This is a genomic window from Paenibacillus sp. FSL R10-2782 (assembly GCF_038592985.1).
Classification (GTDB): Bacteria; Bacillota; Bacilli; order Paenibacillales; family Paenibacillaceae; genus Paenibacillus; species Paenibacillus terrae_C.
On the sequence record NZ_CP151951.1, the window covers coordinates 403358 to 518700 of the forward strand.

88 protein-coding genes, 18 tRNA genes, 3 rRNA genes, 2 pseudogenes and 3 riboswitches (1 of these 114 cut by a window edge) are annotated in these 115343 nt (G+C 48.0%); of the genes and pseudogenes, 74 read left to right on the top strand and 37 right to left on the bottom strand.

What is annotated here, in order from left to right; all coding sequences use genetic code 11:
- Positions 1-164: 164 nt before the first annotated feature.
- Positions 165-710 carry a hypothetical protein gene (locus NST83_RS01785; RefSeq protein WP_342416358.1) on the bottom strand — a complete coding sequence of 182 codons (546 nt, stop codon included), beginning with the start codon at positions 708-710 and terminating at the stop codon, positions 165-167.
- A gap of 214 nt (positions 711-924) precedes the next feature.
- On the opposite strand from NST83_RS01785, the gene NST83_RS01790 reads away from it, so the two are divergent.
- The 6 genes from NST83_RS01790 (at position 925) to NST83_RS01815 (ending at position 5687) form a co-directional block, all read left to right on the top strand.
- Positions 925-1338, top strand: a complete 414-nt coding sequence (locus tag NST83_RS01790; protein WP_342416359.1) for a GntR family transcriptional regulator — start codon at positions 925-927, stop codon at positions 1336-1338.
- The gene (locus tag NST83_RS01795) at positions 1335-2048 is read left to right on the top strand and encodes an ABC transporter ATP-binding protein (RefSeq protein WP_137061138.1); all 714 of its coding nucleotides are present in this window, start codon (positions 1335-1337) and stop codon (positions 2046-2048) included. Before NST83_RS01790 ends, NST83_RS01795 begins: the two co-directional genes overlap by 4 nt.
- Positions 2045-2812 carry an ABC-2 transporter permease gene (locus NST83_RS01800; protein ID WP_137061139.1) on the top strand — a complete coding sequence of 256 codons (768 nt, stop codon included), beginning with the start codon at positions 2045-2047 and terminating at the stop codon, positions 2810-2812. The genes NST83_RS01795 and NST83_RS01800 overlap by 4 nt, the downstream gene beginning before the upstream one ends.
- A gap of 43 nt (positions 2813-2855) precedes the next feature.
- Positions 2856-3341, top strand: coding sequence for a cytochrome c biogenesis protein CcdC (locus tag NST83_RS01805; protein ID WP_342416360.1), 486 nt, complete (start codon positions 2856-2858; stop codon positions 3339-3341).
- Between the two features lie 349 nt (positions 3342-3690).
- A complete protein-coding gene (locus NST83_RS01810; protein WP_342416361.1) occupies positions 3691-4914 on the top strand; it encodes a stalk domain-containing protein in 1224 nt (407 codons plus the stop codon).
- 95 nt (positions 4915-5009) lie between these two features.
- Positions 5010-5687 carry a hypothetical protein gene (locus tag NST83_RS01815; RefSeq protein ID WP_342417850.1) on the top strand — a complete coding sequence of 226 codons (678 nt, stop codon included), beginning with the start codon at positions 5010-5012 and terminating at the stop codon, positions 5685-5687.
- A 101-nt stretch (positions 5688-5788) separates the two neighbouring features.
- Here NST83_RS01815 and NST83_RS01820 read toward each other — a convergent pair whose 3' ends face one another.
- The 3 genes from NST83_RS01820 to NST83_RS01830 form a co-directional block, all read right to left on the bottom strand.
- Positions 5789-6796 carry a LacI family DNA-binding transcriptional regulator gene (locus NST83_RS01820; protein ID WP_137061143.1) on the bottom strand — a complete coding sequence of 336 codons (1008 nt, stop codon included), beginning with the start codon at positions 6794-6796 and terminating at the stop codon, positions 5789-5791.
- Between the two features lie 180 nt (positions 6797-6976).
- On the bottom strand, positions 6977-10417 hold the full coding sequence (locus NST83_RS01825) for a cellobiose phosphorylase (RefSeq protein WP_342417851.1): 3441 nt from the start codon (positions 10415-10417) through the stop codon (positions 6977-6979).
- A gap of 13 nt (positions 10418-10430) precedes the next feature.
- Positions 10431-12605: a glycoside hydrolase family 3 N-terminal domain-containing protein gene (locus NST83_RS01830; RefSeq protein ID WP_342417852.1), complete on the bottom strand. Its 2175-nt coding sequence runs from the start codon at positions 12603-12605 to the stop codon at positions 10431-10433.
- Positions 12606-13098: 493 nt separating this feature from the next.
- Between NST83_RS01830 and NST83_RS01835 the strand changes: the two genes are divergently transcribed.
- The 3 genes from NST83_RS01835 to NST83_RS01845 are packed head-to-tail and all read left to right on the top strand — an operon-like array spanning position 13099 to position 16146.
- Positions 13099-14352: an extracellular solute-binding protein gene (locus tag NST83_RS01835; protein WP_342416362.1), complete on the top strand. Its 1254-nt coding sequence runs from the start codon at positions 13099-13101 to the stop codon at positions 14350-14352.
- 36 nt (positions 14353-14388) lie between these two features.
- Positions 14389-15273 (top strand): sugar ABC transporter permease, encoded by an 885-nt coding sequence (locus tag NST83_RS01840; RefSeq protein WP_137061145.1) that lies wholly within the window; start codon positions 14389-14391, stop codon positions 15271-15273.
- An 18-nt stretch (positions 15274-15291) separates the two neighbouring features.
- A complete protein-coding gene (locus NST83_RS01845; RefSeq protein ID WP_044646507.1) occupies positions 15292-16146 on the top strand; it encodes a carbohydrate ABC transporter permease in 855 nt (284 codons plus the stop codon).
- Between the two features lie 152 nt (positions 16147-16298).
- Here the strand turns inward: NST83_RS01845 and NST83_RS01850 are convergent, their stop codons facing one another.
- Positions 16299-16943: a sigma-70 family RNA polymerase sigma factor gene (locus NST83_RS01850; protein ID WP_342416363.1), complete on the bottom strand. Its 645-nt coding sequence runs from the start codon at positions 16941-16943 to the stop codon at positions 16299-16301.
- 153 nt (positions 16944-17096) lie between these two features.
- On the opposite strand from NST83_RS01850, the gene NST83_RS01855 reads away from it, so the two are divergent.
- The 7 genes from NST83_RS01855 to NST83_RS01885 all read left to right on the top strand — a co-directional run bounded on the left by NST83_RS01855 (position 17097) and on the right by NST83_RS01885 (position 24710).
- The gene (locus tag NST83_RS01855; RefSeq protein WP_342416364.1) at positions 17097-18848 is read left to right on the top strand and encodes an ABC transporter ATP-binding protein; all 1752 of its coding nucleotides are present in this window, start codon (positions 17097-17099) and stop codon (positions 18846-18848) included.
- Between the two features lie 103 nt (positions 18849-18951).
- Positions 18952-19143, top strand: a complete 192-nt coding sequence (locus tag NST83_RS01860) for a hypothetical protein (RefSeq protein WP_342416365.1) — start codon at positions 18952-18954, stop codon at positions 19141-19143.
- A 34-nt stretch (positions 19144-19177) separates the two neighbouring features.
- The gene (ccpM, locus tag NST83_RS01865; protein ID WP_342416366.1) at positions 19178-20635 is read left to right on the top strand and encodes a Cys-rich peptide radical SAM maturase CcpM; all 1458 of its coding nucleotides are present in this window, start codon (positions 19178-19180) and stop codon (positions 20633-20635) included.
- 14 nt (positions 20636-20649) lie between these two features.
- Positions 20650-21771, top strand: a complete 1122-nt coding sequence (locus tag NST83_RS01870) for a TIGR04066 family peptide maturation system protein (RefSeq protein WP_137061149.1) — start codon at positions 20650-20652, stop codon at positions 21769-21771.
- 13 nt (positions 21772-21784) lie between these two features.
- On the top strand, positions 21785-22054 hold the full coding sequence (locus NST83_RS01875) for a peptide maturation system acyl carrier-related protein (protein WP_014279347.1): 270 nt from the start codon (positions 21785-21787) through the stop codon (positions 22052-22054).
- A 234-nt stretch (positions 22055-22288) separates the two neighbouring features.
- Positions 22289-22939: a muscle M-line assembly protein unc-89 Uncoordinated protein 89 gene (locus NST83_RS01880; RefSeq protein ID WP_342416367.1), complete on the top strand. Its 651-nt coding sequence runs from the start codon at positions 22289-22291 to the stop codon at positions 22937-22939.
- 160 nt (positions 22940-23099) lie between these two features.
- The gene (locus NST83_RS01885; protein ID WP_342416368.1) at positions 23100-24710 is read left to right on the top strand and encodes a S8 family serine peptidase; all 1611 of its coding nucleotides are present in this window, start codon (positions 23100-23102) and stop codon (positions 24708-24710) included.
- Positions 24711-24736: 26 nt separating this feature from the next.
- On the opposite strand, the pseudogene NST83_RS01890 reads toward NST83_RS01885, so the two are convergent.
- Positions 24737-25485: pseudogene (locus NST83_RS01890) on the bottom strand (Rpn family recombination-promoting nuclease/putative transposase); the annotation flags it as partial.
- 128 nt (positions 25486-25613) lie between these two features.
- On the opposite strand from NST83_RS01890, the gene NST83_RS01895 reads away from it, so the two are divergent.
- Positions 25614-27377 (top strand): sulfatase-like hydrolase/transferase, encoded by a 1764-nt coding sequence (locus tag NST83_RS01895; protein WP_342416369.1) that lies wholly within the window; start codon positions 25614-25616, stop codon positions 27375-27377.
- Between the two features lie 256 nt (positions 27378-27633).
- On the opposite strand, the gene NST83_RS01900 is transcribed toward NST83_RS01895, so the two are convergent.
- The 4 genes from NST83_RS01900 to NST83_RS01915 form a co-directional block, all read right to left on the bottom strand.
- A complete protein-coding gene (locus NST83_RS01900) occupies positions 27634-28740 on the bottom strand; it encodes a Gfo/Idh/MocA family oxidoreductase (RefSeq protein ID WP_342416370.1) in 1107 nt (368 codons plus the stop codon).
- Positions 28741-28813: 73 nt separating this feature from the next.
- A complete protein-coding gene (locus tag NST83_RS01905; protein WP_342416371.1) occupies positions 28814-29542 on the bottom strand; it encodes a ThuA domain-containing protein in 729 nt (242 codons plus the stop codon).
- A 37-nt stretch (positions 29543-29579) separates the two neighbouring features.
- Complete coding sequence (locus NST83_RS01910) at positions 29580-30752, bottom strand: Gfo/Idh/MocA family oxidoreductase (protein WP_342416372.1); 1173 nt, start codon at positions 30750-30752, stop codon at positions 29580-29582.
- A gap of 55 nt (positions 30753-30807) precedes the next feature.
- Positions 30808-31854, bottom strand: coding sequence for a LacI family DNA-binding transcriptional regulator (locus NST83_RS01915; RefSeq protein ID WP_342416373.1), 1047 nt, complete (start codon positions 31852-31854; stop codon positions 30808-30810).
- 446 nt (positions 31855-32300) lie between these two features.
- Between NST83_RS01915 and NST83_RS01920 the strand changes: the two genes are divergently transcribed.
- The 4 genes from NST83_RS01920 to NST83_RS01935 all read left to right on the top strand — a co-directional run bounded on the left by NST83_RS01920 (position 32301) and on the right by NST83_RS01935 (position 38004).
- Complete coding sequence (locus tag NST83_RS01920) at positions 32301-33815, top strand: alpha-N-arabinofuranosidase (protein ID WP_342416374.1); 1515 nt, start codon at positions 32301-32303, stop codon at positions 33813-33815.
- Between the two features lie 419 nt (positions 33816-34234).
- Positions 34235-36082 carry an HSP90 family protein gene (locus NST83_RS01925; protein WP_342416375.1) on the top strand — a complete coding sequence of 616 codons (1848 nt, stop codon included), beginning with the start codon at positions 34235-34237 and terminating at the stop codon, positions 36080-36082.
- Positions 36083-36108: 26 nt separating this feature from the next.
- Complete coding sequence (locus tag NST83_RS01930) at positions 36109-37170, top strand: hypothetical protein (protein WP_342416376.1); 1062 nt, start codon at positions 36109-36111, stop codon at positions 37168-37170.
- A gap of 87 nt (positions 37171-37257) precedes the next feature.
- Positions 37258-38004, top strand: coding sequence for a glycerophosphodiester phosphodiesterase (locus NST83_RS01935; protein ID WP_137061160.1), 747 nt, complete (start codon positions 37258-37260; stop codon positions 38002-38004).
- 163 nt (positions 38005-38167) lie between these two features.
- Here NST83_RS01935 and NST83_RS01940 read toward each other — a convergent pair whose 3' ends face one another.
- The 5 genes from NST83_RS01940 to NST83_RS01960 form a co-directional block, all read right to left on the bottom strand.
- Positions 38168-38995 carry a class I SAM-dependent methyltransferase gene (locus NST83_RS01940; RefSeq protein ID WP_342416377.1) on the bottom strand — a complete coding sequence of 276 codons (828 nt, stop codon included), beginning with the start codon at positions 38993-38995 and terminating at the stop codon, positions 38168-38170.
- A gap of 174 nt (positions 38996-39169) precedes the next feature.
- Positions 39170-40045, bottom strand: coding sequence for a UTP--glucose-1-phosphate uridylyltransferase GalU (gene galU, locus NST83_RS01945; protein WP_342416378.1), 876 nt, complete (start codon positions 40043-40045; stop codon positions 39170-39172).
- Positions 40042-40464, bottom strand: a complete 423-nt coding sequence (locus NST83_RS01950; protein ID WP_342416379.1) for a GtrA family protein — start codon at positions 40462-40464, stop codon at positions 40042-40044. Before NST83_RS01950 ends, galU begins: the two co-directional genes overlap by 4 nt.
- A gap of 2 nt (positions 40465-40466) precedes the next feature.
- The gene (locus NST83_RS01955) at positions 40467-41558 is read right to left on the bottom strand and encodes a glycosyltransferase family 2 protein (RefSeq protein ID WP_342416380.1); all 1092 of its coding nucleotides are present in this window, start codon (positions 41556-41558) and stop codon (positions 40467-40469) included.
- A 17-nt stretch (positions 41559-41575) separates the two neighbouring features.
- Complete coding sequence (locus NST83_RS01960; RefSeq protein ID WP_342416381.1) at positions 41576-43936, bottom strand: glycosyltransferase family 39 protein; 2361 nt, start codon at positions 43934-43936, stop codon at positions 41576-41578.
- A gap of 287 nt (positions 43937-44223) precedes the next feature.
- Between NST83_RS01960 and NST83_RS01965 the strand changes: the two genes are divergently transcribed.
- Entirely contained in the window at positions 44224-44910 is a 687-nt protein-coding gene (locus NST83_RS01965) for a response regulator transcription factor (RefSeq protein WP_014279365.1), read from the top strand.
- Positions 44907-46397, top strand: a complete 1491-nt coding sequence (locus tag NST83_RS01970) for a HAMP domain-containing sensor histidine kinase (RefSeq protein WP_137061166.1) — start codon at positions 44907-44909, stop codon at positions 46395-46397. The genes NST83_RS01965 and NST83_RS01970 overlap by 4 nt, the downstream gene beginning before the upstream one ends.
- A 60-nt stretch (positions 46398-46457) precedes the next feature.
- Here the strand turns inward: NST83_RS01970 and NST83_RS01975 are convergent, their stop codons facing one another.
- Positions 46458-50750, bottom strand: a complete 4293-nt coding sequence (locus NST83_RS01975) for a S8 family serine peptidase (RefSeq protein WP_342416382.1) — start codon at positions 50748-50750, stop codon at positions 46458-46460.
- Between the two features lie 362 nt (positions 50751-51112).
- Between NST83_RS01975 and NST83_RS01980 the strand changes: the two genes are divergently transcribed.
- Together NST83_RS01980 and NST83_RS01985 are read left to right on the top strand one after the other, a co-directional pair.
- Positions 51113-52048, top strand: a complete 936-nt coding sequence (locus tag NST83_RS01980) for a manganese-dependent inorganic pyrophosphatase (RefSeq protein ID WP_342416383.1) — start codon at positions 51113-51115, stop codon at positions 52046-52048.
- A 117-nt stretch (positions 52049-52165) separates the two neighbouring features.
- A complete protein-coding gene (locus NST83_RS01985; protein ID WP_137061169.1) occupies positions 52166-52522 on the top strand; it encodes a helix-turn-helix domain-containing protein in 357 nt (118 codons plus the stop codon).
- A gap of 7 nt (positions 52523-52529) precedes the next feature.
- Here NST83_RS01985 and NST83_RS01990 read toward each other — a convergent pair whose 3' ends face one another.
- The 3 genes from NST83_RS01990 to NST83_RS02000 all read right to left on the bottom strand — a co-directional run bounded on the left by NST83_RS01990 (position 52530) and on the right by NST83_RS02000 (position 55017).
- Positions 52530-53093: an NAD(P)H-dependent oxidoreductase gene (locus NST83_RS01990; protein ID WP_342416384.1), complete on the bottom strand. Its 564-nt coding sequence runs from the start codon at positions 53091-53093 to the stop codon at positions 52530-52532.
- 311 nt (positions 53094-53404) lie between these two features.
- A complete protein-coding gene (locus tag NST83_RS01995; protein ID WP_342416385.1) occupies positions 53405-53947 on the bottom strand; it encodes a MarR family transcriptional regulator in 543 nt (180 codons plus the stop codon).
- Positions 53948-54057: 110 nt separating this feature from the next.
- On the bottom strand, positions 54058-55017 hold the full coding sequence (locus tag NST83_RS02000) for a DNA ligase (protein ID WP_342416386.1): 960 nt from the start codon (positions 55015-55017) through the stop codon (positions 54058-54060).
- A gap of 167 nt (positions 55018-55184) precedes the next feature.
- Here NST83_RS02000 and NST83_RS02005 point away from each other — a divergent pair, with 167 nt between their 5' ends.
- The 32 genes from NST83_RS02005 (at position 55185) to NST83_RS02160 (ending at position 74835) form a co-directional block, all read left to right on the top strand.
- Positions 55185-55460, top strand: coding sequence for a GNAT family N-acetyltransferase (locus tag NST83_RS02005; RefSeq protein WP_137061172.1), 276 nt, complete (start codon positions 55185-55187; stop codon positions 55458-55460).
- 296 nt (positions 55461-55756) lie between these two features.
- The gene (locus NST83_RS02010; RefSeq protein ID WP_137061173.1) at positions 55757-56320 is read left to right on the top strand and encodes a DUF420 domain-containing protein; all 564 of its coding nucleotides are present in this window, start codon (positions 55757-55759) and stop codon (positions 56318-56320) included.
- Positions 56321-56508: 188 nt separating this feature from the next.
- Complete coding sequence (locus NST83_RS02015; RefSeq protein WP_342416387.1) at positions 56509-57783, top strand: extracellular solute-binding protein; 1275 nt, start codon at positions 56509-56511, stop codon at positions 57781-57783.
- Between the two features lie 64 nt (positions 57784-57847).
- Positions 57848-58729: a sugar ABC transporter permease gene (locus NST83_RS02020; RefSeq protein ID WP_342416388.1), complete on the top strand. Its 882-nt coding sequence runs from the start codon at positions 57848-57850 to the stop codon at positions 58727-58729.
- Positions 58729-59619, top strand: a complete 891-nt coding sequence (locus NST83_RS02025) for a carbohydrate ABC transporter permease (protein WP_342417853.1) — start codon at positions 58729-58731, stop codon at positions 59617-59619. Before NST83_RS02020 ends, NST83_RS02025 begins: the two co-directional genes overlap by 1 nt.
- 52 nt (positions 59620-59671) lie before the next feature.
- Positions 59672-61501: a beta-N-acetylglucosaminidase domain-containing protein gene (locus tag NST83_RS02030; protein WP_342416389.1), complete on the top strand. Its 1830-nt coding sequence runs from the start codon at positions 59672-59674 to the stop codon at positions 61499-61501.
- A 99-nt stretch (positions 61502-61600) separates the two neighbouring features.
- Complete coding sequence (locus NST83_RS02035) at positions 61601-63142, top strand: DUF4127 family protein (RefSeq protein WP_342416390.1); 1542 nt, start codon at positions 61601-61603, stop codon at positions 63140-63142.
- 5 nt (positions 63143-63147) lie between these two features.
- Positions 63148-63867 carry an N-acetylmannosamine-6-phosphate 2-epimerase gene (locus NST83_RS02040; RefSeq protein ID WP_342416391.1) on the top strand — a complete coding sequence of 240 codons (720 nt, stop codon included), beginning with the start codon at positions 63148-63150 and terminating at the stop codon, positions 63865-63867.
- The gene (locus NST83_RS02045; RefSeq protein WP_137061179.1) at positions 63845-64684 is read left to right on the top strand and encodes a MurR/RpiR family transcriptional regulator; all 840 of its coding nucleotides are present in this window, start codon (positions 63845-63847) and stop codon (positions 64682-64684) included. The genes NST83_RS02040 and NST83_RS02045 overlap by 23 nt, the downstream gene beginning before the upstream one ends.
- A 103-nt stretch (positions 64685-64787) precedes the next feature.
- Entirely contained in the window at positions 64788-65765 is a 978-nt protein-coding gene (locus NST83_RS02050; protein WP_342416392.1) for an ROK family protein, read from the top strand.
- 25 nt (positions 65766-65790) lie between these two features.
- Positions 65791-67401: an FAD-dependent oxidoreductase gene (locus tag NST83_RS02055; RefSeq protein ID WP_342416393.1), complete on the top strand. Its 1611-nt coding sequence runs from the start codon at positions 65791-65793 to the stop codon at positions 67399-67401.
- A 428-nt stretch (positions 67402-67829) separates the two neighbouring features.
- Positions 67830-69387, top strand: a 16S ribosomal RNA gene (locus NST83_RS02060).
- 339 nt (positions 69388-69726) lie between these two features.
- Positions 69727-72656, top strand: a 23S ribosomal RNA gene (locus tag NST83_RS02065).
- Positions 72657-72803: 147 nt separating this feature from the next.
- Positions 72804-72920 (top strand): 5S ribosomal RNA (gene rrf / locus NST83_RS02070).
- Together the 16S, 23S and 5S rRNA genes with 18 tRNA genes alongside form the textbook arrangement of a ribosomal RNA operon.
- A 37-nt stretch (positions 72921-72957) precedes the next feature.
- A tRNA-Ile gene (locus NST83_RS02075) sits at positions 72958-73034 on the top strand.
- 24 nt (positions 73035-73058) lie between these two features.
- Positions 73059-73134, top strand: a tRNA-Ala gene (locus NST83_RS02080).
- Between the two features lie 4 nt (positions 73135-73138).
- Positions 73139-73214 (top strand) — tRNA-Asn (locus NST83_RS02085).
- Positions 73215-73323: 109 nt separating this feature from the next.
- Positions 73324-73395 (top strand) — tRNA-Glu (locus NST83_RS02090).
- 6 nt (positions 73396-73401) lie between these two features.
- Positions 73402-73477, top strand: a tRNA-Val gene (locus NST83_RS02095).
- Between the two features lie 33 nt (positions 73478-73510).
- Positions 73511-73584 (top strand) — tRNA-Met (locus NST83_RS02100).
- A 24-nt stretch (positions 73585-73608) separates the two neighbouring features.
- Positions 73609-73685 (top strand) — tRNA-Asp (locus NST83_RS02105).
- Positions 73686-73765: 80 nt separating this feature from the next.
- Positions 73766-73838 (top strand) — tRNA-Phe (locus NST83_RS02110).
- Positions 73839-73863: 25 nt separating this feature from the next.
- A tRNA-Thr gene (locus NST83_RS02115) sits at positions 73864-73939 on the top strand.
- Positions 73940-73943: 4 nt separating this feature from the next.
- Positions 73944-74029: transfer RNA gene (locus NST83_RS02120), tRNA-Tyr, on the top strand.
- A 19-nt stretch (positions 74030-74048) separates the two neighbouring features.
- A tRNA-His gene (locus tag NST83_RS02125) sits at positions 74049-74121 on the top strand.
- 16 nt (positions 74122-74137) lie between these two features.
- Positions 74138-74212, top strand: a tRNA-Gln gene (locus NST83_RS02130).
- 5 nt (positions 74213-74217) lie between these two features.
- Positions 74218-74293 (top strand) — tRNA-Lys (locus tag NST83_RS02135).
- A 14-nt stretch (positions 74294-74307) separates the two neighbouring features.
- Positions 74308-74394: transfer RNA gene (locus NST83_RS02140), tRNA-Leu, on the top strand.
- 6 nt (positions 74395-74400) lie between these two features.
- A tRNA-Gly gene (locus NST83_RS02145) sits at positions 74401-74475 on the top strand.
- Positions 74476-74581: 106 nt separating this feature from the next.
- Positions 74582-74658, top strand: a tRNA-Arg gene (locus NST83_RS02150).
- A gap of 23 nt (positions 74659-74681) precedes the next feature.
- Positions 74682-74755 (top strand) — tRNA-Pro (locus NST83_RS02155).
- A gap of 9 nt (positions 74756-74764) precedes the next feature.
- Positions 74765-74835: transfer RNA gene (locus tag NST83_RS02160), tRNA-Gly, on the top strand.
- 101 nt (positions 74836-74936) lie between these two features.
- Here NST83_RS02160 and NST83_RS02165 read toward each other — a convergent pair.
- The 3 genes from NST83_RS02165 to NST83_RS02175 form a co-directional block, all read right to left on the bottom strand.
- Entirely contained in the window at positions 74937-76040 is a 1104-nt protein-coding gene (locus NST83_RS02165) for a PAS domain-containing protein (RefSeq protein ID WP_342416394.1), read from the bottom strand.
- Positions 76033-76686 carry a response regulator transcription factor gene (locus NST83_RS02170; protein ID WP_014279401.1) on the bottom strand — a complete coding sequence of 218 codons (654 nt, stop codon included), beginning with the start codon at positions 76684-76686 and terminating at the stop codon, positions 76033-76035. Before NST83_RS02170 ends, NST83_RS02165 begins: the two co-directional genes overlap by 8 nt.
- Positions 76687-76827: 141 nt before the next feature.
- On the bottom strand, positions 76828-77277 hold the full coding sequence (locus NST83_RS02175; protein WP_342416395.1) for a GAF domain-containing protein: 450 nt from the start codon (positions 77275-77277) through the stop codon (positions 76828-76830).
- Between the two features lie 299 nt (positions 77278-77576).
- Between NST83_RS02175 and NST83_RS02180 the strand changes: the two genes are divergently transcribed.
- Positions 77577-78317, top strand: a complete 741-nt coding sequence (locus NST83_RS02180) for a Crp/Fnr family transcriptional regulator (RefSeq protein WP_342416396.1) — start codon at positions 77577-77579, stop codon at positions 78315-78317.
- Between the two features lie 258 nt (positions 78318-78575).
- Here the strand turns inward: NST83_RS02180 and NST83_RS02185 are convergent, their stop codons facing one another.
- Positions 78576-78737: a hypothetical protein gene (locus NST83_RS02185; RefSeq protein WP_170970762.1), complete on the bottom strand. Its 162-nt coding sequence runs from the start codon at positions 78735-78737 to the stop codon at positions 78576-78578.
- A 290-nt stretch (positions 78738-79027) separates the two neighbouring features.
- Here NST83_RS02185 and NST83_RS02190 point away from each other — a divergent pair, with 290 nt between their 5' ends.
- The 5 genes from NST83_RS02190 to NST83_RS02210 all read left to right on the top strand — a co-directional run bounded on the left by NST83_RS02190 (position 79028) and on the right by NST83_RS02210 (position 85325).
- Positions 79028-80359 (top strand): extracellular solute-binding protein, encoded by a 1332-nt coding sequence (locus tag NST83_RS02190; RefSeq protein WP_342416397.1) that lies wholly within the window; start codon positions 79028-79030, stop codon positions 80357-80359.
- A gap of 230 nt (positions 80360-80589) precedes the next feature.
- A complete protein-coding gene (locus tag NST83_RS02195; RefSeq protein WP_137061314.1) occupies positions 80590-81480 on the top strand; it encodes a sugar ABC transporter permease in 891 nt (296 codons plus the stop codon).
- Between the two features lie 13 nt (positions 81481-81493).
- Positions 81494-82318: a carbohydrate ABC transporter permease gene (locus NST83_RS02200; RefSeq protein ID WP_342416398.1), complete on the top strand. Its 825-nt coding sequence runs from the start codon at positions 81494-81496 to the stop codon at positions 82316-82318.
- Positions 82319-82348: 30 nt separating this feature from the next.
- The gene (locus NST83_RS02205; protein ID WP_342416399.1) at positions 82349-84145 is read left to right on the top strand and encodes a sensor histidine kinase; all 1797 of its coding nucleotides are present in this window, start codon (positions 82349-82351) and stop codon (positions 84143-84145) included.
- Positions 84126-85325, top strand: a complete 1200-nt coding sequence (locus tag NST83_RS02210; protein WP_342416400.1) for a response regulator — start codon at positions 84126-84128, stop codon at positions 85323-85325. Before NST83_RS02205 ends, NST83_RS02210 begins: the two co-directional genes overlap by 20 nt.
- A gap of 50 nt (positions 85326-85375) precedes the next feature.
- Here the strand turns inward: NST83_RS02210 and NST83_RS02215 are convergent, their stop codons facing one another.
- On the bottom strand, positions 85376-86281 hold the full coding sequence (locus NST83_RS02215; protein ID WP_342416401.1) for a LysR family transcriptional regulator: 906 nt from the start codon (positions 86279-86281) through the stop codon (positions 85376-85378).
- A gap of 162 nt (positions 86282-86443) precedes the next feature.
- On the opposite strand from NST83_RS02215, the gene NST83_RS02220 reads away from it, so the two are divergent.
- The 6 genes from NST83_RS02220 to NST83_RS02245 all read left to right on the top strand — a co-directional run bounded on the left by NST83_RS02220 (position 86444) and on the right by NST83_RS02245 (position 93116).
- On the top strand, positions 86444-87034 hold the full coding sequence (locus NST83_RS02220; protein ID WP_137061319.1) for a UbiX family flavin prenyltransferase: 591 nt from the start codon (positions 86444-86446) through the stop codon (positions 87032-87034).
- A 28-nt stretch (positions 87035-87062) separates the two neighbouring features.
- Positions 87063-88481: a non-oxidative hydroxyarylic acid decarboxylases subunit C gene (locus NST83_RS02225; RefSeq protein ID WP_137061320.1), complete on the top strand. Its 1419-nt coding sequence runs from the start codon at positions 87063-87065 to the stop codon at positions 88479-88481.
- A gap of 41 nt (positions 88482-88522) precedes the next feature.
- Positions 88523-88759 (top strand): non-oxidative hydroxyarylic acid decarboxylases subunit D, encoded by a 237-nt coding sequence (locus NST83_RS02230; RefSeq protein WP_342416402.1) that lies wholly within the window; start codon positions 88523-88525, stop codon positions 88757-88759.
- Between the two features lie 59 nt (positions 88760-88818).
- Entirely contained in the window at positions 88819-89280 is a 462-nt protein-coding gene (locus tag NST83_RS02235; protein ID WP_342416403.1) for a pyridoxamine 5'-phosphate oxidase family protein, read from the top strand.
- A gap of 166 nt (positions 89281-89446) precedes the next feature.
- Positions 89447-90607 (top strand): serine hydrolase domain-containing protein, encoded by a 1161-nt coding sequence (locus NST83_RS02240; RefSeq protein ID WP_342416404.1) that lies wholly within the window; start codon positions 89447-89449, stop codon positions 90605-90607.
- Positions 90608-90779: 172 nt separating this feature from the next.
- Positions 90780-93116, top strand: coding sequence for an Ig-like domain-containing protein (locus NST83_RS02245; RefSeq protein ID WP_342416405.1), 2337 nt, complete (start codon positions 90780-90782; stop codon positions 93114-93116).
- 309 nt (positions 93117-93425) lie between these two features.
- Here NST83_RS02245 and sdaAA read toward each other — a convergent pair whose 3' ends face one another.
- Both sdaAA and sdaAB read right to left on the bottom strand, forming a co-directional pair.
- Positions 93426-94325 carry an L-serine ammonia-lyase, iron-sulfur-dependent, subunit alpha gene (gene sdaAA / locus NST83_RS02250; protein WP_044647735.1) on the bottom strand — a complete coding sequence of 300 codons (900 nt, stop codon included), beginning with the start codon at positions 94323-94325 and terminating at the stop codon, positions 93426-93428.
- Positions 94315-95004, bottom strand: a complete 690-nt coding sequence (sdaAB, locus tag NST83_RS02255; RefSeq protein ID WP_342416406.1) for an L-serine ammonia-lyase, iron-sulfur-dependent subunit beta — start codon at positions 95002-95004, stop codon at positions 94315-94317. The genes sdaAA and sdaAB overlap by 11 nt, the downstream gene beginning before the upstream one ends.
- Before the next feature lie 210 nt (positions 95005-95214).
- Positions 95215-95328: riboswitch (glycine riboswitch) on the bottom strand.
- A gap of 213 nt (positions 95329-95541) precedes the next feature.
- Here sdaAB and NST83_RS02260 point away from each other — a divergent pair.
- Positions 95542-97137, top strand: coding sequence for a DUF6359 domain-containing protein (locus tag NST83_RS02260; RefSeq protein ID WP_342416407.1), 1596 nt, complete (start codon positions 95542-95544; stop codon positions 97135-97137).
- A gap of 120 nt (positions 97138-97257) precedes the next feature.
- Positions 97258-97386, top strand: a pseudogene (locus tag NST83_RS02265) (ABC transporter ATP-binding protein); the annotation flags it as partial.
- Positions 97387-97449: 63 nt separating this feature from the next.
- Here the strand turns inward: NST83_RS02265 and NST83_RS02270 are convergent.
- The 4 genes from NST83_RS02270 to NST83_RS02285 are packed head-to-tail and all read right to left on the bottom strand — an operon-like array spanning position 97450 to position 100413.
- Positions 97450-98100, bottom strand: a complete 651-nt coding sequence (locus NST83_RS02270; RefSeq protein WP_342416408.1) for an amino acid ABC transporter permease — start codon at positions 98098-98100, stop codon at positions 97450-97452.
- 14 nt (positions 98101-98114) lie between these two features.
- A complete protein-coding gene (locus NST83_RS02275) occupies positions 98115-98774 on the bottom strand; it encodes an amino acid ABC transporter permease (protein ID WP_342416409.1) in 660 nt (219 codons plus the stop codon).
- 18 nt (positions 98775-98792) lie between these two features.
- Entirely contained in the window at positions 98793-99623 is an 831-nt protein-coding gene (locus NST83_RS02280; RefSeq protein WP_342416410.1) for a transporter substrate-binding domain-containing protein, read from the bottom strand.
- A 31-nt stretch (positions 99624-99654) separates the two neighbouring features.
- Entirely contained in the window at positions 99655-100413 is a 759-nt protein-coding gene (locus NST83_RS02285) for an amino acid ABC transporter ATP-binding protein (RefSeq protein WP_137061330.1), read from the bottom strand.
- Between the two features lie 308 nt (positions 100414-100721).
- Here NST83_RS02285 and NST83_RS02290 point away from each other — a divergent pair, with 308 nt between their 5' ends.
- The gene (locus tag NST83_RS02290) at positions 100722-101186 is read left to right on the top strand and encodes a cupin domain-containing protein (RefSeq protein WP_014279425.1); all 465 of its coding nucleotides are present in this window, start codon (positions 100722-100724) and stop codon (positions 101184-101186) included.
- A gap of 90 nt (positions 101187-101276) precedes the next feature.
- Here NST83_RS02290 and NST83_RS02295 read toward each other — a convergent pair whose 3' ends face one another.
- The 6 genes from NST83_RS02295 to NST83_RS02320 form a co-directional block, all read right to left on the bottom strand.
- Positions 101277-102002 carry a GGDEF domain-containing protein gene (locus NST83_RS02295; RefSeq protein ID WP_342416411.1) on the bottom strand — a complete coding sequence of 242 codons (726 nt, stop codon included), beginning with the start codon at positions 102000-102002 and terminating at the stop codon, positions 101277-101279.
- A gap of 55 nt (positions 102003-102057) precedes the next feature.
- Positions 102058-105648 carry a collagen binding domain-containing protein gene (locus NST83_RS02300; RefSeq protein WP_342416412.1) on the bottom strand — a complete coding sequence of 1197 codons (3591 nt, stop codon included), beginning with the start codon at positions 105646-105648 and terminating at the stop codon, positions 102058-102060.
- Between the two features lie 206 nt (positions 105649-105854).
- Positions 105855-106481: a class D sortase gene (locus tag NST83_RS02305; RefSeq protein ID WP_137061332.1), complete on the bottom strand. Its 627-nt coding sequence runs from the start codon at positions 106479-106481 to the stop codon at positions 105855-105857.
- A 103-nt stretch (positions 106482-106584) separates the two neighbouring features.
- On the bottom strand, positions 106585-110304 hold the full coding sequence (locus NST83_RS02310) for a collagen binding domain-containing protein (protein ID WP_342416413.1): 3720 nt from the start codon (positions 110302-110304) through the stop codon (positions 106585-106587).
- A gap of 213 nt (positions 110305-110517) precedes the next feature.
- Positions 110518-111324 carry a transglutaminase-like domain-containing protein gene (locus NST83_RS02315; RefSeq protein WP_342416414.1) on the bottom strand — a complete coding sequence of 269 codons (807 nt, stop codon included), beginning with the start codon at positions 111322-111324 and terminating at the stop codon, positions 110518-110520.
- A gap of 13 nt (positions 111325-111337) precedes the next feature.
- Positions 111338-111420, bottom strand: a riboswitch (cyclic di-GMP riboswitch).
- Positions 111421-111462: 42 nt separating this feature from the next.
- Positions 111463-111543, bottom strand: a riboswitch (cyclic di-GMP riboswitch).
- A 99-nt stretch (positions 111544-111642) separates the two neighbouring features.
- Positions 111643-112530 (bottom strand): AraC family transcriptional regulator, encoded by an 888-nt coding sequence (locus NST83_RS02320; RefSeq protein ID WP_342416415.1) that lies wholly within the window; start codon positions 112528-112530, stop codon positions 111643-111645.
- Between the two features lie 707 nt (positions 112531-113237).
- On the opposite strand from NST83_RS02320, the gene NST83_RS02325 reads away from it, so the two are divergent.
- Both NST83_RS02325 and NST83_RS02330 read left to right on the top strand, forming a co-directional pair.
- Positions 113238-114494: a DUF445 domain-containing protein gene (locus NST83_RS02325; RefSeq protein ID WP_342416416.1), complete on the top strand. Its 1257-nt coding sequence runs from the start codon at positions 113238-113240 to the stop codon at positions 114492-114494.
- 40 nt (positions 114495-114534) lie between these two features.
- Positions 114535-114942, top strand: coding sequence for a TIGR02328 family protein (locus NST83_RS02330; protein ID WP_342416417.1), 408 nt, complete (start codon positions 114535-114537; stop codon positions 114940-114942).
- Between the two features lie 317 nt (positions 114943-115259).
- Here the strand turns inward: NST83_RS02330 and NST83_RS02335 are convergent, their stop codons facing one another.
- Positions 115260-115343 carry the end of an NAD(P)H-dependent oxidoreductase gene (locus NST83_RS02335; protein WP_342416418.1) on the bottom strand. 591 nt of this gene lie beyond the right edge of the window, so only the last 84 of its 675 coding nucleotides appear in the window; its start codon lies off the right edge, out of view — the gene reads right to left on this strand; the stop codon is at positions 115260-115262.

Sequence of the window (115343 nt, forward strand, 5' to 3'; positions counted from 1 at the left end):
TTGCTATCTCTCGATCATCTTAGTTTATCACATCTGGTCTGAGGTACACGAACCCAAAGCCTGTCCCTTGCTGCTGTATGGCAGCAGAGGACAGGCTTTGGGTTTTCCGATCCGTACAGGGAAGCCGGATGGAGATTTATTTACATGCAGTGGCTATTGTCTGGTTACTTCTTCTTAGCGGGGGTTTTAGCTGCATCTGTTTTAGCAGGAGCCTTGCCTGAATCTGCTTGATCTCCGTTTACTGGCGGCTTGGACGGCTTAACACCATTCACCATATCTGTGATCATTTCCTTCAGATTAGAGATACGCTGGTTATGCTCGGCGGCTGTAATCTTGCCGTTTTGTTTTTCCGTAGACAGTTTTGCCTTCATATCAGAAACAAGCGCATCAATAACAGAATCTACGCTTACGCCTTGTGCTTTAGCAATTGCTGCGAGTGTCTTGCCTGATTTCAATTGTGTATTCAACTCGCTGGAGGACAAATTCAATACTTTCAAAAGAGCTTTGTTCTCAGCAAAATTTCCTCCTACGCTGGCAGGGCCTTTAGCGTCGCCGGGGTTACCTTTAGGTGCCTGTGTTTTGTCTGCAATTGGAGCCTTCTCAGGTGTAGTTGAAGCAGCATAGGCCGCGCCAGTGGAGTAAAGCGCTCCACCTCCTAAAAATGCCAATGCCATCGTTCCTGCCAAAATCGTTTTTTTGGTGTTCTTCATCTTCATTTTCCACCTTTCGGTTAGGGTATGTTAGGTACGAGATTTATCATAAGATATGAACTTGAATGCTGTCTGAGCGCAAGCTGAGCATTTGCTGAATAGGTTTTGGACGGCATGACTAAAATGTTAACTAAAAATATACTTGTGTTACGTGTATTAAGTGATATAATACACTATATGCACGATAGCTGCAGCGGATTAGGGGGAAACACCCATGGAAGAGCAAAGGGTTGGCTCGCTTCGCTTTTTAATTGATTTTAGCCAGCCATTATATGAACAAATTTTAAATCAAGTACGAAGCTCCATTGCCAAAGGGGAGATTGAAATGGGAAGCAAGATGCCATCCGTTCGTGATCTGGCACAGGAATTGCGTATGAATCCGAATACTGTGATGCGGGCGTATCAGGAGCTGGAGCGGGACGGACTGACCGAGAAGCGGCGCGGCTTGGGAACCTATGTTACGTCGTCCAGTGAGCGGGTAGACAGCTTTCGGGAACAACTGGCCCTGACGTATATAGATCAGTTCCTGGGACAGATGAGCAGTCTGGGGCTGTCATGGGAGGAGGTACAGCGGTATATAGGAAGCAAACAGAACGGGAATGAAGGGGAAGGAGGCAAAAAGGCATGACGGAATCTATTGTGGTTGCGAATCATATCACGAAGCAATATGGCAGTAAAAAAGCGCTGGATCAATTGGAGGTCGTTATTCCTGCGGGCCGCATTGTAGGGGTGCTTGGCCCCAATGGCTGCGGTAAATCCAGCTTTTTTCGGGCGATCACCGGGTTAATTCGACCAGATGGAGGCAGTCTTGAGGTGCTGGGGCAAAAACCCGGCTGGGAAACCAACCGCGGCATATCCTACCTGCCTGACCGGGCGCGCTGGTACCCCAATCATACGGTGCAGCAGACACTGGAGTGGGGCCAGTCCTTTTTGCCTGGCTTCAATATGAAGGATGCGCACAAGCTTGCTGATCATATGGACGTGGAGCTGGAGTTGAAAATGTCCGGGTTGAGCCGCGGGCAGGAGGCACGGGTGCTGCTGATTCTGTGTCTGGCGCGTGAGGTTCCGCTTATGATTCTGGATGAACCGTTTGCCGGCATCGATGTCCTTTCCAGAGAAGCAATCGTGGCTGGTATTATTGATTATTTGGAGGATCGGCAGCAATCCATACTCATGAGTACGCATGATATTCAGGAAGTGGAAGGCTTGTTTGATTACACGGTGATGATGGACCACGGACGGGTGATATGGTCCGGCGACTCGGATGATCTACGTGGAGAGCATGGGTCTTTGAATCAGGTGTTCCGCAATTTGTACAAAAAGGAGTGGAAGGCGTGAATTCATCAGGGCTGTTCAAAGATTTAATACGCCATGAATTTCGGAATAAAGGAAGCTGGAGAAAGCAGGGTGGGCATCGTCTGCCCAGATCGTGGAGGCTCGTTTATTTCTCACTATTTCTAATTGCGGCGTTCGCTATTTCCTCGTACTTCGCGCTTCACAACCAGCTCGAACTGACGAGGCTGTGGTACGTCACTCTGGGCTTGCCGTACATGATCATTTTCATGGGTGTGGGAAGTCTGAGAAGAGAATGGGAAAATGACACCTACGGATGGTGGCTGACTCTTCCCTATCCGCGTATGTGGCTGATTAGTGCCAAATGGATTGCTGCTATTTTACAAGCCATGGTCGTGACATTGTTCCTGTTTGTTGTAGGTTCTCTGTATGCGCTGTTCATCTCATCAACCATCCAGCCTTATACGTTTGCAGATGCAGCGTCCTTTATTATTGCCGGATTGAACTGGTTTGTGATGATTATCGCGTTCACTCCGTTCGTTATTGCGCTTGGTCTGCTGGCAGTTAGTACAAAATTCAGCACATGGAGACCGATTAGTCCAATTCTCTGGATTGTGCTGATGGGTGGCGGGAGTGTCTTTTATTGGTCAGGCGATCAGGGGCTTTATGAGCAATTTGACCATGTTCAGACAGGACAATGGTTTCCTTTTACTTGGCATTTCCCGGTTGCGGTGTTGATCAGTTGGTTGGCTGCATATGCATTAATCCGGCTGAACGCTTATTTGCTGGAGAAGAAACTGTCGGTTTAGCATCGTCTCAAATAACATGATATATTAGGAAAGGAATTTCACCATGACGACGATATTCATCTATGCATTGCTGGCTGTTTTGGTGGGGCTGATGATCTGGTTGAGAACCAAAAGACGAGGGGGGCCGGTAAAAGGAAACGGAGTCCGCCTTTTGCTTCCCTTGTTTATCGCATTCCCACTCATGATGATGTCTGTGTACCAATTGATGTATATTCCCGGCCAAACGCATGCGCTTCCCGCCTTTTGGGAGCTGCTGGCTGCCGGGCTGTTAGGTGCGGTGTTTGGTTACGTCATTCTGTTGCATACGGCATATGAAAGACGGGACGACGGACACATTTATCCCAAGCCGAACAAATACTTTAAATACATTATTATTGCCATTATTTTGATACGCGTCGTGTTGACCCAGTATCTTAGCAGCTTGGGTACGACCGAGATTAGTCTATTGGCGATTACGATGGCGCTTGTCTATATTTCCATCTGGCGAATTGGGAGCTTTATCAAGTTTAGGAGGATTTTATTAGTATAAAAGGTATAAATAGTGTAAAGAAGCGGGCATTCTGTTCAAAAGCGTTCATTCGCTTGGTGATAAAACCCGTTTCTTTGTGGCTTCATCATAAATTCATCTGTTAGCCCATATACATACATTGTTATTAACCTCTGTATCCTTTATTCTAAGGTTGTAGCTTGCTGTTTAACGGGCCATAAGTATAAAAATTTGAAAGGAGGAAGTATTGAGGTTTCAAAAGAATCCATTAGGTTTAAAGGATAGAGTAGGTTATTGTAGATTTTTTTTCGTGATAAGTTGTAACTATATTAGTTACATAATAAGGGATCGTTGTCCATATTATTTTATAAGATGAGAGGGGCTTACATTCATGAAAAAACATACGATTACCGCTGCACTTGCCAGCTTGCTTGTGCTATCCTCTGCTGTACCAGTCTTAGCTGCCGAGGTAAAACCCGCTACAACAATCCAGGTTTGGGTAGATGGCAAGAAAGAGGCTTACAAGATTGCTCCTATCGTGGAAAATCAGCAGGTTTTGATTCCTTTGAGACAATTGGCTTCCAGTTTGGGGATTCCGATGGATTCCAAGCATATTACGTTCAATACGGCTCGTCAAAGCACGACAATTCGTTATGATCAGGCGACGGTTGTACTGGTGTCGGGCAGTCCGGAAGCGCAGATCAACGGGATTAAGGTACCGCTGTCCACCTCGCCCATTTTGACCAAACAAGGAATAACCTATGTTCCGGTCGATGTCGTCAAAGAAGCGTGGGGCAAGCAAGTGATTTGGGACCCGACCAGCAAAATGTTGCAAATCGGGGTGAGTAATAAGGATAAGGTCGTTGAAATCCTGAAAAGCTTTGAAACGGGAGATACCAAAGCGGCCGAAACTTGGGTTAGCAAGGATCAATATATCCAGCATAATTTGAGCTTTGCCAACGGTAGAGAGGGCCTGATCGAAGGTATTAAACAAATGAAAGGCGCCAATACACAGGTTGATATCCAAAGAATCATTCAGGATGGAGACTATGTAGCCGTTCATTATAAGGAAACGGATGATGGCAAACCAAGCGTATTGTTTGATATTTTTCGGTTCGACAAGAACGGTAAGATTGTTGAGCATTGGGACAACAGTCAGGAACTGGCTCCAGCCAATCCGAGCGGCCGTACGATGATTGACGGAACGACAGAAATCAAAGACCTTAACAAAACCGAAGCAAACAAAGCGTTGATTCGTAAGTTTGTGGATGATATCCTGGTGGGCAAGAACCGCGCTGCACTGGAAAGCTACTTTAACGGTGATCATTACATTCAGCATAATTCCTTTTTCGGCGACGGTGTTTCCGTTATTAAGCAATTATTCCCCGCAGCAGATGGAAACCAGGGAAATTCCTCGGGATACGATAAGGTGCATATGGTCATTGGAGAAGGGAACTTCGTACTGGTTGTGAGCGAAACCAAATCGCCTAAGGGGAACACGACTGCTGTCTATGATATGTGGCGTGTAGAGAACGGCAAAGTCGCAGAGCACTGGGATGTAGTTCAGGACGTTCCGGCTCAAGCAGAGTGGAAAAATACGAACGGCAAGTTTTAAAAACGGCATTCACGCCATGACTGATCCTTAAGGTGATTCCCCAACTACCCTATCCCTGCTAAAATGATGGAAACATGATGAGTGGGGATGGGATGATGGGGAGTTTTAAACAGCGGGTAGGCTGTCTGCATGCGCATCATTCGAACATTGCCTATGTGGAACGGGCTTTTGCTCCTTATGAGGTGGAACTGAAGCATTTTGTGGACCCTGCGCTCTTGTACAGAGTTTCATCTGATCCAGACTTCTCGGTGGTGGATGCCAGTCGAAAGGTAGAAGAGCAACTGGAATGGATGGCTCAAAGCGGCATAGATGTTATTTTGATTACATGCACGAATTATATAGTCTTCGCGGAAAAGATTGAATTGACGATGCCTACACCCGTGATAACGCTGGATGAGCCCTTTTTCCATGAGATATGCGATGATCCGTTGCCACAAACCTTGGTATTTACGAATCCGGCTACGGTAGAGGGGACAATGAAACGTCTTTCTCATATAGCAGCCCTGTTAGATAAGCCAGATATCTCTTCGTTGATAGAGGTCAAGGTGGTGGAGCACGCTTTTGAGCTGATTATGCAAGGTCGCAAAGACGAATATATGGAAGTGCTGGTCCGTTCATTGCATGAACTGAGAGAGGCTGAACCAGACAGAACGCTGGCTGTGGCGCAATTATCTATGGTTGATGCTGCATTGCAGGTGGAACTGGAGACGGGTCAGGCGATTGGCAATCCCTTACGGTCGTTGATGAATTTGCTTGAGAATTTGTTAGGTTGAAACATAAGTATGACCCAAAGAACTTCCAACCCGTATTCCGGGGCAATGGAAGTTCTTTTTTGTAGGATAGCATGTGATTGGGGATGCTTCTACGGTGTTTGTCATAAGGTATTCTGTTGATCTGGAGTGCTTAATACTGCGCCTGCTGACTCTCTTTGGACGAGCGTAACGTACAGCCGTTCATGCTCCACGTCTTCCCCGGCAATGATTTTCAGAACTTGTTCAGCAGCTACTGCGCCCCATTTACGTTTGGAGTAATCAATGGTCGTCAGACGGGGCTGAATATATTGTGCCAGCTCAATATTATCAAAGCCGACGATATGAATGTCTTGCCCGATGGTAAGCTCCGACTGAGCCATTCGATTGTAAAAGCCTACCGCCATCTCATCATTGAGGCAGAATACCGCGGCGGGCTCAGAATCCGGGCTGACATGCTGCTGTAAAATGATCTCGGCTGCCTGTTCGCCGCCCGATTTTTCAAAATCGCCGCCAATCTCGATCATTTCGGCGGTGCCGCTGCGCTCGATCGTCTGTTTGACTGCCTGCATCCGCTGCCATGAATCATAAGAGCCGTCCGGCCCAGTGACAACGTACAGCTTGCGGTGTCCCATTTCCAGCAAATGCTCCACCGCGAGAGCGGCACCTGCTTTGTTATCCAGCAGTACCTGATTAATGTTAGGATGATTCAGCTCACGGTCCAGTACGACAATTTTATGTCCACGCTCGGCGTAATTCAGCAGTTCCTGACTATCGAACGTCTGATCCAGTATGATGGCTCCATCAATCATGCGCTCGGGCAGCATGCGGTGAGACTGCTTGCCGCTGCATACGATGAGGTCATAGTCTTTTCGGTTCAAAATTTCCTTGATGCCGTACAACAAATCTCCATAAACGTCTCCACGGAAATCAGTCAGGAAGACGCCGATAATTTTGGTTTCCCTTTTTTTGAGATTACGTGCGGCGGCATTCGGCACATAGTTAAGCTCTTTGGCAATAGCCAAAATACGTGCGCAGGTCTCTTCCGTCACCTTATCACTGCCGTTCAATGCGTATGAAACGGTAGATATGGAAACGCCCGCCTGTTTGGCGATATCTTTAATGCTGACCACATCATTTCCTCCTTTTCGCCAGTCTGTTACTTGTTATTGTATATTGATTATTAAACTTGTGTTTATTTCGAATATCGTAACTGGACGTGCAAGCAGCAAAGGGCGATCCCGCAAGATCGCCATCGCTTTGTTGCCTATACCCGATTTAAAATTGCTCTTGGGATTTGAGCAAAATGCTCTTTAAAAAATAATCTCCAGGCGATGTATACCGTCATGTTCTGTTAGTGCCTGTTCGAAATTCTTGCGCTTGATGCGCAGGGCACCCGAACGGTAGCGATTGTCGTCGGCTGGCTCGCTTTCCAGTGGGGCTCCGTTCAATACCGCGCGGCCTTGCTCACCGCTATTATGCTCTTGCAGCATGCGGTAGACGAAGGTAACGGGTTTCCCGGCAAAAGCAAATTCAAATTCCAAGCCGTCCAGATTATCCGGCAGTACAGGGTCCAGAATCAGGTCTTCGCCCGACTGACGGATGCCAAGGACATTCGATATGAGCTGATTCATATAGATCCCCGGACCACTGGAGTAGATTCTCCAGCCGCCTTTGACCGGAACGGCTCCTTCACGCAGTTCACCAAACCGCTCTTGTGCTTCGTAGCGGGTATTGAATTTGCCATCCGAGCTGCTGAAATACGCGTTGCTCTGACGCCATTCGGCGTTCGGTACGGACGCGCGAATGCCGACCGGGTTGATGAGCTTCAGGCTGTGCCAGGCGTCATCCTTGCGACCGAGCTTGGCCATGGCTTCCGCGAAGCGGATATGGGCATGCACATATTGCAGCCCGACCTCGCGTCCGAAGTTGGCCGCTTGCTCTGCACGCTTGAAGTGCGAACTCACACCGCCATCGTACTGTGCAGGGCGGTTCATCAGACGCACGCCATCCGGGCACAGGAACTGCTCGCGGATGAGCTGCTCATGAGCCAATGCTTGCTCCGGCGTGAGCAGCTGGCTGATCATGCTGCGTGTCATCGGCAGCAAACGGTAGTGAATCCCCGTCTCCGTATCGGACGGATGGAGCATCAGCTTGGGCTGACCGGGCTCTTCCATATACACGAAGCCCGGGATGATACCGCTCTCCAGCATGTAGCGGTTAAAGTCCTGGCGGATGCCTTCGGCCATCTGGTGCAGCTCCCGTGCGATCTCGGCGGCTCCGCTTACGACGTCTGCGGGGGCTTGCTCCAGTGCAGCAGCAAAGTTGCCAACCACCTGATAGGTGAGTGCAACGGTCCAACTGCTCGCCATGTATTGCTTCAGTTGAGCGTTGGCTGGCTGGAGCGTGTCATCCCAATCGCCGTCGCCGTAGGCCGACAAATGTGTATCATGAAGGAAATTCGCCCGAATATATTCGATTTCCTTCATCGCATGTTCCATGAGGCTCGCGGTCTGTTTTGTATAATCAAAAGTATGCCGGCTGGTGTAGGGTACAGTTTCTTCCAGAATACTGTAGTCCCGAGTAGCGGTCAAATAATCTCCCAGTACCTTTAGCGGCCAGACGATAATATCGCCATGGCTTTCTTCTTGTTGAACGCGAGTATAGTTGTCGAACATAAACCATTGCGGCCAGTTTCCGCTATCCTCGTACTGATGACTGAACACGGTCAGTAGAATGGAACGGACTTCGTCAAACTTTTGCACGGCTGAAAAATATTCCACCGGACCCTGACATACATCGCGTGTTCCCCAAGCTGCACCACCGTATTGTTCCAGACCATGAGGCACGGAATAGTGGACAAGCATATTGTGGGTGTACCACCAGGCCACCGCATTTACACGGAACAGCTCGTTGGTTTCATGTCCGCTACGCGTCAGATGAAAACCATTCATCAGCCCGGAAAAATACTGCCGATAGCGCTCGCGCTCAGCTTCGAAAGAGGCAACTCCTTCCGCATGTGCTCGACCTTTGCTGGACGGATCGCCATGCAGCCAACCTTGTACGGTGCAGGTCCATTCGCTGCTGTCGCCTAGCTCCAGCACGACCAGAGATGCATCGGGGGAGGCTGTACCCTGTAGCAGCGTGTGAGCGTCGCTCACTTGCTGTAGTGGAGCGCCTTGTACCTGCATTCGGTACAACAGGTCCGGGTAGGCTTCGGCGCTCAGGGAAGCCTGGTCTGCGCGGAAGAGCAGGTCCTCACCGTCCCGTTCCATATGAAACGGGAGCTCATATTCGTTCACATGCATGGACATTTGCTGAGTCACGAGGAACGGATAGGCTTTGCCGCTTGCCGAGCGCACGTGAAGCCGCACTTCTGGCGTATCGGCGTTGGTATGGTTTGTAATGATGAGCATATCGTCAGCAGTTTTGTAATACCAGCGCACATAGTTAAAGCCAATCTCGAACAGGGAAGGCAGCGTGAGCAGATGGTATTTCCCATGGATTCCGACATAGATACGCTGACCGGATGTTTTCGGAATATTGAGTGCATTACGCGCGTTTGTGATCATTTTATTGAAATTCGTGTTGCCAACCACAAGCTGGGAATTGAACACCCCGTACATATAGGAGGTGGTTGTAATGGTTTCTTCCTTACCTCCCGCGTAATGCCCGCCCATTAAAATATGCCCATGGGGACGCTCTACACGAAGCTCTTTGGATTTGAGTACGACATGTTCATAGCTGTCCGTGAAAAAGGAGAGCAACGTGTCGCCGTCCCGTTCTTCTTCCTGCCGTTTCGGGAAGAGCTGATCCAACTCGGCTGCGGTCATATCCAGCGTGCGCAGCGGCTCCCCGATGTTCTGGGCTGGAGCCACCCGCCCAGTTTGGAGATGACTTGTGACGTTCTCTGGGATGGCGGTTCCGGAAGCAGTTTCCATAATCGTCGCTACTTCTTCGCGTGCTTTCGTCACCAGTTCCTGGTACTCCAGCTTTGTAACGGCTGTCGGATGATTCGGCTGGAACAGACCGTAAAAGGTAAAGCGTGCATCCCCGGCGAGCTTTACCCGCTCGGATTGCAGCGCCGTATAAGCAAATTCGTACTGGTATACTTCATTAGCGAGCGAATCGCGGCGCAGTGCTTCCGGCTCGTTCGTTTCTTTGTACGAAAGCCCAAAGAATTGAAATCCGTCCGTCGAATAACCGACGGTGCGGGTCAACGAGCCTTGCTGGATGTAAGGGAACGCTTGACTTTGCGGCTGGTTTTGACGGGAGCAAACCGTATAGCCTCTTTGTTCATCATGGTAGACGGTATGGTCGATATATTGAGACAGATAAGCTTCATTACTGCGTACAGCCGCTGTATCCGCAATGCCGATATCCTGACCGTACACGATATCAGCTTCCACGTCATCACCCTGTAGAGTTACATCCCAGAACCATACCCCGAGACCGCTTAGTGTGAATGTCACCTGATAGCCGACACCTGATGTAAATCCTTCCCAAATAATTTGTTGATCCGTTTGTCGTACTACTCCAGGTGATCGAACTCCCAGCAGGGGAGTAATGCTGACGCCGGACGGACGGTACAGTCGCATGTACAGGTTGTTCAGGGAACCGTCGACAGAATTGGTCAGCAGTTGATTGATCATGGTTGAGCCATGGGCGATTTTATATAAATCACCGCTGCTCAAGAAGGTGAAGGACAGGTCTCCAACCCGTAGCAAAATATTTTGATCCAGACTTGTATTCATCAAAGGTTACGCCTCACTTTCCTGTTTCTTTCACTAAACGAAAACGTCCTTCAGTAGTATCTCGGCTGTTAGGTCCTGTAAAGACGGCGAATTCACCGCTGTCACTATCAAAGCTCAGGTCTGCATGGTGATAGCGCAACTGAGGCTCAGTCAATGCAAATTCCACTTCATGGCTTTCGCCTGAGGCAAGCAGAACCTTGCGGAAATCTTTTAGCTCTTTCATCGGGCGAACCGTATCTCCGCTGATATCACGGACATAGAATTGAACCGTTTCCTCGACAGGACGTGTTCCTGTGTTCGTTACCCGTACCTTCACGGTCAGTGCTTGACTGGGGTTGAGGGTGTCGCTGGAAAGCTGTACGCTATCATAGGCAACTTTCGTATAGCTCAAGCCATAGCCAAACGGGAATAAAGGCTCGTTCGGTACGTCCAGGTATTGGGAGACGTAGCGTTCCTTTGTATTGGGATCTAGCTGAGGACGTCCTGTATTAAAATGATTATAGTACACAGGCACCTGCCCCACCGATTGCGGGAAGGACATTGTCAGACGGCCCGTTGGTTCAGCATCGCCGTACAGTAGGTCGGCAATCGCCGCGCCGCCTTCACCGCCGGGGAACCAGGCTTCCAGTACGGCGTCTGCTTCTTCAATAACACCGTGCAGATCCAGTGGACGACCGTTGAACAGCACGGCTACCATAGGCTTGTTCAGCGTTTTCAGGCGTTTCACCAGCTCCAGTTGGGCTTGTGGCAGGCGAATATCCGAGCGGCTGCCCGCTTCGCCACTCATATCCGAGCGCTCACCGAGCGCCAGTACGATGACCTCTGCCTGGCTGGCAGCTTGCAATGCTTTTGCATATTGTTCTTCAGATATTTCGTCTATAGAGCACCCAGTCGCTACCGAGAGCAGCGAGGAGGATATTTTCGATTTGAAGCCGTCAATGACTTGAACAGCCTCTTCTTGCGAACCGCTCCACGACCAAGAGCCAAGAATATCACCGCTCTCTGCAAAAGGCCCGATCAGTGCGATATGCTGACTGCGATTCAGTGGAAGAACGGAATCGTTTTTGAGCAGTACGCATGATTGGATCGCCAATTCCTTGGCAACCGCACGGTGAGCTTCGCAGAACACGACTTCACGTTCCCGCTCAGGGTCTGCACCGCGCAGCGGATTGTCGAACAAGCCCAGCTTTTGCTTGAGCTTCAATACGCGCATGACCGCTTCATCGACGAGCGCTTCATCCAGCTGCCCGCTGCGAACCAGCTCAGGCAGATGCCCGTTATAGCAGGAGGTCATCATTTCAATATCTACGCCTGCCAGCAATGCTTTCTGTGCTGCCTCACGCTCATCCTCGGCAATGCCGTGGGGAATAAGCTCCTTGATGGCGGCCCAATCCGAGATGAGTACACCGTCAAAACCCCACTCCTCACGAAGCAAATCGCGCATCAGGCGCTTGTTGCCCGTTGCAGCTACACCCTCTACGGTATTGAAGGAGGTCATCACCATTTCACAGCCTTCATCTAGCGCAGCTTTGTAGGAAGGGAGATAATACTCTCGCAACTGCCATGCGGACAGATCGACGGTATTGTAATCCCGTCCGCCTTCGCCTGCTCCGTATGCGGCAAAATGCTTCACGCACGCCGCCACCCGGTCTGTATCGTTCGTCAGGTCCTTGCCTTGAAAGCCGCGTACGAAAGCACGGGCAAATACACTGTTGAGGTAAGGGTCTTCCCCTGTAGATTCCATTACACGGCCCCAGCGCGGGTCACGTACCAAGTCCACCATCGGAGCAAAGGTGACATGAACACCGGATACAGAAGCTTCTCTGGCAGCAATGGTAGCGCTCTCTTCTGCGAGCTGCACATTCCATGAACAGCCAATAGCCAGCGGTATGGGAAAAATCGTTTTGAAGCCATGTACAATGTCTGCCATAATTAGAAGCGGAATACCCAGACGGTTTTTACTTAGGTGTGCTTGTTGAACTCGAATAGCTTCTTCGGCTCCTGCGATGCCAAGCACCGATCCGACGTTACGGACCGTTTCTTCTGTGATCCCCAGAGATGCCATAGGTCCGGTAATTTGGCCGTCCGTTTCCGCATCCTCAAAAAAGGCTCCCACGAGCTGGAGCAGTTGATCGACTTTTTCTTCAAGCGTCATATTTTGCAGATAGGAATTCAGTTGTTGTTCCATCATACAATCCTCCGTAAGCTGCTATGGTTGCAGCTTTCTTTTTCAGATCCATGAGATTTTTTAGTTAAGACTGATTCAAAGAAGCGACGAATAGGCTAATACTTTACATAAATGCTTAGTATCCTGTCGTATTATTAATCGAAACGTTTCTATTGTTGAACTCAGTTGGATTATATACGCTTTCAAATAGAGAGTCAAATCGAAAAAGAAGGTTATTTTACAAAGAAAATAACGATTTATAGATGAAACGAAAGAAAATTGGGCATAATTCTAGACGAATAAAAAATAATATCCCTATTGAATACGGTTTCAATTTGTTTTATAATGACTATCGAAACGTTTCTATTGATGGGTATGGTCCTTACGCTTTCCACATATTTTCTATATCGTCAGGCTTTATTTGGCTTTAAACACTGTATACTTTAACGTGTGTAATCGAATCGGGTATCATATTTGAATGATCGGTGAGCCGGTCATCTCGGGAGGAATTTGTATGATGAAAAGAACGTTAGGGATCGTTTTGGCAAGCACCTTATTACTGGGGGGCGCGTTGGCAGGCTGTTCGTCCAAGGATGAATCATCCGGCAAGGATGCGAATGGAAAAACGACGATTACCCTATGGGGCATGGGGGCGGAAGGTAAGTTGCTGCCTGAGATTGCAAAGGATTTTGAAAAGGAAAATCCTGATATTCATGTAGATGTGCAGGCACTGCCTTGGGATAATGCTCACGATAAGCTGCTGACAGCAGTTGCTTCCAAATCCGGTCCGGATGTGGTTCAGTTGGGTACATCATGGGTTCCGGAGCTTGCATCTGCGGGTGCATTGACGGACATCACCCCTTATATCAGCAAATATCCTGAGCTGGATTCAAAGAATTTCTTTTCGGGTGCTGTGGATACGGCAAAATTTGAGGGGAAACCTGTAGGCGTTCCTTGGTATACCGAAACGAAGATTTTGTTCTACCGTTCAGATCTATTGAAGCAGGTTGGATATAATGAAGCACCTAAAACGTGGGAAGAACTTTCGGACGCTGCTCAAAAGCTGGCGGCGCGTGGCAAAGGGAAATATGGTATTGCCATTAATTCCAAGGAGCAGTCTCTGGGCTTTATGTTCGCTCTTCAGAACGGCTCCAAGCTGATTGATGAGCAGGGCAATCCGCTGTTCAACCAGCCGCCGTTTGTAGAAGCTGTGAAGTATTTGAATACCTTTTTCCAAAACGGCTCCAATGCCCTCGATCTTGGGATAGATTCCGTTCAGGGATTGCAAGGTGATGGTATCGTTCCTATGTTTATCAGCGGTCCTTACATGATTAGAGAAATCAAGAGCAAGGCACCTGAGCTGGATGGAAAATGGAATATAGCGGAGCTTCCTGGCAAAGTAAACAACCTGTCTGTTTTGGGCGGGTCGAATCTTTCGATTATGCAGTTTAGCAAGCACCCGGAGGAATCGGCCAAATTCCTGGCTTACATGAGCAAACCGGAAACGCAGCTGAAGTGGATGGAGCTGTCCAGTACCTTGCCTGCTGCTACCAAGCCATGGGAAGATGCAAAATTGAAGAGTGATCCGATGCTTCAAACGATTCGTAAACAGCTCGATCATTCCGCAGCATTACCGCAGCTGGCAGCATGGGAAGAGGTTTCTCAACAATTCATCAAGAGCTTCGAGCGCATTTACCGTGGTCAAGCCGACGTACAGAAGGAAATGGATGATTTTAACCAGCAAGCTGCAAGTATTATGAAAAAATAATGATCCGTATCCGTCATTGTCAAAGGGAGTGAAGGCATGAAAGGAAGCTCGCAGAAGCTTGCGCCATACTTGTTTATCGGTCCCTCCATCATTCTGCTGACGCTGTTTTCGTTGTTGCCGATTTTACTGGCACTCGTGATCAGCTTCACAGATATGGATCTGTCAGGACTCGTTAATTATGATAATATTCGCTTTATAGGACTGGAAAATTACAAGAATGTGCTAATAGACCCTTCTTTTCTAAAGTCCATTGGGAACACTCTATTTTTCGTCATCATCGGGGTTCCTTTAGTGCTATTGTTTTCACTCAGCATTGCAATCCTGATTAACATGGGTAAATCACGTGCTTTCAAAGTTTTCCGCGTGGTGTTCTATCTGCCGTCCGTAACAAACGTGGTGGCGGTAGCGGTGGTCTGGAGTTATTTGTATAATCCGACCCTCGGGCTTTTCAACTATGTACTGGGCATGATGAATCTGGATCCTGTTCCTTGGCTGACCGATCCTACGATGGCGAAGATATCGCTTATTTTATTGGCTGTTTGGCGGGGAATAGGCTTAAATATGATTATTTTCATTGCTGCCATTAAAGGGATTCCGGGTTCTTACTATGAGGCGGCTCAGCTTGACGGGGCCAACACATGGCAACAAATTCGTTATATTACCCTTCCGCAGCTCCGCTACGCCATTTTCTTCGTATCCATTACGACGATGATCGGCTGGCTGCAATTTTTCGAGGAACCGTTCGTCATGACCAAAGGGAAACCGCTTGACGGCACACTATCAGCATCCCTGTTTATATACAATAACGGTTTCCAATTTAGTAAATTCGGTTATGCCGCGGCGGGATCGTTCATTCTGTTCTTTGCGATCATCGCGGTGACGCTGATTCAGTTCCGTTTGCAAAATAAAGCGGAGTCCTGATAGAGAGAGGTGATGAACGTGAAAACAGCTGTTCAGCAAGCCCGCGCCAATTCGCGCAGTGGAGAAAAAACATTTCAATGGTTCGTGGCGATTCTCCTGACCGTGGGAGGTCTGTTGATGGTGCTGCCTTTTGCGTGGATGATTTTATCCTCCTTTAAGACGGAGAGCGAGGTAACCCAAATTCCTCCAACCATCTGGCCGCAGCATTTCACATTGGACAATTTTAAAACACTATTTGATAGCATGGCTTTTGGCACCTATCTGACTAATACACTGGTGATTGTATTAGCTTCCTTTTTTGGATTATTCCTGAACGCCATGGCAGGCTACGGCTTTGCCAAATTCAAATTTAAAGGTAAAGGTTTCCTGTTCTATTTGGTGCTGGCCACGATGATGGTTCCGGGGCAGGTGACGATGATTCCCGTGTATTTGATTTTGAACCAGATGGGATTAACCAACACCATGATGGGGATTGTACTTCCTGGCTTGGTAGGCGCCTTCGCCATCTTCCTGTTCCGACAGTTTATGTCCGATATTCCGGAAGAACTGCTGGAGGCAACGCGCCTTGATGGTGCAGGGGAGTTTCGTACTTTCCTGCAAATTGTACTGCCTATCTCAACACCGATTTTGGCCGTACAGGCCATTCTGACCTTTATCGGCGGTTGGAACAGCTTCCTGTGGCCGCTCATTATTGCGAACGATGAGAAGCTGTATACGTTGTCCGTGGGACTATCGTTGCTCAAAGGCCAAAATGAGAGCCAGTTCGCGCTCCAGATGGCAGGCTCGACCTTCATGGTCGTACCGATCATGATCATATTCATTGTTTTCCAAAAGTATATTATCGAAAATTATACGATTTCGGGCATTAAGTAGTAGTTGTAGCGGTGGGTTATAGGCTACACATAGCAACGGCGGAGTTTCTTGGTTTAATACCGAGGAACTCCGCCGTTTTGTTGTGTCATATAAAATCTGGTTTCTTGTTTGGTTCATCCGAAGTGCTGGTATGTTTGCACAGGGGTCTGTATTTACATATGAGTCAAATAATATTGATGTGACAGGGTGCGGAGTGTTTTTCTAAGCCTGTAAATCCGTGTAGTGGTAGCTGTAATAGAAATATTATATTTGGTAGCAAGGATCGAAATGGACATGTTCTGCAAAAAATAATCCTGATATAGCTCATATTCTTTCTTCGAGAGTTGCATCAGGATGCTGTTTATAATCTGATCAATATCTTCGAACCTGCTTTTCTCCCAATCCTCTTCTACCGAAATTGAAAGACTGCAAGCCTCATGTTCAAACATAGTCTCATGCTTTTTTTGTGTGTAGTAGCGTCTTAATGATTTATGTACAAAGTGTTTGGCCGTGAGGTATAGCCACCCTTTCACATTGGGATGAAGTTTGAGCTTACATAGCTGTTGTCTTGCTGTCAAAAAAGTATCTTGTGTACACTCCTCTGCTATGCATCTAAATTGCAATTCATTTTTGAGCAGATGTATGCAGAAACGGTACACGTCGTCCAGATAAAGTTCACATATTTGATTATAGAAACAATTGTACTGTCTAGTGCATTGATCCCCTTCACAGCAGTCTGTAACCATCGTTGTCGGCATGTTCAAGCCTCCTTTAGACGGATGAAAGATCATAAACGTTATAAAACTCATGACCATCATATACAATATTTGGATGTATTGGAGATAACAAAAGTCACAGCTTCATTTCGTGAGTATGGAATTAAAGGAAGATCTATATGTTCAGATCGGGTGATTATATCGTCAAAATGGTATTAGTAAAGGAGAGGGAACAAGAGGGGAAGAGGGAGAGGGATGAAAGAATCAATTGTGTTCAAACGATTGGCGGGATTATTTAGGACGCACTTGAAGTCCGTCACTATTATTCTGACGTGTCTAATGATATCGGCGGGTATGAACATGCTACTGCCTTTAACAAGCAGACTCATTATGGATGACGGCCTTTTAAAAGGAAATATGCATGCTGTAATCCTGTACACGTCTGCTGCATTTGTGCTGGTATGCTCAGACAAGCTATTGCATGTATGCAAGGAAGCATTCAGGGCGGGTTTAAGTGCCAATATAACGTATTCACTATATGAGAGGGCCTACCTCCATTTGACAAGGCTCCGAATGAGTTATTTTACCCGTACGAACGAAGCAGAACTGCTCAATCAAATCAGTATGGATGTAGGTAATATATCAAGGGTTGCAGACAGCGGACTTTTTTTCGTCATCATGCAGGCGTTTAGTATGATTGGCGGTTTATGTGGTTTGTTCATGATTAATTGGAAAATGACAGTCATTGTGCTTTGCTTTTTGCCAGTCAAGTATGTTGCTGTACAGTATTTTGTCAGGCGCAGAAAAAAGCTGATAGGAGAAATGATAGAAAGTAGCAGTGATTTTGCGCAGTGGTTTGGAGAGGCCATCGGAGGAATGAAGGAGCAGCGGATGTTCGGTCTGCTTGCTAACAGGCATCAGGAATTCTCATCGAGGCAGCATCGTATCGTCGGTACGGAACGAAAAATATCGATGCTGGATGCATGGAATACGGCCTCGGAATCTATCTTGATTCAATTGCTGATTATGGTGCTGTATATCATTGGATCCAATCTTATATTTCGGCTAGAGCTTACCGTTGGCGGTATTTTTGCGTTTATTGCGTACAGTGCCTATGTGACAACGCCTATTTTCGCCATCTTAAATATAGGTTACATGCTGGCTGAGATTCTCCCGTCTGCCATTCGCTACTATCAATTTCTGGATGGAGAAGAGGAGGAAACGTTGGATTTGTCTGTTTTAGAGCCTATTTCTTCTAATCGGGCACCGGACAACCACATTGCGTTTCATAATGTTTCGTTTTCATATAACGAAGATGAGCCTGTTATAAGTGGATTGAACTTTATGATTGCTAGAGGGGAGAAGGTTGCAATCATAGGAGCCAATGGATCGGGCAAATCCACCGTTCTTGATCTCATTATGCGTTTTTGCCAACCCGATCAAGGGATCATCACTTATGAGGGCATTGATATTCAAAGCTACGAAATGGATGAATATCGTAGCCGGATAGCTTTGGTCAGCCAGCAAGTGTATTTATTCGATACTACGATTCGTGACAATATTCGGTTAGGCTCAGGTGTCAGTGACGACGTAGTTGCTACAAGTATTAGAGACATTGGATTAACTGAATTCACACAGAGTCTGTCAGACGATTTTCGTATCGGGTCTAATGGCTCCAGACTGTCAGGCGGTCAAAGACAGAAGATTGCCATGGCCCGGGCATTGGTTAGGGAGGCACCGCTATTTATTCTGGATGAGGCGACCTCTAATCTGGATGCAGCTTCCGAGGTGAATGTCCATCAATTGTTGGAGACACGTTTGAGTGACAAGACGGTAATCGTTGTCACACATCGTAGCGAGGTGTTGAAGTATGTTCAAAAAATTATTTTGCTGGAAGCTGGACAGTCAGCCCAAATTGGATCACATCACTACTTTATGGAGCATCATCCAGGCTACAGAAAATGGGTTTCGGAGAATGATGAGAAAACAAATGAAATGATTTGGTGATTTTGTCTCTTATCTGGGATTAGTATAGATGAACACCGCTTTAAACCATTTTGTAAAAGAAAGGAGAGGTTTAGCATGCGTAAGCTTGTGAAACGAAACACAAATGTCAGTGATACGATTGAGGCATTTGGCTGCGGATGTTCCTGCTACTGTCCTTGTTCCTGTTATTGTGCAGGCAGCTCGACCAGAAGCTCCAACACCCAAAGAGAAAGTGATGGCTCCTATCGAAGAGACAATGGAACAGGCATTGGCAATTATTAAGCTATTCATCAACTTGGGGGAGCCTGTATTTTAGGCTCTTCCACCACTTTAAATTAGAGTAGGTGTGAATGATGAACATTTGTAAACCGTTTATATATACATTTCAGACTAGACTGCATCATTATCTGTATGATGTGAATACAAACCTGATTTTGCGGATTAAGGAGGAAGCGTATGACTTTTTGAATCAGCATCGCAGCTTTGATCTGAATCAAATAGAAGATACGCCAGAGTTGCAACAGTATATTGGACATTTACTGGATAACGGTTTTTTATCTTCACAGCGTCCGCAGATCATTCACCACCCGAAGACCAAACATTTGGAGCATATGTTAAAGTACCAGCTTAAGACGCTCACCCTGCAAGTAACGCAAAATTGCAATCTCAGGTGCTCCTACTGTGTCTATTCTGGAAATTATGACAATCGTGGGCATTCCAGCTTGCGGATGGATTTTGAAACGGCGAAAAAGTGCATTGACTTTGTAATCGACAGGTCAGTGGACAGTGAACGGCTCGATTTTGGCTTTTATGGGGGAGAGCCACTGATCAATTTCCCGCTCATCCAGCAATGTGTTGAATATATCAAGGAAAAAGTGGTGCACAGGGATATCGGTTTTCATCTGACGACCAACGGTACATTGCTTAATGACGATATTTTGGCATTCTTGAATGAGCACCAATTTGTCCTTACAGTCAGCCTGGACGGAGACAAGGAAAATCATGACAGAAACAGACGGTTCGCCGTTAACGGACGAGGATCATTCGATACGATTATTGCAAATGTAGATAAAATCAAGGAGAGCTACCCCGATCTGTTTGAGTGGATTAATTTTAATGTCGTTATGGATACCCGCAATGATTTTGGCTGTGTGAATGATTTCTACGCTAATTATGAAACGTTCGAGAGTTTGTATAGCGTTAGATCCTCATACATTAACGATGCTTATGCAAAGGATGAAGTAATGTATAGGAATACCTTTATTGAACAACGAGGCTATGAAGTATTTAAAATGATGCTGTCTAAATTCGGGAGAATGGATGAAAGCCATGTCTCCAAGCTGATTAAGGACTATTATGTTCAGATATACTTCCGGATGTTTCATTACAGAAAGCCGTCTGCAGGCATGCCACTGGAGGCGCATCATGGGGGACCGTGCGTGCCGGGTGTCCAACGCCTGTTTGCTGATGTAAATGGAAACCTGTATCCGTGTGAGCGGGTAAGCGAGCAGTCTGAGGTGGTCCAGATTGGCAATGTAGATTCGGGCTTTGATGTGGATAAAATCAGTCAAATATTAAACGTTGGCTCCATTACTGAAGATGCCTGTAAAAATTGCTGGAATTTCCGCTTCTGTACGCTATGCGTCGCTGTGGCAGACGATTTGCACACATTATCCAGAGAAATGAAGCTGAACCACTGTGCTGTAGTGAAAAATGATGTAAGACATACTTTACTGGACTTTTGCATGCTGAATGAGCTTGGATACGATTTTTCTGATGATACGATCCTTGATTTTGAAAATGCATGAGAGGAGTTCACAATATGGATAAGCTGCTCATTTTTCCATTTGATAGTGAGACGATAGCTCTTGTGAGAAATTTGAATTTATTGGGTAGTTACAGCGAGGTGGTACTTGTTTCCTTTAAGGGGTCGGGCATGATCGGGAAGGATGCCTGTGTAGCCGATAAGGGAGCAGTTACGGGGCTCACGGTGAAACCGGAGTCTTGTCTGGAGCAAGAGCTGGAGCAGTGCGATGCCATTTTGTTGGTGCGTTCGAATTTTAAACTGGACATCACGGAGCTCTATCTGCCACTGATTATTAAGGCCATGAAGCTCGGGAAAAAAGTAATGTGTAATTTCACTTTACCGGATGAATGCATGACTATCATCGATCAGTATCGGAATCAAGAAAGCAAGCTCACGTTAAAAAATACATTCGATATATTTACCAAGGGACTTACTGCCCCGGACCCAGCTTCCGGTATTCACGATTTCTTTACGCCAGTCATTTTTATACTGGGCTTAAATGAGCGGACAAACAAGCTTGGACTCCAGTTTGCTGTTCGACAGAAGCTTGAGGCGGCAGGATATCGGATTTCCCAGATGACGTCGAACGGGTGCGGGGAACTGGTCGGTGCTCATTCCTTTCCCCAATTTATGCTGGAGAGTGGGCTGACGGAGACCCAGAAGATTATTATGTTCAATCGTTTTCTGAAAAAAATAGAGCAAAGTGAGAAACCTGATCTTATGCTCGTAGGCATTCCGGGAGGGGTAGTACCATATAACAATACCTTCACGAATTATTTTGGTATTACATCTTTTCTGGCATCAAGGGCTGTCGTACCTGACGGTTTGATCTGCTGTCTTCATTATGATGAGTACAACACTCAGTATCTGGAGCATGTGCAAAAGTATCTTGAAAATCGTTTTTCTTCATCTTTATTGGGATATGCCTTGTGTAACAATGTATTTGACAGCTATTCTTCCTCTACTGTGAATATGCAATATTCTTCTGTGGATAGCCGATTTGTCGAAGAGAAGAAGCGGGAGTTTTCTGATTATCCTGTACCCATAATGAACCTGTCCAATGATGACGACATCGGAAAGATGGCTGATCATATTTTGAATTATTTTTCAAGTGAGCAGAATCTTATTAAGTTGTAACGGAGGAGAGAACATGAATGGAACGCAGGATGTTGTGGAGTTGGAACTGGAAAATATCTTTTTGAAACTTTTTGAAATCAGGCTAAATGAGGTAGACATCGGCGCTCCACTGCTTGGTTCGGGAATGAGACTACTTCCGCGTGATTTGGTATACCTCTTCTTTGAAGTAGAAAAAAGCTTTGCTATTCAGATTTCACAGGAACGAATATCGGAGGGCTGTTTCCTTACATATGATCGTTTGCTGGAGACTGTAAGGGAATGTATAAACGAACAGAGGAGTTGAATATTTTGTGAAAAATCTGAATAAATAGTAGACAATGGCCGATATAATAATAGAAATAACTTTTTTTAGGACATAAATATATGAATTGGAGGTTTCGGGATGAATGTATCCATTGCGTCATCTCATCGAGGGTCGTCTTTTACGGCAAATCACAATCGTTCGGGATCCGCTCAGAATGATCGAACAGAAAGGAATAGTATAGCAAGGCCGCAGAACAAGGTGCTTGAACGACTGATGGAGCAAAAACAAAATCTGATTGATAGGCGTTCTGATTACTTGAGTAATGCGGTCAAGCGAGGAGCCAGTCCAGATAATATAAAAGCTGACCTTGAGGAAATGGATAAGCAGATTCAACAAATGGATGAGGCTATTCAGAAACAGACGCTTGAAGAACAACGCAAGGCTTTAGGTACAGATGAGGAGAGCAAAAAAGAGATTGAAAAGGGATTGGCAGAGAAAACAGAGCAATATAATCCCAAGACAGCTGAAGAGCAAAAACAGAGTTTTTTCACATACACGATGAAGGGTATTGTCTCTGCAAACAATGAGCTGAAGATGGCGAAAGTAACCAAAATGGCTCAAATCACATTGCAAAGCGAGGCGAAGGGGTGGGAGAACAGCGACCCTGCAAAATCTGCGGCCTTGCGAGAGAAGGCAGAGGGGCTTAATAGCAAAATCCTGGATATAGCCGGAGCTGTCAATGAGCATATTACCGAAGCGCTGCAAAGGGAACAACCGATTACCCGTGAAGATAATCAAAGTGATGAGGAAAAACAGCGTGTAGAGGCAGAGGGAGTGTGGACTGAGCAAGAGCTCCATGCTTACTCGGATTCGGCTAAAGGAAAGACAGAAGCGGTCGGCACGAATGTTAATACTGTAGCTTAACACATTCCTGTCTTCCCTAATTTCTGCTTGATAGACTAGGAAGGCAAAGTAGCGGCGGTCGTTTCTTGGCACTGTAGTGATTAGTGGCAATCCTCAAAATAGTTTCCGTGGTGATACACGGAAACTATTTTATTATCGGGGGAAACGGGGAGTGGGAAGAGTGAATTCTAAGATTCATGTAGCGATTATTGACGACGGAGTTACTGCGGAAGTCTTCAATACAAATATGTTGTATGATATTGAAATGGTCTCTTCATTACCAGTTCATTTTCAAACATCCACAAGTGCTGCCCAAGACAAGCCCCTGGAAGACGAACGACAGAATATGTACATGATGAACCATGGGACATTATGTGCAGGTATTGTACAAGCCTATTTTCCGAATGCAGTGATAAGTAGTGTTAAAATATTGAAACAAAGGAAAGGAAATGCTGATCAACTTTGCGCTGCCCTGCGCTGGTGTGTAAAACACGGGGTACAGGTAGCCAATATCAGTCTGGGAAGTACCGATTTTCGGGATCGTACCTTATTGCGGGAAGTGGTGAATGAAGTTGCGGCCGCAGGGCTTATTATGGTAAGTGCCGCACACAATGGCGGTTTTCTCACTTATCCTGCTTCCTTCAGCAATGTGATTGGAGTAGAATGTGACCGAAGCGGGAACCTTGCTGCAGGTCAATACAGGTATAACCTTGAGGCGGCCTTCGGTGGTGGAATTGAATTCACGGCTTTTGCTAGACATGCCCTTACAGACGTGTTAGGAGGGACAGTGTTGTGCCCTAACAGCAACAGCTATGCAGCCCCGCTAATCACGGCACAGGTATGTATGTTATTGCAGAGCTCTAAGTGTATTTATTCTATAGAGTTGCTTAAGAACGAATTGCAGGAACATAGCTGTAATCTGGTGCAAGCCTCCCGTTTACCAGTGCAACGGTACAGAAATCCAGATTGGATTCGGTGTGCGTTTGTATTTAAAGCAGGTGCTGCTACCTGTACAGTGGCACCGTATTATTTTCAGATTCAACGTGAAATTCTGATCTCCTCTCAAGAGGCTGTTCCTGTGATCAAAGCGGTGCTCGTGCAGGAGCATGAGCAACAACGTATAACCGATACCCTCATTTTATTGGGGCACATGGATGCGGTTACCCTTCGGCAAGTGAGTCATTTGGCTATTCAGTACGGTAAGCATGTGGTTTATGCAGGTGAATGGCAGTGCGATATCCCCACGATGGGCTTTTTCTCCCGTCAATTGCGCTTATGGCATGGAGAGGTCGGCCTACAGAGAGAACTGGAGAAGTATAAGGAAGGAAAGTCTCTTGAAATTCCGTTTGTCGCTATTTATTATGACGGGGAAATGGACATATTTTATTTTCTGCATTTGCTGAAAATGTCTTTTGTCCGGGATGGATATCATTGTTGGGTTGCAATGGATCAGTCCAGAGCTGTATTGCATGATATGGAATACATTTGCTTTTCTCGTACTGTAAATAGAATGGAGGAGCTTGTATGCTGTTGTAATAGGATCGCCTCCATGGTTCATGCGGATGTTGTTATTCTTTGTCTGGAGGCCTGTCAGGGTTTGGATGGGTTGAGGAAACAGAACTCACCGGATACAGAGCTGGAGCTTTGGTTGCAAACAACTGAAGGATCAGAAGCTATCCGAATTTCTATAGTAAGTAATAATAAACTTCTGGAGAAAAGGACGCTCCAAGGTTTAAATGTGGAGGCTATAGACGCTCTGTATAAATATATAGAGTATGTGCTGGTCAATTAACATTCCTATTAATTGGGTAATATTTTCTATAATTGAATCGTTTTAATTTCTTGTTCAGTTAATCCGGTAGCCTTTGCAATGGTAGCTATGTCCATACCCATGGAAAGCATATTTTTGGCGATATTCTTTTTCTCATCTTCTTTACCTTGGGTTAATCCTTTTGCCATACCGATAGATTCTGCTCTATCGATCATGGAAGCTTCATCGTGCAGGTATTTCTGCCGGGCTTCATACAGACGTCTTGCTTCTGAATCCTGACTCAAGAATTGCAGCGTGTCCATGGCTTTTTCCAATCCGGGTTCGTTCATTTTTAAAACCTCCCATTTGGATGGATCTGCGCCTTTAAGAAACAACAGCCAGTTGATAAGCCCTCCTTCTTTGAAGGATGCGGTTTGCTCATCCAGCTTCAGCAGTTCCAGAAAATGTACTTCAATATCATCAATAAGTGATATCCCTGTGCGGTCCTCGCGTAAATGAAACACATTGTGGTATTCATCGTTAGGTAAAAAAGAATAGTTGAGGATGTTAATGGTCACACATTTTTTTAGTTCCTGGTATTTTTCGCCCTCATGAAGCTGTCCCGTGTATCGCTTACTCCAATAGAACAACGTCCGCTTCTCAATATCGTATTTGTTGAAAAGCTGCATTTCGATATCAATTAGTTTGCCCTCTGCGGTCTTGGCATAGACATCAAAAATAGACTGCTTGTCGACGGATCGTCCTTATCCGTATAGGGATTCATTAAAATAATTTCGGTTAATTGAGCTTCTCCAGCTCCCGTTTAGTATTAATTATATCATCTTTTTTAAGATATCAGAATGTCTGAACTTCTTTTCCGAATGATACTGTTTCATCATTTCACTACATATTCTTAGGGTAAAAACTAACCTGGGATGTGTATACATGAATGATAGCTCATTTTCACCCCAATCCTTTGAAAAACCTAATTTCCTGGTACTCCTTGTGGATGAGGAACGGTATCCAGCGGTTTATGAAAACCGGGAAATCAAAGAATGGAGCAGACAAAATCTTATTACGCAAGGACTCTTGAGGTCTCACGGACTGGAGTTTCACAGGCATTATATTGGAAGTGCTGCATGCAGCCCCAGCAGAACAACCTTGTTCACCGGTCATTATCCGTCACTCCATGGCGTCACTCAGACAGACGGAGTGGCCAAGGGGGCATTCGACTCCGATATGTTCTGGCTGGATAGAAATACGGTGCCTACGATGGGGGATTATTTTCGCGCAGCCGGATACCAAACGTACTATAAAGGAAAATGGCATATATCCGATGAGGATATTATCATCCCGGGTACGCACAAAGCCCTTCCCAGCTATCATCCGCTGACGGGGGTACCCGACAGAAGACTGGAAGGCATATATGAGCAAGCCAACCGCTTGGATAGCTTTGGATTTTCCGGGTGGATCGGTCCAGAGCCGCATGGGAGAAACCCACGAAATTCCGGTTCCTCCGCCGCTGTTGGTTTAAGCGGGCGAGATGAGGTGTACGCCGCAGAAACCGCCCAGCTAATCGAAGCCCTTGACCGTCGGAAACAACATGACAACCATGCAGAGCCTTGGTTAGTCGTAGCTTCATTTGTGAACCCGCATGATATTGTTTTATATGGTGCTATTACTGCGCGATTGCCCATGTTTCGATTTGAGGTGGAACCGATGCCAGATGTCACTCCCCCTCCGACAATCAACGAATGGCTGGCTACAAAGCCACGCTGTCAGGCAAGCTACAGGGATATTTACCCTAGAGCGTTACAGCCCATTGTGGATCAGCCCTTTTATCGAAAGCTTTACTACCAGTTGCAAAAAAATGCAGACCGTCAGATGCTTAAGGTATTTGAAGCACTGACCCGTTCTTCTTTTTACGATAATACCATTGTGATTTTTACATCCGATCATGGAGATTTGCTAGGCGCTCACGGCAATCTTCATCAAAAGTTTTACTGTGCGTATGAAGAGATTGTGCATGTGCCTTTGGTTATCCATAACCAACATCTGTTTCCTCAATATAAAAGCGAGCATACCCTGACAAACCACGTGGATCTCCTGCCTACGATGCTTGGACTGGCGAATGTTGACATCACTGCAATCCAGAGTCGCCTGCAAAACAGCTTTAGCGAAGCCCGCCCCTTGGTGGGACGTGATCTTACTCCTGTTATTCGCGGACAGAACCAGGGGGAGATAGTTGACCAGCCGGTTTATTTTATGACCGACGATGATGTGACCCGAGGACAGCGGCAGATCAATATACTGGGAGAGGCATATCCGTCTGTTGTTCAGCCCAATCATATCGAGACTGTCATTACGCCCCTGCAAAGAGAGGGTGTAAAGGAGCTGTGGAAGTTTACCCGCTATTTTGACAGTACTCAATTCTGGAGCCAACCGGGGGTGAAGGATGTTACTATGCGACCCGTGGGCGAGCATACATGCGGACAATATTCTCAATGGGCTACACAGGTCAAAACGCAACCGGAACGTGACGAATATGAATTGTATAACCTGACCAGCGACCCTTTGGAAACATGTAACCTTGCTCATCCCGCATTTGCAACGCAGCAGAGCAGAAGCGTTCAGCAACAGATGATGCGCTTATTGGAGGAACAACGTAAACAAAAACGTTTATACCCCGCTCAATCAGGTGTGAGGTGAAAAACAACGCTTTTTCCCTCTTCCGGGTCATCGGAAACAGCTTGATGCTCTCTATTAAACGCGATCCGGTCGATAATTATGGTTTCGGTTACAATGTTACCATACGAACAGCGGAGCTTCTCTTTGAAGGAGGGGCTCCGCTTTTTCGGGTTCACATGGACATGTTGTGAAAAATCCAAAAAAACAACTTTTGCTTACAGCCCCACCAGTCTTGTAAATCTGGCCTGCTGCCGATTAGCAGCAGGCTGACATTTTTTTACGCATCCAACGTATACAAGGGCAGGCCTTCCGGCAAAGCTGCCGGGCGCAGGCATGTGCTCTGCATCGGATAGAATGTCTGCTCATCGGAGGAATCATGGAACGCCCACATCGCCTCCAGCACATGGTAGGCCAGTTCACCGCTGGCGCGGTGAGGCCGTCCGCTGCGGACAGCATAGGCCATATCGGCAACGCCGATGCCCCGTGTATTCTCCTGGTAGCCCGGCAGCAGCGGCGCTTCTGCCCATTCCTGCTCGCCCTGCAGCCTGTAGCGAACGGGCCCTCCGAATGTGTTCGGGTCAGGCACCTGCAGCGTGCCATGAGTACCATATACCTCGATCGGTGGCAGGGAGCTTCCACCAAAGATGTCAAAGCTGGTAATCAGCGTGCCGACAGCCCCCTGCTCGAAGCGTAGCAATCCAGCCACATGGGTCGGAATGTCAACCGGGATAGTCTGGCCTCTCTTTTTCTCGCTTGTAATACTTCGCTGGTCCAGCGCCTTGCCTGTCATGCCAGAGATGGTGGCAATCGGACCAAGCAATTGCACCAGAGCTGTCAAATAATAAGGGCCCATATCAAACATTGGTCCGCCGCCCATAGCATAATAAAATTCAGGATCGGGATGCCAATGTTCATGTCCACGGCTCATCATGAAGGCCGTAGCGGCTACCGGCCTGCCAATGACCCCTTCCTCAATCAGCTTCAATGCCGTCTGTATGCCGGAGCCGAAGAAGGTCTCCGGTGCGCAGCCGATAAGCAGTCCCTTGCGGCGGGCCAGCTCCAAGACAGCCTGGCCCTGCTCACGGGTGACCGCAAGCGGCTTCTCTACATAGACATGCTTGCCTGTCTCAAGGGCTCTGAGGGATACGTCGGCGTGAACGGCCGGTATGGTCAGATTAATGATGAGTTCAATCTCTGGATCAGCCAGGATCTCATCTACCGAATATACGTTCGGAACGTTATACGCTGCCGCCTGCTCCTTTGCTCGGCCCTGGTCCAGATCCGCTACTGCCGACAGCTCCAGAATATCGAAGCGCTGGCAATTTTCCATGTAAATTCCGCTGATTTTACCACAACCAATAATGCCCACCTTCATTTTGTTCATGCCTGGACTCCCTTCACCTTCAAAAAATGGATAATGGAATTTCCTTACTGCATCCGACATCATCCTGTCCACGCTACCGCTGCTGGTTGTCTGCCATGCCCGTATAAGCATCTGCCAGGGAGCTGCCCTGGGCAGCCGCCGTCTGTTTGCCTGCCGCAGCCCACAGGAACCCGCTGCGCATCATCTCGGTCACTTGAGGCATCTCTATGATATCTGCGTGATGTCCTAGCGAATTGTAGAAGACGCGACCGTTTCCCCAACGCTTCGTCCATACAACGGGCATATCCACCGGCCCATTGGCTGAATGCGGTCCCGGTACGACCGGGAAGCGTGTGGTTGCCAGCACTTCAACCGCCGGGTCTACGTGGAGGTAGTACTGCTCGCTTTTGACCTGAAAATCCTTAATATGATCCAGCAGCGGGCTGGAGCCGCGCTTCATGTTCACCATATACTCCACCCCGTCATTGCCGGGATGTGCAACCCATTGCCCGCCTGTCATGAACTGCCAGTCCACATTGTTCCGGAAGGCATCGCACATGCCGCCATGGCAGCCTGCTAGGCCTACGCCGCTCTGAACTGCTGCCGAGACATGATTGACCAGCTCCTGCTCAATCTGTCCCATGGTCCACAACGGAACGATTAGGTCCAGGCCAAGCAGCTTATCCGCATCCTGGTAGGCTTCAAGGTTATTAGACACCTCCACCTCGAACCGCTCTTCCTTCAGGATCCGTTCAAAAATGGCAGCCACCTGCTCCGGCTCATGTCCGTCCCATCCGCCCCATACAATCAGTGCCTTGCTCATCTGTAATCCACTCACCTTTCGGAATGTGATAGTTATCTTACATTTCTTCAATGGATACCCAGCGGCGCTCCTCTATGGATCGTTCCACCGCTTCAAGCACGGCCTGACAAGCGACCCCGTCGTGGAAGTTCGGCACAGGCTGCCGTCCCTCGGAGATGGCACTCATCAGCTCAAGCATCTCGTGGGTGAAGGTATGCTCGAATCCGATCGTATGTCCCGCAGGCCACCAGGCCTCGGAGTACTTGTGTGCCGGATCGGTGGCGAGCACGCGGCGGAAGCCCTGAACGTCCTTCTCATCTTGTGTGAAATACACTTCCAGTTCGTTCATCCGTTCAAAGTCAAACCGCACACTGCCCAGACTGCCGTTGATCTCGAATGAATTGGTGCTCCGGTGTCCAGCCGCAAACCGTGTGGCCTCGAAGCTGCCCAGCGCACCTCCGGCGAAGCGTGCCAGGAACAGCGTGGCATCATCGACCGTCACTTCTCCCATCGGCGCATTCGCCCCGGCGTTGCCCTTGGCGCTCAATCCGGTCATCTCCGAAGCCAGCGGGCGCTGCTTGATGAACGTCTCGCTCATGCCGATCACTTCATGAAACTCGCCGACCAGGAACCGGGCGAGATCAATCAGATGAGCGCCAAGATCACCATGAGAGCCAGAACCGGCCACTTCCTTTTGCAGCCGCCACACCAGCGGGAAGGACGGGTCCATGATCCAGTCCTGAAGGAAAAAGGCACGGAAATGATAGATTTTGCCCAGGCGGCCGCTCTCGACTAGCTGCTTTGCCAGCTGGACAGCAGGAGAGAAGCGGTAGTTGAAGCCGATCATATGTCTGACACCCGCTTCCTCCGCTGCCTGTAGCATGTCACGGGAATCCGCCAGCGAGAGCGCAAGCGGCTTCTCACAGAACAGATGCTTGCCATGGAGGGCAGCCTCAACGACAATTTCCTTATGGGCATCACTCGGAGCGTTGATGTCAATGAGATCAATATCTTCACGTTTCACGAGATCATGCCAATTGGTAACGCTTTCGGTCCAGCCGAACTGGCGGGCAGCCGCCTGAACCCCCTGCTCGTTGCGTCCACAGATGACGGACATCTCCGGCTGCAGCGGGGCACCCGGGAAGAACATGGGCAGATTGCGGTAAGCGTTGCTGTGAGCCTTGCCCATAAATTTGTAGCCAATCATTCCGATACGAAGACGATTAGACATGTCGTTATCCTCCTTATGGGTCTGAGTTCCAATGGATTGTTGAGGAATGCGGTTATTAACGAATGGATGATGCCCTGATAATCAACTTCGTGGACAGAAGCTCTCTTATCGAGGGGCATCCGGTCAGTTCCAAGGCTGGAATACGGTCTGGAGAATCCGGTATAAGTTTCGAGGCCGCAAGCTCCCCCATCTCATAAAAAGGAACGCGGACGCTGCTTAGCGGCGGAACGGACATCTCGGCCACATCCGAATCGTCATAGCCCACGAACGCCGGGAATCGGTCAACGCCCAGTCCGAGCTCGCGCAGCCCCTGCATCACACCGATGGCCATCCGGTCGTTCGCCGCAAACACGGCATCAATATCATTCAGCCTGCCTGCGATTGTAGCCGACGCTTTAAGCCCGCTTCGACGGCTGTAATTGCCCTCCAGAAGCAGCTCGCGATCATAATCGATGCCGGCCTCTTGAAGCGCGATGCGGTAGCCCTTCAAACGCTCTGTACTGTTGGAATAGCTATCCGGGCCGTTGAGAAAAGCAATCCGCTTGCACCCCTGCTCTATGAGGTGACTTACAGCCGCCCGGCTTCCCTCCACGTGGTCTGCATCCACTTCACAGAACGACTGTCCTGCAAAATGGTGATTCATGACGCAGAACGGACGCCCTTCTTCCTGAAGTCTCTTCAGCGCTTCCAACTCATCGTGGTCATCCCTGGCTCCAAGGACGATACAGGCATCGACCTTTTGCTGGCGAAAAAGACCGCTGTAATCCATCCTTTCCCCCGGTTTCCGGAACAATAGTAGCAGATCAAGTCCGCTGTCCCTGGCCTTGCTTCCGATGCCGCTCAGCATCTCGGAGAAAAAATAGGCTGAGAACAGGTGCGCCTTCGGCACATAAGGCATAACCACACCAAGATGCCCGCTCTTGCTTCGGGCAAAGTTGCGTGCCAGCGCGCTGGGAACATAACCAAGCTGATTGGCGGCGTCCTTGACCTTCTTCCGGGTCTCTTCCTTGATGGGACCGGCCGCGTTCAATACCCGCGATACCGTCGCTTCAGACACGCCAGCGAGCTCTGCTACTTCCTTGCGCGATACGATATTGCCCACCTCCAGTCATTTTATGTACGCGCGTACATTTTCTCATGCAGCCCTGCCTCTGTCAATCCCACTTTCCTTAATAAAATTTTGATCGCATCTGTACAACTATAGCTACTACAGGATTTTGCAAAATCCTTACTTAAGAAAGTAGTTATCTGCTAAACGTAACCAATTGCTTATCGTTTATTAATATAATTAATAAATATATTAAGTATTTAATAATAATATTGACCATAATATTTATGATGTGTTATATTAAATTCGTAAATGAGCATTTTGCAACAATCCCAAGAGCGATGTCAAATCAGCAATATAGAGATCGAAACAGTTTAGTTCGTCTATCTATTGTCCTTTTGAGCGTTGGGAATCGAACGATGCAAAATGCTGAAATAAACCGCTTGTTAGTCTTAGAGGTACAACGGATTTTATTTTCGCATTCAGAGAGGATGGTTTAGGTGGCAGCAGCTGTAAAAGCAAAAATGATTGTAGATAAGTCATTTCGGATTGCTGAAGTCGATAAACGCATTTATGGTTCTTTTGTAGAGCATCTCGGGCGTGCCGTATATGGTGGTATTTATGAGCCTACTCATTCAACTAGTGATGAAAGCGGTTTCCGTAATGATGTAAAAGAGCTGGTGAAGCAGCTTGATGTTCCTATTATACGCTACCCGGGCGGCAATTTTGTATCCGGTTACAATTGGGAAGATGGTGTCGGTCCTGTCGCGTCCAGACCTAGACAGCTAGAGCTGGCGTGGAGAACGGTCGAGCCGAATGAAGTGGGTACGAACGAATTTTTCAAATGGGCGAAAGATATCGGTTCAGAGGTTATGATGGCGGTTAATCTGGGTACGCGCGGGATTGATGCGGCACGTAATCTGGTGGAATATTGCAACCATCCGGGCGGTTCCTACTGGAGTGATCTACGCCGCAGTCACGGTGTAGAGCAACCGCACAAGATTAAAACCTGGTGTCTCGGCAACGAAATGGATGGCCCATGGCAGATTGGACACAAGACAGCGGAAGAGTACGGTCGTCTCGCGGTAGAGTCCGCAAAAGCAATGAAGCTGATTGACCCTGACATAGAGCTTGTCTCTTGCGGCAGTTCCAGTTCGACAATGCCGACGTTCCCTGAGTGGGAAGCGACGACGCTGGATCATACCTATGAGGTAGCCGACTATATTTCTCTGCATCAATACTATGGCAACCACGACAATGATACGGCCAATTATTTGGCACGCTCCATGGATATGGACCATTTTATTCATACAGTTATTTCGACCTGTGACTATATCAAAGCGAAGAAGCGCAGCAAGAAAAAAATGATGCTCAGCTTCGATGAATGGAATGTGTGGTACCACTCCAACGATGCGGACAGCAAAATTGATCCGTGGTCTGTGGCGCCGCCCCAGCTTGAGGATATTTACAACTTCGAGGATGCACTGCTGGTGGGAAGCATGCTGATTACGTTCCTGCGTCATGCTGACCGTGTAAAAATGGCTTGTCTTGCCCAATTGGTCAACGTTATTGCGCCAATCATGACTGAAAATAACGGAAAAGCATGGAAACAGACCATTTTCTATCCGTATCTGCATGCATCCCGTTATGGTCGCGGTGTATCGTTGATGCCCGTGGTAGACTCAGAAAAATACGATTCCAAGGATTTCACAGACATTCCTTATCTGGATAGCGCTGTGGTTTATGATGAAGAGGGAGACGCTCTGACCGTCTTTGCGGTAAACCGCCACTTGTCCGAGTCGCTGGAACTGACAGTGGATGTGCGCAGCTTCGAAGGCTATCGCATTGTGGAGCATACGGTGCTGGAGCATGACGATCTCAAAGCAACTAACAGCCCGGCAGGAGAAAAGGTTTCGCCTCACAACGGCGGTAATGCCAAGCTCGACGATGGCATCGTCAAAGCTCACTTGGGCAAAGCCTCGTGGAACGTAATCCGTCTCGCCAAGTCTCATTAATCCTTTTTCTGCAAAAGGTATAGTCCCAGCTGTACCTGAAAAAGCCCGCATTCTCTCTTGTATGGGTATACAGGAGCAGCCATGCGGGCTCTTTGCATAAAATGAGCCATTTGTCCCTCAGCAAATATAGCGATACTAGAACAGGCTGATTTTTAAATAAAAATTATTCTAATTACTAAATTTAACTAAACGAAGATGTTACTTATTAACTATACTCTCATATTACATACATTTTTATGAAGTTAATTAGACCCAGTTCCAATCAGCCAAGGTGAAAAAAGACCCTATTATAGCGTTGTCAACGTATTGATATCTGAAATGCAGGGTGTGCAATCCGTCTGTAATCCACGTTATAATTCACAGGATGGTTTATTCAAAGCCAAGGATTGTCGTAGCATTTCCAGAAAGGAATGATCTGTATGAGTCAAACGGACGAATATCGTTTTCAGGTGAACTTGAGCGGGATGATTGATATTTTGGCCAATCATTTATATAGCAGCCCACGCGTGTTTATACGCGAGGTACTGCAAAATGCAACAGACGCAATTACGGCTCGCAAGGAGCTAGGGGAGACTGCTGCTGAAAGTAAAGAGTTTGAAGGTAAAGTGACGGTGGAGTTATCTGGCTCCGGTGAACAACAGGTTTTGATGATTCAGGATAACGGCATTGGACTGTCGGAAGAAGACATTCACCGCTTTCTGTCGATCATTGGCCAGTCTTCGAAGAAGGGGGCAGATTTACTGGCCTCGGAGACATCATTTATCGGGCGATTTGGGATTGGCTTGCTATCTTGCTTTATGGTGAGCGACGAAATCGTGGTGCTGACGCGTTCAGTAAAGGAAGGAATCTCCATGGAATGGAGAGGAAAACCGGATGGAACGTATACGATCCGTCGATTGGAGACTGAGCTGCCTGTAGGCACGCAAATGTATTTGCGCTGCAAGCCGGGGAGCGAGTTTTATTATGAGCCGGCGCAGGTGGAGGAGTCTCTATTTTATTATGGGGCGTTGCTGCCTTATCCGGTCATGCTGTCTGTAGACGGCGAGACCAAGCGCGTCAATCTTCCGTCTACCCGTTGGATGCAGGACCCGGAACAATTGCGCAGTCGTCGCGGTGAAGTGCTGGACTTGGGCTATCGCCTGATGGGTGAGCGCTTTGGCGATTTTATTCCACTGCGGACGGCATCGGGCAGAACAGGCGGGATTGCATTCATTTTGCCGCGTAGCATCAATCTCAACAGCAAACGGCTGCATCGGGTGTATCTGAAGCATATGCTGGTGTCCGACAAAGCGGAAAATGTATTGCCAGAGTGGGCCTTTTTCATTAAAAGTCTGATCTGGACAGATGAATTGCAGCCGACGGCATCACGTGAGTATTTTTATGAAAATGAGCAGCTTGACGCTGTTCGTTCTGAACTGGGAACCTGTATTCGGCAAGAGCTGCTACGCATGGCGGAGTATGAGCCAGACCGCTTCCAGCATTGGATTCGTTTGCATGAGCTTTCCATGAAGGCGCTAGCGGTGGAGGATGATGAATTTTTGCGGATTATGCACCGCTGGTTTTCCTTTGAAAGTACATTTGGGCGGCGGGAGCTGAGTGAACTGATCCGCGAGGCGGGCGGGCGTCCGCTCCATTACACATCGACGGTTGATGAGTATCGCCAAATTACCCATGTGGCGGCGGCGCAATCCATGCTGGTGATCAATGGCGGCTATATTTACGATACGGAAATTTTGGAAAAGCTGCATTGGATCGACCCTGCCCTGCAAGCCGAGCGGCTTAGTCCCGAGGATGTATCTCTTTCATTTACCGGGCTAACGCAGGAAGAGCGCGAGCAGTATTACAGCGTGCTGCGCGTCATGGATGCTGCTTTGCAGCCGATGCGCTGCCGTACGGAATTGAAGCGTTTTGAGCCGGCGAGCTTGCCTGTGCTATATACCATTTCGCAGGATGCGCTAACCTTGCGCTCGATGGAAAATACCGTTGAAGAAACAACTGCGCTTTTTTCCAATGTACTCGATAGTCTGAAAGCCGGGGTCCAGCAGAATGCGGGCTACTCGACCCTATATTTTAATTTGAACAATCCGGTGGTGGCGCGTATTTTTGAGGCTACCGATACACAGATGATTACGGCTGCAACGGAAATGATGTATGTGAACGCACTTATGATGGGCCACTATCCGATGAATCGGAGTGAGTTGGGGCTGATGAACCGGAGTGTGCTGCATTTTATCAATTGGGGATTAGGGAACGGACAGAACACGTAATTGCATAATTACAGGAGGCTAGTCGAATGGAAGATACAATATATGATTTGATGGAACAGGCGCAGGATCTGCCCGGAGGGGCGGCCAAGCTGGCGATTTTGGAGGAAGCGGCCCGCTTGGCGGATGCTTCCGGATTGAAGGAACTCGGCTACGAAGTCCGGGGAGAAATTGTGGACTGCGCTATTTTTAATGGATATCCGTTAAAGGCGCTGATCGCTTTTTCGTGGCAGCTGGGTCAATTTGATCAAAGCCCCGACGAATATGATGAGCAAGAGTTGCTGTGGACTTACAAATGGATTCTCGGCAAGGTATGCAGCTTTCCCAATATACCGAAAACCCAGGTGGAGGATCTTGTGGAGGATATGCGCAAACGTTATGCCGAATACGGGTATAATGAGCGTCCATATCACTACTATAAGTTCCGTATCGCGATGGATATGGGGAGACTGGATGAAGCACGCCAGTATTTGGATACCTTCCGTACGATCGAACGGGATAGCATGAGTGATTGTGAAGCCTGCGAGCAGAGCCAGATCGTGCGTTTTTACTATTTGACCGGAGAGGACGAGCAGGTGCTTGCCGTGGCCAAACCGATTTTGTCGGGACGGATGACATGCGCGGAAGTACCGCATGTGACGCTCTCACAGGTGCTATTGCCGCTTTACCGTCAAGGGGAAGCAGACAAGGCGAAGGATCATCATCGTAATGGATATCGCCTGGTTCGGGATGACCGTGATTTTCTGAAAACCATAGCGGAGCATATCGAGTATTTGGCGGTTGCGGACCCGGTTAAGGGAATTGAAGTGGTAGAGCGTCATTTGCATATAGCGCTGGATTATGAGAGCGGGCTGGAGCAAATGTATTTTTACGCGGCAATGGTAGGTCTGCTGCAAAAGCTCGACGCTTCGGGTGATAGTAGATTGATCCGGCTGCCTGCTTCTTTGGAGTGGGGCAAAGAGGAGCGTACGCTGACAGAAATTATTGCGTATTTCAGACCACTGGCAGAGTCGGCGGCAGCAGCATTTGATCGACGGAACGGGAATATGTTTTATACCGATTGGATCGGGAAAATGGTTCAAACCGCGTAGAAGAAGAGGCTCTTGTGACAAATATTTATACAGCCCAAACAATGAGCGAGTATAATGTCCCTGTGAAATGACAGGAGGGGTTATGTAGTGACTGAAACCGAGAAAGTTATTAATTTTGCACATCGCGGTGCTTCGGGTGTATGCCCTGAAAATACGATGGCGGCGTTCCGTCACGCTTTGGAGCTGGGGGCAACCGGCATAGAAACGGATGTGCAGCGTACCCGGGATGGGCATTTGGTGCTCATTCACGATGAATCACTGGAACGCACGACAGGTTCCTCACTGGATGTACGCGATATTACGCTGGAAGAACTGAATGGGTTAGATGCAGGCGGCTGGTTTGATGAGAAATTCCGGGGCGAGCGGGTGCCGTTGCTGGATGAACTGCTGGAGCTGGCGAAGTCTTCGGATGCAGTCATTAATCTGGAATTGAAAAATAGCATTTACCTTTATCCCGGTATGGAGGAAGAGGTGATTGCCGCTGTACGACGTTTCGGTTTAGAGGAGCGGGTGATTATCTCCAGCTTCAATCATGAATCACTGGCGCTTTGTGCGCAATTGGCACCTGAGATCAAGACAGGAGCGCTGTATATTGAGATTATGGTTCGTCCGTCGGAGTATGCAAGACAATTCGGGGTAACAGCACTGCATGCTTACAAGCATTCCGTTACACCAGAAGGGGTATCTGAGGCACAGGCAGCGGGTATGGTCTACCATCCGTGGACAGTAAATGAGCCGGAAGAAATGCAGCGACTGCTGGAGGCCGGGGTGAGCGGCATCATCACGGACTACCCTGATCGGTTGGTGCACCTATTGGCTGTCCGCTCTTCCTAAGCCGAAGACATAGCAGAACTGCGACTAAGCTCTTTTGGATATGAATATGGCTATTTATGAAGCCAAAAGACTCTCCTGTACGCACTCGTCTTTACGAGGCAAAGGAGAGTCTTTTTTGAGCTTGAGCCGAAGAACATATCATCACGATAATCTTGTTTCCTTTCTATTTGACGCCAAGCCGCATACGATAGCTGAACAGGATATCCAAGGTTCTGTCCTGAAAATGATCCTTTACGAGCTTCACAAAGCGAGCCAAATCTTCATCAAGCGCCCGATTGCCGAGTTTGAATAGCGTTTGTATACCGCCTTGACTAAGAACAAGCCCTATATAACGTGCTGCGTCGCACTGCTCACGGTTGTGAAAGACAATTTCCCGGGTATAACGGAATTGTCCGCTGCGCTGTAGATTAGGCAAATGCTGTTCCTTGCTCCATTTATGGGCTTGCTGCTCTACAGGTGCTTCCCGATTGAGAATCTCGTCTGCTTTGGTGATCAACTGTACATAAGCTTGATCTATCTCCCATTGCAGCACCGGAGGCCAATCGCAGTCAAAGGCGGCGAATATCCCGCCTTGAGCCAAGACTCTGCCCGCTTCCCTGAGCGTGCTGTCGGGGTCCATCCAGTGAAAGGATTGAGAGCAGGTGATGACGTCTACAGTTCCATCCTCAAAGGGCAGATTGTTGGAGAACCCACTTTTGAAGGAAATGGTCTCTGCCGTTGTCGCTCCTGCTGTCTCCAGCTTACGCTGCGCTTTTCCTCTCATGTCTGGGTTGGGCTCGATGCCGACAATTTGACAGGCCACGTCTTTCCAAATGAAAGTCGAAAGCCCTGTTCCACAGCCAATATCAGCAACAAGCTCCACTTTTCGTTCCAGATAGCGGGAAATAATCTCGACAACGAGTGACGGTGCTTCCGGACGGTGTTGGTCGTAGTCATCGGCAAAGCCGTTGAAACGGTCTACATTACTTTGCAAATTCCCCTCAGGTATCATATGGACTTTTTCCTCCCTGATTTCGGCGGACAGCCGAGCATATTCCGATAGTGCTGTACTTTGACATTATACAGGTTTATGTGTATATACATCTACTCTTGTGGTTGCACAACATGGATCAGATATCAGAATATGCACAGGAGAAGGGGATAGGTGCAATTCTGTGTGCCTATTTTATCGTGAAGCCAGCGCCCACTCGCGCATCATGGAGTCAAGCATTGGACGAAGATCCTCGCGCTGCATGCCCATGTGAAGCACAGCTTCCAGGTATCCTGCTTTATCACCGATATCATAACGCGTGCCTTCCAGCTCAAGCGCCAGCAGTTGATTCTGCAATGCCACCTGATGAAGGGCGTCAGTCAGTTGATATTCGCCGCCCGCACCAGTAGACATATGTTCCAATATGGAGAAAATGGAAGGCTCCAATACATATCGTCCAATGACTGCCTGCCGTGAAGGAGCGTCTGCAGGGGATGGCTTTTCAACAAGTCCGCCGACTTCGTGAATAAGACCGTTCTGGCGAGTGGAGTCAATAATGCCGTATTTACTTACATCCTGTTCTTCCACTGTGCGTACGCCGACCACTTGCTTGCCCGTCGCTTCGTAGACATCCATCATTTGGCGAATTGCCGGGGTAGAGGAATTCATAATATCATCGCCTAGCAACACAGCGAATGGCTCATCACCAATAAACTGACGGGCACAACGTACCGCATGTCCCAAACCGAGGGGTTCTTTTTGGCGGATGTAGTGAATTACGGCTTTGCCCCCGATGCTTTGGACCTCGCGCAGAAGATCGTACTTGCCTTTGCTTTCCAGTACTTGCTCCAGTTCTACCGACTTGTCAAAATGATCCTCGATGGCTTTTTTATTACGCCCAGTCACGATAATGATGCTTTCAACCCCGGATTTGATAGCCTCTTCGACAATATATTGAATAGCTGGCTTGTCGACAATCGGAAGCATCTCTTTAGGCAAAGCTTTCGTAGCAGGTAAAAAACGAGTTCCTAATCCAGCGGCTGGTATAACGGCTTTTGTAATTTTTCTCATAGAGATTCACTTTCCTTTCGGGGTGGGGAACCGAATACCCAATATCGGCTCCCGATATAATTGATGATCATTCCGGCTGCGGTGGCAATCAGCTTGCATGCGGCAAGCGGCAGCTCGGTTCCACTGTGAAGCATTTGCAATAATAAGGAGGTCAGACCCAATACGATCAGGTTGATGACGATAAATCTAGGCAATTGACGTTTATGAGTATCGGGTTCTGGTTGTTTGTTGAATGTCCATTTGCTGTTCAAAATGTAACTGTTGGCTGTGCCGCAGCTGTATGAAATGATCTGCGACAAAGCAACCGGAACTCCGGCCCAAGCCAGCAGCATGAAAATGATATAATCTACGCCCGTATTCACCAGTCCTACCATGCCAAAACGGATCATAGGGAATAGCTGGGCCATGCGACTTTTCAAGGTTATGCCCCGTGACCCGATTTGGGTCCGGTATATACAGCGCTGTTGCCGCGTACTGTGCGGCTGGCGGATATTAGGCTGTCACGAGAACCTTGCATATATAGGGATTCACGTTGTTCAGGGGCCTTCATGGCATGGGTCGGGCCGTTTTCGTATTGTCCACCCAGATGCTCACGGACAATGTAGAGCGGGCGGGCTTTGGTTTCGTCATAAATCCGTCCAACATATTCACCCATAATACCGAGAATGATCAGGATCACTCCGTTAAAGATCAGGCTGATGCTAATCATGGACGACCAGCCCTTCATGACATAGGAATCGGTGAAAAAGTTGAGGAATAATACGTACATCAGATACAGGAAGCCAGACATGGACAGGAGTGCGCCGATATAACCTGCCAGCTTGAGCGGTTTAATGGAAAAGGATGTGATTCCATCCAGACTGAGCTTGATCATGCGTTTGAGCGGATACTTGGTTTCACCTGCGAGCCGCTCATCGCGCTCATATTCAACAGCCGTCTGCTTGAAGCCGATCCAGCTAACGAGTCCACGGACAAACCGATTATTTTCCGGCAGCCGTTTCAATTCGTCTATTACCTTGCGATCCATCAGGCGGAAATCGCCGGTGTCTACCGGGATATTAATATCCGTTGATGCTTTCAATACGCGGTAGAAGAGACTGGCAGACCACTTTTTGAAGCGAGTTTCACCATTGCGTTTCAGCCGTTTGGCGTAGACTACCTCATAGCCTTCCTTCCACTTGTTGGCCATCTCTACGATCAGCTCAGGCGGGTCCTGGAGGTCGGCGTCAATAACGACGACCGCTTCTCCCACCGCATAATCCATCCCGGCGGTAATCGCTAGCTGATGACCGAAATTACGGGAGAAATCAATCAATACGATGGTATCGTCTCTGAGACTAAATTCCTTGATCAACTGGACGCTGCGGTCCGAACTGCCGTCATTTACGAATATCAGCTCGTAGGGCTCGCCCATCGAGCCCATGACTTGTTTCAGCCGCCGATAGGTTTCGGTAATGACGGCTTCCTCGTTGTACATCGGAATAACTATGGAATAACGGATTTGTTCACTCATTCGTAGTTCCTCCTTATTTATAATGTGATTTCGTATAAAGTACCGCTTCCGCCACGTTCGTCTCCGCCAGGTCCACCTTGACCATCCTGAGCGTTCGAGTTGCTGTTCGTGATGTCGCTTCCTCTGTCGGATGCTTCAGCATTGGTACTGGTTTCGCCAGTTGTTGTTTTCCATTCATCTGTAGGAATCACTTTGCCATGTTCTTTGATCCATGCAGTGACTTCGGAGTTGCCGCTATCCGGTCCACCGCCGCCTCCGCCAGAAATCATGAAGTACTTCACTTGACCGCTTTCCACCAGCACCTTGATCTTATCGACGGTATACACCGGATCGGAGGATACAAAGCCGTTCATAATAATCACTTTTTGCCCGGCTTCAATCATGTAAGGAGCGGCTGTTGAATAATTGCTTGCTGCGAAAAGGTAGGTTTCACCTGTATTATGCTTTTGCAAATAGCTCAGCGTTTTGCTGTCCAAGCTTTGACTACCGTTGGGTCCACCCATTCCTCTGAAGCGGGTAGAAGATCTCTGTTCTCTGTCTGTGCTTGTTCCTGTGCTTGTTCCTGTGCTTGAAGTAATACCATCAGAGCTGGATTGCTCTGCATTATTGGTTTGGTTATTCGTTTGAGTTCTTTCAGCTTTTTGCCCATTTGCACCCTGACCTCGGTTGCCAAAATTACCTCCCGGCATTCCGCCACCGCCTCCACCGCCGCCAAATTGTGTCGGTCCGGCTTGTGGAATCATGCTGTTCCCCCCGTAGGTAATTGGCGTCAACGCCCAGTACACAGGGCCGATGAACATTGCGAGTACACTTGCAATGATGGCATATCTCGTGAACTTCTCTGATTTCAATCGTGCTACTACCAGTAGCGCCGTGCCGATGATACCGAGTATCAATACGGCGATGGACCAGCCACTGCCAATGGTGTCGTTGTAATTTTGCAGGACGAACCAGCTAAATACCGAGGTTGCCAGTACCGCTGCGGGCAACAGCCAGGAGAGCCAGCCGGAACGCTCACGATATTGCTCCCATAATTTCACGAATCCGGCCCCGAAGAGCACTGCAATTGGTGGTGCGAGCATAATCAGGTAATACTGATGGAAGAAACCGGCTACGCTGAAAAATGCAGCTACGGGAATCAGCCAGGCCAGCCAGAAGATGACCTCTTTGTGTTTTTGCGTGATATTACGGCGTCGAATGCTTGCAAGCAGGCCGATTGAAGCAATCAATGCGAATGGGAGCAGCCAGCTGGCTTGACCTGACAGGGCAGATTGGAACAATCGTAAAGGTCCCTTTTCACCAGTGCCGAACATGCCGCCACCGGAATTTCCACCCGGACCACCACCAGGGCCACCCTGACCACCGCCTTGACCGTTACCGCCAAATCCGCCCGGCGGCATTTGGCCACCAGCGCCGTTGCCGCCTGTTGATGTGCCATCGGTATTGGAAGCGCCTGTTGTAGTACTAGCGTCTGATGATGATGTAGCGGTCTGGGTTTGATCGGAGTTTGCATTGCTACTATTCGTTGAAGCGTTTCGTTTCCACTCCGAGCGTTGACCGCCACCAGCGCCGCCGCCTGTTCCTCGTTCTCCCGTCAGACGGGATAGGCCGTTGTAGCCAAAGGCCAGATTCAGTACGGAGTTCGTACCGCTGCTTCCCATATAAGGGCGCTGGTCTGCCGGAGTGGAGTCGACCACGACTGCCCAAGAGAGCGACACAGCCCCGAGAACGACTGCCGATGCTGCCAGTGTTATCGCTTTTCGCTTCCAGTTAAACTTGGAGGCCAGCAGGTAGAAGAGCCCCAAAGCGGGAACAATCATATAGGCTTGGAGCATTTTTTCGTTAAAGGCGATACCTACGACTGCGAAAGCCCAGAGGATCGGTCCCATTTTGTGGTTTCTAATGCCTCTGAACAGCAACCATGTTGCGAGCAGCAGTGTGAAAACCAGCATCGCATCAATGTTATTGGTGCGGCTGACCGCTACTGCAATTGGTGTAGTTGCCATAGCGAAGGCGGCCAATCGAGCGGCCATCGTACCGAAGCTCGGTTTGACGAGCAGGTAAACGAGCAATACCGACCCGACCTGAGCGAGCGCTTGCGGTAGGATAACACTCCAGCCGTGAAGTCCGAAGATGTAGGCGCTGAGTGTTTGAATCCAGAAAACCACAGGCGGTTTGTCTACCGTTACCGACCCTGCCGAATCAAGTGATGCGAAGAAGAAGTTGTGAAAGCTTTCTAGCATGCTTGCTACGGCCGTCGTGTAGTAGGTGTTAACATATTTGTCTTGCCAGATGTTGTATCCGTTCAAAATCGCGGATATCAGCATGATGATGATGAGGGGGACGTCCGCCCGGCTCTTGAACCATTTCTTAATCATGTACATTCCACTCCCTGTGAAAATTCTTTGTATTTTCCGTTGTTCTAGCCGCTATCTTCAGGACTGTGGAATGATCAGCCACTTCCGATCTTGGGCCCGGTGAACTACCGGCTTGTTATTATCATGCCTGACGTAGCTGAAATGGTTATGAGCGCTCCCTGAATGTTAGCTGAAAGCTGGATAGGGATGCTTTTTTTACGTAAATATTCAGTTATATTAGATACAGGTGAAAATAAATCGATCTTTTATTAAGAAAAAAAGTGACTTCATGAAAGGGAAGATAACCGATGAATCCGATACACGGGGTTAAAATTATGTTAGCGGACGATGAGCCGCACATTTTGCAATTTTTGGAGCTTGGGCTGATTAATGAAGGCTATGAGGTTAAAACAGCTGAGAACGGCAGTGATGCACTGGATTTAGCAAAAGAGTTCCGCCCGCATGTTGCGGTGCTGGATGTTATGATGCCTGAAATGAATGGCTTTGAGGTATGCCAAAGTCTCAAGGAGACAGAGGATAACATTGCAGTCATTATGCTGACAGCCAAGGATGATGTGGATGATCGGGTAAAAGGATTAAAACTGGGCGCGGACGATTATGTCGTGAAACCCTTTAGTTTTAATGAACTGCTGGCCCGGATTGAAGCACGTCTGCGCAATCAGTTTCCCGATCTGCTCGGAGAAGTGGTTCACGGACCCTTTCAGGTGGATGATCGACGAAAGGAAATTCGCTACCAAAATCAGGTGCTGGAGCTGTCGCCTACCGAATATGAACTATTGAAGTTTTTGGTGTTGAATCACGGGATTGTTCTTAGTAAAAGTCGAATCCTGGATCGAGTATGGGGATACGATTTTGGGGGCGAGGACAATATTGTCGAGGTGTATATTCGCTCCTTACGTGAAAAGCTCAAAGACAAGGAGCATCGGGTCATCCGTACGCTGCGTGGTGTTGGGTACCGAGTGGACTTGCTATGAAAGCGGCGGGGAAAAGCCGGAGAAGAACTGCGCTCCGTTCTCTCCGCTCCCAGCTTTTGGCCAGGACGTTACTTATTTTGGCGCTGCTGCTCGTCTTGATCGGATTTTTACAATATTTCCTGATGAAAGATTTTCTGTATCGCAGTCGGGCGGATGCGATGGGTACTCAGTTAGGCTCAATTCCTGCCGATTTATTGATTAAAGATTCGCAGGAGAAGAGCGGAAGCTCCACACCCAAAGAAGGAATCAATCGGAAGGATAACCGACCGAGGCCGTTTTTGTTTTGGGCGGATATGTCGCTGGCTTCCATAGATACAGCTGGAACCTTTACGAGCCTGTCTAACGAAAATGGACTTACGCCGCCGAGGCTCACCGCTCAGCAATATATTTCGATGCAGCAAAACAAGCACATGCGTTATGGCTATCAATTGCTCACGGATGCCCAAGGGAACGAGCAACTGGTCGTATTCCGTCCGCTCGGTCCGCCTGACCATTCGAAAGGGCTGCTTCAAATGGGTGTATCCACAACTTCCATGCAAGAGCAACTGATTAATCAGTTGCGTACCTTCATTTTACTATCTCTGATTGCGCTCGCAATTGGTCTGGCGCTTATGCTTCCAGTGCTGCGGCGCACGTTGGTGCCCCTTTCGAGGATGGTCGAGGCGGTCAAACGCATTGATGCGGGCAATCTGGCCGAGCGCTTTGATGCAGAGCAGGGGCAGTATGAGGTGGACCGCTTGGCGGTATCCTTTAACGGGATGCTGGAACGGCTGGAGCATTCATTTGCTGCCGAGCGCGAGTTACAGATGCAGATGAGACGGTTTATTGCGGATGCTTCCCATGAATTGCGCACCCCGCTCACTTCGATTCACGGGTTCTTGGAGGTGCTACTTCGTGGAGCCGCATCTAATCCAAAGCAGCTTCAATCTGCACTGGAGAGTATGTATGGAGAATCCAAACGGATGAACAAGCTTGTCTCCGATTTACTGTTGCTGGCTAAGCTGGACCGGACGCCCGAATTGAAGCTGGAAGATATGTCGCTGGATACGTTGCTGCTGGAAATGAAGCCGCAGCTTCTGATGCTGGCGGGCAAGCGAAGAGTGATTTTTGATATGACAGCGGGTGTGCGAGTGCTGGCTGAAGGGGATAAAATCAAGCAGGTAGTGCTCAATCTGTTCCATAATGCTGTTCAGCATACAGATATGGAGAGAGGTGTGATCCATGTAAACTTGTCTGCCGGGAAGAAGCTGGCGGATATTCAGATTCGTGATAACGGGCCGGGCATGAGTAAAGAGCAGTTGGATCGGATTTTTGAACGCTTTTACCGTGGAGATGAGTCACGTACGCGCAGCTCGGGCGGAGCTGGTCTTGGTCTGGCGATTACACAGTCTATTGTGGAAGCACACGGTGGAAAAATCACCGCTGCAAGTACGCCGGGAGAAGGGAGTGTATTCAAGGTCGCGCTGCCGTTAGCGGGGACGGTATAACATAAAAGCAGCCTCCTGAACCGTGACGTTGTCTATAACGCGGCTCAGGAGGCTTTTGGGTTAGTTAATCAATGCAGCCTTTTGTAAAAGCACGTGCAGCACCTTGGCAGATGCTTCACGCGTTGTAGGCACATTCGGCTGGAAGTAGGAGGAGCCCTTGATGGTTGCTCCGTTGATAATGCCTGCTGCGCTTACTTTTTCAATGCTATCCTTGGCATAGCCTGCAAAGGATGAAGCATCATGATACGGTGTGCGGGCAGGGCCATCGACAGATGCTTTGATCTGGAGCAGGTCTACTGCCTTGCTCAGCACGACAGCAATTTCCTGCCGACTGATGTTAGCGTTCGGATCGAATTTGTCGCCGCTGCGACCTGTGATCAATCCGGCCTCATAAGCGGCTGCTACATCGCCAGAATACCAGCTACCTGCTGGAATATCGCCGAATGGTGCGGCAGTACCCGGTGTCAGGCCAAGAGCCCGGGTTACCAAAGCTGCAAATTCCGCACGTGTCACGTTCTTCTTCGGTGAGAAGGCCGTGTCTGTGGTGCCGTTGATCAGCAGCTTGTTCGCAAGCGACTGAATCTCGGATTGAGCATACGACGATGAAATATCTTCAAAGCTAACGGGACGAGTCGCCGCTGCATACGTCGAGAAGCCCGGACGGCTTACCTTAACGATTGTTGATCCATCTGCTTGCTTGGAAAAGACGGATGGAACAGGGTAAACATTTCCGTTAGCTGTATAGAGAACACCGGCTGTATTTGACTCAATTTGGCCAGGTACGGTAAAGGAACGACTAATGAACTGTCCTGGTGCAACCTTAAGCGGTTCGCTCTTGCCTCCAGTGACAACATTAGCTTCAAACCCTACAGGGGTGCCAATCACAGTTGAGCCTTTCAGCTTGCTCGTAAATGTGTTGCTTTCCTGTGCCTGGCTGCTGATTATCACTTCAATGCCTGCACCGGCAGGAGCATTTTTCAGAGCAGATATCGGCAAAGCTAGGGAAGCTCCTGTGTTGCTCACAATCAGGCTGCTTCCTGCTGAAGCCTTGCCCAGTGTTGTCAGTTGGGCGGAAGTCAGCGCTGCTTTGGTTGTTTGACCTGCTTGGCTGCTGGCCGACAGGACAATGGCTATTGGGCTGGAGCCTGCTGCCGTCACAGTAGTCTGCAAATCTGCATCGGTTACAGTCAGTGACTGTACATTGTTGTTAACCACGACAGTTGTGGCTACCGCTTTTACGGCCTGTCCTTGCTTCACTACGGATTGAAGTGAAGGTGCAGATGTAGCGACAGGGGTGGATGTGGTGGTTGAAGCGGAAGGTGTAGTATTACTTCTGCCGCCACCTCCACCACCGCCTCCACCGCTACTGCTGCCAGAAGCAGCACTATTGTCGACGCGAATGGCCTTCATAGCGCTGAAAAATTTAGGACCGTTAGTATTGGTCTCGACTTCGCCTTTCGCATTCAGTTCCGGCGAATTAACCTCCAGCTTATACACACCGTCCTTCAAATGCTGGATAACGGGCTGACCGCTGGCATCCAGAACAGGCTTTCCGTTAGCATCGTATTCGACATAGCTTCCGTCAATGTCCTTGAAGGAGTATGCGCCTTGCTTGAGACGGGCGTTAACTCCTTGCTCCCTAGGAGTCGTAATTCCATTAATAAGACCAATTAATTTATCATCTATGCCATATACATAGAGAGCAATTTGGTTTGTTTTATCCGTGGTCAGGCGGAAAGCAAGATCTGTTGTGCGTTGGGCACCTGTACGATTCGGGTAAATAATCGGGTTGGTTATACTCAGGTCCTGCAAGCCGAAGCCTGTAGTCGGATTTTCCTTGCCAACATGAACGACGAACGGCAGATGCAAGGTAGGTAGTCCGGCGCTTTTCAGGATGACTTCTCCCTCATATACGCCTGTAGCTGCACTTGAGCTTGGCTGCACGGACAGGAAGAACGGTTGGGATTTACCCGCTTCTGCCGAGATCGCCCCATTCGTGCCGACACCTTGCAACTGAACAGCGATATTGCTCACGTCAGGTGTAGCAACGGGCTTGGCAGGGTCAGAGGTTACATGATCATGCAAAATGTAGCTTGCTTCATACTGTACGTTGTTTGCGGACAGATTTTTAAGCTGCAATTGAATTTGCTTGGCATCACTGCCTGGTTTTAACACCCCGAAGCTGGCGGAAGGATTGTAGTTCACGACCTCCTGCCGATTGAAGTTCTTATCGAGAATCGTAATCTTTTCAACAGTTTCCAGCAGGGCTGGTGTCTGAATCGCATTGGCGATGTTTACAAGTCCTGCACCTTGGGAATACACATCGTATTGGATTTGATCCTCGTCGTAAAGCGTATCCGACGTGTTCGCCAGAGCAGCACGGATATCGAACGGCGTCCAGTTTGGATGCTGCTGCTTCAGCAGAACAGCAAGTCCGGCTACATGCGGAGAAGCCATACTGGTTCCGTTGCTACGTTTGTAAGCATGATCATAAGAGGCATCTGGATAGAACTTGGCGAAAGCAGGATAGGTTGACATAATACTAACTCCTGGCGCGCTTACATCCGGCTTGATGCTAAGTAGTTCGTCTCCGTTCGGCCCACGGGAGCTGAATCCAGCCATCGTATTGCCTGCATTATCTGTGCGAATAAACTTCTCTCCGAAGGAGACAGAGAATTTTTCTCCGGCATTGTCGACGAGTTGTTTAGCCAGCGCGCGACCTTCCTTACCTTTCATATCAAAGGTCGGAATAAAATCAAAGCTGTCGCCCTGGTTAGCGTTTACATAGTCATCTCGATCCGGAATGCTGACACCTAAATCAGCTTTCGTGATGTCGCCTGCTTTTGTATTTCCGTTAAAAATGATTACAGCCTTTGCGCCACTTTCCTTGGCATTTGCAATTTTATCCACGAATGCCAGGTTTCCACGTGACACGAGGACAATTTTTCCGGCTACATCTTTTCCTTCAAAATCATCAGGCTGCCCCAAATTTGCATATACCAGTTCATAAGGGGCAGTTCCCATAATTGAAGCAAAATCCTCTTGGCCTGTTCCCCAGCCCAACAGATTAAACCCGTAATGTGCATAAGCATCAGCGGTTACTGTTTTCTTCAATTCACCATTCGCTTCCCAATAGGAATCACGGGTAACTGAAGCTGTGCCTGAGAAGCTTTTGCTTGGTGAGGTTGCCGCACCGACGGAAATCGCCAACTGGGATGAGGCCGGGGAACCCATTGAATAATAATAATTCCCGTCTTGTGCTGCATTACCATTCGCAATGACAGCAACTACACCGGAAAGCACCGCATTATTAATGGCAATGGAGTCCGGGGAGTTCGGGTCCTTCTCGGAGTCTGAGCCGAGGGACAGGTTAATCACGTTCATGCCATCCTTGACAGCGCGTTCAATGCCGTCAATGACCTGTGCGGAGGAACCGGAGGAACGCCCGGTTTTAGTATTGCGTCCAAGCACTTTATATACGTATAAGTCCGATTTATAGGCAATACCCTTTTGTACAATATCTGCCGTTTTATTAGCGGCCTGGCCAGCAATCGTACCGGAGACGTGTGTACCGTGTGTTGTTCCGGCAAAACCTGTGCCGTACGGGTCATTCTCTTTTTCAAGGAAAGGCTCCTCGTAAGGATCATTGTCCTGCTCAAAAGAGTCATACCCACCCTTGTAAGCTGCTTTCAAATCCGGGTGCTCATAATCGATCCCGGTATCAATAACCCCGACCTTAATCCCTTCGCCTGTCAAACCTTTAGCCCAGGCTTCAGGAACGCCAATTTGATCCAGCGGTGCGTTATCATACGTTGCTTCGCTGGCGGTGAGTGTTGGCGGGTCCTGTACGGGGATGGAATAATACGTTTTGTTTTCGTGGATGGATTTTACACCTGGCAATTTAGCCAGTTCTGGAATTTTGTTAGCTGGCAGCGTAACCTCCAAGCCATTAAGCACCGTGTTGTACTGGTAATTTACCTGAAGGGGAATGCTGCGCTCTGCCGCTCTATCCACGAACGATGTTTGCTCGTTGACGATAGCGGATTCCGCTTTTTGTTCGGATCGAGCTGTGAAAGTCTGATTGCCCGACCGTGCCGCATATTTGTCCACGGCTAGTGGCTCACCATCAAGCTGTACGATGACTCTGACCTGCTGCGAAGAAGTGGTACTCAGCTCGGGCGAAATGAACGCTGGAGTCGCTTCGGAAGTCAAAGCTTCCTGTGCTTCTAGAAATGAACGAGTTTGCAGGTCTACGGTAGCGGCAGAACCGACAGACGGAAAAGACAAGCCTGCGGTCAAAGCAAGAGCGAGTGTTATGACAGGAATTTTTTTAAAAATGATCGGCTTTTTCAAAGATTTCCCTCTTTTCAATCAAAATATGATTTTTCTACATACTAGGATTTGAAGTCACTGCCGAAGTTCTCACGCCTCCCTCAAAGATTCAAATGATAGAATTGACCACTGGTGACTAACTTGCCAGTTTTGAGGAATATCTTACCATGTTAGTGGGATATATTACTATATGTTTTTTATATTTTTAGAAAAAATAAGGTTAACTTCACATACGTATTCCATGGGAATGTTATGAATTTAATAGATTATTTTTGAAATCATTCAAAGGGGAATGGGAGAATAGGAGATTTAATGATATAATCTGCATTGGAATTGTTGATATTTCACGAGAATGTAAAATGCTTAGTGCAAAGGAGTCGATTATGTTGGCAAAGACATTGATTTTCGGGCATAAAAATCCGGATACGGATACGATTTGCTCAGCTATTGCTTATGCAGACTTGAAAACCAAACTGGGCGCGGACGTGGAGCCGGTTCGTCTGGGTGAGGTAAACGGGGAAACGCAGTATGCACTGGATTATTTCAAAGTGAGTGCGCCGCGTCTGGTTGAACAGGTTGCTGAGGAAACAGACAGCGTCATTCTGGTCGATCATAATGAACGCCAGCAAAGCGCGGTTGACATTGATAAAGTGCGTGTAACTGAAGTCATCGACCATCACCGGATCGCTAACTTTGAAACAAGCCAGCCGTTGTACTTCCGCGCTGAACCTGTAGGCTGCACAGCCACGATTTTGAACAAGCTGTACAAGGAAAACGGGATAGCGGTTCCGAAAGAAATCGCAGGTCTGATGCTGTCCGCGATCATTTCCGATTCCCTGCTGTTCAAATCCCCAACCTGCACCGACCAAGACGTAGCTGCTGCCCGTGAACTGGCTGAAATCGCTGGTGTGGATGCAGATAGCTACGGTTTTGATCTGCTGAAAGCAGGAGCTGATTTGAGCGGCCACACGATTGAGCAGCTGGTAAGTCTGGATGCAAAGGAATTCCAGATGAACGGACGCAAAGTGGAAATTGCGCAGGTGAATGCGGTAGACGTTAACGATGTGCTGTCTCGTCAATCCGAGCTGGAAGCAGCGCTGTCCCAAACGATTGCAGCTAAAAATCTGGATCTGTTCCTGTTCATCGTAACGGATATTGTGAACAGTGATTCCATTGGTATTGCGCTGGGAAGCCAAGCACAAGCGGTCGAAAAGGCCTACAATGTGCAGCTCGACGACAACAAAGCCGTTCTGAAGGGTGTCGTATCCCGCAAATCGCAGATCGTACCTGTATTGACAGACGCTTTTAACAGTCTGTAATTCGGAAGCAGGCTACTATATGAAAGAAGCCTCCTGAATCCAGCTACATTAAAGCAGCGGAAGCAGGGGCTTCTTTTTATTTTTTTCAATTCTGCCCATCTTAAGGAGAGTGTAACTGTGGGGGAAACCTGTGTTCCTACTGGAGTTGAACTAAAAACCACCGGTTTTGGATATACGTTGTCATTGGTAGACGGCAAATATAAAATGATCATCATGTATTGGCTGTCTGAAAATAAGGTTATGCGTTTTAATCAGCTCAAGCGAAGTATAGGCAGTATCTCCTTCAAAACGCTGAGCACCATGCTGAAAGAGCTTGAAGCAGAAGGTCTCGTCCTTCGTAAAGAATTTCCTCAAATCCCTCCCAAAGTGGAGTATTCATTAACTGAACGAGGTCTTTCTCTCATTCCATTGCTGGATATGATGTGCCAGTGGGGAGAGGAAAACATGCCAACTGTGGAGACTCTACAGAGGTAGACAGAGATTAAAGGTTGTCAACAAACCTCAAATAATCCTGTACGCTTTTTTCCAATTCATTTGCAATCGGCTCATTTTCTTTACCTGGTTCATTTTCGCCAGGCTTTTTTTCCGTACCATAAAATGCAAAGTATGAACGATAATTTGCATTGCAGTACAGGAAGGTCGTTTCAAAAGGTGTTAACAAATGTTCAAGGGTATAACGATATCTTCCCTCTTCACTATAATCTTCTTTTCTAATTCCGGCAGATACAGCTAGAGCCACTTTGCGATTCTTTAATTTATTACCTCCATTTGAGCCATACGCCCAACCATAAGCAAACACATCGTCGAGCCATTTTTTGAGGAGAGGTGGGCAATTAAACCAATAGATCGGAAACTGCAAAACAAGATTGCCATGAGCTTCAATGAGTTGCTGTTCTTTTTCTGCATCCATGTTTCCGTCAGGGTAAACCTGATGCAATTCATGTACAGTATACTTTTCCGGATATTGTTTAAGTTCTTCCACCCACCGTTTGTTAATAACGGATGTTTCCAGGCTGGGGTGTGTTACGATTACTAGAGTTTTCAAAAAATTGTCCTCCTTAGTACGATTTAGCTCTTATTATAGAATTCATGCTATTCGTATGTAAGTATGCACATTTAGTATAGATACTTTCTTCAAGGTAAGTACCTCCATCGAATCACTTAGGCTTCCCATATGATTCATCATCATTAGTTATCCATCAAATCGGCTATGAAGATAAATAAAAAAGCCGCCAATATGGCGACCTGGGACTTCTTTAGCCAGCATTTTGCATCATTTGTTCCCCAACGCTCGAAAGTACAAAAGATGCGCACGCCTCCACCATTCTGCCAGTGGATATGCGAGCAGTCTTTGTCTCAGTCCTCGCACGATTTATCTTCTCCCTCCCCGGGATCAGTCAGACGCGAACCTTTCACATCTTCAAATGCAGACCGTAAGCGTGACAGGTAGGTTTGAAACTCGCAGATTTCCGATTCGCTAAAGTCCGACATCAGGCGTGAGGCTAGTCCTATAAAAAAGGGGTCCATTTGATTGATTTTCCCCCTTCCTTTATCGTTCAACGATATAAATACGCCTCGTTTGTCATTCGGATCATCGTATTTGTTAATATATCCATCTTGTTCAAGGGAAATGATCATGGAACTGATCGCTGCCCGACTTACACCCATTTTCTCAGCCAAAACAGAAGGAGATGACATTTCGTCTCTTTGCGCAGAAAGCACACAAAGCGCTATATATTGCCCATAGGAGAGCCCGAATTCACGTGAACGTTTCTCCATGCCTTTACGAATTTCATACGTTATTGAAAATAGCTCTACCAAAACACCAATTGGTTTATTGCCACCTGGGAACAGATTATAGGCCAGTTGACGAATTTCGGAGTCCAAGAAAAAGAACATGCGATCCACCTCGATGTAGTTAATTAGTTAACTGTAATTTAATTAACCACTGGTTGCAATGATTTATATAAACTTTATTTTGCTTTTTTTAAATTTATCTGTACAACTTATCATCCCCAGGGTCCGATGCACTGCTCTACGCCCTGATTTACAAAAGCCTGTATGGAGGGCTGGCGAAGGGTTCGCCCTTCCTGCCATCGCCACTCACTGTATTGAACCTTGGCGGTATACATAGGTTGTACCCATATTGCATCCCGATGACGATTCGGCTCATTGACAAAAGGCCGCGCTGAAATGGTGTGTGGCATTAGTCGCTCTGTAAGCTGACGCCAATCGTTCCGCGTAAGCTTCCCCGTACCTGCATGTCCAATGTAGCGCAGCCTTTCTTGCTTGTCGTACAGGCCCAGCAACACAGCATTAATGACGCTTCCGTTCAAAGTGTAGCCTCCAATGACAGCAATAGTATCGCCGTAATTCTTGACCTTGACCCATCGCCTGTCCTGCCCGCCACATGTGTAAGGGCTGTCTAAACGTTTGCATACGATACCTTCCATCCCTTCGCTGCGCATTACCTGAAACAGAGCTTGTCCATCAGGATGAGCAGGCGCCAGTTGAACCCGTTCATTCGGCAGGATGACCTGATGCAATAATTCAAGCCTTTCTGCCAGCGGTTTACGGTGAATCCATTCCCCATTCAAATATAAAATATCAAACAGCATGTATGTAGCGGGCACTGCTTCATAAGCCGCTTGAATCCGATCCGTTCGACGAATCAGGTCGCGGCGCATAATATCATGAAACGAGGGCTTCCCATCAGCTCCCAGTGCGATCATTTCTCCATCCAGAATGACTGAATCGGCCTGGCAGTATGAAGAAAAATAAGCAAGTTCCGGGTATAAAAGTGTTCGCTCATGCTGCTTCCGGTTAAACAGACGCGTACTACCCTGTTTATGATATGTCATAATTCTCGTGCCATCCCATTTTATTTCGTACCGCCACAGGCCCTCCGTAGGGATTTGTTCACTCTGCACTGGCTCAAACGGAATAACGGGTTTCATTTCCGAACGCAAATACAACACCTCGCCTCACTTTTTGGAATAAGGATAGTGTCGACAGCAGGCTTCTTTTTATGTGAGGATTTTGCAAAATCCTGATGTATGAGATGTTTCGGCGGGTCTTAAATCGGGGAATGATAGGGATATCTAATCGACTCGATGGCAGAAAGGGGCAGGGTTTCATGAGACAAATTCGCGAGGAGGACCATGCGGTAGTCATGGTGGATGATGGACAGGTGGTTGCAGAAGTAGGCTATAAGTCCATAGATGACCATTCCTTGGTCATTGACCATACATTTGTATCCGAAAAGCTGCGTGGACAAAAAATTGGCAAGGAGCTGATCGACAAAGTCGTTCAAATGGCGAGGGAGCAACATAAAAAAGTCGTTCCCGCATGCACGTACGCACTGGCCCTGTTCAAGCGTCATCAAGAATATAGTGACGTCTGGCAGCAGTAACCGCGGGGGAATGCTCGTATTACAAGTGCATAAATATCACAACATCGGGACAGGTATTCAGGCTATCCCGGTGTTTTTTTTGCGTGTATAAAGCCCCTGAAATGGCCGTATTCTATTATTGATATGTTAAGAAAATGGTTATTCTAAGATGCTAAAGCACATTTTCAAATCTTCGGCTGTGAAATTGTTCATACTGTTGTCACTTCACAGGCCGTCCCCAGGTTCTATATAATATAGTATGGTTATTACCACAACCGAAAACGAAAAGTTGAATTTAAACGAAGGAGACGCTCATTATGAATAAAGCGAGTGAGGACAAGCAGTACGTTCCAACGAGCAATCGTAATTTCACAGCCTTGATTATCACCGTTTCGATCATAGCCAACGTGATTATTTTGCTGCTGTTCTTTTCACCGATTGGATACCAGGGTAGTGTTAGCTTCGATATCACCATTTTCCCGAGGTTGAATGCGATTTTTAACAGCTTCACGTTTATTTTTCTGGTGGCGGCGTTGATTTCCATTATCAAGAAGAACGTCAAAGTGCATAAAACATTTGTTTTACTGGCCTTCGCCAGCACTGTTTTATTTTTGTTTTCTTATTTGACCTTCCACTATATTTCGCCGGACACTGCAAAATTTGGCGGAGTGGGCATTATTCGGCCGATTTACTTTACGTTGCTGATTTCACACAGCATACTGGCTGCCATTATCGTACCGTTGGCTCTGTTCACGGTTGTATGGGGATGGACGATGCAGGTGGCGAAACACCGTAAAATTGCACGCTGGACCATGCCGATCTGGTTGTATGTCAGCTTGACCGGGGTACTCGTGTACGTATTCATGGCCCCATATTATTAAATAGACTTGAGTCCTCAACAGGTTTAATGAGGAAAGAAGGCGTCTCTACTAAATAGAGGCGTCTTTTTTATATCTAAATAAAAGAAAAATTATTCCTTTTAAATTTATTTTATTGAAAAAACGTTCCTTCTCCAACGGTATTTCTGCTATAATTTGCCTTAATCAACTAAGAATAAGGGGGTCACTATGTGACGAAGAAAGCGAAAGGCAGGTTACGGTTGCTTGTTTCTATGCTCGCGCTGGTTGTGCTGCTGAGCAGCTGCGGTGGCGGCGGCTCAAAACCGGACAACGTTAACGGAGGAAAAGTGACACTGCAATTTTGGACCATTGCGCTACAGCCTACATTCACCCCGTATTTCAATCGGGTGATTGCCGATTATGAAGAGAAGAATCCCAATGTCAAAATTGACTGGAAGGATTATCCTTATGACGCAGTGACCAACAAGCTCTTGACGAGTATCGCCAGTGGCAGTAGTCCGGATGTAGTGAATCTCAATACGGAATTTGCCAGTCAAATGGGCTCCAAGGGTGCTGTTGTGGATATGAATGAGCATTTGTCTCCAGAGGAAAAGGCTGCTTATTTCGACGGTATTTATAATTCCACCGTTATTAACGGCAAGGCATATGCACTACCTTGGTATACCGGCACGGAAGTGCTCTACATGAATACGAAGCTGGTGAAGGAAGCCGGACTAGACCCTGCCCATCCGCCCAAAACGCGGGAGGAATTGTCTGAATGGGGCCGCCAGATCAATAGAAAAATCGGCAAAGCAGGCTATGCGCAGCAGCTTGTATCCAAGCTTTTTGCCATAGACGGGATTCCGATTTTGAATAAAGAAAAGACAGCAGCGGCGTTCAATACACCGGAAGCGGTCGCCATGATTGATAATCTCAAAAAGCAGATGGAAGACGGTGTCGTGCTCAAAGAGGACGCTGAATTTTCACAGCAAGTGAAATATTATGCGGGTGAGCAGGTTGCCTTCGAGCTGGCAGGCCCGACGTTCATCAACTTTATCAAAACGGCTGCGCCGGACGTATACAAGAACACGATCGCCGTTCCTTCACCTACAGGTAAAGCTGATGTACGGCTTTCCAACACCATGGATCTGGTCGTACCGACCAAGTCTGCACATGTGGATGAAGCAGTGAAGTTTGCTGTTTTCCTGACAAATGCGGAGAGCCAGACGGCTTTTTCCAAAGCGGCTAATACGCTACCTTCCACGAAGGATTCCATTAAAGACCCGTACTTCACACAGTCTGATCAATCGCTGGAAGCACAAGCGAAAGTGGTATCCGCGCAAAGCTTGGATAAGGCGACAGACCACATGGTTGGTGTTCCTAATGCCAAGGACGTGAACAGCGCTGTTACGCGTGCTTTTCAAAATATTATATTGAACGGAACGGACACGAAGCAGACGCTTACTGCCTTGGAGCAGGAAGTGAATGATATTTTAAAGCAATAGGTACAGCAGGAGAGTCATACGAAGGCTCTCCTGTTCATTTATCAAAATCGGGTGGTGATGCAGCATGACCAAATGGTTGAGGTCGGAATCCTTTACGGCCTGGGCCTTTATGACGCCGGGACTGTTATTGCTTGCCGTCTTTGTATTTTGGCCTATTATTTACAGCATTCCGCTGGCATTGACGGACTACTCGGTCATATCGGATACCCATTATGTCGGTCTGGATAATTTCGAGGCAGCGTTTAAGGACCGCAACTTTCTCATTTCGATCTGGAACTCATTGGTGTACGTGCTCATTGTTCCCTTTCTTCAAATTTTCTCCATCCTGATGGCCGTGCTGGTGAACAGCCGTATACCGGGAATTAAAATATTTCGTACGACCTTCTACCTTCCTGTCGTAACTTCGATGGTAGCCGTGGCCTTGATTTGGAGCTGGTTGCTTGGCAATAACAGCGTTGTGAATTATTTGCTCATGCAGGCAGGCTTGATCAGTAAGGACATTCACTGGCTGTCAGACAGCTCTTTGGCCTTGTATGTACTCATGTTCATCACGATGTGGAAGGGACTAGGGTATTATATGATGCTCTATCTGGCCGGTTTGCAGAACATTCCACAAGACCTGTATGAAGCCGCCAGAGTAGATGGAGCAAGCCGCTGGCGGCTAATTGTCCATATTACACTCCCGTTATTAAGACCCTACGTTCTGTTCTGTACGCTCATATCGCTTATGGCGGCTATTCGCGTGTTCGATGAAGTGTATGTGCTGACCAAGGGCGGGCCAGGAACAGCCACACTGACCTCCAGCTTGTATATTTTCCAAAAGGGGATGGAGCAGTTTAACTTTGGTTATGCCTCAGCGCTTGGCTTAATTGTCGGTGCAGTCATTGCAGTGCTCAGTATTATCGTATTCCGATTCAATAGGAAAGGCGGTGTCAATCCCTATTGATGAATTTACAGGATGACAAAATGCTACAGTCGCCCCTTCCGAAAAACGAAAATAGCCGCATCATTCGCAACCTGGGGCGAGTTGTAAGGATGACGGTGATCTATGTACTGCTGGTGCTGCTCGCTCTCTTTTTAATGGGACCGTTCCTATGGCTGCTCAGCGTATCGCTCATGCCGGGACGCAATATTTTCTCAACGCCACCGGCGATTTTTCCGACCTTTATTGATTTTGAAAATTATGCTCAGGTATGGCAGTTTATGAACTTTCCGAAGTATATGCTGAACACGGTGATCATTACGGCGCTTGGCGTTATTTTCAATGTGGTGCTCGCCAGTCTGACGGGATATCCTTTGGCTGTATTTCGTTTTAAGGGTAAAAATCTGGTGTTCACGCTACTAATTTCCACCATGATTATTCCTTCATACACGTCGTTCATCGTACATTACCTGACCATTCAGGGGCTTCATCTGGGCAATACGTATTTGGGTGTGGTGCTGCCTGGAGCTGTCTCCGTGTTCAACATTTTTCTGATGCGGCAGACGTTTATCCATATTCCTACCGATGTACGTGATTCCGGCAAAATGGACGGCGCTTCGGAATTCCGAATCTGGTGGCAGCTGGTGCTACCGCTGGTGAAGCCAGCGCTCGCCGTGATTTCTTTGCTGGAAGCCATGTCATTCTGGAACAGCTTCCTGTGGCCTATCGTTATTCTGAATGATACAGAGCTATACCCGCTGGCGGCTGCGCTCACATATCTCAATGGTCAATTTGCCTATAACTTTGGCTGGATTGCAGCGGGCACGATGATTTCGGTGCTGCCGATCATTATTTTGTTCCTGTTCACACAGCGCTACTATATGGAAGGCTTGGCGGGTGCAGTAAAAGGCTAGACCGGAAATACCGGATGAGGGCGATCCGTAATTGGAAGGGGAGACGGTTACGATGGAGCTGGCGAAAGGAACGCGGCCCAATTCCCGTGTGGGGCTAACAACGCAGGAGATTCAATATTATTTTCGTGATGTGTATGACAGTGGGGCAAAGCTGGTCATACCCGAACCACATTTGATTTGCGAGCTATCCTCCCGCTTCGGGATGAATCAGGAATATGAAGGCGTTCTGGACCCTGACGGGCCGATCAAGCTGATCCTGCCTCCAGGACCGGGCGTGCCGACCGAAACACGGGGAAGCGTACAACTGGTATTGGAGTACGATGGGGCGCTTGTTGCAGACGGCTACCGTTTGGAGATTCATAAGGAAGGTCGAATTGAAATCCATGCTGCTAATAAAAGAGGGCTCAAATACGGCATGGATGCCCTGCATTTGCTGCTTCAAGTTGAACAGGAGCGATGTACACTGCCTGTGGTGTCCATTCGTGATGAGCCTTCATTTCCGGTCAGAGGGATTATTGAAGGATTTTACGGAGAACCCTGGAGTCTGGCGGATCGGCTGGATGCCGTCCGTTTTATGGCTGCGCATCGGATGAACACCTTCATGTATGCTCCCAAGGATGACCCGTATCATCGGGAGCTATGGCGGGAGCCGTACCCGGAAGACACGTTTGCGCAGATTAGCGACTTAAAGGAAACCTGCGATCAGCATGAGATGGATTTTCATTACTGCATCAGTCCGGGGAACGACCTGAGCTTTGGCAGCGATGAAGATTTCCTCCGTTTGACGGGAAAGCTGGCGGCTGTGATTGCCATTGGCGTGCGCCATTTTTCTATACTAATGGATGATATTGATTATGTGTTAGAAGGAGAAAATCGACATTTGTTGGGCCGCTCGGGTCACGCTCATGTCTTTTTGACGAACAAGGTGCATGCATGGCTGGCGGAGCGGTTGCCTGAATTTACGCTGACAGTCTGTCCTTCGGAATATTGGTCGTATTGGGATACCGAGTACAAAAAGGATTTCCGCGAGCGGCTGCACCCGGAGATTAAGGTGTTCTGGACCGGATACTTTGTGTTTGCTCCGCATATCGGTCGGAAGCACGCTGCCGATAATCATGCATTCTTTGGGCATGAGCTGTGGCTGTGGGATAACATTCCGGTGAATGATTGTGACCGTGACCGCTTGTTCCTCGATCCGTTGCGCGGGCGGTATTCCGGGCTTCCAGACTGCGGACATACCGGTATGGTAGCCAACCCGATGAATCAGTGGGAATGCTCCAAAGTAACGCTCATTACACTGTCCCACTATATGTGGAACAGTGAGCGGTACATGCCGGAACTTTCTTGGGATTGGGCTGTGCGGGAGTTAGCGGGAGCGCGCGCGGAGGAACTGATGTTTTTCTGCCGTCAAAACAGGAACAGCCGACTGGGCGGCAGCGCGTATGAGGACGTGGATCTTGCCTTGCAATTGCGCGATATCCCGGCGCTGGATATGTACTTTGAGCGGCTGCTCCAAGCCGTGAGCGTCCTGCGGCAAGTACCCGCCGATGATCCGGCGGCAGGCTTCGTAGCACAGGCCGCGCCGTGGCTGGAACGCGCCGAGCTGGACGCTGATCTGTGGCGTACGCTGCGTCAAGCTGTGGTCAGCAGCGAGCGGCAGAGCGGTGCGCAGCAGGTTGAGGAGAGCAGTACGCCGCCGGAAGTGGCTGGCGGGCAAGGGGCTGTGCCCCTGACGGACGAAGTCGTGGCGGAACTCCGGCGCTGTATCACTGCCTGTCTGGGGACGAAGGCTCGGCTCGGCAGTGATCCGGCGATCCGGGCAGCCGAGCGGTGGGGCTACGTCGGCCAGGATGAACAAGGCAAGTATCGACTGATTTTGTGAGCAATTGCCGCTGGAATAAGAAACCAAGGCAGCATAGCTGCCCTGAAAATAACCATTTGCCGTTAGGATAACGGACATTTTCAGGAGAGGTGGATGCGTATGGTGAAGCCAAACACTCGTGTGCTTTTTGTGCCGCTGGATGAGCGGCCCTGTAATTATGATTTTCCCTATTTATTGGCGCAGGGCACAGATTTTGAAATCGAGCGTCCCCCGATGGAATGGATGGGACAAAAGAAGATCCCCGGTGATACGACCCAACTGTGGGCTTGGCTCGAAGAACGTGCGGCGAGAGCAGATGGAGCCATTATTGCGATGGATACGCTGCTGTATGGCGGAATCGTACCATCTCGTCTGCATGGAATGACAAGTGAGCAGGTCGGTGACAAGGTGAATCGACTTCGCAGGCTCAAGCAGCTTTATCCGCAGATGACCTTATATGCTTTTCAACTCATTATGCGCTGTCCGCAATATTCCTTGGCTGACGAAGAACCGGATTACTACGCCGATTGGGGACGAGAAATATTCAAGAAGGGCTTTATACAGCACCGTCAGGAGCTGGGGATTGCTACCTCAGAGGAGCTTTTTGAATTATCCGACATCAACGAACGTCTGCCTGTAGAGATACTGGAGGATTATTTGGGCCGTCGCCGTGTGAATCTGGAAGCCAATGAAGCCGCACTGGAGCTGGTAGCAGAGGGTATCATTGATTTTATGATCATTCCACAAGATGATTCTGCTCCCTACGGCTATACCGCCAAGGATCAACAACGGCTAAGAAATCGTATTTCCGATCTTGGGCTGGATTTGAGTGTGTACATGTATCCAGGGGCAGACGAAGTGGGCTGTACGCTGCTGGCGCGGTGGGTTAACCAGGCGAAGAATGCCGTGCCGCTTGTCTATCCAAGGCTGTCCGCTTTGCAGGGGGCATTCGTGATTCCGCTTTTTGAGGATCGTTATTTTTATGAAACGTTAAAATATCAGATTATGGCGGCAGGCGGATTGATCGCTTCTTCAGCGGCAGAGGCTGATTTGATTTTGTTGGCTAACACACCCGGAGACACGATGGCAGAAGCATCTTCTCAACAGCGTGCAATGGCCGGATATGATGTATACCGAAACGTGGTGGAACTGGTCGAATACGGCGCCCATATGCTGCGACATACAGGTAAAAACATTGCAGTGGCTGATGTAGGCTATGCCAACGGAGCTGATCTTAAGCTGCTTAGACTTTTGAAGCAAAAAGGGCTGCTTTTTGGGCTGGCAGGTTATGCAGGCTGGAACACCAGCTCCAATACGCTGGGCACCGTCATTGCTCAGTCCATGCTGTATAGCCACTACGGGCCTACAGCAGAGCATCTGGATTTTCTGGCGTTGCGTTACGCCGAAGATGCATGTTATTGCGCTGTGGTGCGTACCGCCATGAATAACGGGATTGTGGAACAAATGGGCTTCAACAAGTTTATGCTCGACGGTCAGAGAGGCTCGGTTGCTGCGGTCATTCGCGGACGAATGGAGCAGGCGCTCGACGAATATGTAAACGGGCCGGAGGGCCACGTGGAAATTACAGATTGCTATATGCCGTGGAACCGCACCTTTGAAGTCGGATTGACCGTACGGCATCATGCCAAAGAGAGAGGGTGATCCCAATGGGAATGGAAGCTGTATTATCAAAAGTTCAGAATGGCCTGATCGTATCCTGTCAGGCGCTACCCAATGAACCGCTGCACGGATCGGATTCCATGGTCAAAATGGCACGTGCCGCTCAGCAGGGTGGAGCTGTGGCCATTCGCGCCAATGGTGCAGCAGATGTGCGTGCGATCAAACAGGCGCTTTCCCTGCCAGTCATTGGCCTGATCAAGCGGGATTATGATGATTCCGATATTTACATTACCCCCACCCTCCGAGAGATGGAGGAACTGGTGGACGCGGGCGCGGATATCATCGCCCTGGATGCTACATCACGTCCGCGCCCAGGGGGATGCAGGCTGAAGCAGCTTATAGATTACGCCCACGGGAATGGAGTGGCCTCTATGGCGGATATATCTACACTGGAGGAGGCGCTTCATGCGGCTTCTCTCGGCGTAAGCTGCGTATCCACAACGTTATCCGGTTATACGCCATACTCTGCTCAGATCGATGGCCCCGATCTGGAGCTGGTTCGGAGAGCGTCAGAGCTGGTTCCCGTGCCTTTAATTGCGGAGGGCAAAATTCATGAGCCGGCGCAGGTGGAGGAAGCATTCCGAATGGGCGCACATGCAGTGGTTGTAGGCTCGGCGATTACCAGACCCCAATTGATTACGCAGCGGTTTGCCGATGCCGCAAGGAAGGCAGTGAAATGCATCTATGGAGATGAACGACCGAATTAATACGTACTTTCCTTCATTAACCAAATCGGAGCAAAAGGTTGCTTTGTGCGTACTGGAGCGCCCGGCAGATATCATATATTTTTCCGTGACAGAGTTAGCTGATTTTGCAGGTACAGGTGAGACGACCGTCATGCGCTTTTGCCGAAAAATCGGGTTTAAAGGCTATCAGGATTTCCGACTGTCCTTGGCGCAAAACCAGACTCATCGCAAAACCGATACGGATGGGGAAAACACCGACCCGGATAACGAACATGATATTACCCACATGGTGTATCACAATATGCTCGATATTTTGCACTCCAGTATGGGACTGCTGGACCGTTCAGAGCTTGGACGTGCGATAACGTGTCTCGACCAGGCAGGCTATGTTCAATTTTTTGGTGTAGGCGCTTCGGGGATTTCTGCTCAGGATGCCAAAAACCGCTTCTTACGAATCGGGCGGCGCGCCGAAGCCGTGACAGACGGACATATCCAGTCGATGATGGCGGTGTCCATGAAACCCGGAGATGTGGCTATCGGTATCAGTGTATCTGGAAGCACGCTGGATACCAACGACATGCTGCACAAAGCCAAGCAAAACGGCGCGACCATTATCGCGATCACCAATTATGCAAAATCGCCTATCACCTCCATTGCGGATATCGTATTGCTGACCGCAGGCAAGGAAGCACCGATGGAGGGAGGCTCAATTGGAGCTAAAATCTCGCAGCTATTCGTCATTGACCTCATTTGTGAAGGGCTTGCTCGCAAGCATAGGAGTCATACCAAACAGATGAAGGAAAAAACAGCGAGGGCGGTCATTGAACGTAGTTATTGAGGTTTTGAAGCTGAGAACTGCATCCTTCAGCTGTGTCATATCTCAGTTATTGTTTTGGTATATGACTTGCTATTTATAGAAGCTTTACGTAAAGAGCATGTATATGTTGATATCGTTTGGCTACAAGGAGGACACTGTGGTGGCAGATGCTGTGAACAGAGTCATAGGGATCGACATTGGAGGAACATCCGTGAAGGCCGCTGTAGTGGAACAAGATGGTTCGGTGCTGGATGAAATCCGGCTAGATACGGACGCTTCTCGCGGGCGTGATTGGGTACTGTCACGAGTATCCGAAGCTGTGGAAGGACTGAAACGGTCCCTGGGAGACCCCAGCAACAGTATCAGCGGCGGCATCGGTATCGACGCTCTGGGGATCGCCACGGCTGGCAGAGTAAACGTGGAGAGTGGTGAGGTTGTGTACGCCACGGATAATCTCCCCGGCTGGCAAGGCACGCACTTAATAACTTGGGCGAGGGAGAATCTGGCTTTACGTGCTGTTGCCGACAATGATGCGAACGCCGCTTTGCTGGGAGAAGCGTGGCAGGGAGCCGGGAGGGGCAAGCAGCGCTTGGTCATGCTCACCTTGGGAACAGGCGTCGGTGGCGCATATATGGAACATGGCTTGTTGTGCAGAGGGGCTCATTGGAGCGGCGGCGATTGGGGACATAGTATTTTATTCCCAAAAGGTCTTCCTTGCAATTGTGGAAAAAATGGCTGTGCCGAGCAGTATGTATCTGGTAACGCACTGTTACGTAGGGGCAGAGAATACACAGATAAACAGTACCGCTCGGGAATCGAAATCATGAAGGAGGCTGCTCACGGTCACCTGGAGGCGCTTCAGGTACTGGACGATTACACCGCAGATTTAGCCATGCTTCTGGTCAATATCTCGGTCACCCTTGATCCCGAGGCTATTATCGTAGGCGGAGGGGTAGCAGACGCGGGAGAAGTCTGGTGGCCCTTGCTGGAAAAGCATCTCCAACAGCTGGGAGTCCAAACAGAAGTAAACCGGGCGTTATTGGGGAATCGCGCTGGAATCATCGGTGCGGCGCGGCTTGCTTTTGAATTAACGGATTCCTAGAACAAGCATGAAAGGGGAACGTACCATGACGCAAAATCGGATCGATACCGACATTGTTGTGATTGGCGGAGGTCTGGGAGGAACATCAGCAGCTCTTTCGGCAGCGAAGGCCGGCATGAGAGTCATCGTGACGGAGGAGACGGATTGGTTGGGAGGACAGTTAACTTCACAGGCTGTTCCTCCTGATGAGCATCGATGGATCGAACAGTTTGGCTGCACAGCAACATACCGTGAGTTCCGTAATCGTGTGCGTGACTATTACCGTCAGAATTATCCTTTAACGGAAGAAGCCCAAAATGACCCGATTCTTAATCCCGGCAACGGTTGGGTAAGCCGTCTGGCTCATGAACCACGAGTTGCTTTGCGGGTGCTTGAGGATATGCTTGCTCCCTATTTGAATACGGGGCGTGTTCGCGTATATTACCACACCGTGCCCATAGCCGCTCAAACGGATGGGGACTGCATTTCTTCCGTAACTGTTCGTACCTTGGAAAGCCTTGATGATGGTTGTGGGGTTATGATGCTGCACGGAACGTTTTATCTGGATGCCACTGAGTGCGGGGATCTTCTTCCGATGGCGGGGGTAGAGCATACGAGTGGAGCAGAGTCGAGGGATGATACAGGTGAGCCTCATGCTTTGGAGCGTGCTGACCCTATGGATATGCAGTCTATCACACATGTGGCAGCCGTGGATTACATTCCTCAAGGAAGCTTCATTATAGAACAGCCGCAACAATATGATTTTTGGAGAAATTATATTCCTTCCTTTTCCCGTTTCCCGATTTTGAGCTGGTTTGCTACGGATGCGGATGATACCAGCAAACTAAAACAGTTCACTTTGTTTCCTAACGATCAGGGCATTGTATCTCTGTGGGATTACCGTCGCATTGTGGACCCTTCTATATGGAGCAAACCATTAAATGATGGAGAGGTAACTCTTTTAAACTGGGCGCAAAATGATTATTACCTCGGTCCGTTGATTGGTGTCACCACTCAGGAGCAGCAAAGACATAAAGAAGGTGCCCGTGAATTGACCCGTTCTTTAATCTATTGGCTCCAGACCGAAGCACCCCGGTTAGATGGAGGGTTCGGTTACCCGGGTGTTCGGCCCCGTGGAGATTTCCTTGGTACCTCAGATGGTCTGGCTAAAACCGCCTATATTCGAGAATCACGCCGAATTCAAGCCAAGTATACGATATCGGAATTCGATGTAAGTCGTGAGCTTCGGGGGACGGATGGGCCAAAACGATATGCGGACAGCGTAGGTATAGGCAGCTATCATTTGGACCTCCATCCGACCACTGTATCTCAGCGGACATTTTACATTCCCAATTACCCTTATGAAATTCCGTTAGGCTCCCTTATTCCGGTGAGAGTGCGTAACCTGCTTCCCGCCTGTAAAAATATAGGGATGACTCAAATCGCAAATGGCTGCTATCGGCTGCACCCCACGGAGTGGAATATAGGTGAATCAGCGGGTAGTTTGGCGGCTTACTGTGTGTCCAACGGAGTATTCCCGATAGAAGTCAGCGAATCGGCAGAGCATCTGGGGCGTTTTCAAAGCAGGCTGCTTCGCCAAGGCGTGGAGTTACACTGGCCTGCGGAAGTATTTGAACCCGAAGGAGTCACCAGCTAAAACGCGAGGGGCTTTTGCCCCTTTGCTGACTTTGATAAGGTCAAAAAGATGATTTTAGTAAGTAATAAAAAAAGTGCTTGCTAAGTTATTGGGATATATGATATATTATTTGAGCTGACAACAAAACAGCCGTTTCAAAAGTGAAAAGCTTGGATACAATAATCTTTATAAAAGATGAAAAAATAAAGCTTGCATTTCTGAAATGAACATGATATGATCTTATAGCTGCTGAAAAATACAGCGAAAAAGAATTTGATCTTTGAAAACTGAACAACGAGTGAGTAAATGATTTTGTTCGCAAAATCAACCACGAAGATTTCGGTACCTACCGCAAGGTTGTATGAAATCGGAGTGAAAAAGAGATATTTTATCTCGTCAGTTTCAAAATGAGCGAATCGCTCTTTCTATAAACCAGCTTCGGTTGGTCTTTAATGGAGAGTTTGATCCTGGCTCAGGACGAACGCTGGCGGCGTGCCTAATACATGCAAGTCGAGCGGGGTTGTTTGAGAAGCTTGCTTCTCAAACAACCTAGCGGCGGACGGGTGAGTAACACGTAGGCAACCTGCCCCTCAGACTGGGATAACTACCGGAAACGGTAGCTAATACCGGATACATCCTTTCCCTGCATGGGGAGAGGAGGAAAGACGGAGCAATCTGTCACTGATGGATGGGCCTGCGGCGCATTAGCTAGTTGGTGGGGTAAAGGCCTACCAAGGCGACGATGCGTAGCCGACCTGAGAGGGTGATCGGCCACACTGGGACTGAGACACGGCCCAGACTCCTACGGGAGGCAGCAGTAGGGAATCTTCCGCAATGGGCGAAAGCCTGACGGAGCAACGCCGCGTGAGTGATGAAGGTTTTCGGATCGTAAAGCTCTGTTGCCAGGGAAGAACGTCTTGTAGAGTAACTGCTACAAGAGTGACGGTACCTGAGAAGAAAGCCCCGGCTAACTACGTGCCAGCAGCCGCGGTAATACGTAGGGGGCAAGCGTTGTCCGGAATTATTGGGCGTAAAGCGCGCGCAGGCGGCTCTTTAAGTCTGGTGTTTAATCCCGAGGCTCAACTTCGGGTCGCACTGGAAACTGGGGAGCTTGAGTGCAGAAGAGGAGAGTGGAATTCCACGTGTAGCGGTGAAATGCGTAGATATGTGGAGGAACACCAGTGGCGAAGGCGACTCTCTGGGCTGTAACTGACGCTGAGGCGCGAAAGCGTGGGGAGCAAACAGGATTAGATACCCTGGTAGTCCACGCCGTAAACGATGAATGCTAGGTGTTAGGGGTTTCGATACCCTTGGTGCCGAAGTTAACACATTAAGCATTCCGCCTGGGGAGTACGGTCGCAAGACTGAAACTCAAAGGAATTGACGGGGACCCGCACAAGCAGTGGAGTATGTGGTTTAATTCGAAGCAACGCGAAGAACCTTACCAGGTCTTGACATCCCCCTGACCGGTCTAGAGATAGGCCTTTCCTTCGGGACAGGGGAGACAGGTGGTGCATGGTTGTCGTCAGCTCGTGTCGTGAGATGTTGGGTTAAGTCCCGCAACGAGCGCAACCCTTATGCTTAGTTGCCAGCAGGTCAAGCTGGGCACTCTAAGCAGACTGCCGGTGACAAACCGGAGGAAGGTGGGGATGACGTCAAATCATCATGCCCCTTATGACCTGGGCTACACACGTACTACAATGGCCGGTACAACGGGAAGCGAAAGAGCGATCTGGAGCGAATCCTAGAAAAGCCGGTCTCAGTTCGGATTGCAGGCTGCAACTCGCCTGCATGAAGTCGGAATTGCTAGTAATCGCGGATCAGCATGCCGCGGTGAATACGTTCCCGGGTCTTGTACACACCGCCCGTCACACCACGAGAGTTTACAACACCCGAAGTCGGTGGGGTAACCCGCAAGGGAGCCAGCCGCCGAAGGTGGGGTAGATGATTGGGGTGAAGTCGTAACAAGGTAGCCGTATCGGAAGGTGCGGCTGGATCACCTCCTTTCTATGGAGAATCGTTTCCTGCAACGGAAACATTCAAATATGAAGCGTAAGCTTCAAACACTTACTCACTCGTTGCTCAGTTTTGAGAGCTCAAACTCTCTAGCTTCGACGAATGTTTCATTCACACATCCGTGTGGAACCGAAATATTCATCGGGTTTCGCTTCTTTGAAGCGAATTGCACCTTGAAAACTGGATACCGAAACGAAATTGCGTTTTAGAATATTCCTTTACGCTGATCTTGTGTAAACAAGTGAAATAAAGGTAGCTGCCTTGAATTTCATTCACACATTCGTGTGGAACCGAAATTCAAAGCAAATCGCATTTACGAAGTAAATGCTAGGTTAAGCTACAAAGAGCACACGGAGGATGCCTAGGCGCCAGGAGCCGACGAAGGACGTGGCGAACAACGATAAAGCCTCGGGGAGCTGTAAGCAAGCTTTGATCCGGGGATGTCCGAATGGGGAAACCCGGCTGTCTTCATCGACAGTCACTTTCTGCTGAATACATAGGCAGAACAGAGGCATACCAGGGGAACTGAAACATCTAAGTACCCTGAGGAAGAGAAAACAATAGTGATTCCGTCAGTAGCGGCGAGCGAACGCGGATTAGCCCAAACCAAGGAGCTTGCTCCTTGGGGTTGTGGGACGTCTCACATGGAGTTACAAAGGAACCGGTTAGATGAAGAGGTCTGGAAAGGCCCGCCAGAGAAGGTAAAAGCCCTGTAGTTCAAAACCTGTTCCCTCCGAGACGGATCCCGAGTAGTGCGGGGCACGTGAAACCCCGTATGAATCCGGCAGGACCATCTGCCAAGGCTAAATACTCCCTGGCGACCGATAGTGAAGCAGTACCGTGAGGGAAAGGTGAAAAGCACCCCGGAAGGGGAGTGAAATAGATCCTGAAACCGTGTGCTTACAAGAAGTCAGAGCCCGATCTATGGGTGATGGCGTGCCTTTTGTAGAATGAACCGGCGAGTTACGTTCCCGTGCAAGGTTAAGGTGAAAAACTGTAGCCGTAGCGAAAGCGAGTCTGAATAGGGCGACTTGAGTACGTGGACGTAGACCCGAAACCGGGTGATCTACCCCTGTCCAGGGTGAAGGTGCGGTAACACGCACTGGAGGCCCGAACCCACGCATGTTGAAAAATGCGGGGATGAGGTGGGGGTAGCGGAGAAATTCCAATCGAACCCGGAGATAGCTGGTTCTCCCCGAAATAGCTTTAGGGCTAGCCTCGGAATAAGAGTCGTGGAGGTAGAGCACTGATTGGGTGCGGGGCCCGCAAGGGTTACCAAGCTCAGTCAAACTCCGAATGCCATAGACTTGGTTCCGGGAGTCAGACAGTGAGTGCTAAGATCCATTGTCGAAAGGGAAACAGCCCAGACCATCAGCTAAGGTCCCCAAGTGTGTGTTAAGTGGGAAAGGATGTGGAGTTGCACAGACAACCAGGATGTTGGCTTAGAAGCAGCCACCATTGAAAGAGTGCGTAATAGCTCACTGGTCGAGTGACTCTGCGCCGAAAATGTAACGGGGCTAAACACGCCACCGAAGCTATGGCTTGATACTTAGGTATCAGGGGTAGGGGAGCGTTGAATGCGGGTTGAAGGTGTACCGTAAGGAGCGCTGGACTGCATTCAAGTGAGAATGCCGGTATGAGTAACGAAAAGATCTGTGAGAATCAGATCCGCCGAAAGCCTAAGGGTTCCTGAGGAAGGTTCGTCCGCTCAGGGTAAGTCGGGACCTAAGGCGAGGCCGAAAGGCGTAGTCGAAGGACAACAGGTCGAAATTCCTGTACCACCGTAATCCGTTATGAGCGATGGGGTGACGCAGTAGGGTAGTGACGCGGACTGATGGATGTCCGTCTAAGCAGTGAGGCTGGTGTGTAGGCAAATCCGCACATCGTAAGGCTGGGCTGTGATGGGGAGCGAAAATTACAGTAGCGAAGGTCATGATCTCAGACTGCCAAGAAAAGCCTCTAGCCAGGAGAAGGTGCCCGTACCGCAAACCGACACAGGTAGGCGAGAAGAGAATTCTAAGGCGCGCGGAAGAACTCTCGTTAAGGAACTCGGCAAAATGACCCCGTAACTTCGGGAGAAGGGGTGCCTCGGTAGGGTGAATAGCCCGAGGGGGCCGCAGTGAAAAGGCCCAAGCGACTGTTTAGCAAAAACACAGGTCTGTGCGAAGCCGCAAGGCGAAGTATACGGGCTGACGCCTGCCCGGTGCTGGAAGGTTAAGGGGAGTGGTAAGTCCTTTTAGGGCGAAGCTATGAACCGAAGCCCCAGTAAACGGCGGCCGTAACTATAACGGTCCTAAGGTAGCGAAATTCCTTGTCAGGTAAATTCTGACCCGCACGAATGGCGTAACGACTTGGGCGCTGTCTCAACGAGAGATCCGGTGAAATTTTAATACCTGTGAAGATGCAGGTTACCCGCGACAAGACGGAAAGACCCCATGGAGCTTTACTGCAGCTTGATATTGAATTTGGGTACGATCTGTACAGGATAGGTGGGAGCCTGAGAGACTTGAGCGCCAGCTTGAGAGGAGGCATCCTTGGGATACCACCCTGATCGTATCTAGGTTCTAACTTGGTACCGTGATCCGGTACGAGGACAGTGTCAGGTGGGCAGTTTGACTGGGGCGGTCGCCTCCTAAAGAGTAACGGAGGCGCCCCAAGGTTCCCTCAGAATGGTTGGAAATCATTCGAAGAGTGCAAAGGCAGAAGGGAGCTTGACTGCGAGACCTACAAGTCGAGCAGGGACGAAAGTCGGGCTTAGTGATCCGGTGGTACCGCATGGAAGGGCCATCGCTCAACGGATAAAAGCTACCCTGGGGATAACAGGCTTATCTCCCCCAAGAGTCCACATCGACGGGGAGGTTTGGCACCTCGATGTCGGCTCATCGCATCCTGGGGCTGAAGTAGGTCCCAAGGGTTGGGCTGTTCGCCCATTAAAGCGGTACGCGAGCTGGGTTCAGAACGTCGTGAGACAGTTCGGTCCCTATCTGTCGTGGGCGTAGGAAATTTGAGAGGAGCTGTCCTTAGTACGAGAGGACCGGGATGGACGTACCGCTGGTGTACCAGTTGTTCCGCCAGGAGCACCGCTGGGTAGCTATGTACGGAAGGGATAAGCGCTGAAAGCATCTAAGCGTGAAGCCCCCCTCAAGATGAGATTTCCCAGTATGTAAGACCCCTTGAAGACGACGAGGTAGATAGGTTGGGGGTGGAAGTGCAGTAATGCATGGAGCTGACCAATACTAATCGGTCGAGGGCTTATCCTAAAGTATAGGACGCAATGGAGTTTCGGATCCAGTTTTCAGGGTGTAAGCTTTGTATAGTATAAGCTCAAGTAGCTTATATGAGACAAGCGAACACACAGCATTTGGCGATGCTGATTCCTGAAAAAGAATTTACGATGTAAATTCATGTTTGGTGGCGATAGCGGAGGGGTTCCACACGTACCCATCCCGAACACGACCGTTAAGCCCTCCAGCGCCGATGGTACTTGGACCGCAGGGTCCTGGGAGAGTAGGACGTCGCCAAGCAATGTCCCTTTAGAGGATAATGTAGATATACATATTAGGGCCTTTAGCTCAGCTGGTTAGAGCGCACCCCTGATAAGGGTGAGGTCGGTGGTTCGAGTCCACTAAGGCCCACCACTTCTTGATTAACACAAAATGACTGGGGCCATAGCTCAGCTGGGAGAGCGCCTGCCTTGCACGCAGGAGGTCAGCGGTTCGATCCCGCTTGGCTCCACCAATATTCCCTGATAGCTCAGTTGGTAGAGCACTCGACTGTTAATCGAGTTGTCACAGGTTCGAGTCCTGTTCGGGGAGCCAAATTTTGAATGTTTCTGATTTTTATATATAAAGTAATTGCGTAGCTGAGCTGGTTGAAACTTATGGTTATGCCATTAAGTTTAGGGATTATAATTTTTGATTTTTTTGAGGCCCGTTGGTCAAGCGGTTAAGACACCTCCCTTTCACGGAGGTAACAGGGGTTCGATTCCCCTACGGGTCATAGTATGGAGGCTTAGCTCAGCTGGGAGAGCATCTGCCTTACAAGCAGAGGGTCGGGGGTTCGAGCCCCTCAGCCTCCACCATTTATATTCTTAAAAGTAATCCATTTTTACTGTCGCGGGGTGGAGCAGTTCGGTAGCTCGTCGGGCTCATAACCCGAAGGTCACAGGTTCAAATCCTGTCCCCGCAATTGATTTTCCTTAGGAATATCTATGGAACTGTGGTGTAGAGGCCTAACATGCCTGCCTGTCACGCAGGAGATCGCGGGTTCGAATCCCGTCAGTTCCGCCATTTTATGAAATATATGACTGGCATTTTGTGTATTCTATATATAATGTGAGTTTGTATATTATAGCTATATAACAAAATATGGCTCGGTAGCTCAGTCGGTAGAGCAGAGGACTGAAAATCCTCGTGTCGGCGGTTCGATTCCGTCCCGAGCCACCTTTCAAGTGGGAATGAGTAATGTGCCGGTGTAGCTCAACTGGTAGAGCAACTGACTTGTAATCAGTAGGTTGGGGGTTCAAGTCCTCTCGCCGGCACCATTTTGGAGGATTAGCGAAGTGGCCAAACGCATCAGACTGTAAATCTGCTCCCTTACGGGTTCGGTGGTTCGAATCCATCATCCTCCACCAGTCTTTTCATAATCATATGGCGGTCGTGGCGAAGTGGTTAACGCACCGGACTGTGACTCCGGCATTCGTGGGTTCAAGCCCCATCGGCCGCCCTTTATTTTCTTTTAATGGGGATTAGCCAAGCGGTAAGGCAACGGACTTTGACTCCGTCATGCATAGGTTCAAATCCTATATCCCCAGCCATTTAAGAGCCATTAGCTCAGTTGGTAGAGCACCTGACTTTTAATCAGGGTGTCGAAGGTTCGAGTCCTTCATGGCTCACCATTTATATTTATTTTGCGGTCGTGGCGGAATTGGCAGACGCGCACGGTTCAGGTCCGTGTGGGCTAACCCCCGTGGAGGTTCGAGTCCTCTCGACCGCACCATATTTTGCGGACGTGGCTCAGCGGTAGAGCATCGCCTTGCCAAGGCGAGGGTCGCGGGTTCGATTCCCGTCGTCCGCTCCATTATCCATTCGGCGCTATAGCCAAGTGGTAAGACAAAGCTTTGCAAAAGCTTCACTCCCCAGTCAAATCTGGTGGCATCTTTACTACTCATTATGGATTACATTATGCGCCCTTAGCTCAGCTGGATAGAGCGTTTGACTACGAATCAAAAGGCCGGGAGTTCGAATCTCTCAGGGCGCGCCATTTTCTTAAAAAATGTATAATATCGGGATGTAGCTCAGCTTGGTAGAGCACCTGGTTTGGGACCAGGGGGTCGCATGTTCAAATCGTGTCATCCCGATACTGTTTTGCGGGTGTAGTTCAATGGTAGAACTCCAGCCTTCCAAGCTGGTAGCGTGGGTTCGATTCCCATCACCCGCTTTTTGCTATAGCGGATTCTTGTTGCCTCAGTGGTGACACCTTATAAATAAAGAGAGCCTGTCTGGGGACAGCGCTCTCTCTTTTTTTATGCTGCTGTATCTTTACACAGGAATGGTCAGTTGGATGGAGGTCCCCTGTTCCGGTGAAGAGGTTACGCTCATCCATCCTCCTACTCCTCTGGCTCGTTCCTCCATGCTGAACAGTCCTACGCCTTCCCCTTGGGATTGCTCGGAGAATCCGATACCTTCATCCCAAATAGTCACTTGTATGGCCTCACTCTGATCCTCTACATTGACATGTGCCTCTGCTACGTCCGCATACTTGGCTACATTCGTTAAAGCTTCCTGTACAATCCGATAAATGGCTATTTCTTTGCGGATATCAAGGCGTTTACGCATATTACATTGAAAATGTACCTCAATTCCATAATGAGAACAATAGTTTTCAATATAGGTCCGTATGGCCGGTACGACGCCCAAATCATCCAGAACCGACGGACGAAGTTCCCATGCCAGACCGCGGACATCCTTAATAATGTCAGTCACCTGTGAACGCAGCTTTTCCAGAGCAGGACTAGGCTGTTCAGCAAGCTGGCTATCCAGTTGAATAATCAGCGCAAACAAGCTTTGCCCAATTCCATCGTGAAGCTCTCTTGAGAAACGCTTTCGCTCTTCCTCCTGTATTTGCATCACTTGCGTCATCATCGTCTGAAGCTCAGCCTCTACTTTTTTTAGTTTGGTTACCTCATTACGGATCGCCAAATACTGATAGGGCTTACCTTCTTCGTCCATGGACGGAACGATGGTGGTATTCACCCAATAGTAGGTGTTGTCTTTGGCCCGATTACGTATTTCTCCCTGCCATACCTCGCCTGAACGAATTGTGGTCCACAGGTTTTTCATAAAGGCAGGGGTATGATAGCCCGAATTAATGAGGCGATGATCCCGACCGATCAGCTCTTCACGACTGTATTGCGAAATCTCGCAGAACTTGTCGTTGACGTACTGAATAATGCCCCGGTGATCGGTCAAAGCAACGATAGAGGACGTATCCAACGCAAATTTCAGATTGGATAGCTGGTGAAGTGAGTTACGCAGTGCATGGAGAAAAGGGGATTCCGGTATATGTGCTTCCAAATCATCCAGCAGCTTATCTGCCGACTCGCCAAAAGCATGCTGGAGCAAAGGATTAGAAGGTTCATTCATAATGCAGCAGCCCCTTTTTTAGTGCAAATTTGACCAGCTCGGGCCGTGTTTTCAGGTTAAGCTTTTCCATCAGGTTACTTTTGTGGGATTCAACAGTTTTGACGCTGATCACCAGGCGCTCGGCAATTTCCTTGTTTGCGTATCCCTTGGCTACCCACGAAAGGATTTCCTTTTCACGTTCAGAAAGGGACTCATACGGGCCGGCTATGCCTTCCTTTTTGATCTTATCCAGATATTCACTCATTAGCCGTTTGGTTGCATTCGGGTACAGATAGGCGCTACCTTCAGCCACAGACTGAATGGCAGCAAGTAATTCCTCGTGAGGTGCGCTTTTTAAAATATATCCAGAAGCTCCGGCCTGAATGGCTCGGAACAGATATTCTTCATCGTCATGCATCGTTAAAATAAGCACTTCCGTATCGGGCAACTGTTTTTTCAATTCAGTAGTTGCCGTAAGACCGTCTTTGCCAGGCGGCATACTAAAATCCATGAGCACGACATTGGGCTGTAACTCTATCGCTTTGCGAATCGCTTCATCTCCGTCCGCTGCATCTCCTACCACCTTAATGCCGTGTTTGCCGTCCAATAGGGCCATAAGGCCGGAACGTACGACTACATGATCATCCACTACAAGTATACGAATCAATTTGTCATCCCCTCGAACGGTAGAACCGTACGTTTTATCATCATCATAGCAAATTTTAGGGATTCCAATCAACATAGACAGTTAGGTACAGTTATATTTCGTAATATCTACGTCTCATTTTCTATAAAAATGCCATTAATCTCATAGAATAAGAGTGTGGGCACATAGCTGACCAAGCTGTTCGGCGACTTGTGTGGCCCGTGAGACGTCGGAATCGGTGAACACTCTCACATCACGATTACCGAGAAGCAATACACCGTTCGGCAGATCCCCTGTGCTGGAAAAGGGAATAGCCACAGCAGAGTGAAGCTGCTCCGCCAGCATTAACGCACATTCCTGACGCAGACGTATGCTACCAGACAGCAAAGCACTTACGGTCACGGTACGCCCCAAACGAACAGCCATCCCGGCAATGCCATGTCCTACCTTAAAAGAAATACGCCGATAGCGTTCGCTGCGGCTGCCGGAGGCATAATACCATTGCAAGCTACCGCCCGGCTTGGACATGAGCGCAAGTGCTGTGAGATCCACGTAGATATGATCCCTCAACTGATCCAGTGTTTTGCGCATTTCATCCGTTATTTCTAGCATAGAAGACACATCCTTTTTCGTAACAAAACTGTAGCTCTAACTTATTGTAGTTCCAGCAGTTAAAAAAGTAAGTCAGGGAACCCCCTGATCTATAGGTACAGGAAACACTGACTTTTGAACATGCGGGGGAAGGAGTAGGTGGAACGCCGATAAATGAGGCTCTGCTCGATGGCGGGAGTGATATTTGTCACAGCGAATCAGGGAGTAGGAAGCTGTAAAATCAGGTGTTCTCCTGATAACAACTGATGCGTCAAAACATTATGATATAGATATCAGGTAAACACGAGGAGGACAACAACATGCAAGCCACTTGTACGGAACGGTTTGGGAATGAAGTGGAACGCACGGGAATTCAGCTTTTTTTGACTGAGGAACATTTTGGGCTGCTGAAGGATATCATGTCCTGGAAAAAGGTAAAGGCGGGAATTACGCTTTTTAGAGAGGGCGAAGAATCGGAGCAGCTATATTATATACATTCGGGGCATGTTAAGCTTCGCAAGTCGACAGAAGACGGAAAAGAATTGATATTGACCATTCAGCATCAAGGTGACTTGATTGGGGAATTCAGCGGGATAGATGGAGAAGAGTATAGCTGCACTGCAGAAACAGCCGATGCCTGTGAGTTGGGCGTCGTGCGTGTTCAGGATCTGGAATCGCTTCTGACCAAAAATGGAGCGATGGGGCTTCAATTCATTCAGTGGATGGCTATGAAGCAACGAATTATGCAATCACGGTTTCGGGATTTGCTGCTGTATGGTAAAACAGGTGCATTAGCCTCTACGCTAATCCGGGCGAGCAACACTTGTGGTGTAGCAGTGAAGGATGGCATTTTACTAAATATGAAGCTGAGTCACTCCGAGCTGGGCGAAATGATTGGAGCGACACGGGAGAGTGTGAATCGGATGCTAAGCACGTTGAAGGAGCAGGGTACGCTTGATACGCGGGATGGCAAAATAGTCATTCATGACCTCAAGGTGCTGCGCACGATGTGCTGCTGCCCTTCGTACGGCCAATGCGCGCATGAAATTTGCCGACTCTAAAAATATGAACATAAATAAGGCGGAATCCCTGAGGATCCGCCTTATTTATGTCTTCTGACAATCTGCAGTCATACATTATCAATATTTTGCATAATTCGATTCCGAACGCTTAAAGGCACAATATATAGACGAACTCAATCATTTCGATCTTTATATTGCTGATATGGAATCGCTCCTGGAATTTATGCAAAATGCTCCATTTATAATATAAAAAAAGCTAACCAACGCCGTATAGCGGTCAATTAGCTGGGGAGTCGATTATTGATCTATTTCAACCTGTTCTGTCTGGAGGACACTTAAGGCTTGAAGTTTACGTGTAATTTCCTTTTGCCACTTTACATCTCCGACTTGTACCGCAAGATTGAGAAGATCCAAATAATCATCAATATGCAGGGAGGTTCTACTAAAAGCTTCTTTCACTGCGGTCCTGCCTCCTTTGGAGTCCAAATATATTTTTCTTTTAATAATGAGAATCATTATCACTAATTGAACTTATTTATATTATGCCTGTGTTCGAGATAAATTGCAAGTTATGATATGAATGAATTTTGAAGCGTACGAATGAGGGCTTGAAAAAACAAACCCTTCTCCTTAAGTTCACACATTGTTCACTTCTTTTCTATAGAACATAATGAAAAGAACAAACGGGTATTGAGTATTCACCGAAGGAGACATTCGCACAAAGCTTCAACAAGAGGAGGAAAAGGAGTATGGGCAGAACAAAAATGAAAGCGCTATCTATTTTGGTGACAAGCGCCTTGGCATTGACGCTGACAGCTTGTAATAACGGACAGAGCGCAAGTTCGGGGGACTCAGGAAGCAAGGGGGGAGACGCGGTAAGTAAAGAAGTGACAATCACCTTCCAGAACATTAATCCTGATCCTAGCACTCCTTCCTACAAAATGATAAAGGAAATTGTAAGTCAATATGAGCAGAATCATTCGAATGTCAAAATTGAGCTGGATTCGCTGAATACAGATCAACAAAAGTTAAAGCTCAAAACACAGGCAGCGGCGAAGGAAGTTCCAGATATTACGATTGTAAATCCGGCCGCACAGATGAAGCCCTTCGTGGATGCCGGGCTGCTGGCTCCACTGAACGATGTGGCGGATAAAGATGGCTTAAAGAATACATTTCAGGATGGACTGCTCGATTATTATAGTTTCGATAATAAGCTGTATGCTTTTCCAGACGGCAACAATATAGAAGTGGTGTTTTACAATAAAGAGCTGTTCAAGCAGGTGGGAATTCAAAAGCTGCCGACCACCTTTGATGAGCTGATCACTGCGGTCAAGGCGCTGAAGGGAAAGGGGATTACCCCGATTGCGATTGGGGAAAAGGATTCGTGGACCGGATCACTCCTTTTCATGAATATTTTGCTGCGTACGAATGAAGGACCGAATTTCCTCAAGGATGTGCTGGACGGCAAAAAAACGTTTAATGATCCGGCCTTTGTGGAGGCGGTGGATGCATTTCAGGAACTGGTGCAGGCAGGGGCTTTCCCGGATGGAGCTACGTCCATTGACTATAATGCGGGCGGCAATATTTTTAAAACAGGAAAAGCTGCGATGTATATCATGGGCACTTGGGAAACAGGATCTATAGATGCCTCTTCGGTAGCAGGCAAGGTGGGCGCGTTCCAATTCCCGACGGTGAATGGCAAGGGAGATGTGAATGAGTATGTGATTGCGCCGGGCAGTGCGTTTGCGGTATCGGCGAACAGTGAGCATTTGCAGGAGACAAAGGATTTTCTGCACTATTTTATTACAGAGATGCCGAAGATCCAGTTTGATCTGAAAAATGCGATTGGCAGCGGTCAGAAAATGAAAGGTGATTTGAAGGAAGCGGGCTACTCCGAGCTGGCGATTAACCTCAATGAGCTGTTCAAAAATGTGAAAGGCGGCGACCTCGCATTTGATAATACGATGAATCCAGCTATCGCGCAGGCGCATCTGAGCAGTATTCAAAACCTGTTCGTGCAAAAAGAAGACTCTGCACAGGTTGCCAAGGAGCATCAGAGCGCTTTTGAAGCGAACAAATAAGTGAGGATTCTGCAAAAATCCAATAAGCGATTTCCAACGAACAATATATAGATCGAAATGGCCTAGTTCGTCTAATATTGCACTTTGGAGCGACTGGAATCGGATTTTGCAAAATCCTGAAGTTGTAGCTTAACAGGGGAGGGACACATCAGTTCCTTCCCTAATTTGGGATAACCATGAGCTGCGCATCTTTAGAAGATGTTCAGAAAAAACATAAAGGAGATGGGAGCATGAATGTATTGAAGGTGCCGGCACGCACCATTGCCGTATTTGTGCTGCCCTGCCTGCTGCTGTACACCTGTATGGTGTTTGTTCCGATTCTGGTGTCGGTGTACTGTGGACTGCTGGATTGGAACGGAATATCTGAGGCAAAGTTTGTGGGGCTGGCGAATTTCGAGCGAATTTTTACAGCCGATCCGGTGTTCTGGCCGTCTGTGAAGCGGACGATGATGTTCGCTGTGTTTTCCATGCTGGAAATTCCGTTCTGCCTGCTGCTGGCTATTTTGCTTAATCGCTATGTGCGTAAGGCGAATACGCTGGTTACGATGTATTTTCTGCCGGTCATTCTGTCGGTGGTTATTATCGGGCAGCTGTGGAAGACGATTTATAATCCGGCCTCGATGGGTGGGATGCTGAACGGTATTTTGATGTCGGTCGGGCTGGAAGGCTGGACACGCTCATGGCTGACAGAACCGCAGATTGCTATGTACGCTCTCTATTTTGTATCGTTGTGGCAGTATTTTGGCTATCATCTGCTGATTCAGTTTACCGGGGTGCAAAATATTCCGAATGAACTGTACGAGGCAGCCAAAATGGATGGAGCTGTAGGGTTTAAAGCAGACCGTTATATTACGCTGCCGCTCATTGTGCCTATTTTCAAAATATCCATTGTATTGGCCTTTATCGGTTCTTTGCAATCGTTTGATCTGATCTGGGTGATGACGGGTGGAGGGCCTGCTCATGCAACGGATACGGTGTCTACGTATATGTACAACATGTCCTTTTTGTCCATGAAATATGGATATGGCAGCGCATTGGCTTCGTTTCTCGTGATTATCTGTTTGTCATTTACAATTGTGATAAATTTTGTTTTCAAACGAATCGAAAATAAGGTAAGCTAAGGGGGATGAAGCTGTGAACACCATGAAAAAAACATGGGTCTTTTCCTTGCTGGCGGTTTTGATTGTCACGCAGCTGTACCCACTCTTCTGGCTGCTGACCTATTCGTTGAAGACGAATGAAGAAATTTTGAGTGCAAGCTTCTTTGCCCTCCCTCAAGTGCCCCAGTGGCACAACTATCAGGAAGCTTATGAATCAGGGAGCTACTTGCGCTATTTGGGAAACAGTGTGCTGGTGACCGGGGTTACGATGCTATTCGTCATTTTGCTAAGCTCGATGACTGCTTATGCGATTACGCGTTTTCGCTGGCGCTTCGGGGCTGCTGTGCTGACCTTGTTTCTGATTGGAATGATGATTCCGATGCAGGCAACGCTGCTGCCGCTGATGGTGATGTTCAAAAACATCAACATTCTCAATACGTATTTCTCGCTAATTTTACCCTACATTGCTTTTCAGACACCGATTGCGGTTTTCATCCTGTCCGGCTTTATGCGGTCCATTCCCCACGAGATTGAAGAATCCGCTTACATTGATGGAGCGAGTATTTTTCGTATTTTTCGCAGTGTGATCTTACCCATCTCCATTCCGCCGATGATGACGGTATGTATTTTGACCTTTATTAATATCTGGAATGAATACATTATGGCTGCCACCTTTATCTCGTCCGAGAAGCTCAAAACACTCCCTTTCGGTGTCTATACATTCGTCAGCCAGTATTCTGTGAATTACGGCAATATTGGCGCTTTTCTGGTCATGGGGGCCTTACCGGTTATTATTATTTATTTTACCTTGTCCGAAAAGATTACCAAGGGCATGGTAGCGGGGGCGGTTAAAGGGTAGGCGAGCGATTCGAAAGGAGCGCACGGAGGTATGATGCGCCGTTTTCAGTCTATTCACCACCGCTTGTTTATTCTTTTCCTGTTGAGCATGTCCGGTATTGTGCTGGCGATTAGTCTGTTATTTTATAACCGTACTACAGTACAGTACCATGATAAGGTCAGCGAGCTGGCACGTAAAAATGTTTCCCAAACGGCAGGACTGTTCGAACTGCTGCTCAGCAGCTATAACAGTCTGTCCAAATCGATCAGCAACAATATGGATTTGGTTCGTCTGCTAACGACGGATATCGGGGATTTACCCGCCGTCAATTACATCAATGAACGTACAATTACCAATATTCTGGGAGCTATCTATTACTCGCGGGAGGACCTGATTGGCATTCATGTCATCACAGACACAGGCAAGGTATATAACTACGGGAATTATATGAATGTTATTGATGCCGATTACGAACACACTGAATGGTATAAGGAAATTCGAAAGTCAGCGGGCAAAATCGCGTGGCTGGGCGTTTATCCTCACTCTGTCATTGACCAGGTGGAAACCAGACCCGTGTTTGCGTTCGGGCGCCAGCTCTATGATCTGGATGAGCATAAGCCGATTGGTATCGTCCTGTTTGAAGCTGAACCGCGCTCTGTTCTGTCCGCACTCCATAATTTGCGGCTGGGTACCAATAGTCAGGTATATCTGGTAGGCCATAAAAATCGGATTGTGTCGGCTACTTCCTCTGAACCGCCACCGGATCTGCAAAGTCTGGAGCAGCAGGTACCTGAGGAGGATGTCATTGTAAACCGGAGTAATGAGAAGGTTGTAATCGCTTCCAAGTTGCCGTTTGCCGATTGGTCGGTCATTAGTGTGACCCCCAGCGGGGATTTGAACGTGGAGCTGGTGCAAAATCAAAGGTATTTGCTCATCGTGGTGCCTGTACTCATTATTTTATCCGCGCTGATTGCTTCCATCGTCTCCAGACGTATTTCGCTTCCGCTGAAGCGGGTCATTCGGGAAATGAAACGGGTAGAGACGGGGAATTTCCGCCATACGGTGGAGATTGAATCGTATGAGGAAATCAACCAACTGGCGACATCCTTCAACCATATGGTAAGACGGATTGCGGAGCTGATCGAGCTGGTTCGCATATCATCGGTCAGTGAAAAAAATGCCGAGCTGCATGCGCTCCAGACCCAGGTAAATCCCCATTTTCTGTATAATACGCTGGATATGATCTATTGGATGCTGGATGAAAAGGGGCAGGATCAACTCGGGGAAGTGGTGCTTTCCTTATCCCATATGTTCCGCTACAGCAGTCATTGGGAGGAAGGGACCGATGTCAGTCTGCGTGAAGAAGTGGAGCAGATCGGGCATTACCTCACGATTATTCAGGCACGGCTGGAAGGCAGGGTATCCGTAGATATCAGTATTGATGAGCGCTGGATGGGTATTCGTTTGCCGAAAATGACCTTACAACCGTTGATTGAAAATGCGGTCAAGCACGGATTGGAACCTCTTCATGCGAATACAGGCGGCAAGCTGCTCGTCAGGGCAGAGGAATATGACGGTGTTTTAAGCCTGCATATTATGGATAACGGCGGAGGTATGGAGTACGAACGATGGGAGGTGGTTCAGGTTGCTTTGGCAGAACCCGGCAAGCAGACGGGCAGCGGGCAGGCGGGAGGCATCGGCCTGCAAAACCTAAATTTACGGCTACGGCACATGTTCGGAGAAGAGTACGGCCTACGGATCTCTAGCGCACCTGGGGCCGGAACGACAGCCACTGTAAGTGTGCCTCTGCCACAGAAGGAGGAGAAACATGAATATTCTGATAGCTGACGATGAAAGTATGATTCGGCAGGGGATTCGGCGCACCATTGGCCAGGCTCTGCCAGCCTGCGGCATTCATCTCGCTGCTTCCACCGAGGAAGCAGCAGGCATTCTGGCGGAGCATCCCGTGGATATTGTATTGACCGATATTCTGATGCCCGGTATGGATGGTCTGGAATTCATGCGCATTTCCAAGCGAAAGCATCCTCACCTACAGTGGGTTGTTATTTCGGCCCATTCTGACTTCCAATATGCACAAAGAGCAGTAAAGCTGGGTGCCAAAGACTACCTGTTAAAGCCGATCGGCAAAAAAAAGCTGCTGGAATGCATTGAAATGCTGGCGGCCGAAGCACTTGTCGCTTCACAGCAGGCGAACGAGGGCAGGCTTCTCAAGTCCAATATGGTCTATTTGCGTGAAGCTGTTTTTCAACGCTATGCACTTGGACTGGATACTGGGAAGCTCGATATACAGCCGTTTGTGGAAAATTATCCGGAGTTTCATCTCTTCATGGTTCGTATGGAGCCTGATCACAAGCAGACGCACCTGGAGCATTTTATGATTGAAAATGTACTATCCGAGCTGATTGAGGCAGGCGGCAGTGGCTTTGTCGTCAGTCTCGACCGCCATAGCCTGCTGGGCATTGCACGGCTGCGGGATGAGGCAGAGGCGGCACGGCTGGAAACGTTGCTCGAATCCCACTTGAAGCGTTATGTGAAGGTACCGTTACAAATTACGCGTTCGGGGGTTCACCACAATTTTGCGTCCATTCCCGAAGAAGTGGCACGGCTAAGACGAACGCCCGAGGAGATTGCAGCCGCGGCAGTGGACGCCGGAGAATGTCTGCGCAAAGGCATGCATACGGTGGATGTGGCGTTGCAATATATTCGGTCGCATTTTACAGAGGAATTGTCGTTGGAGAAGGTGGCTTCGGTCGTCTTTTTGAATCCGGTGTATTTCAGTCAGTTGTTCAAGCAAAAAACCGGACAAGGCTACAAGGATTACGTTATTTGCTTGCGAATGGAGGAGGCAAAGCGGCTGCTCAGTGATCCTCATCTTCGGCTGGCTGATATTTCCGAGCGGATTGGCTATCAGGACATGCGGCATTTTACACAGGTATTCCGGCGCAAATGTGGAATGACTCCGACCGAGTATCGGCATCAGGGTAAGACGGTATCAACGAAGGAATGAAAGAGGTGCGTCCAGCATAAGGCTGTTTCATGAGTAGAGCTGTAGAGCATCTACTCGGGAGCAGTCTTTTTCGTGTGTCCAGCTTGGAGCTGTTCAACCAATTTGCGAGCCGCATTGGATAAATAACGATCCTTGCGCCATACGACGGCAGGCCGGGTAAAGGGAAACGGCTCCTTAATGGAGAGCGTGCGAAATCTGTCCCCATATTCTTGTCCCAAGCCAGCGTCTGGAATGATGGTAATCCCCATGCCTGTGGATACGAGCGAGAGAATAGTCGATATTTCAGGACAGTCCAGTACGACGCGCGGAGTAAGATGGTGTTCCTGAAATTTGCGGATGACGGTTTCGTATAGCCCGTGTCCTTCTGTTCGGCGTCCCAACAAGAGGTCATAGCTGGCTGCTTCCTGTAACGTAATTTCACCACTCGGATGGCGATCTGCCCATTCACATGGAAGTACTGCAACAAAAGAAACGCCCTCCAGTTCAATCGTATGGTACGAGTTGTCGTTTACCGGAAGCAGCAGCAGAGCCAGATCGACTTTATTTTGATGCAGCAGTTCCTCCAGATGATGTGTGTCTCCGTGTCCTATTTTAACGTATACCTCCGGATAATTCTGATGAAAGCGTCTGAGTTGTTCGGTAATCAGAGACATGCAGGCCGATGAAGTGCCTATGGACAGGGTGCCGGTTACGTTGCTTTCGAACTCTCCAATTTCTCTACAGGTATCCTCCATTTCAGCCAGTAATCGTTTGGCGCGGGTGTATAGTGCATATCCGGCCTCGGTGACCTCCCACTTCTTTCCTTCCCGGTAAATCAGCTTTACCCCAAGCTCGTCCTCCATATTTTTGAGCTGCTGACTCAGCGGAGGCTGGGCCATGTTGAGCGTGCGTGCAGCTTTGGTGATTTGCCCTTCCTCCACAATGACGCAAAAGTAATGCAGATGCTTCATATCCATTGGGGGTTTCCACCTCATTTCTGAACAACGCTTCGATTTGAATACTTTTAAAGTATGCATTACATATATTATATATATTTTTCGTGTGCAAGGAACAGGCGTATAATTTTTGACAGTGATGCATTGGTGAACATACAACGATGGGGTGGAAGGAGGGGACATATGAAGAAAATCATTGTAGGAATATCGGGAGCGACAGGGTCGATCTTCGGTATCCGTATATTGCAACAATTACGGGAGGCCGCAGTGGAGAGCCATCTGGTGTTATCCCCGTGGGCTATTGCGAACATTCCCTATGAGACAGGCTACACGGTGAAGGAAGTGGAGGCCATGGCGGATGCAGTTTATTCGTATAAGGATCAGGCTGCGCGTATTTCCAGCGGCTCCTTCCGGGTAGATGGCATGATCGTCGCTCCTTGCAGTATGAAGACGCTCGCCTCTATTCGTATCGGTATGGCGGACAACCTGCTCACCCGATCAGCGGATGTAATGCTGAAGGAGCGAAAGAAGCTGCTGCTCATGACCAGGGAAACACCATTAAGCAGTATTCATCTGGAAAATATGCTGGAGCTGTCACGTATGGGCGTGATGATCCTGCCGCCGATGCCTGCCTTTTATAATCATCCTGCAAGTATCGAGGAATTGGTGGATCATATTGTTTTTCGCGCATTGGATCAGTTCGGTATTGTCACTACCGCAGCTAAGCGCTGGGATGGAATGAAGCAGGCTGACTCCAGACTGCACCAGAATTGAGAAAACGGAAGACAAAGGAGAATGAATGATGGCTTATAAAGACTTTCGCGATTTTCTGCATACTTTGGAAAAGGAGGGACAATTGCTTACGATCAGCGATGAAGTAAAGCCGGAGCCTGACCTCGCAGCAGCTAACAGAGCGTTAAACAATATGGGGGATAAGACGCCTGCCCTTTTTTTCAACAATATCTATGGATATACGGATGCTCGTATTGCAATGAATGTGATGGGCTCCTGGCCTAATCATGCCCTCATGATGGGAATGCCAAAAAACACGCCGCTCAAGGAGCAGTTTTTTGAATTTGCCAGACGCTATGAACAATTTCCGGTGCCCGTTAAGCGGGAAGAAACCGCTCCTTTTCATGAAGTCGAGATTACAGAGGATATTAATTTGTTTGATATTTTACCGTTGTTTCGTTTGAACCAGGGAGACGGAGGGTTTTATCTGGATAAAGCGATTTTGGTGTCACGCGATCTGGATGACCCGGACACCTATGGCAAGCAAAATGTCGGCTTGTACCGGATGCAGGTCAAGGGCAAGAACCGTTTGGGTATCCAGCCTGTACCGCAGCATGATATTGCGATCCATATCCGTCAGGCTGAGGAACGCGGTGAAAATCTGAAGGTCGCTATTGCTCTCGGATGTGAGCCTGTGATTACCACGGCTGCTTCTACGCCGCTGCTGTACGATCAATCCGAGTATGAGATGGCGGGCGCCATTCAGGGTGAGCCTTACCGTGTGGTCAAAGCCAAGGATGCGGATCTCGATCTGCCTTGGGGAGCCGAGGTTATTCTGGAAGGTGAAGTGTTAGCGGGTGAGCGTGAGTTTGAAGGTCCATTCGGTGAATTTACAGGTCACTATTCCGGCGGCCGCGCGATGCCAGTCATTCAGATTAATCGTATATATCACCGTAAGCAGCCTATATTTGAGCATTTGTACATCGGGATGCCTTGGACGGAAACGGATTATATGATCGGAGTGAATACAAGTGTACCGTTGTTTCAACAGCTCAAGGATGCATTTCCTAATGAAATCGTAGCCGTTAATGCCATGTATACGCATGGGCTGGTCGCTATTATTTCCACGAAAACCCGTTATGGCGGCTTTGCGAAGGCTGTGGGAATGCGTGCGCTAACGACTCCACATGGATTGGGATATTGCAAGCTGGTGATTGTGGTGGATGAGGATGTCGATCCGTTCAATCTGCCGCAGGTCATGTGGGCCTTGTCCACCAAGCTGCATCCGAAGCATGATGCTGTCATTGTGCCGGGCTTGTCTATTTTACCGCTTGACCCCGGCTCTGATCCGGCAGGTATGACGCACAAAATGATATTGGATGCGACGACACCCATAGCACCGGATATTAGAGGCCATTATTCGCAGCCGCTCGATTCCCCGCTCGGTGTAGCGGAATGGGAAAAAAAGCTGAGCCAAATGCTTCGTTAAATATTTTTGAAAATATAGAAAGATTAAAGGAGTGCTGACAGATGCATATTTGTCCCCGTTGTGAATCTAATCGTTCGGAGGTTGTTACCCGTTCGCCAGTGAAAGGTGCCTGGGAGGTCCTGCTGTGTCCTGTATGTATGTTCACATGGCGCACCTCGGAACCGGATAGTATTACTGATCCGGCAAAGTATAAATCGGCGTTCAAGGTAAACCCCCAGGATATTCCGAATGCTGCTCATGTCCCTCCTATTCCAGAGTGGGTACAGGGCCGTTCGTAAGCAGCCGTAAATTGTGGTACTTTGAAGATATAGGCCAAATGTAAAGGGGATTATACTTCATGCAGACACCAAGGATCGGTAAGGAGCTGTTCACGCTGTTGGACGGCAAAAGGTTGGAACGCAAGCAGCATGAAGCGATGATGCTGCTGACGGTCACTGAGGATCAGTGGCCGCATATTGCAATGATTAGCGTGGGCGAGATTGTAGCTCTGGATGAGGGAAATCTGCGTCTGGCACTATGGCCGGGCACGACTACGACGGGCAACATGATTCGTACCGGGAAGGCGACACTGGCGGTGTTCATCGGCGGGAAGGCGCATTATGTCCGATTGTCGCTGGAACACCTGCCAGCTTTGGCCGGGGCCAAGTATTTACGCGAACGGTTTGCGGCACGGGTTTTCGCAGCCAGAGAGGATTCTGCTCAATATGCGGATATCTTGACAGGTGTCACGGTTCGTCTCAAGGAGCCGGAATCGGTGGTAAATCGCTGGAACGAAACAGTGGCAGAATTGTTAATGTAAAGCCATCGGGTTGTGACAAATAATCTTTGTATTTACTGAGTTTACCGTTAAAATAAATGCGGGGGACAAGCGCTTACAAGGAACTCAGGTTGAGCTTGTTGTTGCAGGAAATTTAGAGCGCGAGGGAAAGCTTGTTTCTGTTGAAGCAAAAACAGGAGGAATGAATATGTCTCGTTTTGAAAAGGTAGATCAGTTACTGCAACAATTCGTAGCGAATGGGCCAGCAGGTTGTGGTTGTGCCATTGCACAAAATGGCCAAGTGTTGTATGAAGGGTATCACGGATATGCTGATCTGGAAGCTCGAAAGCCAATCACTGAAGATACTGTGTATCGCTTGTTTTCCATGACAAAGGTTATTGTATGTGCGGCAGCACTTATGCTGTACGAACGCGGACAATTTCTGTTGAATGAGCCTTTGTATGAATATTTACCCGAATATCGTAATCCGTATGTTTTTAAAACTGCTCCTAACGGATACACCTATATGGATAAGGCGGAAACCCCTATTTTAATTAAGCATATATTCAATATGAGTGTGGGTCTTCCTTACGCTTCTCAGTCTTCAGAAACAGGAAAAGCTATGCAGAAGGTCATTACAGCATTAAAGGAGAAGCAGGGGAAATATGACTTGCGCACAGAAATTAAAGCGCTTTCCAAAGTTCCGCTTGCCTTTGAACCGGGAACACGATGGTTATACGGATATGGACATGATCTTGTTGCAGGTCTTATTGAAGTCATTTCTGGAAAATCATTAGGACAATTCCTAAAGGATGAAATTTTTGATCCGCTTGGCATGAACAATACAGGTTACCGTTATCGTGGAGACATTGAATCTCGTATGGCCTCTTTTTACCAACGGACAGACACCGGAGAGCTTGAAAAAATTGAGGGTTTCTTGGACGAGCACCATCAGCCAGACGCTGTATATGAAAGTGGAGGGGTTGGTTTGTATTCGACAGTTAAAGAGTACCTTACATTTTTACAAATGCTGTCAAACGGTGGCATGGTAGACGGTGTAAGGCTATTGGGGAGAAAAACCATTGATTTAATGCGCACCAATCATCTGAATACAGCCCAACTATCTGATTTTACGAATTCATATCATACAGGTTATGGTTACGGACTGGGCGTGCGCACATTAATTGATAAGGCGGCTGGACATGCAAACAGCTCTATTGGAGAATTTGGCTGGACGGGAGCAGCAGGCACTTGGGCTTCTATAGATCCAAGCGAGCAGTTCTCCGTCGTTTATATGCATCAGCTGGCCCCAAATATGGAAGAATACCATCATTTGAGGCTTCGTGCAGCAGCTTATAGCTGCTTGTAAAAGTGAGATTATATATAACGATTTAATCTTTGTCAGTACCGATTCTAGTTAATAAGGACCAAGTTTTCTCCAAAACCTAAACTATTCTTTTCCACATGTCGAAATAAAACGTAGGTATAAGGATTTTGCGAAATTCTTAATTTTAAGTTTCGAAATGGGAGGGAATTAGATTTTGAAGAATAGGTGGTCTGGTTTTCTGGCGTTGGTCATCCTGATCTCAAGTTTTACATCATATGCAGGGTTTGCATTCGCGGCTGATCCGGTGCTTTCCAAGATTGTTCTTTCCTCTAACGAGGTAACTGTGCAGCAGGGCGATACATCTGCGATAACGGCTACGGCTGTTTTTAGCGATGGGACAACCTCAAATGTAACTGTAAGCACGGATTGGAAAAGTGATAATACCGCTATTGCTACGGTATATAACGGTACGGTTTCAGGTAAGGGCGAAGGGGAAGCAACTGTGGTTGCGACCTATAAAGATAAGATACAATCGGTTCAGGTACATGTAACGAAAAAGGTTAAGGCGCTCACATCCAGTGTGCAAAGTCTGAGCTTGCGTTCAAGCGGCACAGGACAGGTCGATCTGACAGCGACGTACAGTGATAACACGACAGCTCAGGTATCGGGTGATGCGACTTGGACCTCGGATAATCAAAAGGTGGCTACTGTTGTTAACGGATTGGTTACCGCTCAGGGAGCAGGTACAGCCAATATTAAGGCTGTATACGGTCAACAAACCGTAACGATTGCTGTGCAGGTGGAGCAGGTTAAGCGTCTGGATGCCAGTTCATCAGAAGTTTCTCTTTTGTTGAAGGATACCGAAAAGGTAAAATTGACAGCGACCTTCCCGGATGGAACGGTGCAGGATGTTACTGAGTCCGCCGAGTGGAGCTCCAGCAATGCAGCCGTAGCGGATGTGCTGAAAGGCACCATTACTGGCTACAGCGCGGGTAAAGCGACGATTACAGGTAAATACGGTACGATGTCTGCTACCATTTCAGTGGATGTCGATCAAACGAATAAGCTGAAAGCTAGCGAATCCAATATTTTTCTCCGATTGGATGAATCCAAGAAAATACAGGTTTCCGCTGTTTACCCGGATGGAACGGTAACGGATGTTACAGACAAAGCTGCTTGGACATCAAGCGATGAGAAAATTGCGACGGTGAATAAAGGAACGATTATGGCAATTGGAGCGGGTTCAGCTACGGTGACCGCTAAGTATGGTGATAAGACAGTTTCGATTAAAACGGACGTTGAAACCTCCAGATATCTCGATTTGAGTGAGGACAAGCTGAGCCTGAGCGCCAAGGAAACCAAAAAGCTCAAGCTGACCGCTACGTATGTAACAGGTACGGAAGAAGATATTACAAGCAAGGCAGATTGGAAATCCAGCAATGAAGATATTGCATTTGTCAGTAAGGGCGAAGTAACGGGCTATAAAACAGGTGAGGCCACGATCACAGCTTCCTATGGTGGCAAAACGGTCACAGCGAAGGTATCTGTGAATGTGCCTGGTGACCTGTCCCTGTCCTCCAAAACAGCAACGATTGATATTGATGAGGATTATGTTGCTACTCTGACCGCTACGTATGCGGATGGTCGTAAGGAAGATGTGACACAGGATGCAGAATGGACTTCAAGTGCGGAAGATGTTGCTTCCGTATCCAAAGGAACAATTACGGGTAAAGCAGCGGGTAAGGCGGTTGTTACCGCCACTTATAATGGCAAAAAGCTGACCATTAATGTACAAGTCGGTCTCGTAGACCGTTTGGAAACAGACACACGCGTGATTGCGCTTGGTGCCCAGGAAACGAAGCAGTTGAAAGTAGCAGGCGTCAAGAGCGGCGGTACAAAAACAGATGTAACCAAGGATGCTACCTGGACTACCAGCAATGTGAAGGTGGTCGAGGTTAGCGAGGGCTTGATCAAAGCGAATGGCAGTGGCAAGGCTACTGTTACAGCTTCTTATGGCAAGCAAAGCATTACATTTACAGTAGAAGTGGATGTAGCGCAACAGATTGAGGCGGATGCTATCGCGTTATCGCTTAAATCCGGGGATCAAAAAACCATCGCAATTGTGGTCAAATCCAGTGATGGCAAAGAAAAGGACGTTACGGCCCAAGCCGAATGGAAAACGATGAATTATAAGGTAGCTACAGTCAAAAAGGGCCAGGTTACCGCGGTAGGCTACGGTAAAACCAATATTCAAGCGAAGTTTGGCGGGAAATATATCACCGTACCTGTGGATGTCGATACGCTTAAATATTTGCAAACCGACGAAGTCTCGTTGAATTTGAAAGTAGGACAAGTAGCTAAGGTTACGGCTACAGCTACGTATAAGGATGAGTCGGAGAAGGATGTATCCAAGCCAGCAGTCTGGTCCTCGTCCCGAATTATTGTTGCTACAGTCAAAGATGGCAGCATTAAGGCACAGGGTAAGGGTAAAGCTGTAATTACCGTGAAATATGCAGGAAAAACAACGAAGGTACAGGTGAACGTTCAGTAGGAAAAAAGGGGTGTCCCAAAAGCCATGGAAATGGCAATGGGGCGCCCCTTTGCTATGGAGAAGGATTTTCGTTGGCACTCAGATGGACGCTTCGTGAACGGACCGTTGTTGCAATCGCTGTGGTGCCCAGATTTTTACTATTCCCCTTAGTGGTGAAAATCCGGGCACAAAGGCGACCACTTTCGCTTTTCCACAATCGTTCCGTCCTCTCCGCTTCTTTAAGCGAAAAAGGTTCTACAATCCTTCTAAAATCAATCAAGCCGCTCTTTGGTAAAATGGATGTGTCGAGCAAGCATTTCACCTTAGAAACTACGACTTATCCTTCTTGGCTGGTATGTTGCGCGTAAGCGACTCCGTCAGACGCTTGCCGGTCGGCGTTTGGGCCAAGCCGCCTTTGGCGGTCTCGCGGTGCTTGGACGGCATTGCGCTGCCGACTTCGAGCATCACGTCGATGACTTCGTCAGACGGGATGGCGCTGCGCACACCCGCCAGAGCCATATCCGCGGCGGCAAGCGCGGTCACGGCTCCCAGCCCGTTGCGCACGATGCATGGAATCTCCACGAGTCCGGCGACGGGGTCGCAAATCAGGCCGAGCGTGTTCTTGAGCGCGAGGCCTACTGCATGGATGGCCTGCTCTGGCGTACCGCCGCGCAGCTCGACCATGGCACCTGCTGCCATCCCGATGGCTGAGCCAATCTCGGCCTGGCAGCCTCCCTCCGCGCCGGAGATGAAGGAATTGTTGGCGATGACGTAGCCAATCGCTCCAGCGGCGAACAGTCCGCGCACCATATGCTCGTCATCCCAGCCAAACCGCTCCTGCGCGCTGATGAACACGCCGGGGATGACCCCGCATGAGCCTGCGGTGGGCGTGGCGACAATGCGACCCATGGACGCATTGACCTCCGACACGGAGAGGGCGTACGCCATAGCGAGTGCCGAGGCATCGCCGGAGCAGGTTTCTCCTGCGCGCAAATATTCCGCCAGGCGTTTGCCATCGCCGCCCGTCAAGCCGCTGCGGGATACGGTGTCCTGTGTCTGTCCGCGATGAACGGCCTCCTTCATGACTTCATAATAATCAGACATTTGGCGGAAGATTTCTTCCTCCGGTGTGTTCGTCTCTTGTACCTGTTCCTTGATCATCAAGCGACCAATCGTAGTGGATTCCTCGGCGCACAAGGCACCTAATTCATGCAAATGGCTAAACCGCATCGGATTCAGCTCCTTTTTTCAAGTTAATCATTCTGATTTCATACATATAAGGCAAAGCCCGCAGCTCGGCAATTAATTCAGCAGAAGCCGGGCTATCGGTTTCAATGGCAGTGAGCGCTTCGCCATCCCGACCTTTGCGATCCACGTGCATATAGGCAATGTTAATGTCAGCCGCGCCCAGCGCTGAAGTCACCACGCCCAATGTTCCGGGCTTATCCGAGTGGAGAAGCACCAGCGTAGGCAGTTCTCCGGTTAGATTGACCCGAAATTCGTTGAGCTGCTGAACATGAATGTTTCCGCCGCCGATCGAGGAGCCTAGCAGCGTACGCTGATCTTCATCCTTCCATAGCTCGAAGCGAACGGTGTTCGGATGGGGGGCGGGCAGTCCGCTGACAGCGAACTCTACTTCCATCCCGGCTTGATCTGCACATTGCTCGGCATCCGGGATCCGGTAGTCGTCTGTATCGTAATTCAGCAGTCCGGCGATGAGTGCCAGGTCTGTACCGTGTCCCTTGTACGTATCGGCAAATGATCCGTACAGCGTCATGCGGGCACGGTCAGGCTGCACACCTAGCCAGTGCCGGGCAACACGTGCGAGCCGCACCGCGCCTGCGGTATGCGAGCTGGAGGGTCCGGTCATAGCCGGACCAATAATGGAAAATACATCCTTAAAACGCATGATGTGGCCCCCTGTATGTTTGAATACCATAAGTATATGGTGCTGCCGCGCCTTTGCGCGGGTGTGACGGTTTCTAATGCTGACGCAGCATGTAAGCACAAAAAAGACAGGATAAGGAAATTTCCCTTATCTCTGTCCTGGTTACCTGAGAGTTTCGTGCGGTGTAATACCGCCTTACCCCTTGGGTGGCTTGCGCTCTCTCCAGAGTTGCGTCAGATGACGATACATGGACCTGAGAGATTATCCGCCAGCCGGGTGCTGACGTCTTGCTCCTTCGGTGCTGCCGGGATGTAATTCCCAGACAGACTCTCCCGTCATCTTCATTCGCGTATACCGTTCAACATTTCCTCCTAAGCGTAATGTATGCCATGCCCGGTGTCAATCACTGGCTGAGATTTTACAAAATCAGGTGTCTTCTCAATAAAAAAGATTAAATTTTACATAATTATGGATGAAAGCAGGAAGGAATTAGAAGGTTGATAGCTAATCTGATAGAGGACAAGCTAATTTATGGAATAATAGGAGGGGCATTTACGTATGGTAAAAGGTTTCAGGTTCACAAGTTCCCGCTTGAAAAGAATGCTGCATCTGGCGGCAATGGTATCACTGCTGATAGGAATTTTTGTTCCATTCGGTCAGGTCAATGCAGAGGGCGCATTGACGGTAGCGGAAGCGCTTCAGAGCCAAAGCAGCGGAGGTACGGTGACGGTAGAAGGCTACGTCGTCGGACATGCCACCGGATCGAAAACGGCTAATTTCTCTGCCCCGTTTGCCAACGATTTTAACGTACTGATTGCGGATCAGGCGAGTGAACGCAATACGTCTAATCTGTTAAATGTACAATTGACATCTGCGTATAGAGGACCATTCGGGCTGTCAGGCCATCCTGAGCTCATCGGCAGCAAAATTCGCGTGACAGGTACGCTGGGTGCCTATAACAATTTTGGTGGAGTGAAAAGCCCAAGCGCTCTGGAACTGGCAAATGGAAGCGATCCTGGGAATCCTGGCGAGCCTGGTCCTGGTACCCCAGGTCAACCCGGTACGACATTGCCGGATGGAAAAGGCAAAAAAGTGCTGTTCGATAATACGCACGCACAGACAGCCGGAGCGGCGGATTGGGTTATAGATGGAGCCTTTTCCGATTTTGCGGGTGGGCTGCGTAATGCTGGTTTTACCGTGGACCAGTTGAACCGTTCCATCCCTTTTACCTATGGCGAGCAGGCTATAACGTACGACAAGCTGCGCCCATATGATGTGTTCATTATTGGCGAAGCCAATGTTGCCTTTAAGGCATCCGAGCAGGCGGCTTTGGTGCAATATGTGAAGAATGGAGGCAGCATTTTCTTCATTTCGGACCACTATAACGCCGACCGTAACAAAAACCGTTGGGATTCCTCCGAGGTTATGAACGGCTACCGCCGTGGAGCCTATTCCAATCCTGCTAAAGGTATGACAACAGAAGAAGCTGCATCACCAGCGATGCAGGGATTAACCAGTTCCGACTGGCTGGCGACGAACTTTGGCGTTCGTTTCCGCTACAATGCGCTCGGTGACGTGAATGCTACCGATATCGTAGCCGCAGATCAATCCTTCGGCATTACGAAGGGTGTACGTTCGATTGCGATGCATGCTGGTTCTACATTGGCGATTATGGATCCGACCAAGGCTAAAGGAATCGCTTATATCCCTACAGGCACGAAAAAATGGGGCAATGCCGTGGACCAGGGTGTCTATAACGGAGGGGGCCGTGCTGAAGGACCTTATGCTGCTATAGCCAAGGTAGGTCAGGGCAAGGCAGCGTTTATCGGTGATTCTTCGCCAGTTGAGGATGCCACGCCGAAATATGTACGTGAGGAAAACGGACAGTCAAAGAAGACGTACGATGGCTTCAAGGAAGTGGACGATTCCACCTTCTTGGTACAAACCGTCCAATGGCTTGCATGGAAGCAGGACTATACGAAGCTGTCCGATGTGACGGGTCTGACACTGGATCAGCCAACACAGCTGCTGCCGTTCGAGGAGCCTGCGGCTTCTACGGAACCGCAGGCTGAGCCCTGGGCTGCTCCGGCAGCGGGCTACAAATGGTACGATCCAAGAACGTTCAAGTCCGGCTCCTATGGAGCGGCTTCGTAAGCAGCGAAGTGAGCACAATTTGAGCTGGACCAGCCAGTCGCTTGATCCCTTTAAGGGGGTCAGGCGACTTTTTTGGTGCTGAAAATTAGCTTGTGGTTGGTTATTTCATTACATTTTGTGCCAGAAACAGCATTGAATCCACTGATGAGCATGGGTAAGCAAATTGAGGAAAATCTCGATTATCATGCGACTCTCTCCACGAAGAAGAAAAAGGTGCGTGTGCTGGAACTGGATAACCGGATGGACCTTGCTATTGTGCTGACAGAACGTTCAGGCTGGCGGCAGCTCTGATCAAGCTATGTGTAATGAATGCTAATGAGTACGAACTTCCAGCCTGCGTGCAAGCACCGACATGCTGTAATTAACAGCGAAGTACAGGAAGGCGGCGAATAGCAGAGCCGGAATGACGAAGGACTGATTTTGACCTCCGACAATCTGGATGTTATGCGTCAGCTCCGGCAGACTGATAATGACCGCGAGAGAAGTATCTTTGAGCAGGGAAATGAACTGGCTGACGATGGGCGGCACCATACGGCGGAGCGCTTGGGGCAAAATGATATGCCATAACGTTCTGGAGTAGCTCAGCCCGGAGGACCGTGCGGCTTCGATCTGTCCTTTATGAACGGAGTTCAAACCGCTACGGACAATCTCGGCGATCATGGCACCCTCGAAGATCGACAGGCCCGTAATGGCTGCCCATTTAAGTGAAATGGAAAGACCAATGGACGGTAAGACCATACCGATGAAGAAGATAATGAGCAATAACGGAAGATTGCGAATCAGATCAATCAAAAAGGCCGCCATCTGTGAAATGACAGGTAAGCGCGTATAACGCAGGATGCCGAACACGATACCAAGCGCGAAGCTGAACATGATGGAATAAACGGAGACCTCCAGTGTTAGCAGGAAGCCCTCCAGTATAAAACGCACATTAGGCCATACAAACAAGCCGCTGAAATCCATACGGGCTTCCCTCCTTAGGATATTCTGGACAGACGACGCTCCATATACAGGACAAGAAAGCTAAGTGGAACCGTCAAGGCAAGGTATAGCAACGCTGTGATGGCATAGACGGTGATGGGCATAAAGGTATCCGAGTTAATCAGATCCGAATAATACATCAGGTCCAATCCGGCTACTATGGCCAGTACGGAAGAGTTTTTGACCAGATTGATGAACTGGTTGCCAATCGCAGGCAGTACAATTTTAATCGCTTGCGGCAAAATAATACTGATCATCGTCTGGTTGTAGCTCAGCCCGGAGGAGCGTGCGGCTTCAAATTGCCCCTTTGGTACGGACTGGATGCCGGCACGTATCGCTTCTGCAATAAAGGAGGCGGTGTACACAGTCAAGCCAAGCGTTCCAGATGTAAATCCGTCCAAGGGAACACCCAAAGTGGGAAGTCCCAGATAAAAGAACAACACAACGATCAGCAACGGTATATTACGAATGACCTCTACATAGACAGTTCCAATCCAGTTCAGCCATTGAAAGGGCGCAATTCGGAGGATAGCAATGATCGCCCCCAGAATAAAGCTTCCGATCAAGGCAATGACACTGGCTTGAACGGTATGAAGCAAGCCTTCTCTAAAGCGGTCGCCGTGGTCGAAAAGTACGTTGATATCAAAAGTAAGCATCTGCGGATGGCACCCCCATTATTCGGGTTTAACCCCAAACCATTGCTCGTGGAGCTTATCGTATTCACCGTTGCTTTTCAGTTCCTTGAGCGTATCGTTAATGGCTTGCAGCAATTCGGTTTGTCCCTTCTTCACTGCAATGCCGTAAGGCTCCTCTGTGAAGTTCCCGCCTACGAGGGTATAATTCGGGTCTTGCTGTTGCATGCCGAGCAGAATAGAGTTATCGGTGGTCAACGCCTGCCCTTGACCTGCCTTGAGTGCGTTGAATGCATCCTGGTAGTTTTCGAACTCCAGTATAGTCGCTTTGGGTGCTTTTTCGCGGATATTTTTGGCGGAGGTGGAGCCTTTAACGGCGAGTACCTTGGTAGCGGGGGTTAGGGACTCCAGACCGGTAATCGGGCTTCCTTTTTTCACGAGCAGGGATTGCCCGGCGTTAAAGTAGACATCGCTGAAATCGACCTGCTTTTTACGTTCGTCCGAAATGGTCATGGTTGCGATAATGGCGTCGATGTCCCCGTTTTGCAGCAAGGTGATTCGTGTCTTGGATGTGACTTCCTTCAATTCAAGCTTGGTTTCGTCTCCAAAAATATGTTTGGCTACCGCCTTGGCAATGTCGATATCGAAGCCTTCTACTTTCCCGGTAGCTGGGTCCTTCAGACCAAACAGCTTGGTGTCGTATTTCACACCAACAACCAGCTTGCCACGCTGCTTGATGGCTTCCAGCCCGTTGGCTGCTGCCGCCTCATTCCCCGACGTTGCCGTTCCTTGCTTGCCTCCACAACCAGCCAAAACGAGTAGACAGGACAGCATAAGCAGCATAAGGGCACACCATGAATATCTTTTTCTCATTTGAACAATCCCCTTTCGATTAAAGGTCTGTTTAATGGTGAATCAGACGGCTCAGGAACAGGCGCGCCCGCTCTTCACCCGGATTCTGAAAAAACTCGGCAGGCTGACTGTCTTCTAAAATCTGTCCTTTGTCCATGAAAATGACGCGATCCGCTACTTCACGGGCAAAGCCCATTTCATGAGTCACAATGACCATGGTGATGCCCTGATGGGCGAGCGAACGCATAACATCCAATACCTCCCCGATGGTTTCGGGATCAAGTGCGGAGGTAGGCTCGTCAAACAGCATGATCTTTGGATTCATAGCGAGGCCACGAGCGATAGCAACCCGTTGCTGCTGCCCCCCGGACAATTGGGCGGGGTAGCTCTGTGCTTTTTCCTCGATCCCAACACGCTTCAAATAGGTGATGCCTGTTTGGGTAGCCTCTTCCTTGGAGATGCCCAGCACCTTCATAGGTGCGAGTACAATGTTCTCAATCACTCTTTTATGGGGATACAAATTGAAGTGCTGGAATACCATACCGATATTGCGCCGGAAGGCGTTAATATCAATCTTTTTGTCATGTACAGGTATTTCGTTGACGATCAGCTCTCCGTCCGATATAGTTTCCAGACGATTGATGCAGCGTAGCAGGGTGCTTTTACCCGAGCCGGAGGGTCCGATGATCACGACGACCTCGCCCTCCTTAATCTGAAGATTGATGTCTTTAAGTACATGGAAGTGACCAAAATGCTTGTTGACGTTGCGAAACTGGATCAGAAGGCTCACCCCTTTCAGGCTTGGATACATAGCTTGGTAGATTGGCTGGCATGATCAAGCTCTATCAAAATTTCAAAATTTTCTCTCATGATACTATAAGCTTACAATAAAAAACAAGATTTTATGTCATAAAACTTCACTTTAAGTATATTTTTTATGTAATTTTTCATGAGTGAATCGCTATTTTCACATGTGAATGAGCATGAATGCACAATTTAATGTTATTTTATTTGACATAAAATAATCTCCTTCGACATTCCAAGGGAGAAACGTGACAAAAGCAACGGTATGTTTTACAGTAGGGGAGAAGGAATTTAGGGTAAAGGAAGGTTAGTGCAATGACGAAAGCTATTTCACCGCTGGTAACCGCATTGGGCATGGAGCCCCATCCGGAAGGCGGCTGGTACAAAGAAATGTGGAAGTCCCATTTTCAAATTCCGAAGCCTGTACTGCCGGATGTGTATTCCGGTCCGCGCTTTGCAGCTTCATCGACGTATTTTTTGCTGCATCCGGGCGAGTTCTCCGAGTGGCATGTCGTGCATTCGGATGAGCTGTGGCTGTATCATAGCGGAAGCCCTGTGGAGTTGAAATTGGGTGGAAGCGGAGAACAACCTGGTGAAGAAACGGTGATTATCGTCGGTGCCGATGTAGAGGCAGGACAGCATCCACAAGCGCTGGTGCCAGGCACAGTATGGCAAACGGCGCGTCCGCTTGGGGATGAGCCTGTGCTGGTAACCTGTGTCGTTGCTCCGGGATTCCACTTTGACGATTTCAAGCTGATTGCAAAGGGTAAAACTGAATAAAGAAGTTTTTATTGGCGGGTGTGTTCCTTAAATCAACAGGAATGACCCGCCTGATTTATATTCTCAGCTGGGTTTGGATTGTTTCCTGGCTTATAGAGGTGCAGGTTGTTTTTTGGCATGGACATTATGGCGCTTTCGAATGTCTTTTGCGAGGTTTTTGATCCGTGTAGTGTTGTATGAACTGCTCTGTTTCCGGCTAATCTTGGAATACACGGCATAACGATTTCTTCCCATTCGTTTGGCATAGTACATGGCAACATCCGCCTCTTTGACTAATATCTGTAAATCGCCCTTCTGGGATGGGTTCGAACTAATGCCAATACTTCCCGTGACAGATAGTCTGTGTCCATGAATGCTGTAGGCGCTGCTGATTTTTCTTAGGAGGAGCTGCGCTAAAATTTTTACCTGATCGGAATCAAAATTTTTTATAATGAGTAAAAATTCATCCCCTCCAATTCGAAAAGCCTTTTGGTTCGCATTCATGACTTGTAGCAGATGAAGGCTAACTTCACGTAGCAGCATATCGCCAACCTTGTGCCCATAAGCATCATTAATGGCTTTGAAGCCGTCCAGGTCAATGTATAAAATAGCGGTGCTTTCTTTGCCTTTATATTGCTGCCAAAAGTGGTTGAGCGCATTCCGATTGAACAAACCTGTTACAGGGTCTTGGTAAGCAAGTTTCCTTAGCATAGTTCTTTCCACAAATACAGATCTTAAAAAAATCCCAAGGCATGTCCATACGATCAGGTTTAAGATCAATAAACATAAGAGCATGTAGGAGTTTTGAGCTAAATTCAAGTTCATGTCACCACCCATATCATGATAGTACCCCTTCCTCGCTTTGTGTAAGCCGAGAAAGGGGATTGCTTGATTATTTCATTCTTTTATTTTTATGCATCCGTCTGTATTTCAAATAGGCACCCAGAAGAATGAAAGACATTCCGCTCAAATAGAAGGGAGCAGGACTGTTTTCTCCTGTCTGCGGTAATTTATTTACCTGCGGAGTACGACCTGGATCACTTGGGTCCTCGGGGTCCTCAACAGGGAACTTGATGCCTCCTTTGGGTATGGGTTCATCTTCAATCTCTACAGGTGGAGATGATTTCTGAGGAGGATCCATTTCTGGCGATTCCGGCAGCGCATCGGGTTCTGCAGGAGGCTGTTCAATCTCTGGAACACCCAATGGCACATCTTCATCTTCAACGATCTGTGGCTCATTGGTTACTGGCTTAACGGGTACATTCGGCGTTTCTGTAGGCTCAGGATCTTTATCGTGCTTTTTACCTGAACCCGGATTTGTAGGCGTCCCTGGATTCGTAGGCGTTTCCGGATCGGTAGGTTTACCCGGATCAACAGGGGTCTCTTTTTCATTGGTCACCACGATCTGCTTAATACCCGAGCTTAGTTTAACCGTCGCGTCTATTTTGACCGCTGTCTTCGAGGCTGTTATTTTATAGCCTGCTGGAGCCGCAAGCTCCTCCAGAATATATTCATCATACAGCAATGAATTGAACAAAATTTTCCCGTCTGCATTGGTAGTTTGAATGAGCGGGGCTCTTTTTTGGTTCTTATCATAGAGTGCAAAGCGTGCTCCAGGCAACACCTTGTCAGGATGATCCTGGTCAACCTTGGTCACTTCCAGGCTTCCTGTTATGCCTCCCCCTGAACCTGAACCAGAGGAAGTCCGCACGATGATTTCTTTACTGGTTTCTCTCAGCTCCGTAGTTAAGCGGTCGCCCTCAAAATAGACGCTGTTACTCACTTTCGCTTTATCATCCGCTTGAATAAAAGATTGATATTCCAAAATATAGCCGGATGAAATGGCCTGTGTGAAGCCAAGCTCAAAGGATTGCTGACCTTGATCGTTTGTCGTAATTTTCAGCTTATAATCCTGATCCTTGACTAATTCAGTGCCTTTGGCAGCCTCTCCGTTGGCTGATACTTTGGTGGAATACAAATGAAAGGAATCTTCAATCAGGATTTGATTGCTGCTGGGTGTATCCACGATTTTGGCGTTGGAGACATAAGATTGCCCTTCATTGATCCGAATCTGCCAGTCAATCTTATTGCCGTTCTGGCTACCGGCTTTTGTAACGTATTCTCCCCCATGAGGCACAGTTACTTTGGCTGTCCATTCGGAGATCATGTTTTTTCCGTCCATCAACAGAGCTTTATTGTTGATTTCTTTATCAATAAGCTCTCCCTCCAAGGTGGTCTGGAAAGTGATCCAGTAGGGAGTGTTGATCTGTTCATTAAAACGGATACGCAACTCATTACCGTTGTCGGCGGTGGGAAGAACAAGGGTGTATTGGTCTGCCGACAGTTCAGTTCCCTTTTCCACACCATTCCACCATCCAAGCAGTGTCATGTCATACACTTTGACAGAGCCGGGAACCAGCTTTTGCCCTTGCTGTAGCGTATCCTTTATTTCAGCCTGAGTCAGGGTTTTACGGTTATAGTTCGTCAAGATGTCCCATGTGATGTGCTTGGAGGTAGCGTTATAGCTGCCTTGCTTGGCACCGTTCTGCTGTGTCAGATTGTCAGGCCATAGCCGGGCTTCGGCTTCAGCAGAGTAGGGTGTTCCATTTTGCACCCATGAGATGGAAGCTTTATTCCAGAACTCCGGCTTGCTCGTATCCTTTTTCCATTCATTGTTAAATGTTGTTGAATAGCTGATGGTATACGCGTCCTGGATTGTTTTATGGAAACGTATCGTGAATCCTTGTTTATAGTCTTGCGATAAAGGAATCAGTTCATAATCTGCTGGTGATGTTAGTGTTAATTTTCCGTCCGCGCTTTGGATCTTTAATGTATCCGGTAAGAGAGCCAGACCGCCATTCGGAAACGTATCGTTGATCACAACCTGATTCATCGTGTATTTATCCGTATTGATGGCAATAACCCAGGGAATCGTTTTTGTGTTGTAGTTCGGTTCCTTGAAGCCTTTGACAATGACCCCGCTTTTTAGATCAGTGGTGGTATCTTTGGTTACTCCATCAGACGTTACGGTATTCGTTATCCGTTCATTTTTAAGTACACGATCTATCGCTTTGGTTTGATAACGGATCGTGTATGCTGCCTCCACATCGGAGTTGAAGCGTAAATCGAAGCCGTTCGCCGTTTCATTGCTAACCAGTGAGACGGTATATTCAGAGGATGAAAGTTCCTCAGAAGTAGCTCCTTTGTACACTTTAAGTGAACTGGCCACGAGCTGCTGGCTTTTGTTGAAGCGGTCAGCTAACATGGCTTTCTCGGCGGGAATTTTCTTTTCGCCAAAATTATACTTGATCGCCCAGGATACCGTTTGAGTAACCGGGTCGTATTGCTCCACTTTTTTGGACAAAAATTCGCCGCGTTGAACAGTTACTGTAGCTGTTGCAGAAGCTTCTTTCGTATTGCTGCCTAAAAAAGTGGCTGTGTTGGAAAAACGGGATTCTTCGCTGGTGATGTTAGTGGAGTATTGGATCCGGTATGCGCTGCGGATGTTCTCATCTTTAAAACGGATGATGAAGCCGGTACCAGCCGAATCGGCTTCCAGCGTATACTTATCCCTATCCACCGGATCACGCAGCAAGGTTGAACCATCCACGTTGATTTGTAAATGGTATAACCGGATAGAATCCCTTACCAGCTCCAATCCTTGGGGAGTCGGGTCGGTGACTACAGCATGTTGAACCGTATCCAATTGTTTATTTACGTCAATTGTCCAATCAATCTGACGGGTTCCATTGGCTTTCCCCTGCTTATCTAGGGCAGGGCCTGCCGCAGGCTTAATATTTACGACTGCTGTTTGTACGCCACCCTTGATCGGAATGGCGATAATGACCTCTGTACTGCCTTTTTCTATTTGTTTGCTGAACTCGGTCTTAACCTCCAGTTTTCCGCTGACATTGGAATGGCTCTCCACGTAATCGTTAAAAGTCATGACCACTTTGCCTTGGCGGTCTACCGTGAAATGGCCAACATTTCCATCTGTCGTAACCAAAGGAGAGGAGATATCTGTGTAGATTTCAAATTGCTCGGGCAATTGAAAGGTAAAAGTGTCTCCAGCTTTGTACGTATTGTTGGGAAGCTCCCAGTCATAAATGAGATGGACTGCATCGCCAATGTCCAAGCGACTATCGGGATTGTATACCGCATCAATCACTTGGCCGGTCGCATCGGTCAGGGTAAGTTTCGTTAAAATACTCGCTTGAGCGGCTTCTTCAGAATTTGTGGCGGCCGCTGCCTGAACAACAGGAGCTGGTAGGGAAGGAGGCTTCTGTTGTTCTGGTTCTATGACTGGTTCTGTTTCGGGTACTACGATATCATATACATCATTTGTAACGTTTTGCCCTGTCTCGGTTCCGGCAATCTCCGGCTGCTCCGGGGCAGGGATTTGAGCATAAGCTTGTGTGATGCCAAAAAAGCTTTGTAAAATGAGTAATAATGCAATAATCATTACATTCCATTTTTTTCTCATACTCTATTTAAGTCTCCTTTCTAAAGATTACTGTATATTGTATTCATGTCCGGGCGTTTATAGCATCCCTCCTTCTTTCCCGGAAGTAATATATTCAACGGACTAAGAGTCTGTCCAATGAAATAGAGATAACCCCTAATGCTGCAAATGAGTGTAAGTTAATCTAAGTAGCGAAGGGTGTTCGGATATGGCGAACAGATCCAGCTTTAGGTGCTTTGTCGGGCCTGAACAATGAGGCGATGTGTCGGATTTACAAGAGGGTCACATGTAATTAATGTGAGCAGCTTTTGATTTTCAAAGCTTTTCAGAACGGAGACGTCTGTAGGAGCGACAATCGAAATTTTATAGACTGTATAACTATATTGTTCACCCTTGGTATTAATCATGATTTTATCTCCAATCTTTACCTCGTTCAGCCGATTAAATAAACGTCCTGCTGTACGCGCACGGTGGGCTGCTATGGCGGCATTTCCTGTCTGGCCCAGAGCTGCCGTTTCCGACATATGTACAGATGCGTGCCTCATATTATCCCGAGTTGCACCCTCCAGCACAGGAAGCTTCAAATCAATACGATTAATGCTAATGGTGGCAATGGGGAGTTGCTTAGGGTCTGGTTCATTTGCGGGTACCGAAGGACCTCGTGTGGTTTCGGTGCCCGTGTTTTCTGCAAGTTTGCTGGACAAGCGCTTATAGCCGTCGATAATGCTAGGGTTCAGTACTTCGGCCTCTTTCAAAAGCTCGCTCTGCTTCCGATCTTCGTTCCATTCATTGGCTTTAGGAAACAAAATAATGAGTATTCCCAAGGCGATGAACAAGTATGATAACTTACGCAATCTAAAAACCTCCCTAACATATGTAAGGTGTATCGCGTACTGATTTTAAAAATCCCCCCTTTCTCATTTAGTGTAGTCTGAGAAAGGGAGGGTATGATTATTTTTATTTTTTGCCCATCCGTCTATATTTCAGATACACGCCGCAAATGATCATAGCTAGACCTGTTAAATAGAAGGGAGCAGGGCTGTTTTCTCCCGTTTGTGGCAATTTATTTGCCAATGGTGAAACATTCGGATCTTTCTGTACATCAGCAGGAACTTTGATTCCACCACGAGGCAGAGAGTCGTCATCACTTTCCACGGGAGGATTAGGTTCCTTATTAGGTTTAATGATTGGTAATTTCGGTTTTACTTTCGGTGCAGGTGTAGATTCAGGCACAATACCACCCGTTGGCAGGCCCCCATCATCATCCGTCTGTTTTTTGTCAGGGGTAGATTCAGGCACGATGCTATCTAATACCGGGCTCTCACCATCCACAGTCTGTTCTTTATTGTCCACTAAAGGAACGGATATAGACGGCGTAGTTGTTGTTTCAGAATCTTTGTCACGTTTTTTACCTGATCCCCCCGGGCTGGTAGGCGTACCTGGGTTGGTAGGTGTACCAGGCGTACCTGGGTTGGTAGGTGTACCAGGCGTACCTGGGTTGGTAGGTGTACCAGGCGTACCTGGGTTGGTAGGTGTACCAGGCGTGCCTGGATTAGTAGGTGTACCAGGCGTACCCGGATTAGTAGGTGTACCTGGATCTGTATTGTTTTCTTTTTGGTTGGTTACCACAACCTTCTTTATGCCGGCGCTTTGTTTGATCGTATCGTCTATTTTGATTTCAAGCTTACTATCCATTAATTTATAGCCTTGGGGAGCTACAAGCTCTTCCAAGATGTAATCATCATGGAGCAATGCAGAGAACACAATCTTCCCTTCCGCATTGGTAGTTTGAATGATTGGGGCTCTTTTCTCCGCTTTATCATAGAGCGCGAATTTTGCTCCAGGCAGTACCTTATCAGGCTCATCCTGATCAACCTTTGTAATTTCGAGGCTTTCTTTAATACCACTGCCTGAACTGGAGCCGGAAGAAGTCCGCACAATAATTTCTTGATTCGTCTCCTTCTGTTCTGTCGTTAAGCGATCCCCTTCGAAAGATACTTTGTTACTCACCTTTTCTTTGTCAGCTGCATCAATGAACGCTTGATATTCCAGGATAAAGGCGGAGGAAATCTCCCTCGTAAAAGCAAGCTCAAAAGTTTCCTGACCTTGAGCATCTGGCTTGAAAATGAGCTTGTAATCACGATCCCTGGTTAGCTCGGTACTCTTGGTAACCTTCCCGTTTTCAGACACCACAGTTGAATACAGATGAAAAGAATTCTCGATCAGAATCTGATTGCTGCTGGGATGATCCACAATTTTAGCATTTGTTACTTGAGACTGTCCTTCATTTATACGGATTTGCCAGTTGATTTTATTTCCGTTCTGGCTGCCGCTTTTAGAAACATATTCTCCACCGTGAGGTAAGGTTACTTGGGCTGACCATTCTGAAATTATATTTTCTCCATCCAGAAAAAGGGCCTTATTGCGGATTTCTCTTTCAATAAGTTCTCCTTCTAGCGTCGTTTGGAACGTAATCCAATATGGGGTTTGGATCTGATTTTTAAATTGGATACGCAACGTGTTGCCATTTTGTTCGGATGGAAGAATAAATGTGTACTGGTCTGCTGATAATTCGGAGCCCTTTTCCACGCCATTCCTCGATCCAGTCAGTGTCATGTCGTACACTTTAACGGAGTTTGGCAGTAGCTTCTGGCCTTGCAGCAATGGATCTTTTATTTCCGGTTGTTTCAGGGTCTTACGGTTATAGTTGGCCTTAATGTCCCATGTAATGTGTTTGGAGCTGGCATTGTAGCTTCCTTGCTTGGCTCCATTCTGCTGCGTCATGATGTCTGGAAAGACCCGGGCGTCTGCTTCTGCAGATTTTGAATCTCCGTCCTGCTGCCATTCAATGATGGATTTATTCCAGAACTCAGGTTTTTTCGTATCTTTTTTCCAGTCATTATTGAATGTAGTTGAATATTTGATCGTATAAGTATCTTGAATTGGTGCATGGAAAATGATACTAAACCCTTGCTTATAATCCGATGATAACGGAATAAGCTCATAATCTGCGGGAGCTTGAAGCTCCGTTTTTCCGTCAGCGGATTGGATTTTCAAAGTGTTCGGCAACAAGGCCAAGCCGTCGTTGGGAAATACATCCTTGATGACGATATCGTTCATAGTATATAGATCTTCATTGATGGTAATAACCCAAGGTATGAATTTTGCGTTGTAGTTCGGCTCCTTGGATTCTTTAATAATAATTCCACTTTTAAGTTGTGCGGTGGCATCCTTAGAGACTCCACCCGAAGTCACACGGTTCGTTACCTTATCATCTTGGTATACACGTTCTTTGGCTTTCGTTTGATAACGAATGGTATAGGCTGTATCTACATCGGAGTTGAATTGGAGATCAAAACCGTTGCTGTCCAGATCATTCGTAACCGGAGAGACGGTATATTCTGAGGATGGAAGTACCTCTTGAGTGTCGTCTTTGTATATTTCAAGTGAAGCGGGAAGCCATACCTGACTATTGTTGAACCGATCACTTAACAAGGCTTTGTCGGCAGGTATTTTCTTTTCGCTGAAGTTGTACTTGATCACCCAAGATACCGTTTGTGTAACAGGATCGTAGCTTTCCACCTTCTTGGACAAAAATTCTCCGCGATCAACCTGTACGGTAGCGGTAGCAGAGACACCATTCATAGAGTCTCCCGAAAAAGTAGCTGTGTTGGAGAAACGGGTTTCGTCACTTGTAATATCTGTGGAATATTGAATCTGATAGGCTTGGCTAATGCTCGCGTCTTTAAAACGAATAACAAAGCCCGTACCGGCTTGATCTGGTTCGAGCGTATACTTATCCTCGCTGATTTGGTCCTTAACTACCGTCGAGCCGTCAATATTGACTTGCAGATTATACAATTGGAAGGTGTCTCGCAGCAGCTCCAGCCCTTGAGGAGTCGGGTCTGTTACGATCGCATTCTTTACGGTGTCCAATTGTGTATTCACATTAATGGCCCAGTCAATCTTGTTTTTGCCGTTAGCTTTTCCTTGTTTGCTTATTGGGGGCCCAGAAGCGGGTTTGATGTTGACGATGGATGTTTGTACCCCAATCTTAATTGGAGTCGCAATAATGACTTCTGTGCTGCCCTTTGCAACTTCCTTACTGAACTCGGTTTTTACTTGCAGTTTTCCGCTTACGTTGGAATGATTCTCTACGTAATCGTTAAAGGTCATAATGACTTTCCCTTGGCGATCTACCGTAAAGGTACCAACCTCTCCATCTGTTGAAATTAACGGAGATGAGATATCTGTGTAAATTTCAAATTGTTCCGGCAAGTTAAAGGTGAAGATATCTCCTTCTTTATACTGATTGTCCGGAATCTCCCATTCATAGCTCAGCTGGACTGCCGCGCCAATATCCACACGGACGCCAGGATTATCCACAGCATCAATGATACGGCCAGTTTCATCCGTCAAGATCAGCTTGGTTAAAATATTGTCTACTTGAACTGAGCTGGCCGCTGCCTGAATCATAGGAGCTATGCTGGGAGGTGCCTCTAATGGTTCAGGGTTTGGAATACCGTATACATCTCCCATAACTGTATTCGCAGGATCGCTTACAGCGCTATCTGATACAGCCGTGGTTGAAGTGTCTGCGTAAGCCAGCGCTGCACTAAAAAAGCTTTGGAAAATAAGCAATAGTACAATGATCGTTACATTTATTTTTGTTCTCATACTCTTAAGTAAGTCTCCTATTCATCATATTATTATGGAAAGTACCCGGGCGGTTTTGGTTCCCCCCTCTTTTTTTGTCCCGGAAATAGTATATTCAACACGTTAGTTTTTAAATGACTGACTAGGTATACAATACCTTCCTTATCTCAACAATTTCTCAACAAGAATAGAAAAAAGCCCTGATCGCAGTGATCAGGGCTTACTATAAAAAAATTAATATTGTTTTGTTTTTGTATATTTGGAGGGCTCTTTGGCCATTGCAAACTTCTGTTTTCCGTCTTTTAGAGCGGCATCTACTGTAGTGTCAATGATAACCCATTGATTGTTGATATTGACTTCATTCCAGGCGTGGTAGGTTTTCACATAGGAGGATTCACCCATAACCAGCTTGGTTGGAACATCCACACTTCGAAGCATGGCGGCGAACAGTGAAGCATATCCATAGCAAATGTCTTTTTGCGCAACCAGTGTGCGATCAATTTGTGGAAGATAGTCAGTTGATAGGGTGAAGGACTGGTTGGAATCGTATTTAATATGACTAATAACATACTCGTAAATACGTTTCACCTTTTCATCATCTGTCGTGGCACCCTTGGTTAATTCTCTGGCCTTCCGAATCGCCTGATTTGTATCGCTCCAGTCAATATTTTGAACAGAATTGAGGTATATGGTTTTACTGTCGTTCAAATTTAACTGGACTGTTTCTTCACCTATCACATTATACTGATTGCCAGTTAGCTGTTCCAATAAGCGAATGTTATAACTGCCATTGCCCATTTGAAGAGCGAATGCTTCCTCAGGTTTGCTCGAATTCAGATAATAAGAGTATTTCTCCGCATCCTTGGTAATTACGATCTTGGTTTTGACATTGGAGTTGACAGGATAACGTATACTAACAATACCGCGGTTTACGTTGTTTTGATTCAGCCATGCCTGACTTTCGGCAGCAAATGCTGTCGTATGTAGGGGGATGGATAACAAAAAAACTAAAATTAGTAAAAAAAACGACATTTTCCTCATAGAAAAACTTCCTTTCGGCGGCCAGGCTGCCATCTAAAAAAAGAAGGCCCTATAGCTTTGCGTCCCTGCCTTTCGACAGGTTTGCTATTATCGTATAAAGTTTTTTAGGAAAAAAAGACACGACAAAAAGCCTCTCCAACCGGTAGCTGGCTGCCATCTTAAAAAGAAGGCCCTGTAGCTTTGCGTCCCTGGCTTTCGACAGGTTTGCCATTTATCCTGAACAGTCTATATCTATCATTCTATCAGTTGGGCTCCCGATCAGGCAAGCACAATCTCGGTTTTTCTCTGTTTTTCGACAAAGTCATTGGATAGATGAGATTATAGTTTGGTTCGATTCCCCCATTTTTTGCGGAAGGAATGTGGGGTTTCTCCGACATGTTCCTTGAACAGGTTGATAAAGTGGCTGGTGTTGGGAATACCTACAAACCGTGCGATATCCACAATGGATTCGTCACTGGTTTTGAGCCAGCCTTGAGCCGCTGTGATGCGGACATTAATGAGATAATCAATAGGAGAAAATCCGATCTGTTTCTTGAAGTTTTTAGCGAGATTGAATTTGTTTAACTCAAACATGTCTGCCAGAGAATCCAGCGTAATTCGTTCACTGTAGGATCGATCCAAATATTGCTGAACCTTGCGTATCTCGGTGATCGTATCCTGGTTTACATACGGATGATCGTACGGGTGCTGCAAAATATACGTCAGCAACTCACCGATGAGTCTGGATGTAAACAGCTCAGCAGAGAGAGTTCTGTCAGATTGTACGCATAACAGGGAACGCAGCTTGTCCAATATGATGCATGGATCGTTGAGTGTTATTACAGGCTTGTTGTGTTTGGCAAATTGTTCATAGAAATTGTCGATCAGATTGCCGTACACATTTACACTGATAAACTCCCATGCTTCATGACCAGCGGTGCTGTACTGTACGTATTCCTCACAACTAACGAAAAACATATCATGAGGCTTCAATATGTATTTTTTCTCCCGGTACAGCAATTCCCCTTGTCCTGATAACGTAAAAACGAGCAAGAACGAAGTAAGCTCCTTCCGTTCCATGGCATAAGCAGATGTTTTTTTGAAATAACCTATTTCCTGTATATAAAAAAGGGATTTCTTGGCAAAAGCGGAGGGAGTACGTGCAATGATTACTGGATCGCTGCTCCAAGGGATGCCATTCCCGTTGTTTTTTTGGTCTGTTGTCATATCCAATTCCTTTACAAAAGAGCAAATTTATCAAGCTAATGGCTGTTTGTTTAACAAACTAAATGGTGGTTTGCACATGATTTCCTATTTATACGGTTTTATTTTATCACATCACATAAATGCATGTAGCGAATAATATTTTGAATTATTTCCCATTTTAATTCAGGTGTACTATTATGGTGTATACAGCCCCGTTTCCTCCATAGTTTAACTCATTTATTCCTACGAAAAAGATAAATCATGTTGAAAAAATTCGGAGATGCCATGGGTTCAATTCATTTCTGGGATAAACTCCAGGAAAGGATACTAAAGGTATTCTATGCCCATTCCACCTTCCATCGCGCATATCCTTTCGTTTTAAAAAAAATGGGTCTTTGTTCTAGCGAAATAGTTCATTAGGCTTATCATGGAAAAAATTAGATTGGGTCCAATGTTGTGATTTTGTTCACAAATATGTAGGCGCACAAGGGAGATATATGAATTTTTTTTATGCTGATTTGTGCATTGTTAATATATGTTAATTGTATGATAAATAACAGCATAAAAGTACAAAATCATACAAAAAGTGCATTCACTTATTTGCGTGATTTTCTACTCTGTTAAGAGATAGAGTGTTATTAGCTTTGGAATTTATACGGGCAATGATATGATGGGTAATACAGATATAGGGCTTTACTTACTCGACAGTCAGTTTGGAGGATTATAGGATGGAAAAACCAAAAAATACGAAAACCGCAGCGGCTTGGTCGCTCGTTATTTTGGGAGCAGGCTTTGCAGCTACGTTGCCTTTTCAGCAATATGGCTGGGCTCGGTTGTTAGCAGGTGCTTTCGAGGCAGGACTTGTCGGAGGACTGGCAGACTGGTTCGCTGTCACCGCATTGTTCCGTCACCCGCTGGGCATTCCGATTCCGCACACGGCGCTTCTTCCCAAGAACAGGGGCAAGCTGACGAGTGCCTTGGTGAGTACGGTGGAAAATAACCTACTTAACAAAGACAGTATCGCATCTAAAATTGCCGATATCCGGCTGGCTGATTTGATGCTGGGCGGTGTGGAAAAGGGAATGCACACGCTGGAAGCGGCCGCATCCATAGATGTTCTCGCCAAACGACTGGTTCGGTCGCTTCCGCTTGCGGAGTTGGCCCCGGTAATTGCAGTCGAACTCAAGCGGCAAGTGACAGACTTCGACGCCGGACCGCTGCTGGAGGCGCTTGTCCGTCAAACCGGTAAGAAGGGCTATGACCGCCGCGCGCTGGATTACTCGCTGGAGCAGGCTGAGTCCTGGCTTTTGAAGCCAGAAACGGGCTACACACTGGGTACCTTGGGTATGCAGGCTATTAGCGGTTTGCAAGTGAGTGGGCTGATGCAATTTGCTCTGAATGCGTTCCTTGGCTATTTGAACGAAGAGCGCATGGGTGAAATGATTCGTCACTTCCTGCTGGATCAGGTCGCGGAGCTGAAAAGGGAAGAACATCCACACCGTCAGGCCGTGCTGGATGGTCTGGAAACACAACTGACCCGTCTGGCGACGAAAGATTCGGTTCAGGAAGGATTGAATAGCTGGAAAAACAATCTTGTGGATACATGGGAAGGCGATGCGTCGGTGCTTCATAAGATGGAAGAGCTGCGCGTACGCTTATTGGACTATATGGAAGACGGCCGCTATGTGCCGACCTATATTTTTCCGCTACTGGATCGAATGCTGGCTGATTTGAGAGGGAATACCGAGCTGCTGGACAAGATCAATTCTAGAATTGTGGCAGGCATTACCGGGCTGGTGGAAGCCAACCACAGTCGGATTGGTAATCTGGTACGTGAAAATATAGATAAAATGGATAACGATTCACTGATTGCTCTGATGGAGGACAAGCTGGGGCAGGACTTGCAGTGGATACGTATTAACGGCGCGGTTACGGGCTTTCTGATCGGTATTGTCCTGACAGGTATCCGTATGCTGATCGGTTGATTCATTAGAGAAAAAATGCTACAGATAAGGTTGTGGAAGCATGAGGCTTTGGCACGAAGAGTTGATCGACAAGCTGCCGCGGTCGCAACTGCTGGGGCAGCATCGTGAGTGCTGTGCACTGCGTGGGAACGGGTGGGGAAAGCGACATGCTACGGTTAATTATGTGTTCGACTATCACCCGATGATGCTCGTCCGCTACCATAAGCTCGTCATGGACGAAATGAAAAGTCGCGGTTACAACGTTGATCCGCTATGGGAGCAGCCGTTGTATCGCGGCAAGAAGTGCGAACCGTGGGCGACAGAGCTTGGCGAGGAACTGGAAGCTGTCGGAGCGTATGCGGAGCATGACGATGCTTATATGAAGGAGTGCCTGGATAATCTGGCCTCCAAGGGCATTCTGATCACGGAGAACGGTACAGGAAATTTAAGAAATGGATCGAATGTATAAGTACATGATGACTAAATGAAAAATATTCCTGATTACGGTGTTATTTGTGTTTGTGATCACTGGTTTCCGTATGCTGTGGTTTCATTATTATCAAGGACAGGAATATCCAGAGGCCAAAAAAGGGGTACCATTATATATGATAACCTAGCTCCAGATATAAACAAAAGTTTCGAAATAGAGAAAAATTTAATGAATCATTAGGATCACATGAAACAGGCGGGCTGTGGCATATTCATCATTAAGATGAACTGCTGCAAGCCCGCCTGTTTGTTATTTTTTTATGTTCCAGTGTCATTGTCTAATAGGGGGATAATTAGTTACAGAATCCAGCGTGTGACCTGTTCCAGCGGCAGTCTGGATTTTTCACGCTTGGGTTCATGAGCGCGATAACCGAAGGTAGC

What these genes read in the sequence shown, in the direction of transcription:
- NST83_RS01785 (WP_342416358.1), bottom strand. Translation starts at nt 710, where the DNA reads ATGAAGAACACCAAAAAAACGATTTTGGCAGGAACGATGGCATTGGCA.
- NST83_RS01790 (WP_342416359.1), top strand. Translation starts at nt 925, where the DNA reads ATGGAAGAGCAAAGGGTTGGCTCGCTTCGCTTTTTAATTGATTTTAGC.
- NST83_RS01795 (WP_137061138.1), top strand. Translation starts at nt 1,335, where the DNA reads ATGACGGAATCTATTGTGGTTGCGAATCATATCACGAAGCAATATGGC.
- NST83_RS01805 (WP_342416360.1), top strand. Translation starts at nt 2,856, where the DNA reads ATGACGACGATATTCATCTATGCATTGCTGGCTGTTTTGGTGGGGCTG.
- NST83_RS01810 (WP_342416361.1), top strand. Translation starts at nt 3,691, where the DNA reads ATGAAAAAACATACGATTACCGCTGCACTTGCCAGCTTGCTTGTGCTA.
- NST83_RS01815 (WP_342417850.1), top strand. Translation starts at nt 5,010, where the DNA reads ATGGGGAGTTTTAAACAGCGGGTAGGCTGTCTGCATGCGCATCATTCG.
- NST83_RS01825 (WP_342417851.1), bottom strand. Translation starts at nt 10,417, where the DNA reads ATGAATACAAGTCTGGATCAAAATATTTTGCTACGGGTTGGAGACCTG.
- NST83_RS01830 (WP_342417852.1), bottom strand. Translation starts at nt 12,605, where the DNA reads ATGGAACAACAACTGAATTCCTATCTGCAAAATATGACGCTTGAAGAA.
- NST83_RS01835 (WP_342416362.1), top strand. Translation starts at nt 13,099, where the DNA reads ATGATGAAAAGAACGTTAGGGATCGTTTTGGCAAGCACCTTATTACTG.
- NST83_RS01840 (WP_137061145.1), top strand. Translation starts at nt 14,389, where the DNA reads ATGAAAGGAAGCTCGCAGAAGCTTGCGCCATACTTGTTTATCGGTCCC.
- NST83_RS01850 (WP_342416363.1), bottom strand. Translation starts at nt 16,943, where the DNA reads ATGATGGTCATGAGTTTTATAACGTTTATGATCTTTCATCCGTCTAAA.
- NST83_RS01855 (WP_342416364.1), top strand. Translation starts at nt 17,097, where the DNA reads ATGAAAGAATCAATTGTGTTCAAACGATTGGCGGGATTATTTAGGACG.
- NST83_RS01860 (WP_342416365.1), top strand. Translation starts at nt 18,952, where the DNA reads ATGTCAGTGATACGATTGAGGCATTTGGCTGCGGATGTTCCTGCTACT.
- ccpM (WP_342416366.1), top strand. Translation starts at nt 19,178, where the DNA reads ATGATGAACATTTGTAAACCGTTTATATATACATTTCAGACTAGACTG.
- NST83_RS01870 (WP_137061149.1), top strand. Translation starts at nt 20,650, where the DNA reads ATGGATAAGCTGCTCATTTTTCCATTTGATAGTGAGACGATAGCTCTT.
- NST83_RS01875 (WP_014279347.1), top strand. Translation starts at nt 21,785, where the DNA reads ATGAATGGAACGCAGGATGTTGTGGAGTTGGAACTGGAAAATATCTTT.
- NST83_RS01880 (WP_342416367.1), top strand. Translation starts at nt 22,289, where the DNA reads ATGGAGCAAAAACAAAATCTGATTGATAGGCGTTCTGATTACTTGAGT.
- NST83_RS01895 (WP_342416369.1), top strand. Translation starts at nt 25,614, where the DNA reads ATGAATGATAGCTCATTTTCACCCCAATCCTTTGAAAAACCTAATTTC.
- NST83_RS01900 (WP_342416370.1), bottom strand. Translation starts at nt 28,740, where the DNA reads ATGAACAAAATGAAGGTGGGCATTATTGGTTGTGGTAAAATCAGCGGA.
- NST83_RS01905 (WP_342416371.1), bottom strand. Translation starts at nt 29,542, where the DNA reads ATGAGCAAGGCACTGATTGTATGGGGCGGATGGGACGGACATGAGCCG.
- NST83_RS01910 (WP_342416372.1), bottom strand. Translation starts at nt 30,752, where the DNA reads ATGTCTAATCGTCTTCGTATCGGAATGATTGGCTACAAATTTATGGGC.
- NST83_RS01925 (WP_342416375.1), top strand. Translation starts at nt 34,235, where the DNA reads ATGAGTCAAACGGACGAATATCGTTTTCAGGTGAACTTGAGCGGGATG.
- NST83_RS01930 (WP_342416376.1), top strand. Translation starts at nt 36,109, where the DNA reads ATGGAAGATACAATATATGATTTGATGGAACAGGCGCAGGATCTGCCC.
- NST83_RS01940 (WP_342416377.1), bottom strand. Translation starts at nt 38,995, where the DNA reads ATGATACCTGAGGGGAATTTGCAAAGTAATGTAGACCGTTTCAACGGC.
- galU (WP_342416378.1), bottom strand. Translation starts at nt 40,045, where the DNA reads ATGAGAAAAATTACAAAAGCCGTTATACCAGCCGCTGGATTAGGAACT.
- NST83_RS01955 (WP_342416380.1), bottom strand. Translation starts at nt 41,558, where the DNA reads ATGAGTGAACAAATCCGTTATTCCATAGTTATTCCGATGTACAACGAG.
- NST83_RS01960 (WP_342416381.1), bottom strand. Translation starts at nt 43,936, where the DNA reads ATGATTAAGAAATGGTTCAAGAGCCGGGCGGACGTCCCCCTCATCATC.
- NST83_RS01965 (WP_014279365.1), top strand. Translation starts at nt 44,224, where the DNA reads ATGAATCCGATACACGGGGTTAAAATTATGTTAGCGGACGATGAGCCG.
- NST83_RS01970 (WP_137061166.1), top strand. Translation starts at nt 44,907, where the DNA reads ATGAAAGCGGCGGGGAAAAGCCGGAGAAGAACTGCGCTCCGTTCTCTC.
- NST83_RS01980 (WP_342416383.1), top strand. Translation starts at nt 51,113, where the DNA reads ATGTTGGCAAAGACATTGATTTTCGGGCATAAAAATCCGGATACGGAT.
- NST83_RS01995 (WP_342416385.1), bottom strand. Translation starts at nt 53,947, where the DNA reads ATGTTCTTTTTCTTGGACTCCGAAATTCGTCAACTGGCCTATAATCTG.
- NST83_RS02005 (WP_137061172.1), top strand. Translation starts at nt 55,185, where the DNA reads ATGAGACAAATTCGCGAGGAGGACCATGCGGTAGTCATGGTGGATGAT.
- NST83_RS02010 (WP_137061173.1), top strand. Translation starts at nt 55,757, where the DNA reads ATGAATAAAGCGAGTGAGGACAAGCAGTACGTTCCAACGAGCAATCGT.
- NST83_RS02020 (WP_342416388.1), top strand. Translation starts at nt 57,848, where the DNA reads ATGACCAAATGGTTGAGGTCGGAATCCTTTACGGCCTGGGCCTTTATG.
- NST83_RS02025 (WP_342417853.1), top strand. Translation starts at nt 58,729, where the DNA reads ATGAATTTACAGGATGACAAAATGCTACAGTCGCCCCTTCCGAAAAAC.
- NST83_RS02030 (WP_342416389.1), top strand. Translation starts at nt 59,672, where the DNA reads ATGGAGCTGGCGAAAGGAACGCGGCCCAATTCCCGTGTGGGGCTAACA.
- NST83_RS02035 (WP_342416390.1), top strand. Translation starts at nt 61,601, where the DNA reads ATGGTGAAGCCAAACACTCGTGTGCTTTTTGTGCCGCTGGATGAGCGG.
- NST83_RS02040 (WP_342416391.1), top strand. Translation starts at nt 63,148, where the DNA reads ATGGGAATGGAAGCTGTATTATCAAAAGTTCAGAATGGCCTGATCGTA.
- NST83_RS02045 (WP_137061179.1), top strand. Translation starts at nt 63,845, where the DNA reads ATGGAGATGAACGACCGAATTAATACGTACTTTCCTTCATTAACCAAA.
- NST83_RS02050 (WP_342416392.1), top strand. Translation starts at nt 64,788, where the DNA reads ATGTTGATATCGTTTGGCTACAAGGAGGACACTGTGGTGGCAGATGCT.
- NST83_RS02055 (WP_342416393.1), top strand. Translation starts at nt 65,791, where the DNA reads ATGACGCAAAATCGGATCGATACCGACATTGTTGTGATTGGCGGAGGT.
- NST83_RS02165 (WP_342416394.1), bottom strand. Translation starts at nt 76,040, where the DNA reads ATGAATGAACCTTCTAATCCTTTGCTCCAGCATGCTTTTGGCGAGTCG.
- NST83_RS02175 (WP_342416395.1), bottom strand. Translation starts at nt 77,277, where the DNA reads ATGCTAGAAATAACGGATGAAATGCGCAAAACACTGGATCAGTTGAGG.
- NST83_RS02180 (WP_342416396.1), top strand. Translation starts at nt 77,577, where the DNA reads ATGCAAGCCACTTGTACGGAACGGTTTGGGAATGAAGTGGAACGCACG.
- NST83_RS02190 (WP_342416397.1), top strand. Translation starts at nt 79,028, where the DNA reads ATGGGCAGAACAAAAATGAAAGCGCTATCTATTTTGGTGACAAGCGCC.
- NST83_RS02195 (WP_137061314.1), top strand. Translation starts at nt 80,590, where the DNA reads ATGAATGTATTGAAGGTGCCGGCACGCACCATTGCCGTATTTGTGCTG.
- NST83_RS02205 (WP_342416399.1), top strand. Translation starts at nt 82,349, where the DNA reads ATGATGCGCCGTTTTCAGTCTATTCACCACCGCTTGTTTATTCTTTTC.
- NST83_RS02210 (WP_342416400.1), top strand. Translation starts at nt 84,126, where the DNA reads ATGAATATTCTGATAGCTGACGATGAAAGTATGATTCGGCAGGGGATT.
- NST83_RS02215 (WP_342416401.1), bottom strand. Translation starts at nt 86,281, where the DNA reads ATGGATATGAAGCATCTGCATTACTTTTGCGTCATTGTGGAGGAAGGG.
- NST83_RS02220 (WP_137061319.1), top strand. Translation starts at nt 86,444, where the DNA reads ATGAAGAAAATCATTGTAGGAATATCGGGAGCGACAGGGTCGATCTTC.
- NST83_RS02225 (WP_137061320.1), top strand. Translation starts at nt 87,063, where the DNA reads ATGGCTTATAAAGACTTTCGCGATTTTCTGCATACTTTGGAAAAGGAG.
- NST83_RS02230 (WP_342416402.1), top strand. Translation starts at nt 88,523, where the DNA reads ATGCATATTTGTCCCCGTTGTGAATCTAATCGTTCGGAGGTTGTTACC.
- NST83_RS02235 (WP_342416403.1), top strand. Translation starts at nt 88,819, where the DNA reads ATGCAGACACCAAGGATCGGTAAGGAGCTGTTCACGCTGTTGGACGGC.
- NST83_RS02240 (WP_342416404.1), top strand. Translation starts at nt 89,447, where the DNA reads ATGTCTCGTTTTGAAAAGGTAGATCAGTTACTGCAACAATTCGTAGCG.
- sdaAA (WP_044647735.1), bottom strand. Translation starts at nt 94,325, where the DNA reads ATGCGGTTTAGCCATTTGCATGAATTAGGTGCCTTGTGCGCCGAGGAA.
- sdaAB (WP_342416406.1), bottom strand. Translation starts at nt 95,004, where the DNA reads ATGCGTTTTAAGGATGTATTTTCCATTATTGGTCCGGCTATGACCGGA.
- NST83_RS02260 (WP_342416407.1), top strand. Translation starts at nt 95,542, where the DNA reads ATGGTAAAAGGTTTCAGGTTCACAAGTTCCCGCTTGAAAAGAATGCTG.
- NST83_RS02270 (WP_342416408.1), bottom strand. Translation starts at nt 98,100, where the DNA reads ATGGATTTCAGCGGCTTGTTTGTATGGCCTAATGTGCGTTTTATACTG.
- NST83_RS02275 (WP_342416409.1), bottom strand. Translation starts at nt 98,774, where the DNA reads ATGCTTACTTTTGATATCAACGTACTTTTCGACCACGGCGACCGCTTT.
- NST83_RS02280 (WP_342416410.1), bottom strand. Translation starts at nt 99,623, where the DNA reads ATGAGAAAAAGATATTCATGGTGTGCCCTTATGCTGCTTATGCTGTCC.
- NST83_RS02285 (WP_137061330.1), bottom strand. Translation starts at nt 100,413, where the DNA reads ATGTATCCAAGCCTGAAAGGGGTGAGCCTTCTGATCCAGTTTCGCAAC.
- NST83_RS02290 (WP_014279425.1), top strand. Translation starts at nt 100,722, where the DNA reads ATGACGAAAGCTATTTCACCGCTGGTAACCGCATTGGGCATGGAGCCC.
- NST83_RS02295 (WP_342416411.1), bottom strand. Translation starts at nt 102,002, where the DNA reads ATGGGTGGTGACATGAACTTGAATTTAGCTCAAAACTCCTACATGCTC.
- NST83_RS02300 (WP_342416412.1), bottom strand. Translation starts at nt 105,648, where the DNA reads ATGAGAAAAAAATGGAATGTAATGATTATTGCATTATTACTCATTTTA.
- NST83_RS02310 (WP_342416413.1), bottom strand. Translation starts at nt 110,304, where the DNA reads ATGAGAACAAAAATAAATGTAACGATCATTGTACTATTGCTTATTTTC.
- NST83_RS02315 (WP_342416414.1), bottom strand. Translation starts at nt 111,324, where the DNA reads ATGAGGAAAATGTCGTTTTTTTTACTAATTTTAGTTTTTTTGTTATCC.
- NST83_RS02320 (WP_342416415.1), bottom strand. Translation starts at nt 112,530, where the DNA reads ATGACAACAGACCAAAAAAACAACGGGAATGGCATCCCTTGGAGCAGC.
- NST83_RS02325 (WP_342416416.1), top strand. Translation starts at nt 113,238, where the DNA reads ATGGAAAAACCAAAAAATACGAAAACCGCAGCGGCTTGGTCGCTCGTT.
- NST83_RS02330 (WP_342416417.1), top strand. Translation starts at nt 114,535, where the DNA reads ATGAGGCTTTGGCACGAAGAGTTGATCGACAAGCTGCCGCGGTCGCAA.